We start from the raw sequence: 114117 nt of genomic DNA, 5'->3' as shown, positions 1-114117 counted from the left end.
CAATAAGTTCATAAACTAGCTGAAGAGAATTAAGAGCAAAAAAAGGAGGAAGAATGTGTTTTAGGAGTGCGGGAGAAATATTTAATTTGAGAAATTCCAAAGCTTTTTGAATCATCTCTTTGTGATCAAACGCTAAAGAAGGCAAATTTTTTATTAGATGAAATTCAGTAATATTAGGAATAGTGCTTTGTTCAAGAAGACAAATAAAACCAATGGAAATTGTACGCTCACGCACATCACGTTCAGGATCGGTAAATGTATGAAATTGTGTTAATATTGGATTTTTATAGCTAGTTAGTTCGCGCAATTTTCGAATAACTGTATCTTCAGCTTTCTCTGTTGGTTGTAAAAGTCCGCCTGGAAGTTCATACTTTCCTTTAAAAGGTTCTTTTTCACGTTTTACAAGAAATACTTTAAGCTGATTTTGATGAATCGTAATTATTACAGGATCAACTGCTACTCGTGCGTGTTCGTATTGAACCATGTTGGGTTTATTTCTAGGGAGTTTATAAATTTACGTCCCCTGTACGCCAACTTAACGTACTTTTTACACAAAGTTTATATATTAACGTACTTTCTACGCTAAGTAGGGTGAAGATGTGGAGGTAAAAAAATGACATATTTTGTTTTGTTCAAACGAGATTTGAATGGAGAAAAAATGGAAAAATGTAAAGGAAGAATGATGTATGATGCATTGAGAACATTTGATGAGAAAGAAGAGGCAACGGCTTTTGCTCTTTCAAATCTTCAAGACACGCCAATCTTAGCAAGAAACGTGAGAAAAGCAAATGATTTTGATCCAAATGGAGAATACATTGTTGCTGCATATTTTGCAAGTAAGTACTCAAGCTCCTCATATGATGGGAGTAGCGACTCTGTCCCTACACATGAAGTAGTAAGAACTAACTTAGTAGGGCTAGAAGATGTGGTAAATAGAATCGCAACAGAGAAACCACAAAAAGTTTTCCTTGGGATTGAGGAGAAACTGTTCCCCTCCGTTTTAGATACCATACATAGTATTAATCAGGGGTATTCAAATGGTTGCTCTTGAATATTGCGCAGATGTGATCGCTTTGTACCAAGATAAAATTGTATGCATAGAGAGACTCAACTATCCTTCAGGTTATGCGTTACCCGGAGGAAGACGGGAGTATCTTTCAGGATTATCTGGACTGAAACTAAAATTAGAATCTGTTGAAGAGTGCGCGCTTCGTGAATTTAGAAAAGAAACTGGTCTTGAGCTAGTTATAACAGGAGAATTAGGGATATACGATTCTCCAGATAGAGACCCGCGTGGACCAAAGATTTCAACAGCAGTATATGGGTCTGCAAGTGGTAGTATCAAAGATGAAGCAGGTAAAACAAGAGTAATGCTATTAGGTTTAGATGAAATCAAGATAGAAAAAAATAAATTTGTGTTCGACCATTATCAGATTATGCAAGACTACATGCGATTAACTTCAACAAATAAGTCATAGTCTTTTCTCTTCTTGATCCCTGAAAAGTTTATATACCTTCAACTTGGCACTAGTAGTTATGGATTTGCCTCATCTTTACCAAACGCAGATTTCTCTTACAGATTGGTTTGAGCAGATCAAACACTCAAAAGCACAAAAATTACGAGTTGAGGATAATGAGAAGCGAGAACGGCTTCGGGTTTTAAATGAATTAATAGGATTGCCGTTTGATAAACCCTATCAATTCAGTGCTCTTGATATTGATCAGAATAGTTTGGCATTTCAGAAATTTGTCGCTGAGCATGGAACAGAATTATGTGCATTAAGACTTATGCCTACTGACCCTGCGTTGCCAAAATTACGCACACGTGGACAGACAATATCAAATTCCATTTCTTGGTTCAACCAACAACAAATTGATCCTACAAAATATCGAGCAGATTTTGTTCCTCATCCAGAAACCTCATTGTGGTCCACGATTTTTATTGTGAATTCAAAGGGTATTTTTGGTGAAATTGTCAAAGGAGGACATCATCAGCTTACACAAGGGTTTCATGATTCACAGCAACCTATTGTTTTTTCCTACGATTTAAAACAATTAAAATTAAGTCAACCTGATCTTGATGCACAACACCAAATCGAAGAGATACTCAGGTTAATCAGTGTCAATGATGAAGTAACAAGAAAGAAAATTACCCACACACTCAACGCAAAATTCTTCGAGGATTACCTTCAAGGCTATTTCGAGACCTCAACTTCTAATGAATTTGGTACTTGGTTTATCGATTACAATACTACTTTAGCTGAAATGTACAACCTGTTTATGCCCGTTATTACTTCTTCTCGTTCGAGCTCGTTGCTTCAGGGACAAAGTGCGCATGTAGGAGTGGTACAAGGTAAGGCGAAGGTAATACATTCGCATACTGACAATAAAAATCTTGAGAAAGGAGATATATTAGTTTGTCCTATGACCACACCAGCTCACGTCATGTTGATGCAACAATCAGTTGGTATTATTACCGATCAAGGAGGGATATTAAGTCATGCCGCAATCGTTGCAAGAGAATTAGGCAAACCCTGTGTCGTTGGGACCAAGAATGCCACGACATTGCTTCAGGACGGTGATCTTATTGAACTAGATGCAACAAATGGGGTTGTGAGAAGACTTTAAAGCCACTCATTTTTCTCGTAAGATTTTTATAGAATTAGACGCACCCTATACTATGGAGTTCTCACAACGAGGGAATATAATTTATCAGCGAATTCTACGTGACCCACAAGTATTATTGCGTCTTAAAGGCCTTCGATCGTATCATCCAGATAGCTATAGGCACGTTGTACGAACAGGTAGATTTGCGATTCATCTTGGTGAACAGATGGGGCTTGATGATGCTCGCTTGCTGGGGTTAGGATATGGAGGAGCACTGCATGACATTGGTAAACTAGGAGTTTCGCATTGTATACTTGCTAAACCTGGCCCTCTTAATGATGAGGAATATGGAAGAATGAGAGAGCATCCGCGAATCGGGTTTAATGAATTAGGTGATTTTAGTATTGCGCAAGTACCTTTGATGGTCGTTGCACATCATGAATTCCAATCACGATCTTATCCACGAGGACGACAACGACGTGAAATGGAGAGACGATTACGGGCAGTTATGATGCCTAGGAATTATCATCGTTATCATCGAAGTGTAGATCCCCAAGAAGTCGAACGCTATTCTTTTATGACAAGTGTTCCTCACATGACTGGGTGGGATTATCGTCGGGGTGTGGAACGCCGAACCCGTGAGCGCCGTGAGATGAACTTAGAGATTATAACTGATGCACAAATCATTGCAGCCGCTGATGAATATGATGCATTGTCATGTCGACGTGGGTATAAAGAACCGTTTCCAGCAGATAAAGTACGTCGAATTATGAGAGAAGATTACAAAGGACCAATACAATATATTGATCTGCTGCTTGCGTAAAATTCCTAACAAATTTTATATACGTTTGATCTTTAAACCTATCATGGATGAGTACACTTTCAAAGAACATAACTTTCTTTTCTTAATTGCAGTGTTTTCTGGATTGCTTTCCGCTTTGTTTTTTGTCTTATATGAAGAGTTAAAACCTCAAATAAACGGGCTTTGGAGTTTATTGGGGGTATGTTTATTGGTAACTCTTTTTTATTATATCTTAACTGTCTTAATCACCTACCCTATTTTTAAGAAATTAAACAACAAAAGAAAAAAATGAAAGAATCTAAGAAAGATAACGAATTGGAAAATTTGATAGAAGGGGGGATAGATTCCATAATTAAAACCAAGCGAAAAGAATACTTTCCTTTTAGATTAGTTGAAAAGATAAAAGACTTTTTGAAAATAAATCCTTCAACTGCAGAGGGTTGGTTTCAAAAAGGGCTTAAGTTAAAATTAATGGGTAGATTTCATAACGATACCTATTGTTTTGAAAAATCAATTTTATTGAATCACTATAATGCATTTGCCTGGTTTGAACTTGCAGATAATGGAAAGATTTTTTTCAATAAGAATTCAGATCTTTATTATAAAATAGCAAGAGCAATTAATCCAGACATTGACAAAATAAGAGAAGAAACACTCCTAAATAATAATCAGGAATATTTACAAGAAAATAGAAAAATTCACGCAGTAATTGATCGTTCAGGAGTAAAAAAATGAAGATCAAAGTATGATTTAACGTATCCGTATTACTTCTAAATTCTTTGGAGCCACCGTTTCTATTCGGAATGTTTTGTGAATTGAACTTGCAAAATCAAGGCATCGCGAACTCTCTCCATTGACAACAATGATTTTGCGCGGCTGGGGATTACATCTCTTTACATAATTAAGCAATTGTCGGCGATCGGAATGGTTAGTGATCTCTACTTTTTGAACTTCCATTTTAACTTCTTTGACGACTTGTTTCCCTGCTTGGGAGAAACCAATTTCACGTTCACCTTCACGAACGCGATGGCCAAAGCTGCCGGGAGCTTGGTAACAAGTAAAGATCAAAGTATGTTTTGGATTGGAACATAATTCCCTAAAGTATTCCATAGATGGCCCACCAGTAAGCATTCCTGAGGTTGCCATGATAATGCAAGATTCTTCACTTTCTAAGACTGCTTGACGTTCTTTTGGTGAACCAATTGGCTTGAAAATAGGGGATAAGAAAGGATTATTTTCTTGATGAAATATTTGTTGACGAAGATTGCGGCTGAGATATTCTGGATAAGCAGTGTGAATAGCCGTGATATCCCAGAGCATCCCATCAATATAGACTGGCGCCTCAGGAATTAATTTTTCGCGCATAGCACGTTCAACAATAACCATGATTTCTTGTGTTCGACCTGAACCAAGAACAGGTAAGAGAACTTTACCACCTCGCGCAAATGTATCGCGAATGATTTTAACCATGTACTCATCTGCTTCTTGTTCATTCATAGTGTTGTCTTTACCACCATAGGTTGATTCAATCATCAATGTCTCAACACGAGGAAATTGTGTGTTGGCAGGTTCTAAAACATTGGTACGAGCATACTTTATATCGCCAGTATAAACAAAGTTGTGCAGACCGTTGCCAATATTGAGATGAACGATAGCACTGCCAAGGATATGACCGGAGTTGTAAAAGGTTAATCGTACATCAGGTGTAATATCAGCGACTTCATCAAAATCTAAACAAATGCTATGAAGCACCATTTGACGCACTTCATCACTGGTGTAGATTGGTTCTTTTCCTTCATTGCGTTGTATTTTAATCATATCAAGTTGAAGAAGAGCCATTACATCGCGAGTAGGATATGTACAATATACTGGACCTTGATAACCATATTTGAATAGATAGGGAACGAGACCGGAATGATCGAGATGGGAGTGAGCAATAATAACAGCATCGATTTCACTGATGTTAAATTCTGGCGCATCAAGATAAGGGTAGGTTTCTGGACCTTCTTCTCCCGGATCAATACCACAATCTAGTAAAACTCTTGATTCAGGAGTTTGGAGTAAGAAACAGGCGCGACCGACTTGGCGAGCAGCTCCTAAGCAGGAGAGCCTAACCCATTCATGTTTTTTCTCACGCAACCAACCATCATAAATACGATGACCAGTACGATCGAGAAATTTTTTACGTTCGGCTGCATTTTCATAGAGAACAGAACGAATGTTTTCAATAACTTTGGAACGGATAGGAGGAACACGTTTGATGTGAGGGATCCAAAATGTTTTATTGGCGACGTCACGGAGAAGTTCTCCTTGTTTACCAATTACAAGACCTGGTTTTTCAGCGTGAATTATGACTTGAGAACGAGGAGGGTCGAAGATGAACTCTTTAATACCTGCTTCTTCAGGAATAATTTTCGCGATTTCTTTTTTGGCGATTTCTTGATCGATGCAAAGAGAGGGATCAGGGCGAAGTTCGATACGCTTCTTAAACTCTGAAACGGCTTTACGAATAGTTCCTTCATTGTCGCGGAAGTACTCTTTATTTTTAGTATAAAGAACAATGTTTGCCCCTTCAAATGCGGCATCAGCAATAGTTCCTTCTGGTAAAACTTTAATTACTTCTTTTAAAATATCGGCCATATGTGCACCTTTAGTAAATTACGTTAATCTAATTTAAATTTAATTCTAATTGTGAAAGTTAATATTAGCAATGTATACTATAAAAGAAGAAATAAGAAACTTAGAGAGTAACCTCAACTTCTTTTTGCATAACACGCTTAATTTCTTTTTCAGTGACTATAATAACATCTATACCATTTCCTGAAGCACTATCGCGGTTAAGAGCAGTATTGACTGCTTTCACTGCGAGTTTGACACCTTCTGCGGTTGACATATCTTTTCTGTACTGTGTTTCGAGAACTCCGTAGGCAAACACGGAACCAGATCCAGAGGAGATATAATCAGGAACATGAGTAACACTGCCATCAGGAAAAAGATCATAGAGATGAAGACCAGTGCTATCTCGTCCTGCAAGGACAAAATGAGCAACGGCAGGAAACATACTCATACGGCGTAGACTTGCATAGAGCATTCCACCAAGTAAATTTGCTGCTTCTTTGACTGTAGGAGATTTTAATGTACGCATCTCTTTGAGTTTGAGTTCTGCGCGAATAAGTTTGATGATTAATTGAGCTTCGGAAACACTTCCAGCAATTGTAGCGGCGAAATTATCAGAAAGAATATGGACTTTATCAGCACGTTTGTCAACGATCATGGTACCAGCGGTTGCACGCTTATCAGCAGCAAGAACAATACCATCTTTACAAACAATTCCTAATGTAGTTGTACCTGTTTTTAGTTGTTCAGTAGTCATAGTCGACTCCGAGAAATCTGTCTCATCCTCTTATTTGGATCTAATGAGGGAGGGGGATTTATAAAGATTTCGTAAAGGAAAGTTGGGGCGGAGATTAAAATACTCACTTCTCTCCAGCGCATTCTTTGCACATCTCCCATTCAAATATGCCTCGCCGCAGTTCAGCTCGGACCTGTTTAAACTCTTTCTTATTCCAAATTTCTACTATTGAAGCATTTTTTATGTTACCAAAAACATGTGTTGTCTGATAATCATTACAACACAATACCACATTACCACGATAATCAACAATGGCATTGGTAGAGGCCTGAAAACAGACATTTTTTCCCGTTGGATTACGTACTCTTACTAGACCACCCCTATTAGAAAGAGGATCTTCTTCTGTTAATATCCTATAACGTACATGTCGTCGTATTTTTGGATCTAAACTTTTTAGGAGTGGGCGGGCATCATCTCGTCCCACATTATCTTGATACTGACTAATAATGATACCATCAACACCTGCTTCAACTAATTCTGCTAGATTCTGAGCGGTTGCCAATGAGCCGTTAGTATAGACTAGGATCTCCGCAAGAGGAAGCTTTTCTCTTGCTTTCGCCATCAGATTAGCAAGACGTGAATCTAGAAATGGTTCATTATAAAATAATGGTGCAAGACGACCTCGATAATCCATCTCTTCAAGTTGATCTAAAAGAGTTGCGTAGAGACTATCTTCCATCAATCCCCCTCGACGAGGTGCGGAACGTACAGGACAAATACGGCATGCGCGATTGCAATTAGTATTGGTTTCAATCTCAATTTGAGAAAAGCGTTCTTCAAAAGGATGGCGTGTTCGTTCGCGAAAATATTCAAAAGCTCGGTATGCTTCTTTTATGTTAGAACGCAACTCGGCAGGAACATAGCGGTCAAATAACGGCATTAATGAAAAAACCATACAATCTGATCTTGAATAGTCTCTTTAAAAAACTTGAGACACTTTTACCCTTTCCTTTTAAACTTCTTCTCGAGCTCTTCTGCGCTCACTCTAATCACCGTTGGACGGCCATGGGGACAGGTATAGGGATGTTGGGTTTGAGAAAGTTGATGTAGGATCAATTCCATTTCGGGGATGGTGACTGGATCACCCGCCATCACGGCAGCACGACAAGCCATACGAGTGAGAATAGTTTCACGTAGTTTCTCCAACGTGTTTTTCCCTTCTTCTTGCAGAATGCCCAACATGTCAGCAAAGAGTTCTTTAGGTTGCTGTCGACCAAAGATACTCGGAAGCGTTTTGAGTGAAAAACTATTGGTTCCAAATGATTCGAGTGTAAAACCAAGCTGATGTAAGAAAGAAAGATGCTGTGTCACAATGGGAACATCCCGTGGGGCGAGATCGATTACTGCTGCTTGAAGCAATACTTGCGGTGCAATTTGACCCAAAGTGAGATCGCCCATCAATTCCTCGTAGAGTACTCGTTCGTGTGCCGCATGTTGATCGATAAAATATGCTCCACCATCACTTTCGGCAACAAAGAATGTTTTGTGAATTTGACCTAACAAACGCATTGTAGGAAGAGAAGAATGAAACTCAGCAGGAGATGAGGTAAATGGAAAATTGCTAATGGAACTAGGAGCAGAGGAAGAGTCTGAGTCTTGTTGATAGACTGCGGCACTTTCTTTTACTTGTGGAATTGATCGTGTTCTTTCTTCTCTCTCAATCGGCAATACTTGTTGCGTTGCTTTTTCAAATGAGTACTTGCTTGGTTTAGAAAATCCACTAACATTTTCAAACCGTGGCGTCACATCAGGAATAAGATTATTCGTTGAAAGTGCGTGTTTAACCGCTTGCGTAATCGCACTGCAAATCTCATCACGCTGTTCGATTTTGATCTCTGATTTCTGGGGATGGATATTAACATCAATACGTTGAGCATCGAGTTCGATGTCTAACACAAAGATCGGATGTTTACCATGAAACAACATCGAATGATATCCTTCATACACAGCATCACGTAAATCAGTATTCTTAATCCAGCGTTTGTTAACATACAAAGCCTGTTGCGCTTTGTCATTACGTGATTGCATTGGTGTGCCTAAAAAACCGTTTAGAGTAAAGCCATCACCCTTGGTTTGAATAGGTACTAAATCTTTGGCTATTGATACACCATAGAGAAACGCAATGCGTTGGCGTAGATCTTCGACTTTAGGTGCCTCGATAAGAGAGGAGTTATTGTGAGTAAGAGTGAAAGAGATTTCGGGATGAATCAATGCATATTGGGTTACTACATCAATGATATGGCGCAATTCCACGGCATCGGTTTTGAGAAATTTGAGACGCGCCGGTGTATTGAAAAAAAGTGATTTTACTTCAATAGTTGTGCCTTGCTCGTGAGCACATGAACCTTCTTTTTGAATCGTACCACCACGAATGGTGATCATGTAGCCTTCGATGTTTTTCTTTTGTTTTGTCGAAATGGAAAGAGTACTTACAGCAGCAATAGAAGCGAGAGCTTCTCCACGAAATCCAAGCGATTGAATGTTGAAAAGATCGTCTGCTGTACTTAACTTACTCGTTGCATGTCGAATGATGGAGAGTTTTGCATCTTCTGAATTCATACCTGACCCATTGTCAGTGATGCAGATGAGATCTCTGCCTACATTTTCAATGTCAACCGTGATTTTGGTTGCACCAGCATCGATGGAGTTTTCTACTAACTCTTTGACTACGGATGCAGGCCGTTCAATAACTTCGCCTGCTGCAATTTTATTGATGACGTCTTCGCTAAGAACATGAATTGTAGGCATGGTTGTTTTGCAGAGAAGGAGGTTTATATTGATTATGGTGACAGCGAAGAAACATATTTAAGCTCAATCTATTAAATGGGTTTATGAGCAGTAATATTATTCCCAGAGTAGCTTTCTTAGGTTTGTGTGAGAAAGGAGAGTCGATTAGAGAGGGAGATTATAGAAGTTGGTACCACAATTTAATAGGTATTAACTCTAACTGTTTTTGTCTCATCTTTCCTATAAATCTTAAAGAATTTAAAAAATTAGTATTCGCGATTTATGACGTTAAAAATTTAAAAGATACAAATCTAGAATTTTTGGATCAGAACGGACTTCTAATTCAAAAAATGTCTTTAAAATATCACGAACAAGGAATCAATAAAAGAAATTTAAACGTTGATAGGGGAAATACTTTTTCAATTAAAGTTCGAGATTTAACTACGGGTTGGTCGCTTTTCCTCTGCGACTTCGAGAAGGATATAATTTTATCCGAACCGACGACACTTAATATTTTTTTAGAACAAGATGGTGAAAAAATCCCAATCGGGTCAGTTACTTTTCATTATCAAAAAGTTCCCCCCTTAAGTAAAGAGAGGATTGCTGCTCTAAAAGCTGACCCCGCCATCTCAAAGAAAATAGCAATTCAACTTGGTTGTAAAAACTGCAAAGCAGAACTTAAGATTTATGTAGGTTTAGAGAGAGATAAAGTATTTGAGGAAAAAGGAGATATCTGGTTTGAGGATTTACCAGATATTTTCTCTTGTAAGTGTAGGAATTCTTCATTTAGTCTCAAATACATACGTGAAAACTTTCACGCTTTATTAGGAAAAGTCAAAAATGGCAGTCAAAAAATTATATCTGCACAGAATTATTATACAAAAGCTTCAATAATTAAAATAATTGATGCATTTAAACTATTAATAGAAAGTAACCCTGGAGAAGAAGAAGTTCAAAAATTTATTGAAAGGAATACATTAATACTAAGTCTTTTTTCGCCAGAGATGATTTATAACAAAATGCCTATCTTGAGTAAGTATAAAACTGACTTTTGTATAGTAACAAACAGGAAAGATCTTCTTCTTATAGAAATTGAAAAACCTTCATTCCAAATAATGAAGAAAAATGGTGAAACAAAGAGAGAAATGCAACACGCACTAGATCAAGTGAACAATTGGATTCACTTAGTAAGTGATGAAAAATCAGCCGTTCTAAAAGGAATAGGTAATCTAAAAGTAGAAGATATAAACCGAGTTAAAGGTGTTCTGATTATGGGTTGTGAAAAAGATTATGAACAGGAGAAACTAAGAGAGTTTAAATCAAGGAATCTGGGGGAAGTATCTTTTTACACTTATGATGATCTGTTAAGAGGATTAAATGCACTAGCTAAAAACATCGATAACTTAGATTGATCAGTTTCACTTCCCAAACCGTCTCTGTCGTTCTTCAAAGTCTTTAATGATTTTCTTCAAATCTTTTTCACTAAATTCAGGCCAAGTTTTTTTGACAAAGAACCACTCACTATACCATGACTGCCAGATTAAAAAGTTAGAAGTGCGTTGGTCGCCACCGGTGCGGATGATGAGATCTGGTTCATCAGCTAGATAGAGATGCGACGCAAAGAGTTTCTCATCGATCTTGGAAGCGGGAATCTTTTGTGTAACAATGTCTTTGACAGCATCAATAATTTCTTCTTTGCCACCATACGCCATACACAAATTGACTACCAGACCAGTGTTGTTCTTGGTCTTCTCCATGAGTTTATGCATAATTGTTTGCAATGGTTTAGGAAAGAGATACAGACGACCACAGAAACGGATGCGAACGTCCCGATCATGAAATTCTTTTGACTTGAGTAGCTCCTGCGTAAATGAACGAAACAAACTGAAGAGATAGGATACTTCTTCTTTGGAACGCTGAAAGTTCTGCATAGAAAACGCATAGAGAGTCAGCTGGTTGATGTTACAGGCAGGTGCCCATTCTAGAATGAGTTTTTTTACGTTTTGTGCACCGAGCTTATGACCTTCAAGTGTTGGCTTTTGGTTTTTTTGTGCAAAGCGGCGATTGCCATCAAGAATGATTCCAACGTGATAACTTTTGGGCATGAGTGACTCTTTCTTTCTCACCTTAAATAATTTATGGATGACTCGTCTCTACGTTGGAATGAAAACGCATTTATTTAAATCAGGAAAGAATGATTCAGTCTATGAATTTCGTCTTACTTGCAACGTTACTTGCTGGCTTTGGCGCGCAGCTGCTTAAGTTGATTCTCTATTTCTTTCAGCACAAGAGTCTTAATGTGAAAGATATTGTTGTTACTGGAGGTATGCCCTCCTCGCATTCGGCGTTTGTGGTTGCCCTCTCCACAAGTATTTATCTTGATGAGGGAGCGTCAACGGCGTTTGCAATTACCCTTGTTCTGGCAATGATTGTGATTCGGGATGCGTTTGGTGTACGTCGTACCGTAGGAGAAGAAGGCGTGATGATCACAACCATTCTTAAGAAATTAAAATTACATAAAGAAACTCATTTTGCCATGGGACACACGCCTGCCCAAGTAGCTGTTGGTTCATTGATTGGATTTGTGGTGCCGTTGTTGGTTTACTATTTGGGATAATAGCATTGATTATTCTGCATAGACTTTTGATGCTAAATCTTTTTATAGCAACACGTCTCTTGATGGCGTATGATCACAGTTGCTCAATTACGCAAGCTTGAACGAGAAGCGCAGAAGCAAGGAGTCTTTGCGAAAGATCTTATGGATAATGTGGGGCGCGAAGTTGCACACCTATTAACTATTCACCATGAAGTTGAAGGAAAACGAGTGATTATTTTTGCAGGTCAAGGAAACAATGGGGGAGACGGATTTGCTCTTGCGCGTTATTTACTTGAGACTGTGCCCGTAGTGGTTTTGTTTTTTGGTGAGAAAATAAAGTTAACTCCTGAAGCACTCAAAGAATACGATGCAATTTGGCAAAAAGCAACAATTGTTCCTATTAAAAATAAAGAAGATTTAGAGAAGATTCATTTTCAACCAAAACACCAATTAATCTTAGTTGATGCAATGCTTGGAATTGGTATTGAGGGAGATATACGTGAACCTGTAAGTTGGGGCATTGATTTTTTTAATTCTATACCTGGGGAGAAAATATCACTAGATGTACCCTCAGGACTTCATCCAGATACCGGAGATGTCGCAAATAAAATCTGTGATGTAGACACTGTGTTTACGTTTCATGACACTAAACCTGGGTTGGAGAAGTATAATGCCAAGATTATTGTGGTGGATATTGGGTTGGGACAGAAAGGATAAGAATTTAGAACTGTTGTTCATTTCTTTTCAAAATTTTTCAAAAACTCTTCTGCTTCTTGCACCATTCTTTTATCATTGTCATAGGTTAATTTCTCAATTGCTTTTTCGTATGGTAGCCAGATGAGCTTGGTGTGTTCAAATGACACTTTGCCATCGTGAGTATCCAACACCTTGCCGCAAAACCAGAGTACGCTTTTAGAGATGTACTTCCCCTCCCGAAGAAAGAAGTAAGAGGTTTTTTCTCGAAAGCGAGAGTGGAGTTCGATCTTGGTGTAACTTGTTTCTTCTGCTGCTTCGCGCAGTGCTGTCTGTTCAGGATCTTCATTTTGTTCAATACGTCCTTTGCACAGCCCCCAATAAGAAGTAGTATAATGATATTGTAGAAGAAGGTATTCTCGTTTTTTGTTAAGCAGGCGATAGAGTATAATCCCTGCGGATGATTCATGTGCACTGATTTTTGGTTCGGCGGCCATGGTTTGATTTAGGGATTTAGAAATCAGTTAATTTTTTGTGTGAGGCAAAATGAACAATAGTGGTATTGCCTTCGGTTCCAGTTACTTTTTCTGTATTGATATATCGCCCATCCTGCAAGCGTAAAATTCGACGTTGAAAGCTTTTGTAACTGAGTTCTCCGCCCATCTGTTGATATGATGTGAAAATTTCACCAATTTTTTTACCATTGTTGTCTTTAATGATTTCGAGAATGACTTGGAGATCCTCTTCAAGAGATTCTTTTGATTTGATTTGAAATTCTTGGGCTTTGGCAATGGCTGCAGCAACATGAAGACAGGTAATTTTACGCGAACTTTTCTCTTCAGCAATGTTTCCAGTTTCACGCATGAGATAGAGACCAACACGCACATCTTTGTCTTCAGAGCAATGCTCGACAATCTCTTTGAATGCATCATCGTCCCAACATCCAGGTACGAAGGCATATTCCTTACGTTGTTCTAGAATTTTACCAATTTCCGTTTCTGTGTAGGGAGGAAAATGAAGAAACTCAGGATTGAGGCGGCTTCTAATGCGTTCATCCATCTCACTGTAGGAATCACGATAATTTGTGATGAGAAAAATGGATTTGCGATAAATGTCTTCAAGGATAGTATAGAGAAAGTCTGTATCTTCAAGTTTGTCAATTTCATCAAAAATAAACACAACACTCTTTTTGTTCAAGCGTTGCATGATCATTGCCCACAGTTCAGGAGTCTTTTTGCTCTGAATGAATTTATAGCCTAGATCTTCACATAACTTAAAGAAAATCTTGTAGGTAGAATTTTCTTTCCAACAGTTGATATACATAGGGATGATATCATCTGTGGTCTCTTCTAATTCTCTTAGAACATGTTTACACGCAGTGGTTTTCCCTACGCCAGGTGGCCCATAAACAAAGACATTACGGCCGTTATGATTTTCAAATAAAGGTCGAATGGCGATGGCAAAACGCTGTTGCTCATTTTCTCTGGCAAAGACCACTTTAGGTTGAAAATCAAAATTGAGTGGAACAGTGTCGCGAAACACTGATTCGCCCGATTTGAGCATATCTTTGAAGAGAGACATGGAGGGAAGGAGAAAGTTTTGGTTTAAATAGATTTAGGCTTGTTGTTGGATGTGTCAAAGGGGTCGAAATCGACCCTTTTAGATTTTAACCCCATCGAATTCGACGGGTTTAGAATTTCTAGGTTCTATTTTAACTACGGCGAATATGCCACAATTAGAAAAATTATCTTTTCACCACGGTGCCTTTAAACTTACCTTCTTTCATGAATCGGAAGAATTCTTCTTGTTGACCGATGTAGAGTGTCAACGTCTTTGATAGTTTTAATCCTAGTTGAGTAGCGTGGGGATCAAATGGTGTATTCATTCCTGCAGACCAATTTTTGCCAATCAAACTTTCTAATTTTTTCCAAGTCATGGAGGGGAGATCTTGGGCTTTGGTAAGAGCTTCTTTTTGTTTTTCAGGACTTAATGAGGCAAGTGTTGCAGGAGCAATATCTTTCACAATTGTAAAATTACTAATTTTAAACACACGCGTGGCTCTGAATGCGTTGGCGAGTAACATCATGTCATGATCCGTACTGCAGCCCGGTTTCCAACCGCAGGCAAAAAAGATACGGGCAGTACTGGATACTTTGCGACTAGGGTCAAGGATGATTTGAGGGTGAACTTGCGAACCTAACACTTTTTGAAATTGTTCTAGAAGAAAACGTGCATTTATCTTGGTAACGGCGATTCCTAATTCATCATTGGCAAGACTTACTGATTCTTGTTGATGAAGAGCTTGTTCAAGAAATGGTTTAGAGGCGGTTTGAACAAAACGACAGAGTTTACCTCCACCCACTATGAAGATGAATTTATCTTTGGATTGCTGCGTCGTGTTAATGAAACGGGCGATCGCAGCGAGATCATACTTCCCATCAGGATTAATAACGGAACCACCAAGCTTGACGATGTTGAGAGCCATAAGCAAGGAAAGAAAGAATTGAAGGGTTTATATTGGTTTTGAAATTAGAAGTCGGCAAGGAAGGCAAAAGTATATAAATGGAAAAAAGAACCTTCAGGTTAGTAAAAGAGGATGAAAAATAGATTATTAACAGTTGGACTAGTACTAATTCTACTTTGTGCTATACTAGTACACTCAGAAATTGATACCGGACCTAGTTATTCTTGCGTTCGTGACCAAGATTGTAGCGCATGGGAAGCAGAGTATAATGTGGACACTATTTGCAGCCCAGTGACTCATACGTGTACGCTACGGCAAGTCTGTCGTATAGATAGTGATTGTTCTTTTTGTGACCAATTTGATGATGAAAATTATGATTATACTTGTGTTTGTAGTGAGGATAATACTTGTTCACAACAAGATCCAGTTGTCCAAGATGATGTTGTAGCTGAACCTATTGCTCAAGAACCAAATCGAGAAGAACTTGCTGCACAGCTTCAAGCACAACAAGCACAGGAAAAATATGAGGAGTTGCAAGCACAACTTGCCACCATGGGTCAAGATTCTGCGGCAATTCAAACAAGGTTGGCAACTTTGGAACAGATGGTTGCATCTCTTCAAGAAGGACAAAGCGCATTTACACCTCAAGTTGCCGTGCTTCGTAATGATGTAGATCGTATCCAAATGGATCTTAATCAGGCCCAGGAAGGGTTGAGTAAAAAGATTACAGGAGTCTCAACAGGTTTAGCAGGATTACAAACTAACCTTGGAGAAACAAATAAAGATCTTGATACAGTAGAAGAGAAAGTTGCAAAAGAAGAAGAGTTTACTAGTACAATTACAACCATATTCTTTATTTTACTCGTTATAAGCATAGGTATGGCAGTATATTATTTTGCTACCAAAGATCAGAAGAAAACAACTTCATCAGCAGATACAGCAAATTCTGAAATTGTAGAATATATTACAGGCCATGTACGTCAAGGGAGAAAATACCCTCAAATTAAACAAACATTACTTGCTGCAGGATGGCCAGAAGATCAAATTGAAGCTGCGTATAAAGAAACAATGAAGCAGAATTATCAACACTATTTAGAGGCAAGTGGTCAAACAACAAGTAAGAAAAGCACAGGACGCAAGGAAAAAGCTGCTCCGGCAAAAGCAGCTTATATTGGAATGTTTGCAATTTTGATTATAGTAGGAGTCATCTTCATGTTTAATGGAGCAAATGCAGGACGAGCTATTTTCTTTAATGTATCCGCAAATGAATCTTCCGAAGATGGATATAAAATTCAATTTTTGTGTTTGCCACCCCATATGCCTTCTAAAGTGGGTTGTTGTTTAGATGCAAATAATAATCAGTTATGCGATTTTAATGAAGGTAGAGAATTAAATAGAGCTGCAAGTGACGCAGAAAAATGCACCGATAATACCCAATGTATTCGAGGCAATTATTGTGTAAATGGCGGATGCATGGCATTATCGGACTTGTATGAAGAGTCAAATTGTGATTTGAAATGTAATCTTAAAAAAGTTCACATTAAAACGAATGATGGACATGAATATGATTTAGGAATTGGTGGTGGAGATTACACTGCTGCAGGAGGGATTGAATGGGAAATTCTTCGTGGTGCTGATTATTGTAATACCGAACCGGCAAAAGTCCCCATTTTAATTACCAAAAAAAGAGGAAGGGAAATTCTGGAAGAATCCGTTGTTGCTCTTGGAGAAGGGGAGACGAGTAAAACAATTACTTTACCCAATTCACCAGGTGTACGCTTTGAGATTTCTGTAACTGATATTGCACAACAGTGTAATTTAGTGAGTTAAGTGTTAAATGAGATATAATTTATTTTTCTTAGAGAGAGAGAGAGAGAGAGAGTGATAGAGAAAAAAAATAGTTCAGAAGAAAGTTATTCTTTTTCTTAGGTCGAAATCAAATCTGGCAAGGAATTCTTTGGCAATGATAGGATTGACTTCTTTGACTTGAAGATAGATGTCTTTACTAAAACAATGTGCACATAAACCCATACCCTCTCCACAAGAGATGCAGGAGGTTGCACCGTCAATGCGGATTGAGTCAATCTGGGTTGCAAGAACAGGATCATATTCGCCCACCATTTGTTTCATTTGAAGAGTTAAACAATCAGGACAAATAGGGTTAGTGATGACGTCATCACAATCAATGCAGCGAGATGCTATTTTCATAGAATATAGTGTGAACTGTTAATTATATATGTTTTAGCTATTAAGAATATAGTAAGTATATGAAAAATAAGAAAAAATTTTGGTTTTTGAGCAAGGATTAAAGACGAGGCCGAGTTCGTCTTATTTCTGGAGCTTGGAAAAGTACATCAATAGATTTATCCCTAGAATTAGTAGCATAACGATCTTGAACAGACCTACGTAACGCATATTGAGCTCCATCTCCAAAAGGAGCAAAATGAGTTTCTAAGTGAGGTATAACCACATCATGAAGACTTGTTTCTCCTAAACCATACACTTCTACAGATAGTTGTAAACCATCAGGTATTGCTACAACCCTTACATGACCATCATGATATTCCAATGTTCCTCTTGACTTATAACCTGCTGCTTGTAATGCTTCATTAAATGCTCGTGCTAAATGTCTTACGTTGCCATGGTTCAATAAAACCAACTTTTGTGGTGATTCATCTTCTAAAACCGGCTTAGACAAAGTAATTTTAGGGGGTGCCGCTTCAACTACTGTTTCTAGAGATGGTACTGCGGAAGAGGAAGAAGTTGATTGAGTAACTAGGGATGTCGTTTGAGCCGGAAGTAAGTAAGAGATTGGTTGAGCAAGATAAGAAGTAACTAGGTCTCTGTGAAGCCTTGGCCCTTGAATAGACCCATCAGGTTGAACAACAAAACGAAGGTAATCATCGTTATCAAATGATCTTAAAAGATTAATTGCTGACTTCATTTGTTGAGCAGTCGCATATAAAGCAAAAACAGAATTTTCTGCATCCGGAGCAGAAACGCGATGAATATCAATACCATCACTATTAGTTCGAAAACCAGCCCGAACACGTCGAAAAGTTTCATCACCAAGAATTGCACGAACAGCAGATACTATTTCAGCGGAGTCAGCAGGTGAAGCATCAGAATCTAGAGGAGCATGAACAGCATACCCTACTAATTGAAAAGTTTCTCCGCTGCGTTGATATTGATCCATATCCTAAATTGAAAGTCACTTTCTTTTAAGCTTTTCTCTATTCTTTGGAATTAGGCATATACTACATATATAACATAGGGGTGAAAAGGCTCATTTTTGTCTTTGTTACACCTTTTGATCGAAGAAAATGTTGACTAAGAATCTTACAGAGAAAAGAGAAAATGGGGCTCCAAAGAGGGGGTGAGGGTGGTAGAATCTCTAAAGGAGCCCCTTGAAACTAAGGACGAGGTCTTCATACGAAGACTAACTTCCCGACAGGAAAAAAATTATCACCTCTTTTTCCCAGAACCGGAATAGGCTACCACGTATATAAATGTTACTCTTTTGTATACTAGTTGAGACTGCTATAATATACGTATTTTAGGCAATAGGCAAAAAAATGAGTAGATCTCTTACTTTGAAGCAAAAAACAAGCTTAAATGTTTCTCAAAATCTTTAGTAACAAGAAGCCTTTCTCGAGGAAAACAAGAAAAATACTGTTGGTGGGCAAATCGTTCATCAAGATAAATGACAACGCCACGGTCTGTTTCGGACCGAATACACCGACCAGCACTTTGAAGACATTTATTGATAGCAGGGTAAACATACCCATAGTCAAACCCTTTGCCAAACTTACGATCATAATAGGTTATGAGTTCTTGGGTACGAATATCAGGACGAGAAAGAGGAATGCCTACAACCACAACGCCGTTGAGTAAATCGCCAGGAAAATCAACTCCTTCGGCAAAATTGGCTCCGGCTACACCTAACAAAACTGCGCCTTCTCGGCGAAGGGAATGAAATGTCGCCAAAAATTGTTCTTTTTCTTCTTTTGACATGGTTGGTTTTTCATAGAGCAGACGTTTAGATGTGTGAATATGTGTTGCGATACGATCACGAAGATCATAGGATGGAAAAAAGAGAGCTACATTTCCTGGAATTTGTTTTGAAATAGTTGCACAGATCTGACCAATGGAGGTAAACATCGCTTCACTGCGTAAACTATATTTGGTACTGGTTTGAGGAATAATAATACTTAATTTATTATCTGCCGGAAAAGGGGAAGCATATTCTTTTACGGCTGCTTTAGGAATACCTAACAGATCTTTATACATAAAGAGAGGTTTGAGAGTGCCACTCATGATAACTGTAGCATATGCTTGGTCAAAAATATCTTTGGTGACAATACTCGGATCAAGACAGAGATACTGAAGAGTAAGCACAGATCCATTAAATCCTGATTTTTCAATAAGGACGCGCGCATAGCCTTCTTCGCTGCCGCTCCACGATTGAAGAAATTGGACAATTCCTCCAAGAAAAGATTTACGCTGTTTTTTGCGGACTTCATCAGCAGCAGTCTCAAGTTGTTCAAGCAAGGAGTCATAATCAATTAGTTTAGTAAGAGGAGTAAGAAGATCTTGTTTATTCACTTTCTTTTCCTTTTGATCATTTTCAAATGCTGCTAATGAATTTATGATTCGTTCAATCTCACTAATCCAAGATACAAGACCACGAAAACCAAATTTTTGAGATTCTTGAATAGCATATTTAAGTTGGGTAATAGAAAGAGATGAACTCATCATATCCATAACCCGAGAAGGAATGTTGTGCCCTTCATCAACAATAATGATAGTATCTTCTAAGGTTAGTCCGATTTTGCCAAACAACGAAGACTGAATGAAACTATTAAAAAGATAATTATAGTCACCAATAATCACTTGAGCATCTTTTCCTAAAGCGATGGAAATTTCATATCCGCACATTTCGTGATTTGCTGCAGCTTTAAGGATACTTTCTGAACTTGATGGCGCAACGTGTTTGAGTGTGGAAACAAGATGTTTCGCTTCTACACTGAGTGCTTGTTTTTCTTTGACTTTGTTATAATAAGAACATTCACCACGTTCAACAATTGATCGACAATATTCACTAAAATCACTTTGAAATAAGTCAGCAACTTCTTGTGAGCACATATTTTTCTTCCCCATTAAATCAGCACAAATAATTGGTTGGCCTATCTTTTGTCCAATTTTGCGAACTGTATCTAATGCGATTGCGTGCTGCGTGTGACGATTGGTAGCAAAAAAAACGCGTTTTTTGTTTTTAAGAGCATAGGCAATAGCTACACTTAATGCACTTGCGGTCTTTCCCAATCCTGTCGGGGCATGAGCTATAAGAGGAGTTTGTGTTTTAATTGCATTTTCAATATCATCAACAAGCTCTTTTTGTCCTTCTCTAATAGTTGAATGAGGAAAATAATTCTCGACGAAAGGCGAAACCATCTTGATATTGGATTAGGTGTTAGATAAAAGGCTTCTGGTTCTGCTTTACTCCCACAGAGAGGCAAAGAAACTTTATAACCTAAATAAATTAGAAAAATGAAATGTCTTTAGATATTATTCAAGTAAAAGCACAAATAAGTACATTACCAAAAAATATCCAAATTGCGTTAGTGAGTCTTGCTGAAGCAATAATTTCTTTACGAGGTACAAAATGCAGTTTTATTGATGTTGAAAATCGATACAAAAATTTGTGGCAGGAATGTAAACGAGTCGGTTTGGCTAACTTAATTCGATTACAACAAGATATTGCCAATGCTGAATTATATTTACAAAGAGGTAAAAGTAAGATTATTACAGAGGGATTTACATTAAACGACATAGAAAAATTAGAACAAAATTTTAAAGCAATAATTGTAACAGCACTTTCTCGTCGATAAAATAACATAATGGGACCTACATTTTTATAACAAAAGCTTTATAAAACATATATCCTGCGAAATAACTGTTTGAATCAATAAAGGTTTAAATATACCTCTTCGAGCCAACTTGTCGAGGTGGTGGGATAGATTGGGGGTGCCAATTTGGGACGAAATAAAGCTATTTTTGATGTATTTTTTAGAGAGAAACCTGCGATGATGCTGGTTGAGTTGAAAAACGCGAATGCTGGAGTATACGCTTCTGTTCTTGCAAAACAAATTGATTGTACATATTCTCACGTGGTGAAGATCTTACAAGAGATGCAAAAGGCAGATTTAATTAATTTCCGCAAAGAAGGACGTTTAAAATTACTCGAACTTACCCGCAAGGGAAGAGATGTTGCGTCCAATATTGAAAGTATTCGGACAATGTTGTAAGTTTGTTTTTTTATTCTTGTTTTCTTTTCATTTTCTGACACAATTACCAGAATAATGCTTGCTTCCAAAGAGAGTCTGAATTATATCTTTTGTATGAGCCGGGAGATGATTCATTCCTTCGAGAAGCGTTTCTAAAAGCTCTGCTCCCTGCTGACGCGGACCTGCCCAATGATTCCGACTAAATCGATCCACCTCAAGTTCGCAATCGATGACCCCATCGTTGTAGAAACGTACATGATACTCATTAATTCCATCTAAACTAGGTGGAATTCTCTTTATTAGTCCGGCAGTTTGACCAGGAAAAACCAATTGCCAAGGCGTTCGATGAAAATTCAGACCAAGTAATTGCTCGAAAAAGATTTTTTGATGCTCTGCGCGTTCGTCTTTTGCAAAATGCCCAACGTAGACATGAGGCAAGAGAAGAGCACAAGGGTAGCGAGTTGCACCATATGCAAGATCAAGTACATAATCCGTTTTGCTACGAGAAGACCCCATACCTAAATCAACGAATAACTAAAACTGGGTTTAAATGTTAAAGTCTGTTCTTTTCCCACATGATCACATAAGACGTTGCTGGTTGCTTTCATGGAAAAGTTATTTTTCTTGGCATCTAAACAGAAAGCAACGTCTTCGCTGCCAGTAGAAGATTCAGAGTTATATTGATGAAATGAAAGCGCAAACAGGACATGACGTTTAATAAGCGTGCAACCAAGACCACAAATAAGGATGTCAAATGCGCCTTTTGAAACTGCTTGTTCTTGACTAAGAGTTTGCACACTGTCTTTACCATGTGGTACATAGACCGTAGGGATAATATCAAATTTACCCGGCGCAATTTGTTGACGTGTGAGATAAAGACCAGAGGCAATATCGCTATTGAGCGCAATAAGTTGTTCGATAACATCTTTGGGAGCCATGACGTCGCTATCTAAAAAAAGTAGGAAGTCATAATGGTGCTCGAGAAAATAAGCGCGAATAGTATTTCGATTTTGGATAATACGTTCGATACGTGTGCCTTTGGGGGCTTGATGCAGTACAGTGAGATTGCCATAGGGAACTTTTACTTGTTCTAATTCTTTGGCATAGTTCTCATGATCACTATTGTCAACAACTAAAACATCGGCGTTAAGATAGGTTAATGATTGAATTGATTGAATGAATTGAAATTTACAATATTTCTGCCCATCAAAGGTAGGAACACCAATCAGAATTTTTGGAAGCATGTTTTAATGGAAGAAGTAAGTCTTTTTATGGGTTGTGGTGATGAACAATATTTTGGAAAAAAAGAGAAGTTGAAAGAGCAATAAGAGAAGAAATGGAAAAAAAATCAAAAACAAACGATCTATTCGAGATAGATCTTAAGTTTATTCATGTCGAGTTGCCAATCTTGAGCCATAATTCCTTTCGCTTTGTAATATTTGGTCAATCGACGGATTTTGGAATTAGTAAGAGTTAAACCGCGAATGGCAGTCATGTCTTGCTTATTCTTGTCCATGTGTGCGCGAATGTCAATAAGGCGTTTGATTAATGCCATGACATCATCGGGAAGTTTTTTGGTTAAGTTGTTTTCTGCAACAATATCCGCAACGCGTTTGCCAGTAAGGGCATGAACACTTTGGATACCATAACTATCGCGAAGAATCATACCAATTTCACTTTTGGTTTTTCCCGTTTTAGCATATTTTACAACGAGTTTTTCTACTTCGCTTTCTTTATATGGAGCCCATGTTGATACTTGTTTAATTGGGCGTTTACTTCCACTTTTTCCTCTTGCGCGGGAATGCATACGAGCCATGTTTAGTTCACCTAATGTTAGATCGAGCTGAGAAGTGTTATGCTAGTTGATATCTAGACTTTCCCAAGTATGCGTAAGCGTTAACCGACGCACCTCTCGAATAATGCTTGGGAGTAGGCTTTATTTAAAAACCTAATGGTCATAAAAGGGGAAACCACAAAGTTTATTAAATTAAAGACACTTTCTGATTTATAAAGAGGTGTGTGAGTAATGTACGATAAATATCCTAAAAAGGATTCCAATATCAAATTCTACATAGTAATGGGTATCATTGTGCTTGGTGCGGTAGCGTTACTGTTTGTGTTCAAAGATGGAACCATTACCGGTGGAGCCATAAGTGATACCAGATCTGAAGAGAGTTCACCTTCTAAATCAGGATCAACATTATTTGGTGATAGCCAAGAGGCAGAAGAATTTAGCAGTGTATCTACTGATGATAATCCTTTAGAGAAAGTGTTTAAACAAGAAGTCTCACGAGGTACTCGTGATGTTCCAGTCACGTTGTCGTTTAATAAAGTTCCTGCTCTTTCCAAGAAAGTGAGTGTAAAACAAATGGAATTAGTGTTTGACGATTTAACAACCTCTATCCAAGTTAATAATGATCGGTTAGAGTTGAATAATTTACAGGGTGTTACGTTAGATATTGGCGATTTTGAAGGAGACTTTGTGTTAAGTGGCTCTTCATTATCTCTTGCAGGAAAAGCACGTCGCATTGGTGTGAATGGTGTTGCGTTGGAGTCAGGCAGAGATATGGAGATTGTTATTTCTGATTTAACATTTAAGAAATTAGATGTTGGTCACGTTGCTCTCAAAGATGTGGTAATGCCTGCTGGTGATGGGACTCTTTCGGTAGGAGGTAAGTTAACGTATAATTTGGTTAACGAGAAAGCAGCAGTGTATTATTTCACTGGTTCAATGGTTGTTGGTTCTGGGGATGCCGTATTTAAACTAGAAGGAACAACACGAGGAGCCAGTGTTGATGGCGATGTTGTGACGATTAGTGTGAAATAGATTTTTTAACCTATATTTTATAGAATATAAGTGTTTATATACTTTTTTCTTATTTTTCAGTAGTAAATGTCAACGTTTCGAACTTTAGATCGGTTGTGTGTTCTTGAAGATAATGTAGATCTTGTGAGGAGATTGCAAACTACTGTAAGCCACGGCGATTTGGCTATCGAAGCGTATAACCTGCGTGCAGTAAGAGATGATCCCCGGGTTTTGTTAGGGTCAAGTATTATTGGGAAAGGGATTGCCATTGTTGATTACCATATAGAACAAGGCGATGGCGTGACGGGGTTAGATGCTGCTGAGAGCATTACGCGACGTCTCCAAAAATTATATGAAGAAGACCCGCGCGACCCAACAATCTTTGACGAACGAATTTCTCCGTTAGCGTTAGTTTTTGTTACTACGAATCCTTATGCGATTTTTAATGCTCCTGCTGGAACAGAAATCGACTATCTTGGTCGTTTACCAGATGGGAAAAATGCACCTGTGAATGGGCGTGTTGCAAATTTAGCTGGAGCAGAGGTATTCTTCCGACAAAAAGGGTTTGACCGAAATGGAAGTGTTGTTCCTTATGAGGTAGGCGTTAGAGAAATTGCAGAAGATTTAGATCGATTTTATACTGCGATCAGAGAAGGAAAATTAGAAGAACCCCAGAATTTACGTTACTGTAATCCAGGATGGATGAATAGAATGAAAGCAGATGATAGTGTTTGAAGTAATAGAAATCAATTGGTGATTAATATGGCTACAATACAAAATGTATATATGTTAGAAAATGAAGCAGCAAGAGTCGAGGATGCAGATAGAGCACTTTCTCCATTAAATGTTAGAGTAGTGCCCCTTCCTTTAGCTAATGCATATCATCCTGAAAAATTCATACAAACAATTCAACCAGGTTCAATGTTTATTTATGATGTCCATATTGATCCGCAAGGAAGAGTTGGAATGGGAGATGGTGTTGAAGCAGCACGTTTATTAGGTTCAGAATTAGTAAAACTCTACGAGTCACAAAAACATAAGCCGTCACAGACTCGTTTAGGTCTTTACTTACTTTCATTTGTTACAACTGATGCTACGAGAATTTTGAATGTCGGAGCAGTGAAAGAAGGAACAGTTCTTGACGCAAATGGAAACCCAGCTCGTGCCGTTGGAAAAGTAGTAGGTATCGAAGGGATTGATGTAACATACCGCAAGAAACATGGCGTTCCAGGATCAGACAGAACAGTGACATACGGTCAAACTGTGGCACAGCTGGTGCAAGATGCAGAACGACATTATAACGCACTTCTTGCTAAAAATCCATTACCTAATTCGCCGATCCGAATTCTTAACCCTAGTTGGGTGAGAAATTTAGAAGATCGCCTACAAGGACAAGGAGACGATATTTAAATTTTAATTTCTCTCTTTTTTTATTTATCTTTACTATATAATTCTATAACTGTTGCTGCTCCATATCCTGCTGCTTTTACTGGACTTTGCCAACGAAGATCTCCGCCCATCACATCAACCACCATTTTACGACTGCTGCTAGCACCTACGGCACTTCCTTTATCACCTTTTGAACTCTTGGCAACCCCAGCGTTAAGATCCCCTAAAATATTTTCAGGAATAGGAGCTTGCTGATAAATGATAATGCGCTCTCGATAATGGTCCTCTCTATCTAGGGTGCTACAGTGAATACGAAGATTTGAGTCATAACCATTTTCAACACAGCCTTCTATGGCATTATTAACTAAATTGAATAAAACCATCTCCAATAAATTTCCATTAACACTTACAGTATGTGAATCATCTGGGGAAGAGTATTCAATAGTTGCAGAAGGAAACCGAGTTCTTACTTTTTTGATTACACGATCAATCGATTGACCATAAGCAACATCAGTTACTTGAGCAACGGATTCTGGTTTCATAACCTGACGAAGACGTAGAACTTGTTCATCTATTGCTTGAACTTGATCTACAAGATGGGATGCATAAGATCGGACTATGCTTTCAACAGAATCTTCTAATAATGGAGATACAATTTCTCTCAATGACCGTTTATCTTCAACAAGATTGGAAGGCAAAATTTCCTCCGCGGGAGAATATAGAGATTTTAATACTGCTCCCCCCGTAGTGATTAATTCAGCTCGAACTACATTAAACGCATTGATGATATCATGAATAGAAGTGCGAAGATATTCCCCTACTTCTTGGTTACGTGCAACCATACGAGCATTTTCAAGTTGCGCTTCTAATGCGGCACTACGTTGGGATTCTGCTTCTCTTTCTGCTTCGGCGGCATCGGCACGGGCAACGGCGGCAGCAAGAGTAGACCTATATCCTGCTTCTCGCGCTTCGTCTGCTTGTCTTTCGCTGGTTAACAGTCGCATTACTGCTTCTTGCGAAGTTAGTACTGCTTTTGATTGACGAGAAGGGATATGACGTCGGGAAAAATCAACGATGGCACGTCCGATACGGTTGAACCACTCTGCTTTTTCATGATATTCTAAACGATAGATAAAAACAGGGCCGTTAGTTTGATGATAATTACTCAAGTCATACTCAACGCCGCGAGTAGCTAACCCTAATTTTTGTCTTTCTGTCTGAGGATCAAATGGTGATTGGATGCAGCGAATTTCTAATTTTTTATATGCTGCGATTTGTTCCAATCCTGCAACAAGTACACCCAAAGTATATTGATCACCTAATGGAGAGATGTCACAACCAGGGAAATATTCAACACGAATGTTAAGGTAATTGCCCCCATATCCTGCTCCACTCACGCTAAGAAATCTATTAAGCGCAGCATTAGCTGGTTCGAGTCTGCTTTCAAGTAATTTGCCTGGATTAGCGCCAAATGCTTTTGCTAATCCTTTTTGGATGTCAAGAAATCCGGCTCGTAGAGGATTTAGATCTGGAACAACACGAACACTACGACCTGCATTAAAACATGCAAGAGGATCATTAGTAGTGCGGACTAAATTGTCAAATAACTTAAGTCGAGTTTCGACACTGCCAAAATGACGAGGGTTCAGTTCTAAAATAGCATAGGCTTGACGTGCTTGAGCGGAAAGAACACGATCAACTGTAGGAGGAAAAACATGTTCATCAATACTCATCCCTTGAGTAGGAAGTTCTATTCCTTGAAACAAGCCATTGAGGAACTGTGGGTTGAGAAATTCAACGTATTTTGCTAATGCTAACCATGTTCGATGAGCTACCGCATTCTCAATATCGACTTGAGGAGCATTCAACGTGGGAGAACCGTATTTCTCGATAAGTCCATCAAATGACTCTCGTGGTGCTAGCGCAGCCCCCACATTGAAAATAGGCATAAAATGGTTAAATTGGGACTGGTATATAAATATTTTGAACTTTCACCCCCCAATAATAGTGAAGAATGTTTTTAACAGTACAAGGCCCTTATTTGTAAAGAGAGGTTGATTTTCATGCGCATCGTTCTTAAATCTAAAATCCATAAAGCTACAGTCACTGAGGCAAAGCTGCATTACATTGGCAGTATCACGATTGATGAAGTCTTGCTCAAAAAAGCCAATATCTGGCCTGGTGAAAAAGTGCTGGTAACGAGCAACACCACTGGTGCTCGACTCGAGACATATACCATTGCTGGTCCGAAAAACTCAGGTGTTATTTGCATGAATGGCGCGTGCTCTCATTTGATTAAGAAAGGACATGAAATAATTATAATGGCGTTTGAGATTACCAACAAACCTATTAAACCAAAGTGTATTCTTGTTGACAAGAAAAATAAATTTGAACGGTACTTATAATGGGACGTATTAAGCATGCACTAATAAGAAATTTACCTTTTTCTATGGTGCATAAACAGTTGCAAAAGCAAGGCAAAGATTACGAAGCATTCAAAGCACAATTTCTTGATCTTGAACCGGAGTTTGTTGAAACATTACAAGAACGCTATCTTATCCACTCGTTTCAACTTAACGCGCAACGTATTCCTCACTACAAACATTTTCTAGAAAAACATAATTTTGATCCACGCAGTGTTAAAACAAAACAGGATTTCTTAACAAAAGTTCCCGAAACGAATAAGCATGGCTACGTATATAGCGCAAAAGAACTCTCGACAATGTGTATTGATGGAGATTATCATAATATTAGTATGATTGTAAAAAGTTCAGGTCATTCAGGGAGACAATGTTATTGGGCAAAATCACATGCAGAAGACGACTTTGGAAAGAATGCAATTAGTGTAGGGTTAGATCTTAATTTTAATGTAAATACCAAAAAAACATTAATTATTAATGGATTTATTCTAGGAAGTTGGGTTACGGGATTAAATTTTAACGAGTTTGCGTCTCGACATAACCCAGTGATTAATATTGGTCCTGATAAAGATGAAATTTTACAAACAATTAATGATATTGGAAGTAAGTTTGAGCAAATCTTGATTACGGGTTATCCCCCATTCATCAAAGATTTTGTGGATTATGCAAATTCTCTTAAATTCAATTGGAAAAAGTACAAGGTTCATTTTATTGGAGGAGGAGAAGATTTTCCTGAAAGTTGGCGAGCATATATTCATAAAAATGCAGGAGGAGCAAAAGTGCGATCTGGTTTTGGTGCATCAGACATTGGCATTCTTGGTGGAACTGAAAATGACGATACTGTTTTTATTCGTCAATTAGCTGATGCGAATCATGAGTTTCGACGGGCAATATTTGGTGATGTGGATGAAACACCTATGCTCTTTCAATATCCACTAAATTTGTTTGTCTTTGCAAATAAAGATCGAGAGTTAGTGTTTACAACAATTCTACCTGAAGCTGCTCAACCCGTCATAAAATATAATTTAGAAGATATTGGTGGGACTTATTCTTATCGGCAAATGGAAAAGTTGTTGAAACAGTTTAATATTAATCATACAATTACGCTTCCTCTTCCATTCTTTTTTATTGAAGGACGAAAAGATGGCCCTCTCAAATTTAATGCTTTTATGATTTACCCAGAGAATATTGAAGAGTGTATTTATCGCAACAAACAAATTGCGCAAACTACATCAGGAGCATTTGTGTTTACAACTAAATTTGATGCTAAACATAATAGGCAATTACATATTGAATTTCAACTTAAGAAGGGAGTTAATGTTTCAACTGCTCTCACAAAAACATACGAAACACTTGTCATGAAAACACTTCAAGAGGTGAATGAAGGATATAAAGCAACATGCCATAAGATGGCACATTTAGCAACACCAGTTATCACATTATATCGATTTGATGATTATCCCCATCAATCAAAAATTAAGAATAGATATCATGGATAGATTAATTTTTGAGGATTACTTTTTTTGATTTAGCCAGTTTACAAACGTAAGAAGATTTGCAGTGTACGCTTCACGGGTTTGCGGCCTGGTAAAATCATGATCTGGTTGGCCTGTAAGAGGGAGGGGGATTGTAACTGTAGCATGATTTACTCTTGATTCTGCAATCAGAATAGAATTATTTTCAGGTGGAACAAGGGTATCATGTGCCCCATACAAAAGCATTATAGGACCAGAATATGACGCGGCGTATTGGGTTAATTCTTCTACATCCGGCATACCACTAAATCCAGGAAGAACGTGATGACGAACACTTTTGCTGATGAATGGATTACTTAAAAATAATCCGGCGATAGGTGACTCATCTGCATCAAACGCACTGGAAACGGCTAATGCCACGGCTGCACCATAAGAATGTGCCGCAATAATTATTTTTTGAGAAGTGAAAGAAGAGGAGGAACCCTGATGAGAAGTAGTGAGATTTTCGATAATATCTCCTAAGTCAGATACATGATCTTCAAAGTTGACGTGACGAAAAGCCCCTAATTGTCTTACTGAAGCCAGAAGAGGCGAGCCAAGTACCTTGCGTACATCTTTAACATGTTCCCACACAGAATTGTCGCGTCGAAGGGAGTAACGGCAAGTTGCATATCCCTCTTGTACTAATTTTTCCGAAGCATTGCGCATAAATCCCCCATTCCCATGACCTGGAAGCCCATGAACGAAGAGAACCATATACCCATTTGAGCTAGATTCTGGAGGAGTGATTATTGGAACAGGAGTATAGGCTGCAACTAATGGATGTAGCAGATGAGAAGGATCTGAGGGCATATATTTTAGGAAAAAAGCTTATTTTTAAAGCTTTGTAGCTTGAATAAGCTGTTTTTCTATGAGAAACCGTTCAATTTCATGACTGACCATACGAGGATGATCTATGATTACATGATGTTGAGCATTATGTAAAATTTTGATTTCTGCATCTTTTTTAAGGTCTTTAATAATGTAGGAATATTTAGGAGGAATGACTTTATCATGATCCCCAGCGAGTAATAGAGTGGGTATAGTGAGATGACGCAAAGAGGTGAATATTTTGCTCTTATTGCTAAAAGCAAACTCTTCAACATTTTCAATTGTTTTTACTAAACTTTTGATGGGAGTTAGATGAAGCAGATGAAAGAGTAAACGTAAATTGGAAAGACCGCCTTTGTCAGAGAGTTCAATATCAGGAAGATGAGAAAAGTGTTTTTGACGAGTTGGTTTGTGATTAGCAATAAAATGTAAAAGATGTGTGGCATATGGTCCTAAATCAAAAAGTTGATGACGCTGAAAGGGATATACGCATGTACCTTCGACAAGAATAAGAGAACAAGGCGCAGTTTTATGATAATGCATACAATAATGAATGGAAAGAGCCCCGCCAATACTATGACCGATAAGAACAAAATTTTTTATTTTTTCCGTTTGAATTACTTTGTGTAAGTCGCGAGTAAAGCACATTACTTTATATTTTGAGAATGCGTCAGGCATATCTGAACTGCCGTGACCACGCATATCAATGGCAAGAGTTGAATATCCACGACGTTGGAAATGTTCCATTTCCTTACGCCATACGGTCCAATTACCACCAATACCATGGACGAAAACGAGTGAGAGGGGTTTTGAACCTTGAGAATAAACGTAATGGATTTTTGTCCCATCAAATGAACGTAATTCTCTCTCTATCACCATTTTAAGATTGATGTGAGTTAGGTATATAAAACTTTCAGAAAGAGGTGAAGAAGGGAAAATGAGGGAAAATTAAGAAAAAACAATCTTATTTTGATTAATACAATCCTTTTTGAGCTAATTCTTTTTTCTTTTCTTCTCGACGGTAGGCAGCATACTTATCTTGCGCAGAGTATTTAGGGGGTCGAGGTAAAATTGTGACAAGAGAACAAGAAGGACATTTTTCTTCTAGGGTATACTTTTTACAATGCGGACAAAAGAGAATATTTGCGGACATGGCAGGAGATAGTGTTTAGCAGAGGGATAGTAAGAGTAAGTTATAGTTATGATTATACTTAGGATTAGGTTTGTTCCGCTTTCTCGCGTTCAACACTTCCGGTTGAGACTTTATCAATGAATTTTTCTACAAGATCTTGAATTTTTTTGAGTGTTTGCTCTGCGGGTTTGTAATCAAAATCTTCAATAGTGAGTTTATAACGTCCAGCACCAAGATAAGATAAACTGATCGTATCAGAGATTTTCTCAATGGAGTGAAGGGTCTGTTTGATTTTTTCAACACCAGCAGTAGCAAAAGTAGAAAGACGAATTTCTCCAGTAAGAATAATTGTTTTCGGCTTGAATTTATCGATTACGGCTTCAGTAATTTCATCGGCAAGTTGTTTTTTTATGCCAAGGGATTCTAGAGTTACTTCGCCAGAGACGATATCACGAAAACAAAGATGAATATAAGCATAATCTTTCAAAATTTTAGGGGAGATTTCTTTGTAGATTTCTTCAGCAGATCGTTTTAGCTTCTTAGCAATATTTACAAGAAGCTGCTCTGCTTTAAGTTCCTGTTTAATTTCATCTAATTTTTGACGTCGTTCAGTAGAGTTAACACGACGAAGTGAAAGATCAATATGGCCTCGATCTTTGTATACTTTGAGAACTTTACATACAATTTGACGGTCTTGACTTACATAGTCTCGCAGGTTGCGAATACGACCTGGCGCTACTTCAGAAATATGAACTAAACCAGAACGCTGTTCATATTCTAACAAATCTACAAAAACAGAGTTAGGAAGTAATTTTGTGACTTTACAAAGCACTATCTCTTCTTCAGGAGGATATCCAATTTTCTTGTAAAGCATAGTATTGGTCTGACAGTTCGTTCTTTATAAATGTTATGAGAATTCTAATTATATCAAGAGAAGAAAGATAGCTTAGAAAATAGTCTGAAAAAAATATAAATTTATTCTAAAAGTTCGAGCACGCGACCAGATACTTTTGATTTCCCGCCAGTAGGATATGCTAGTTCTTTGTTGCAAACAAGGCACATAACAACAGTACTGGTATTGCCAAAAATAATTTGTTCATTTTTACACTTAGAGCAACGAACTTTGATAAATTTACTTTTTAATTGAGCAACCATAGTAACACCTAGATTAATTCTACCCGTTTGGAACGAATTCCAGAAGGTTGACAGGAAGATTTTTTACATTCATTGCAAGTGTAGCGAATATCAGTTTTTTTGGTATTCTTTGCACCAGCACGTTTGAATTTAGTAACGGCAGGTTTGGAATAACGTCCATGGCTTCCTACTCCACGTGCAAGACCACGTAAACGAGATCGAACTTTTGAGCCACGACTTAATGAGCTCGCAGCTTTACGTTTGTTGAGAGCAACTTTTTGTTGAGTATGCTTCTTACAGTGCTTACAAAGACGAGTAATTGTTTTTGGGATCTTCATGGTAATATCAAGCTAAGATAATGGGTTATTTAAAAAGGTTTCTACAAACGAGGAGTTGTTCAGAAATAATACCCCGTTTTAAACTGTTTCACGCCATTAAGAACAGACAAGATTAAACGTGCGTAAAATGGTTCGTTTAATGGGGGCTAAATCTTCCCCGCGTGCATCTTGTTGAGCAAGACGAGATGCAAGTTGCATGAGTTGAGGATATGTCAAACAAACATCTAGATTGATTTGCTGATTTTCTTGGAGAGAATCTTGTTGAACAAGAGTTATTTTATCTATGATATTGTTATTGTTTTGAGTTAGAACACCATTAACATTATCCACTTCAACTATAGCAGTCAAGATAGGTTCGGGAATTTGACGTAAAAGAGAGATAATGGTTGTGCGTAACTGGTCAAAATCGTCCCCCGACATAATTCGCCAGGAGTTTAGATGGCGAAATGGATCTAACGCAGTATTGAGTTCTGCACGAAGTTGAGATGCGAGACGAGGGTCTTGTTGTTCTAAGCTAGTTAACGCATTGTCGAGTGTTGTTAAATATTTGAGATCATCAATTCCCTCGCGTACAGCCTCCCATTCTAATGTGGGGATTGGCCCTTGCGCTGAAGGATAGACTGCCATTTGAGAAGCCACATACCCGTCTCCTTTTTCAGTTAGTTCATCGTACATATACGCACTATCAAATGTGTCATAGGGAGAACCATATCCAAAACCGGGACTGCCTTGATGGGAATACGCATATGGCTTAAAACCATAGATATAATTTCGTAAGAAATATGCCAGAACTCCCGTATTATACCTTGCGTAAAATGGTTTATGCATCCCTATTTGCCAATAATACATTTCTTTTGCATTTATTCTTGGTGCGTCTCGTCCATTGATGATATCTAAATACCGCTCAAAGCCGCGACCTTCATGCGCTTCATTTGGAAGAGCAATAACTGCATAATCAGGCCCAGTGGTTACAACTTCAGGTCGTACGTTTCGTAAAGGGGCATTTTGATATTCTAGATCATACATTACACTTTGAGGATTTTCATATTCTACTGCAGTCTGCCAAATTAAAGAACTCATAACTTTTGCGCCCGCTTGATGATAATCATACAGTTTAACAAGAATGTTGGCGAAGGTGTTTTGAGCATATTCATTTTTTTCATCAAACGCATAAAGAATTTTCTCAAAACCTGCCTGTTGTGTGAGTTCGAGTTGTCTTTCAATACTCATGCCTCGACCGCCTTTGGCAACAGTTTGATCAACTATTCTAAAACCAACATTACGGGCTAATTCAAGCGAACGACGTAACCCTTCTTCACTCATTGGCTGCGAATTTAACTGAACTGCGTTAAAACCATGTGCCCGTATATCGGATAATTCAGCACGATATCGTTCTTCACTAATTTTTTCAAATACGGGAGCGCCCACAGAAGGAAGAGCCCCTAGACCAAGATAATTGCGGTAATAAATAGAGCGAACTTGATTTGGTTCAACAAGAGTGAATGGAAGAACTTCTATAGAGAGAGGGATTGTTAATGGAGTTGCAAGAGATGGGCTTTGGAGTGCGATAACTCCTTGATAATGACCAGCAGGAGTATCTTGAGGAACATGAATTGTGAGCCAAAATTGTTTGGATTCTCCAACGGAAATAGTAGTTCGAAGTTGAGTGGCTATGCGAGGAGCAGTATAGGTTCCATCGGGATTATATCTTTCTAATGCTTTTAGATCCTGACCATCATCATACACCAACATATCTGCGACAAGAATGCCTTTTTCATTAATACCAAATTCGTCCCATTGAAGTTTGGATTGTCCTAATGTAAAACCTGCGGCAGAATTAGCTCCAAATCCAGCACGAGTCCACACTTTTACAACTCGTAAATCGATATTCTCAATAGGAATAGAATTCCCTGCTGCAGATCTCAAAGAGGATATTTGGGCAGTCACATCTCTAAGAGGTTCATTTTGTGTAAAAATAGCAAAACTAGTAGGTTCATATTCTCCAGGGGTTGCAGTGAGAGAGAGGCTTTCGATGATCTCAGAGGGTTGTGGCTTAGTGGAAGGAAGGAGTGTTGAATAAGTCCCTTTATCTGTAAAGAGAGGTTTTTGATAGAGAACAACATCATCAAGTACTTCGCAATAAGGGCAAACAGCAGTAACATATTCTGGTGAAAAACTAAGTTGATCTATGAGCGTATTTCCTGAAGATGCAGAGCCTTTAGCAATAATAACTCGCGTATTGGGAAATAAAGAGGGCAATTTAGCAATATGTCCTCGCTGCCAGGTTGCTCTCAAACCAGAACTGTCTTCAAAAACAAAGTTACTCTTTCGCAGTTCTTCACCATCAATGAATACTTTTACATCATCAGGAATACCTGCTTGGTTGCGCTGCCAACTAAAAGTAAAGTGATGCCATTCGTCAACAGTAAGAGGTTTGTGGACAATGTATTTCCATTGTAGTTTATTTGCTGGAACATTGAGGTTATCGTTGCGAGTTGATTGCACAACCATCTCCCCATTTGATTTATAGAGAACAGCAAGATAATTTTGATTGTTTCCCGTTTCAAAAATCTTTAACAGTTTTACAGGAGCAGTGATACTTGGTTCCATGATTGGATCTAACTTAAACCATAATGCAAGATTTCCCGTTTGACTTTCAAAAGGATGGTTCTCAAATGTGAGGTATGCTGCATTGGTAATACTAACAGCTTGATTATTATATCCTAGCACAAACGGAGGAGGCTGATTTGCTCCAGCTGAGCCAACAAGGACACTATTAGGAGCAGAACAACGCAATGAACCATCTAATTCACAAACTGTATCCCTTATGGGTACAGCAAGACCCGAAATAGAAAGGAGAGTTAAGAGTAATAAACAGAGAAAGAGAACTCTGTCTAGTTTTGTTACAGCATAAACCTCTTTTCTTTTCATCTATCTCTCGAAATAGGTATCTTTTTGAGGTATATAAGTGTTTCTTGACTGATACTGAGATAGAATTTGAGGAGGGAAGTGTTAGGGAAGAAGAAGTTTTTTTAGAAGAGGAGTTCTTTTAGAGAAGAGGCAGTTCTTTCGTAATCAAATCAATTTTTTCTTCTTCATCAGGACCAATTGCCGCGCACGTCTTTGTACCTGGAGCAACTACGGTTCTTCCCGCATCCGTAATTAAAGACGCAACGAGACGTTTATCTTTCGCTGCTTGAAAGAGTTTTACAAGTTGAGCCTCATCTTTGACTTTAAGAGCGATTTTCGCCATACCTTGCTCTCGCCATGCCTTAACCATCTCAGGATCGCTTTTAAGAACAGCTTCAACGGCAGCGTGAGCAGCTTGGGCACAGGCTTTGCCTTTTGGTAAAGCGAGATCTTGACGCACGAGAATAACTTGTTTGTAGACAGGCATTTTGGAGTAAGAGAGCTTGAGATATAAAAAGGTGTGGGAATTAGGAGTGAGAATAGTTCTGGGAAATAATTTTTCTTAGTAATCTTACCCACTTAAATTTTACAGGGAAAATAACATTTTGCTAGACTATTATAAACATAGAGTGAAGGTTCAAGGTGAGAATTTTTTTCTTTAAATAAATTCATTAAATGGAAAAGCAAATGGGCGGGAATAGGAGTATAGGGCTTTTTTGATTGAGCAGAACAGGACTCATCAGTAAAAGAGTAACCACCATTTAGAACTGCATATTTTGTAGTTCTAGCAAAGATAGGTGTTTGAGTAAATGCATCTGCAAGCAAGGGAAGTATTTCATCTAGATTTTGAGCAAAATCGGTTATAGTTCCAACAAATTCGCGCATAGACCCGTTGCCATAAGGAGGATAAACCATTTCAAAAAGAGTAGTATAGGTATTGTAATCTCGACCATTTTCAATTTGAATACCAACTAAAATTCGCGGAATATGTCTCATGATTACCAAAACTAGAAAGTAAGAATAATACAAAAAATTATTGTTTAAAATTGCCTTTCCATTCTTTGTCAAAGAGCCCTTCGAAATAATTGACAAATTGTGGTGCTTCAATCCAAACTGCTGAATCATAACTGCGGTGCACTTTAGCGTCATCAGTAAGATAAAAGAAGATTTCTTTTCCATCAACACTGCAAAAACGAGCAGGAGTATCTTTATGTTGATGTTGAGCTACTTTCGCAACTTTAGCGTAATTTGCAATAACTTCTTTGTCAGTTCCAGCAGGAACACTAACGCGAACGTCAACACCGGCTTTCACAGCTCGTTTGAGATGATTAACTAAAAGATCGTATTTTCGTACTGCACCATCTTTAGAAGTCATGATATTAATGCTTTTTTTCGCATTTTTTACCATTGATACTAAATGTTCATGAGCTTTATCACGACCGCGAAATGCGCCGGATTTATCAGTGGGATCAACAAGTTTAACACCTTCTGAATGGAGAGTATTAAGTTGTTCTAGAACGTCGCCTTCTTTGAGTTGGGAAAGAGTTTGACTTTTTTCTTCTGCTTCTTCAACAACACGTTTTTTTACCCGTTCAACAACTTCGGCAGGGGGAACTGCGAGATATTTGATGGGCTTTCCTACTTTTACGACAATAAAACCTTTCTTTTCAAGAGATTCTAGAACATCATAAGCGCGAGAACGAGGAACATTAGAAATATCGGATAGTTCTCCTGCGGTGGAAACTCCACGAGAGAGAAGAGCAATCCAGAGTTTGGATTCATATGAGTTGAGACCGAAGTCCTTGAGTTTGTTTAAAAAATCTTTTTGAACGAGCATTATAATTCCCCCTTCATCTTTCACCTTGAGGATAGTGACTTCTTGTCAATAGTAACAGAAAAAATTTATTCCTTTATAAATCTTTCGCGTAGTTAGTACTCACAAGTAGTTATAATGTATATGCCCCAACGTGGAAGGGATTAGAATCATTAATTATCATCGACGGTAAACAAACGAGAATCTTTGACTTGGAACAAGCCAATCCTCGCACCTGCATCCAACCAACCATGCGCATAATTTAATGCAGCAAAGGCAAGCACAGCATCTTGTTTTTTTTCGTGAAAAAATTTTGCATCGTCATAATAGCGTTGTGCCATATCGAAGAAATCAGCGGCTTGCACCATTCGTGCTGGATCAAATGCCACTTTGGCTTTGTCAAGAGCTTCTTTGGTAATGGAAAAGTATTGTGCAAGTTTTTCTGAAGTGATGGTAGAGTTCATGTGCATAACCTTTCTATTCCCCCAATTACACCTGCCAAACGAGGATGCTGAAGTAAAAAAGAAGCATAAGTATTGCCCAAAGTGGAGAATGAAGGAATAAATCGCGGAACCTGCTGACAATATTCTCTATACGCATCTCCAAAACGAGCTTCAAGACGTTTCTCTTCTGCGTACACAGTTTCACCTAATGCTAAAGCAGCTACCCCTGCTGCCCCCATAACAATATAAGAAGGAGAAAGAGCAATACTACCAATATCGGCAACGAGAAATCCAGTATAAATGGGATTACGAACAATTGAATAAAGTTCATTATCTTTAATACCAGCAATTGCGAAATCACCTTTTACATTTTTAGCATGCGAACGTAATTGTTTTTGTGCAGTTCTAATCAGTCTTTCACCAACATAAATGACACCTAAACCTGCCAGAGTGCAGAGAGGACGTTCAAGTGAACCATCAGAAATATCATAAACAGTCTCCCCCATTCCAATAATGAGAGCAGCCGTAGAACTCCAAACATATATTTGACGACTGGCCCCTTCATTTTGAATAAGTTGAGAATCTTCTTTTACAGAATTAGCTGTAATTTCTCTAGTTGCTCTACGTTGTGCTGCTCGGACCATAGAAAGAAAAAAGAAAACTTAAACAACAGCTGCTGCGCCAGGACGACGTACAGTAATGGGCAACACGCCTTCTTTGAATTCAGCAAGCGCAATTTCAATAGGGTCGTAACGCAATGCGCGCAATTCGTCGTCAGATAATTTAACGAAAAATGGCGCACCCATAGAGAGTTGCAATGCACGAGATCCAATCATACGAGCTTTTTCGTATTTTGTAAAATCATGGACTTCATGTGATTCTTCGTCGTGGTGTTTTGGTGCCATAGTATTATTCTCCTAATTAATGTGTTTAATTTGTTCGCGTAAGAAACGCGCTTTTTCAACAGCAATGTCAACCATTTGTGAGATCTCGCCTAGTGTAAGTGGAGTGTTGCCACCTTTTTGCATTGCAGAGATAGTACCATCCATGTCAGATGCAACGGTGAGACGAGCATCGTAGGCTTTTTCTTCTTCACGGGTAAGATCAACCATTAATTTCCCATTGACTTTATAGACAGTAACGGGTAATGGTTCTTTCACCAATGGTAATTCTTTAGTCGTATGTTCTTTGTAGTTGATTGCGCCAGTTGCAGCGTCTACTACAGGGAAGCGAGCATGTTTTAATGCAGCAAGAACAGCAAGACCAGCAGCATCAAAAAGGTTACCTGCATCATTAAGAGTAATAACATCAACACTAACAAACCATGCTTTCTCACCAGGAGTAATGCAAAGTTTCTTCATGTCAATTGCTTTTGCTTCACGAATACCACGATCAGTAACACGAGCAAGTTCAACTGCTTTAATAGTTGGTGGACCCGATTCATACTCTGGACTTGAAAGAGGAACGAGTTCTGCATTAACCATAATTCCCCCTTCATCTGGGGTGTCGTTGTAGGGTTTTTCAATGGAGAGTTTGACTCCGGCAAGAACTACCGTATCGCCGATTTGAACTTTAGCTGATCCTTCTGCGGTTTTTGAAATTGTTGTCTCTACTTTGATCGGACTTCGGTATTGAGCAAGATCACGACCATCAAGGCGTTTACCTTGCGCAGCGAGATTTGCAATCGTTTGTTTATTCATAATAAATGCCATGGTTTACTCCTTCGCAAAGCGTTCAAGTAACGCTTTACGTTGTACTTGGTAAATTTTTTCAGCAGCAATTTTTCCCATTTCTAATGCTTTAATAAGATGATCTTTACTAATTTCACCATCCATTTGGAGTAAGGTAAACTCGCCTGTGTTGTGGATAACTGCAATAGGAATATCAGATACTGATCCTTCGTATGCTTCTTCGCCGTAATTTAAATCGGCAAGAACAGTCCCATTCACTTGACCAACAGCGACGGAGCTCACCATATCGCTCATAGGAATTCCTGCGTCAGCAAGGGCGATGGATGCTGCTGAAATTGCAGCACAACGAGTTCCTGCGTCAGTTTGAGGAAGTTCTACATAGATGTCAACAACTGCATTAGGAAATGCGCTTAGATCAACTACTTGTTGGAGAGCAGCAGTCATAACCATAGAGATTTCTTGCGCACGACGATTGGCACCAGGCCGAATACGTTCTCCTGAACCAGAAAAAGGCATCATACTGTAATGACAGCGAATAATTCCTTTTTTAGGATCTTGAAGATGTTTTGGAAAGAGTTCACGAGGACCATAGACTGCGCAATAGGCAACAGTATTTCCAATTTTAAGATACGCAGAACCATCAGCATTAGGAATAACTCCTGCTTTTGCTTCGATGGGACGTAATTCATCAAACTTACGACCGTCAATACGAGCAGTGTAAGGTTGGGGATTTGAAGTTGAACGTGCTGACATTTTTATTCCTCTTGAAAAGATCGGCTGGATTGATATACAGGCAGACCTAGTTCTTTGACTTTAGCATCCAAGAATTTCTCAACACGGTCAGTTAGACCTTCAAGATGAGATTTTGCTTGAATAAGATTCACTGCTTGTTGGGCAAGAGATTCTCCTTCGGGAGTTTTACCTTTAACCCAAAGTACACCATTTTGACCTACAGTAATATCACAGCCAGTTTTGTCTTTGATCAATGAGATCATACTTGCTTTTTTACCAATAATACGAGGCACTTTATTGGCATTAACTCGCATAACTCGACCACCTTCAATTTTGAATAACCCCTGCTCTTTCATGGAAAGATCAATCAAATTTTGAGAGGTTACATTAGTGATTACAACAACAACAAAATCGCCAATGGCAAAGATTTGACTCAAATCTTCTTCTTTTTTGACGAAGCGAGTTGTGGCATCACGAACATTTAACATAGCAGAATACGCAGTGGCAGTATCAACACGCCAACCACTCATGGTGATATCGGTAACTTGACCAATTATTTTGTCCCCTATTTTAGGAACATATGGTCCTGCTAAAGGAGTAACTTTCGCTACTCGCGCTGAAAGTGAGAATAATCCTAACACTTTGGCGTAGATTTTATCTTCTCTACGGTAGGTATTTTCGCCGGGCAGGTAATCGAGCCCTTCCGCCAGAACTTGTCCGGGAATAACGATATCCCGTTCTTGAACAGTAACTTGACTCACGGTAATAATCTTCCGTTCTCTTGATGGGTCCTTATGATAAGAAACCCAGAACGGAGCCTCCAATTCTTTTCATTCTTATAAGTAGGGAATAATTTTGGTTTTTCTTTAAAAGCTTTGCGGATTGGTTTGAGAAAATAGGATTCAAAGATAAGGTTAGTAAGTGCAAACAAGGGAGAGAATTAACAAAATTGAAGTCAACCCAGAATATGCCAAATAGGGAAAAAAGGAAAAAGATAAACGGGATGAAAAAAAGAAATAAATGAAAGAAAAGGGTAAACGGTTTGAGTTTACTGCTTATACCTCTACTTTCACTCTAGACTTTAAACACTTTCTTTAATTCATCATTTGAGAGTTGGGTAAAACGTCGATCTTCCTGACGAATCACAGCGACATCAACACGTTCGAAATTAAATTCAGTTTTAAGAAACTCTTTCATTGCATCAAGACCTAAACGAATTCCTTCTTCTACACTTAATGTTGGACGATAACGCTTCTGCAAGATTGGTTCTATTTCTTCTTCACCCTCACCAATGACGGCAGCCCGATATTGGAAATACAACCCATAGGGTTCAGTTAAGAATAGTTTGACTGTTCCATCTTCCTCAACGCCGCCAACGAGCATAGAAACACCAAAAGGACGCAATCCCGCGCTTTGTGTACAGATTTGTTTTAAATCGCAAATTTCTTTGACGATGGAGAGAATATCAATCTTAGAATCATAGGTGACAAAATGTTGTTGTGCTTTGAGTTGTACACGATCAACAAGCACGCGAGCATCAGAGATGATTCCAGCAGCAGTTGCGCCGATATGATCATCGATGCGAAATAATTTTTCAAGAGCCTCAGGAACTAAGAGTTTTGAAGTGATGCGTTTGTCTGTAACCCACACAACCCCATCTTTACAGGCAATAGCAATAGCAGTTGAGCCTTGTTTGACAGTTTTCTTTGCGTATTCTACTTGAAGAAGACGTCCATCCGGAGAAAACATAGTAATGGAACGATCGTAGCCCATCTTATCGATCATTTGTTGTTGTTTATTATTAGTACTAGGATTCATTATGCCACCTCAATTATATGCTGCGTTCTACCGCTTTTTTTAATGTCCCTGACGTTGTTAGAGTATGAATAATCACAGAGGTGTTTTTAATCTTTTTGATTAAAATTAGCGCAGCTCGAACCGCTTCGACACTATGATGATTTATTTTGAGTACGCAAAGATTATTTTTACATCGTTCTTTAAGAAAGATGGGGCCCGCTTTGGCGACACCAAATTCGCCCAAAAACTGAAGAAGAGCTTGCTGCACTGTTGTTTCTAACTCTTGTGGTGAAAAATGGACAACGGGAGTAGATTCTATTTTGAATGTAAGGTAGCGTTTCTTAAGACGAAGTGTTGGCTGCATTGGCATGATGAAGAAGAAACCAAAGAAGTATTTAAAGATTGGTGAGCAAGAGATTATTGGGATAAAGTCAAAAAATAATAAAATAAGGAACAAAATAAAGAAGAGATCATGAATTGAGTTTAGGAATTTACTCTACGAATTCTTCTTCTTCAATTACTTCTGGTTCATCATCGTCGGAACCTTCTTCGTCGTCATCGTCATTTTGCGCTTGACGCTGTCGCTGAATCATAGTAGGATCGTTACTCATGACTTGAGATGCAGCAGAACCGACTACCACGAGTTTGCCGAATTTTCCTGCAGAAAGTTGTTTTTCTCCTTTATATTCAGCACACCAGCCATTTTGAAGTTGAACTTTATCACCAATTTTGACTGAATCTACTTCATCATTCCATAATGTAAATTTGACATCACCACTATTATCACGAAGTTTAATGTTACAAACACGACCTGCCTTTCCAAATTTCTCAAATGAACGAGGTTGATCTTTGGCAACAACATCAGCAACAATATCGATTTTACCTTGATTGGGTTTAATATCTTTAATTTCCATGAGAAGAGGAGAGGTTGAGGGTTTTATATAGATTTCTGTGGTGGGAAATTCCCGATACGAACAAAATCTATTGGAAAAGATAATTAGTTAATCCTTTAAAATTAATTTTATTCATTTTTAACAGGTACACTTTCACGCAAATGCATCACGCTTGCAGTATATTTCTCTTTCTCCTTTTCAGATAGTTTGCGATAATTGTTCTCAATCTCATCGAGCAATTCTTTTTTGGAGGGCTGATCTATGGAATCGATTTGTGTTACAAGCACTTCAAGCCGTTTTTGCGCTTTAAGTTGGTCTTCAAGAATAGTACGTATCGCAATGACTTGGGCGTAAAAGTTAGGTTTATGTTTTTCTGGAAGTTTAAGATACAGCCCATACATTTCAAGATATTCTTCTTTAAGTAATGAAGACGGGTCAAGAGAGGTGGATAATTGAACTTTTTGGAGTAAGCGTTGAAGACGTTTTGGTGTTGAACGATGATGAATAAGGAGTATTCCTCCAATGAAAATTAACCCTCCTAATCCAATACCTAATACTAATAGGGTATCCACATCGACCACCTACTTTTTAAGCAACTTGTCAACTTGTTGCGCATCCCACCCTTCTCCGATGACCCGAGAACGAATTTGAGAATCCGAATAGCCTTGTAGACGCGAATCAGTAATGTACTCTTTGAGTGGAGCAAATTTCTTTTGATTCACATAGAATGCAAAAAATGCACCCATTCCCCCTAATAATACTATGATACCAACTAAGGGCAGAAGCCAACTGTTTGAACTTGAAGCATCTGGTGAAGGTTCTAGAGTTTTTGGCAATGTTTCTTCTTCACAGCTCAGAGTAACTGCATCACAAGATGTAAAACAGGTTTCAATAGTATCCCACCTATTTCCATCCGAACTACAGCGTTGAAGATCATCGCCAAAGCAGCGTTTTTTGTAAGGAGTGCACACTTGGCTTTGTGCATCTTCACGTACAGGAGGAGTTACTGCAGATTGGCAGGCTTGCTGTTCTTGTGGTTTGGGGGTAGTGATAACTTGTGCGCCTGCTCGCTGCCGCACGTCACAATCATCTATGCGGCGACAAGTTTGGTATCGTACACCGTTTAGACAGGCGCCAAAGCCGCCGGCACAATCCCAACTATAAGTACAGGTTGTTGCAGAAGGAGGAGTTACAGGAGGTGTGGGTGTAAGAACACGTCTTTGTTCTTCTTTTATACCAAGTAATTCTTTAATCTGCTTTTCAAGATCAGTTACATCATCTTTGAGATTATCTACATCATCTTCGATATCACTATCGTTGGCTTCATCTGCCTCATCTTTAAGATCATTTATTTTTTCGAGTAGATCATCTATATCTTTATCTAGAATGTCTTTGATTTTTTCACCGGTTCTTACGATATCACGAGTTTGATTGCGATCTTTGGCTTTGAGGTAATCGTCTTTGAGATCATCGTATTCGTCTTCAATTGCTTCGAAATCAATAGTAAGGTTGGCATATTTTTGTTGAAGGCTAAGATTAGTAGCTGGTTCTACTGGATCTTCATCAGGAGGGTTGATATCCTGATCTTGCACAACTTCATCTTCAACTTGACCTTCTCCCCCATCTTCAGGAGGAGGTGTAACTACTGCTATGTCTTCTCCAGAAGAATAGTTGAAGTTACGTCGAAAGACACTCCCCGCAGCATATGCGAGAGTTCCTGCTGATCGTCGAGTGCCCAGTGAATTTTCAATGAAAAATGAAATTGTACCCTCTGAACTAAACACTTTGAATGTAGGTGAGATACCATATTTATTATTACTAATTGGAGTTTCGAATTCTTGGTTTCCAATTTGTGCAATCATGGTAAATGGCCCATTTTCCGGAAGCTCTACAACGTCTCCATATAATTGCATGAAATTACCTAGTGAAGGTGGCACCGCGGTGACAAGAATAAGAGTAGATAAAAACACTAGTCCAAATATTATGAGTTGTTTTGTGAGTTTCATTGTGGTTCAAGTGGTTCTAATCTGTATCTGAAAGTTTGTGTTTCTTCTACATATACCCAATAGGTTCGACCAGGAAGTAATGGTGTCTCAACATTTTGTTGAGTACATTGTTCATTTACTGAACAATCAAATAGACTAAATTCTCCGCGATCAAGGAAATGAGTTAGTGGTTTAGGAACTAAACCAGGAAGGGAAATAAGATTCCATCCTGCGTGTAGAGTAAAAAGACGAGCATCATCATTGGGACGAGCAGGACTTGATACTGGTTCAACCGATTCTAACGTACAGGAATAACTAATAGTGGTATTAGTTGCTGTAGCTTGAAGTAATTTAATGAAATACCCTTTAAATGGTTCGGCAACACGTAGATCATCAGGAGTTGTTCCTCGATTCCAGAGTTCAAGTTCTTGAGTTTGAGCATTAAAGCCCAATGCACGAACAATATTATTAACGCCAGTGCTTCGACTATGATCTCTGTTTTCTATCGAGAAGAGCTTTTCAAAAGAATGGTTTGTCTGTGGTAAACAAGGGGGACTAAATGGTTGAAGCTGAGTTGTGGAAATAAAAGTAACATTAACAACACCTAATATTTCAGGTTCACGAGTTATTAAAATGGAGGGTGTGTTTTCTCTATTTGTGGCATAAAAGACATCTCCTGCAGTAAACGTGTAATACGCATGAGTTTCTTGTCGACCAACAGTAGAATTAATATCGATTATAAATGCACCAGACGCGCGGGGCGGTGTAAATTCAAAAGTGGCAATTGCGGTTTGTTGAGCAGAGTCGTTTTGTGAACTACGTTGTACAAGAGAATTTTGCGGACCAGCCACACTCAACACTGGTACAGCAGAACTGCGTGATTCTACTTTAAATGTGATTGGACTTTGAATATTAATTACGGGAGGCAGGATTTGATCTTGGTCATCAAAGAGTTGAATTTGAGAGTTGTCAGGAGAAACATAGTGGGGACTGGTAAGAATAAATTGATCATTTTCAACATCAATGCGTAAATCAGGAAGAGGGTCTTGCTGGTTAACGTAAAAGAAAACATGCTCGTCAGGGATAGTAGTGAAGAAAGTATCACGTGCAATGACGATCCCCTGTGCTGTGTTTGTAAGAGTAAGGTTAAATGAGTCTGCATCTCGACGGGTAAAATTAAGAGTATAATTTTGAGGAGCAGGATCCTGCGCAGAGAGAGGAAGAGTGAGATTAACACTACGCTGATCTAGAATGGGAAGTGTTGCAAAATCTTGAGTTTCTAAGTTAATGTAAAGATTGGCAGGTCTCTCTCCAAGATGGATGCCTTGACCAATGCTAGAAAAAGAATTACGCAGCATAATTATACCTATAAGAATGACACACAGAGCAACGACTATGAAAATTGTTCGCTGTTGTGAGGTTGTTTTTTTCATGATTAGATTCTCCGTAAGGTAATGATAACTTCTTGGGTTGCAACTCGTCCAGGAATGAGTGTGATTTTTTGAATTTGCATTTCAACTTGTTGACCATCAAAGATGAAAATTCTGGTATCGCCTTCTGCAAAGAGACGATTGAATAAATTGTCTATACGCAGACTTACCAAATCTTCGAAGAGGACTGCATCTTTTTCAATGAGCAGAGGTGTTTGATGTATAGTGGTGGAGAATTTCATACTGATAGATTGAGTGCTGTTAAAAACAAGAGGATTGCCTGATTCCGGAAGATAGTATTGTGGTTTAACTTTGAGTCTTGCACTTAAAGGGATATCTTCATTATTGGTTTCTTGTTGTACAAAAGTGATAAGGGTGTTGTCGAGTACGAAGGTTCCGTTACCGGCAACTGGACTGGATAATTCTACCTCACGTAGCGTGATTGTTGGTCCATCCCCATAGGAAACAAGGCTAAAATCTTGAATAGCGTTGCTTTCGGCCTTTGGTAAATAGAATGTGCCACTAATGTTTAAGATCGGCGCGCCAACAGCGATTTGATTGACAAAGTCAATGTAGTCAGGGAGATTTAATTCTGTTTGTTGACGATTGAGAGTAATTATTTTACGTACTCGGATACGTTTGTTTTCACCAGTTTCTCCATTAGGTTCAAGAAGATAGGATTGCTTATCTCCAAATAAATTGAGAATTGGCATGTCTGCTTGATTCGCTTGAGCTTCTGCTGCTTCTCCTGGTCGTACTTGAGCATTAGGATCAATACGACGACCTGGATTGAGGTGAGCACCAGGATTTAGTGCTTGTCCTACAAGCGGTCCTCCTTGCATAGGTCGTGGTACATTTTCTTTAACCGTAATAATAGTAGGTTCATCAACGCTTACAGTTTCAACTTCGCCGTTATCATCGCAGATACGTACACCTGCAACGTGAGCATACAATTCTTTGAAGCATTGACGTAGTTTTGATGTGCCTAAGTCAACACTGTCTTGGGGACCAATTTCACCATAGAAGTCGCCCATTTGAGTGTCTTCCAGAACGCGACGCCCGGAAACACCACGAAAGTGAAGAAGATTGTTTTCATCATCAATTTCTACTTCGATGCGTTTTCCTGCAAATTCAAACCGAGCTACTTGGGTGTTAACTGTAGGTAATGTTTCTTCTCCATTATCTAAATTAGTAATGCGAAGATTGTTAAGATCGAAAAATGCTGCTTGATCTTGTTGGTTGATGTGTTTTAAGAGGTAGTAGTTATCATCTAATTTGAACGCAATGCGTTTACCTGTGGTAAATGTTTGAATAAATTCTTCGGTGAAAACGTGGTTATCTGCAGCTACATCAATTAAATCATAGAATAAATGAAATGTTGCAGTTTTAGTGGGTGTACCAGCTTCTACTTGTGCAGTATGATAATACGCAAGCATATTTTTATTTCCATCAGATAGAATCCGAGGGTCTTGGAATTCTAAATCGATACGATCCATCCCCCATTCGGGATCAAGTTTAAATAGATTAGAAGAACGAGGATTATCTGTTCCATCTCTTTGAATAGCACCAAAGTTAGGTATGTTAAAGCGTAATATGCTTGATGAAAAAAAGGGTATTTCTATATTTTGATCCATATCAATTGGCGCAAGTTCGTTTTGTGTTAATCCTTTAATTTCGAATGGAGGAACAGGATTACCATAATTACGTTTAAGGGAAATTTCCCCCCCTCTTGGTGAAGAAAATGTAATCAGGGGATCGGTTCCTGCGGATTGAAGCGGTTGTTGTTCAAGAGGATTAAATGGAGTTAACTTAATAGTAGATAGATCAAAAAATTCTCTACCGGGATGTGCGAGCAAGTACAAGTGGTCTTCATCATTTTCTTCAAATTCGATGGCAACTCGGCGACCATCCACCAATGCATTGATGAAATTATTGTAATCAAGACGTGAGACTGCGTTAGATGCTCTAACTAGTTGGAAGAGATAGACTTTTTTGCGAGATACGCCATCTTCCCCTTCTTCAAATTTGTAGAGAAACGCAACGCGAGTATTCCCTAATAAATGTGGCTTGAGAGCATCTTTTTGCAGGTTTAAGATTCGTTGATTATTAAGACAAATAATGGTATTTGCAGGATCACGAGGATTATCATTGTTACAAATAGTTAGAACTTTACCTGCAACGCCTTCATCTTGTAATATGATAGGGAAACGCTGGTTAAATGGTATTTCTAATTCTTGACTTAATGTATGCGGAAGAGGAAACGATGCAGGCATTTCCATCACATCAGAAACTTGAAATGCCACATTTCCCCCGTTTTGGAAAACAAAAAGATATTTTCCGTTTAAAATAGTAAAACGATAAGTATTATCACCCACATACGTTGGATTCGTGAATTCTTGTTGAGTTGGAAGGTGTTTTAGTTTTAGATGAGCTAGATCAAATAAGCCCTCGTTGTCTTGAGAAACAAGATAAGACTGGTTTTCGAATTTAATAGCAACACGACGACCATGAGCGATATTGCGTGAGAGAGAAATAAGAGAAAATTCTGTAAATAGATTGAGCTCATGTAAAACAATAAGACTCACTTTTTTGGGTTGCTCTTCTTGGTTTTCATAGATAGCGAGAACTTTGTAATTAGGGGGATTGTTTTCAAAGTTAAATATATGGGGAAAGTTATTGCCATTTGATAAACGATCTAAAGATTGTATTGCGAGAGGACCGGGATTCTCAGAAAAACGACCTAGACCACCATTAACTGGTTGACCTCCAGGCACCTGGATAACGCGCTCACGAACTTCTTCTTTAGTATAACAAATTTCAGCTTGATCTATCACGTTTCGAAGATTAGAATCGCATAAAGTTAAGTGGGAGAAACTATTTTGGTTATTAAAAGAGACATTGAGGGGATTGAGAATATCTTGTTTTGTAAGAACCACTTCACTTAGTCCCGTTGGTCCAAATTTAACCCTATCAGACCATTCGTTTTGAATGTTACAAACATATCGGTCAAGAGGTGAGGTCATGAAAAGATTTTCTAGATTGCATTGAACCCACGTTGATCCATCGCAGATCATATTATTTTCTGTTATGCGCCCCGGATTGGTTTCGCCAGGTCGACGAATGTTTTTGAATTGTTCGCTACAGGTTTGAAATTCTTCATTAAAACATAATTGAGTACCGTCTTCGTTAGTTTGACCGTTGACGCAGGAAACCCAACGATAAACGGGAGCATCATCCCCCTGATCTTCTGCATAACATGTAGCTTCCCCTTCTTTATGACCAGTATTTTGAGCACCACAGGTAAACCATCGCCCGTTATGACAGAGTTGATTCTCGTTTTCTGCTGGAGCATTTGCAGATCCAGGAGCAGTGAAAAAACCATCGGCAGGACATTGAACCCATTTATCTGAGGCACAAAATAAATTACCTTGAAGACGATTGCGCTCTGCAAGGCCAGCATCACATTTTACTAACACACTTTGTCTTCCTAGAAACTCACCCATACAAAGATAATTAGAAACACGAGACCTTTCTGCAAAACAATGAGAAACAAAATCATCCCCATTGGGGGCACGAATCAGTGAAACGCAAAAATCTTTATTTGCATCTTGACGACAATTGGAAGTTGTCCTTCGATCCGTAAACACACCATTTTCATAGCGTATTGTTTCAATTCTTTCCCCTTGGCCCACAGGAAGAGGTTCATGACTTCCATCTTCTACTACTGTAGACACTTGAGCAGGAGCCTCCCCAATTGCCTGGCCAGCAAGAGTATCTTTTGATGTTCCCAAGAAGAATACAAATGCGGCAATTAATACTGCAAGAATGATAGTGATTCCAACGACTAAAACGGCGTTGTGATGGTGTTCTTTATGAGAGGGTGGAGCTGGAGGAGAAATATTTCTAGAACTAGCAACACCTTGACCTCTTTTCACCATAGTAGGAATGAGTCTTTTGAGATATATAAAGGTTACGAGAAAGTGAATGAGAGCAGTAGTTAAAATAGGATCAGGTGATCTAAAGAGAGTATACCACTCAAAAACATATAAATAGTCTTTACTCTGATCAAATCCCATGAAAAGAGGACTGTTGGTGTTGATTTTTGTAGTAAGTACTTTTCTTGCAAGTGCAACGCTGTTTCAAACTCTTACCTCTACTAATTTTAATGAAGGCACATATACCAATACAGGATATAATGGATCTGCAGTGATGTTAAATGCATCCAAGATTGCAGGTAATTATACCAGTTTAATTTATGATACTTTGGGAACTTCAAGTTATCAAAGTATTTCTTGGACACCAGAGTTATGTTACCAATGTGATCTTCCCGATAATAAAACTAATGAAACTGGTTTTGTCAATAATACAGATATGGTTAAGAACGTATTCTTGTTTCATTTTGATAAAAATAATACCTATGAGAATAATACTCATTTTTATGATTTTAGTGAAACAGGTTTAAATGGAACTTGTGGTGGGAATAACTGCCCTTTGCTTAACTCTACTGCACGGTTTGGAAACTCTTTCTATTTCAATGGAACACAAAACATCACATTGGGAGATCAATTGGAATCCATCTTAAATACAAATTATACTTTCGCAGTATGGGTTTACCCAACTGCCAATACCACCATAGAAACTATTTTTTCTAAGTATAGTGATACTTCAGGAGATATAAAAGCACAGTTTATGTTTGCATATAGATTAGGGAAATTTAGACAATTAAGATATGGCAATATTGGAGGATCAACTTGGAGAGATTATATGACTACAGACAAATTTTCTTTAGATAATTGGTACCATGTGGTTTTTGTGGGTAATCCAGTAGGAGATACGTTCCAAATTTATGTTAATGGTACTGAGGTTGCAGGAACAAAAGGAGGAACCGGTGCGATCACCACTATTGCTGATTCTACAGAGAATACACGAGTCGGCGGCGCACGTGGAGGAGCATATAGCTTTGATGGATTCATTGATGAACTTGCGATCTGGAATAGAACGCTTAGCCCAGAAGAGATACAAATTCTTTACAAACGGGGTGCAGTACGTCTTAATCTCTCCGTACGTAGTTGTGATGATTATAATTGTACTGGAGACAGTTTTGTAGATATTGCAGATGAACCTTCTACTCAAAGTCTAAGTCTTTTAAACAATGAATATATTCAATACCAATATGAATTTTTAAGCGATTGGAGCAATGTGACACCTAAATTATTTAATGTGACTATTTCGTATACTTCGATGGGAGATGTTCCTGAGTTGCCATGGTTCGGGTACATATTTATTCTGATTTGTGTGGGATCAGGGTTTATGCTATTACAACAACGAAAAGAGAATTAGAATAAATCTAAGTTAAATATTCTCTAGCCCCACATCGAGCACCTTGAAGATACCATTCTCAAAAACATATAAATACCCCCCCCCAGTCTAAACCCCATGAAAAGAGGACCGTTGGTGTTGATTTTTGTAGTAAGTGCTTTTCTTGCGAGTGCAACGCTGTTTCAAACTCTTACTTCTACTAATTTTAATGGGGGTACATATACTAATACAGGATATAATGGATCTGCAGTGATGTTAAATGCATCCAAAATTGCAGGTAATTATACCAGCACGATCTATGATACTGCCGCCATCTCGAGTTGGAGTAGCATTGCGTGGACGCCAGAACTATGCTATCAATGTGACCTTCCAGACAATAAAACTAATGAAACTGGCTTTGTGAATACAACCGATATGAACAATAACGTTCTTCTACTCCATTTAGATAAGAATGGGACATATGAAAATAACACCTATTTCTACGATTTTAGCGGAAACAATCTCAACGGAACCTGTAGCGGAGGTGCTTGCCCAACAGTGAATACGAGTGCTCGTTTCGGCTCCTCATTTTATTTTAATGGATCAGATAATATTACGTTAGGAGATGTACTTGAAACAACGATAAATGGAACATATACCGTTGCGGTATGGATCTTTCCTATTGAAAATGTATCGGAGACAATCCTAAGCAAATATAGTGCAACAGCAGGAGACGTAAAAACTCAATTCATCTTCGCCTATCGTGTAGGAGGATTATTCCGGCAACTTCTTTATTCAAATCTTGCCGGAACCACATTTAGAGATTATAACACAGATCGTAAGTATCTTCCCAATTCGTGGTACCATGTTGTTTTTGTAGGAGATATGGTTGGCGATACTTATCACACTTATATTAATGGAACAGAGGTCCCTGGAACGAAAACAGGAAATGCCATAACCAACATACCTAGTTCCACAGAAGATACGCGAGTGGGAAATGCACGAGGACAAGGTTTTGATTTTGGTTTTGATGGTAACATCGATGAACTTGCGATCTGGAATAGAACGCTTAGCCCAGAAGAGATACAAATCCTCTACAAAAGAGGTGCTGCTCGCTTAAATTTGTCGGTACGCAGTTGCGATGATGCACTTTGTTCGGGAGAAAGTTTTACAGACATTGCAGACGAACCCAGCACGCAAAGTTTGAGTCTCTCCAGCAGCGAATATATCCAATATCGCTATGAATTCTTGAGTGACTGGAGCAATGTCACACCAAAACTATTCAACGTATCCATAACCTACACAGAATTAGGTGCAGTACCTGAGATTCCTTGGTATGGTTATCTCTTTATTTTGATTTGTGTGGCATCAGGGTTTATGCTATTACAACAACGAAAAGAAAATTAACAAAAACAAATTTAAATTAGATATTCTCGTAATTTTGTTATAGGTACGCGTTCTTGTTGAGTCGTATCGCGGTTGCGAACGGTTACACAATTATCATTCAATGAATCAAAGTCAATGGTAATGCCATATTTTACACCCATTTCATCAGCACGGGCATAACGGCGACCAATCGATGCTGCTTCATCATAAAAACACTTGATGTGCGGTCGAAGTGTTGAAAAGATGTCGGTTGCGAGTTTGACAAGTTCTTCTTTGTTTTTGAGGAGAGGGAAAATTCCTGCTACGAAGGGCGTGACGTTTGAGGGAAGCGAGAGGACAATATTACCACGTTCTTTGTCATCGTGATAATTGAGATCGAGTAAGGAGTACACATTACGATCAACGCCAAAACTGAGTTCTAAGACATGAGGAATAAATCGTTTGCTACTTTCTTCGTCAAAGATCTCCATGCTTTGTTTTGATACTTTTTCATGTCCGCCAAGATCATGATCCGTACGATAATGAAGTCCACCAACTTCAGTCCAACCGTGTTCATGAAGATCAATTTCTAAGTCAAAATGATACTTGTTATAGAATGCTTTCTCACTATCATCTAACTGATAAAGACGGAAGCGTTCTTGGGGGATACCGATGACGTCGAAATAAAATTGTTGAATTTTAACCAGATGATACAGATAGAATTTAGGTAGACCTTTTTGGCGTAATTCTTCAGGAGTTCTTTCCACAACTGCATTTTTCTTACGATCTTCTTCAAGCAGCACGCGCAATTTGTATTTCTTGACTTTGTCAAATTCAGGATGTTCATCAACCAGATGAGGATTGAAGAAAAGTTGGAGTTCTGCTTGGGTAAATTCACGTTGACGTAGAGTAAGATTACGCGGAGAAATTTCGTTGCGAAATGCTTTACCGATCAATGCTAGACCCAAAGGTAGTTTTTTTCGTTGTAATTCGTATTGTAATTTGAAATTAACATAAGGCGATTGCGCGGTTTCTGGTCGTAGATACGCAGTTGTGGTATTGCCAACACCCATGTGCAGAGGAAACATCATGTTCATGGATGCAACGGGTGCAAGAGTCTTTTTACATTGAGGACAGTTAAGTTTGTGTTTCTCGATAAGTTGATTGAGTTGATCAGGATTGAAACCCTCTGTACGTTGTTTGGTTGCTTTCTCGACAAAGTGATCGGCACGTTCGGTAAATTCACAGACACTGCATTTGACGACAGGATCAGCAAAGTTAGCTAAATGACCTGAAGCGCGAAAGACATTGTGATGCATGATTTGTGCGGTTTCAAGTTCAAATGAATTATCGTTAAGATTAAGGAAATAAGCGCGCCACACGTTTTCAAAGTTATGTTTGAGAAGTGTCCCAAGGTGACCATAATCGTAGAGTCCAGCTAAACCACCATAAATTTCAGAAGAAGGATAGATGAAGCCTTTTTTCTTAAGAAAGGTTGCCAGATCTTTAAATGTGTGAGTCATTTAGGGGGTGAGTGAGGGTCGATTTATTAAGATTTTGACTGAAAATGAAGATATTGTAGATAGTAGATGCAGATAAAGAGACTTTTTGACATGCCACTGGACACACTGGTCAAGTCCGGGATTTCTATATAAAGGCGTTCGGCTCTGAATAGTTTATTGGAGGCACGAGAAGTCAAAGATTTCTTGGTCCTCCTGAGGAGGGGGATGTATTATGACGCGACAAAAATTATTCAGAAATGGGATTTTAGTGGGAATTGTTCGACCTGATTTTCACGGAGTTGTAGCTGAAAAGTTTTGGGCAGTATTTAATTTGAGTTGTATTTCATTTTAATTTTAGATAAATGAGGTGATTAACATGACAATGAAACGAGAAAGAGAGATGCAATTACGTCGAGAGATTGAAAGGCAATTGGAACGATCAAGAAATATAACAGATGAAGAATAGATTTGAATTCAGAGTAATTATAAAAAAGGATCATTTTTGTTTCTAGATGATTCCCCTATCTTCCCAAGATGTAGAATATTATGTACAACTAACCATTAACCCAGATTCGTTATCGTTTCCCATAGATCGTACACGACCTTATTGTTATATTGGCAAAGTAGTACATTTAGATTCATTACAAGTCATTCTTACCCCCTCGGACGTATATAGACCGGGAGGGAACCATGTCAATTTTGTAAACACACCAGAAACTTATTTGAGAGTACTTCAAGAAGAGGAAGCACGACATTCCCCTAATGTATTGGACTTAGATGAACTTCGAGCATCTAAAGCAAGTCCAGACGATCTTGAAACTAGGGTTGATTACATACGGGGAGAAGTTCAAAATATTGTTGGAGTTTGGAAAAGAAGAGTAATCAATTTGAAAGATATTATTGGCGTTACCTTACTTTAATTATGTGCCCTTCCCAGCACTTTCACAAACTCCTCTACTGGCTTAACGCATTGCTCACGAAAGGAGTCTTCACCTTGTGCTGCAACATGATTGGTCAATACGATGTTGCCGGTGAGTTTCTTACGTAAATCTTCAGAAAATACATCTAAGCCAACACCGCGCAGTTTCTTTTCTTTGATTGCCCAAAGCAGTGCTGTCTCATCGACAACTTCAGCACGCGAGGTATTAATGAAAAAAGCATGTTCTTTTATCTGCGAAAAGAATTCTTTATTACAAAGATTTCGTGTGTGTTCAAGTAATGGAACGTGAATGGAAAAAATATCACTTTTGGCAAGAAGAGTGGGAAGAGAGACCATGGCGACGTTGAGTTCTTGTAGTAAGGTCACATCTTGAGGTACAACATCATAGGCAACGACGTTCACTTCACAGCCTTTAAGTTTACGAGCAAGAATTTTACCGATAGCACCAAAACCGACAAGACCAACTGTCTTACCTTTAAGTTCGGCGAATGGACGTTGCGAATCTTGACGTAACAATGCGAAAATAAGATAGAGGGCGTGTTCAGCAACACTATTGGCATTAGTGCCAAGGCAATTGATGAGTGTTACTTTATGCTTGGTGAGTTCTGCAATATCGATATTGTCTAAGCCAACGCTACAGCTAATGACATACTTTAATTGTGGAAATTTCGCAACATCTTTGGGTTGGAGTGGCGAGAACGTGCGAATGACTAGGACATTTGTAGATGGAAACGATTTGGTTGAGAGATAAAGATCATTAGTGATGGTTGTGATGTTGCCTTGTTTACCTAACAGGGTGAGAGCATCTTTGTGAATATCGCCAACAACAAGTATTTCGAAGACATCTTTCATGATTTTCTGAGAGGGTTTTGAGTTTATAAGGATGATGGAAGATATGTCCAAATATCTTCTTGATGCGATCAGATTTAAAAATATGGTTTGTTTGGATGAGGATTATGAGTAATACTTTCTTTGAAGGAACAACATATGGATCAGGAAAATTCAAAGGATTACTCCCAGAGTATTATCCTCCAAAATACAGACTATATATTGAAGAAGAGACTAAGTTACTTTTAGAACTGGTACAAAATTCGAAAAGGATTTTGGAAGCAGGTGTGGGTATTGGAAGACTTATTCCTGTCCTTGCACCGGTTGTGAAAGATTTTGTAGGTATTGATAATGCCGAGTATATGATTGAAAAGTCCAAAGAGGTTGCGAGCCATTTTCCAAATGTGACAATCTATAAACTTGAAATTGAAAAAGCAGCTGAGTTTTTTTCTCCGTTTTATTTTGAGCATACCCTCTGTTTATGGAACACATTAGGAAATGTAAGAAATGAGGAAGATATTCTTAGAATATTACGTGAAATTACAGACAAAAGTATATTTATTACCGTTTTTCTCAAAGGAACAAAAAAAGACAGATTAGAATTGTATCATGCAATAGATGTAGATATACAAAAGTATGATGAGGAATCTGAAACTTTTTTTCTAGACGGTTACGTTTCCCGGACTTATAATTTACAAGACGTAAAACTTCTGGCAACAAAAATAGGTCTAAAAATCAAACAATCTAAAATATTAGGTGGAGTCGTTCTTTTTGTAGAGTTAGTAAAGATATAATCGATTAAGAAAGTGGGTTTATAGTATGATGAATTTATTCTGCTTTGGCTAGTTTCCCATTTCGTCTTGATGATTCTACTGCCCAAGATACAATATACGCAGCGATGCACAGAAAGATTATGGAAACTACTAATGCGTAGATGACGGAGGGTACGTTGAGTGGTTGACCATGAACGGTGGCGCGCATTTGTTCAAAGACATGAGTGGTGGGAAGAACTATTGCTATTTTTGCTGCCCAACTAGGAAGCGCGCTGAGCGGATAGAAAACACAACTAAATGGTTGTAAAACCCAAACTGGACTCCACGCAAGGACTTGTACGCGCGTTCCAAAAAGAAAAATGAAGGAACTGACTAACATACCCATACCCCACCCCATGATGAGTAAAATGGAAATGAGGATGCTAAAGTGAAACCAATTGTAGATGAAGACGTTGAAATGATAGAGCAGATAACTTACGCTAAGCATGACACCAAATGCGGCGAATGCGCGGACAAATCCCGTAACAAGTAATGAGGTAAGTAACTCACTGCTTTTGAGTGGAGAAGAAAACAGATGATATAGACTTCTTGACCAAAAACTTTCGAGAAGATAAACAACGATGTCTTGACTGGTTCGCCATAAGAAAATCCATAACACAATTCCACCCAAAACTGTATTGAGAATATTATATTCTGAAAGACCTTGGATGTAGAAGGTCATAAATCCCCAAATAAAAATGTCAATAATTGGCCAATAAAAGATATCAAAAAGTCGATCAAGACTATCAAGTGAGAAATAGTAATAGTTCAATAACATGGCTTTGACACGATGTAGTTTCATGTTTTTGTCCTCATTTGCGTGACCTCGAAAGAAAATATTCTTCCAATGTTGGTTTTTCCAAAACAAGATCCTCAAAGACGAGATTACGTTCAATAAATTTTTCAAACAAAGGATAAATGATATTGGTACGATTTTCAACACTAAAAATAAAGAGATCACCTTTTTCTTCAAAACTAATACCCTCTTTCTTGAGGAAAGCTCGTAATGCTTTTTGATTTTTAGAGATAGTTAATGAAATACGCTGAACTTTGAGTTCAGCAATAAGATCTTTTGGTCTACCCATTTTAACAATCTTGCCTTGATCAACAAACGCAACCCGATCACATAACTTTTCTACTTCTTGCATATAATGAGATGTGAAGATGATAGTGCAATTAGTTTTTTTGTGATATTTTGCAATCATGTCGCGTGTAATTTCTGCCATGTCTGGGTCAAGACCAACAGTACATTCATCGAGAAAGAGAAGTTCGGGGTCGCTAAGAAGAGCTTTGACTAAAACAACACGAGTACGTTCTCCCGAACTAAGCAGAACCAGTTTGGTGTTAAAGAGATGTTGTAATGAAAACTGCGAGCAGAGTTCTTTGATCTTGGTATCGGCATTTTTGACATTATAAAGCAAAGCGTAGACTTTAAGATTTTGTTTGATGGTTAGATTTTGGCTTAGGTTATAGTACGCAGTGGCGACATTAAATCGTTGTTTGCATTCTTCTTCATTTTTAAGAAAATCTTTTCCAAACATGCTGATGGTACCCGAGGTTGGGCGTAAAAGACCTGTAAGCATGTTGATCGTGGTGGATTTTCCTGCACCGTTAATTCCTAAGAGTCCGAATATCTCTCCTTTTTTAACTTGAAATGAAATGCCATCTACTGCACGAAACGTACCTGTTTTTGTTTTGTACTCTTTAACCAGGTTTTTGACCTCAAGAATATTCATACATCTAGGAAATAGAGGTTGATTAATAAGGATAGTGGTTAGGGATGTGGAAGAAAAGAAAAAAAAAGCCTCTGGAGGGACATTCACAACTTTTAGGCTTGTTTTGGTCAAGCCATGAGAAATGTTTTGCATTTCTAGGACTTGCTGCCACAAGTTTTTCCTAAAAGGTTGATTTGAACCCTCAACCTACTGCTTTCTCGATTTTGATCAAACTTTTTTGAAAAGTTTGTTACGAAGCAGTCGCTCTTTTACGCTTCGCGCAAAATTTACTTACGCAAAGTACCGTTGAGCCACAGAGGCATTGAATTCACAAAATGCGTTTTCTTTTTTAAGGTATCGTCATTCCAAGTTGATTTGTCAAAGAAAGATATTGACTAATTTAGTTTTGCGATTAGTTCTTCTTTTGTTTTGAATTTTTTCTGACATTCAAAGCACACAGGATACTGTTTGGATGATCCTGACTTGTGGACAATGGTACCTTTAATCTTGCTTAGAAAAAGTTCGGCGATTTTATTAGTACAGATAGAACATTTTTGCATAGTATACAAAAGATACGCCTTTTTTTAAATTCTGCTCAAAAAGTTTATAATTAAACTCTTAAATTATTATTACTTATGAGTGACATTAAAGAACATATTAGATCTTTGGTATGCAAAGGATTAGGAAATGAATACTCTGATTCTAGCATAACGCTTTTTTCAGATGATGGAACACAAAAAATAATTTATGATGTAAGTCGCCCAACGGGTGAAAGTTTACTAGTGGTTGCTGTTCCTCGTGAGAAAGAGTACGATTTGCCTGAAGAATATGCAAAATTAGAACACTTGTACGATAAAGTACCTGACTTTTTTCCTAAACCATTATTCTATGAAGAGGAAGGAGCACTAAAAGTATTTGGTATGCAACGTTTTCCCCACAAATCATTAGAACAGCAGCTGGAACGATTAGAAAGAAATGTTGATTTACGTGAAGGAGTATCGTTTGAAATTGGTAATGCAATGGGATACACTTTCGCTTTAACTGGCATGTATTCGACTGCCCCACATGAGGGCAATATTCTTTGTAGAACAGTGAAAGGAACAATTGACATTAAATTAGTAGATGCCGCCCACTTTGAAGAAGGAAACCTGCGTAATCTTAGACAATCAGTTCAAGGAGAATTGCCCTGGTGTAATAAGGTCCTTTTTAGAAACGGTTTAGAAAACGGTCTTGATAGAGGAGGATATGAGAAATAATCCTATTTTTGGTATGCAAAGGTTAGGAGATAGCCATAATGACTGAGGTTTTATTCACATTTGATCGTGCACTGCCTGGAACTAGGGCATAGTAGAACATCTTTCTCGATCTGACCAAAACTAATATAAAAGAGGCTACTTGATTCTTCTCTATGCGTAAGCGTATTGCTGTTATTGATCGAACAAAATGCCGCCCTGATGAGTGTGGGAATTATCTTTGCGCTAAATTGTGCCCGGTTAATCGCGCAGGAACAGAATGTATTACTCCCGGAGAACCAGATAAGAAAGCACGTATTGATGAGATGTTATGTACAGGCTGCGGAATCTGTCCTAATCGCTGTCCATTTGGCGCAATTCAAATCATTAATCTGCCGGATACTCTTAGCAAAGACCCAGTTCATCGTTATGGACAAAATATGTTCGAGTTGTATTTGTTACCTACGCCAGTTTTTGGCAGTGTAACCGGAATTCTAGGGAAAAATGGTATTGGAAAATCAACCGCGCTTAAGATAATGGCGAATATGCTCAAACCAAATCTTGGCCGTTTCGAAAATCCTCCCGATTTTAAAGAAGTCATTAATCATTTCAAAGGCACTGAAACACAAAAATTTCTCGAGAAACTCAATAAAAATGAGATCACACTTAGCTACAAACCGCAACAAGTAGATTTGATACCGAAACAAACTAAAGGAACAGTGCGTGAATTACTCGCAAGAGTTGATTCTAAAGGGACAATGATGAGTGTTGTGGAGAAATTGCAATTGACCCATTTTCTGGATAATGAGATTGCGACAATTTCTGGAGGAGAATTGCAGCGTGTTGCGATTGCTGCAAGTGTTTTGAAAAATGCAAATTTATTTCTTTTTGATGAACCAACTTCTTTTTTAGATATTAAACAGCGTGTCAAAGTCTCAGAATTTATCCACGGTCTTGCTGATGAAAAAACAGCAGTCATGGTAATCGAGCACGATTTAATTATTTTAGATTACATGACTCAGTATCTTAACATAATGTATGGGCAAGAAGGCGCGTATGGTGTTGTCTCAGGATTGAAAGCAACACGCGAAGGTATCAATGCATTCTTAGAAGGATATTTGCGTGAGGAAAATGTACGATTCCGTGACCATGCTATCAAATTTGAAAAAGCACAAGATAGCCGAGGAGCTATACCATTTCCCCTTATTTCTTGGCCAGCACTCAAAAAAACATTAGGTAAATTTACTTTAGAGATTGGTGCAGGAACGCTACATCGAGATGAAGTAGTGGGAATCTTAGGAGAGAATGGCATTGGAAAAACCACGCTGATTAAAATTCTTGCAGGGTTAGTTACACCCGATTCCGGTGTCATTGATACTTCTGTTAAAGTTGCCTATAAAGCACAGTATCTGGAGAGTGACTCTGATTTGCTTGTAAGTGAATTTCTACAACGAGCAATTGAAAAATATTCTTATCAGCTCATTGGAGCAATGGATATTGAACCACTTTTAACTCAAAAATTGTCTGAGTTGTCAGGAGGACAGTTACAACGTGTGGCTATTGCGCATTGTTTATCACAAGATGCTCAATTATTTTTGTTAGATGAGCCTTCAGCATATCTTGATGTTGAACAGCGTCTAAAAATTTCCAAAATCATTCGTAATGTGGCACAAGAACGAGGGATTACTGTCTTAATTGTAGATCACGATTTGATGTTTCTGGATTATATTTCTACTCGTTTAATTGTCTTTTCAGGAACTCCAGCAGTTCATGGAAAGATGGAAGGACCATTTAAGATGGAAGAAGGCATGAATCGATTTTTGAAAGATTTGAACATCACTTTACGCAGAGATATGACTTCTCGCCGTCCTCGCGTGAATGATGTAGGGTCAGTGAAAGACCGAGAGCAGAGAACCGAAGGAAAATGGTATTATAGTTAGGAAAATTAATTTTTATCCAAAAATTCTTATAAAGAATACAACAGAAATAGATAGTATGCCTATTGTAAAATCTGCTCTCTTTGATCTTGATGGTTCACTTGCGAATTACGTCAAAGCAATGGAAAGAGACATGGAAAAATATTCCAACCTATCTCCACCTTATCCTGTATATTGGAAAGAAGATCTTCCACCCTATGTTGGTAATCTCATTAACCTCATCAGACTACGTCCTGGTTGGTGGGAAGAACTTGAACCTATCGAAGACGGTTTTAGGATATTAGATGCATCTATACAAATCGGTTTCGAGATTGATATTTTAACCAGAGCACCTCGACACATGCCCCACGCAGCAGCAGAAAAATTACGATGGTGTGAAAAACACATCGCTCCACGCGATGAAGCGTATGGTTCCCATATTTCTACTAGAAAAGGAGCAGTACATGGGCGTGTCTTCTACGATGATTTCCCAGAATTCATGGATAGCTGGTTAGAGCACAGACCTCGGGGTTTGGGGATTATGCCAGTCAATAGATTTAATGAATCATATAGACATCCTCAAGTCGTACGTTGGGACGGAACCAACTTTGATGATGTGTGTGATCGATTACAGCAAGCATATTCTCGGTAGATCTTTTAGTAGGGTATCACTGCTTCTGAATCATATCTGTCTGCTTTGTCGTAGGCAAGAATCACGATATTTTGATCTTTGACAGACTTCGCAACTTCTATGGCACACGCGATACCTGCTCGTGTGGAACGGCCAGCATCTTCATAGCCAGTAAAGGTTTGATCCCAATGAGGTAATTCTTTGAAGGTTTTTCTGCCAGTACGTTCTTGATAGTGGTGGTCTTGCCAGCGATCGCTGACTAACATGGCGTCGCTGATTAAACCAGCTTCAACTGCGTGTTTGATGTGGGGAAAATCGATACCTTGGTAACTGGTACCACGTAGACGATGACGTGGCAATGTTCCAGGTTTGATGCCAAAGCGTTGTTCGTATCGGCCAGGATATTTTTGATCGTACATCACTGCTGCTTGAACAGATTCGAAAGGAATAGTTTTAGTTTTTGGACTCAAGGCTCGAGCTACACCAAGAACTGTTGACCCATTGCCCACCGCAGGCATATAGATATCAACTCTAACTTTTTGCATAATTTCATACGCAATTGCTTCAAAAGCTTGTAGTGTTATTCCATTGTTACTAAAACCAGCCCCAGCGCGTTTACCCATAGAGTGATTCAGGAAATAAAAATCTCGATGTTGTGGAAGAAACTCTCGAAGAAAATTAGGAAAACCACTTACATACTCATTTTCAGGTGTACGATAAATAGTCGCACCATGTTCTCGCGTAACACGAACAATGGCTTCATCCACGCCTTCAGGGATAGCAACGTGACATTCATATCCCAGAACTCTTCCAATACCTGCAAATGCAGTACCAGCTGTTCCCGAGGTTGTTTCAAGAACTTTGGAACCAGGTGTGAGTCCTCGATGTTCTTCGAACTCACGAAATAGTTCTACATAAACTCGATCGTAATGTGAACCGAAAGGATTATCACATTCTTGTTTGAGGAAGAGACGATTGTTGTTGGGAAGCTCACCAGCGTATTGCACAAGCGGTGTGTTGCCGATGCGTGCTTCGAGTTCATCATAGAGTTGTTGACGTAATGGATCCATAGTAGTTTTCACCTAATTTTTATTATTTGTTACTCTTAAGTAAGAAAATATGTTTTATTTAATCCTATGTTGTCTTATTTTAAAACGACAATCTTAAAAAGAGGCAGACCAAACCAGATATATGCACAAAGAAGCAGTCTTGCAACAGTTTGGCCTCACGGAAGCAGAGGTCAAAGTCTATCTCTATTTGCTACAATATGGTGAAGAGACAGCGAGTGAGATCGCGAAGAAGAACAGTATGAATCGCACGTTTACCTATGATCGGCTTAAGAAACTGCATGATGCTGGATTGGTTAGTTCTGTGATTAAAGATAACAAGAAGTATTTCCTCGCCACAGAACCACAGCAACTCCTTTCTCTACTCAAAGAACGCGAAGAGCAAATTAAAGACGTATTACCAGAATTGGAGAAGATGCGTAAACCTAAAGAAGATGTGCCAAAGGTAGAAGTATATTCGAGTTTGAAAGGTGTCAAGACCGCGCTTAATTTAATGCTTAAAGAACAGCAGACTGTGTTTGTTCATGGTTCTCTGAATCTCTTCAAAGGTGCGTTTTCGGTACATTTTGAGATTTGGAATACGAGACGAGTTAATTTGAAAATTCCCCTTAAGATTTTAAGTTCTGAAAAAATCAAATTAGAACTGGCGGAAAGCGATCAATTACCCCTCGAGGAAAAATCAATCACCACTACATTTACCTTTGGCAATTCTACATTAATTGTGATGTGGAACGATCATCCTTTGGCAATCCATATTGATAACAAGAATATTGCTGATAATAACCGAGTTTTGTTTAACACCATCTGGAATCGAGAAGTACGAATCTACAAAGGCAAAGAAGGCATTTTACAAGCATTCTGGGAAGTGATTGAAAATACGAAAGATAGTGTCGGCTTTGGATTGTCTAAAGAACTTGCTGATATCTACACAGTAGAATGGAGCAATGCTTGGCATGAAGATAGAAACACCCGTAATGTGAAAGTACGATTAGTAGCCTATGATGACAAAAAAAGTAGAGACTATTTTACACCACGTACCAAAGCCAAGAAAGACTACCTTGTACGTTTTCTACCCAGAGAGCTCCAAGGTCCAGCGTGCGTGATGATTTCAGATACAAAAATTGCAACCTTTGTCTACACAGAAAAACAATATCAAGTCATTGTCAACAAAAACAAAGAAACAATTCTAGCCTATCGAAAATACTTTGAAGAATTGTGGCAAAAAGCGAAAAAATAGATTTATTCTACTACTTTAGCTACGGTTTGAGCAGGTGCTTTTTTAGCTACATATTTCTTAACGTATTTGCGACCGTTATTGTGAGTGCGAATTCGTAAATTGCGCTTTTGTTTGGTATGCATTTTTCTCATAGCGACGTTGGCAGTGGGAGAAGGTTATAAGCCTTTCGCTGTTAAAAACACCACAGGATCAAAATTGGTACACTTTATTTACTATCATCATAACCGCATTTACGGCACTTAAAGAATGTGAGAAGTTCTGCGTCGATTTCTTGGATCTCTTTTGACTTGCACTTGGGGCAATCCATAAGGTAGAGAAGAAACCAGAAGTATATTAAGATTGTGTGGGTCGAGTAGCAGTAATAAATCTAAATGTATATTGCGGCGCAACACGAAATGTTACACTAGGAACATACCCAATAACATCTCCAGCTACTTCTAATGGCATCATTTTTTCTTGTGTTGCACGCAGGGTAAGTTCTGCAGTTATAGCATCATTCACGAGAGGACCACGATATTGTCCAGACCAAAATGAATGGATGTGAGCTAAAAAGTGAGCAACGCGACCAAGTGGATTAAAGCTGCGAGCATGCATCAACCCATATCCACGAGCCTGTTCTGCAAATGGCAGTGCTTTGAGTCCCCATCCGTAATGAGGCGTCGTTCCAACACCGAATGTTACCGTTTGAGAGGCGATAAGATTATCAAGAGGGTGAAGAGTGGTGTTTAGAACTCCATCTTGGTCAAAGGAATATCCTTGAGAATTTTCTACTTTGCCGTAAAGAGGTGTTAATGCTGCAAGATGACGTAACCCAGCAGGGATATACCCCATTTTACCACAACGTGGACGCCAAATTGTTTCATACTCATTCACTACCTGAGCATCTAAACCCACGCTGGCAAAGGTGAAGTAAAGAGAATCCTGCAAGGGCACTTTAATTTCAATGAGTGGAATCGAAACTGTTTGGGTGAGATCTTTTTCAATAGTTCTTTCTAAAATACTTGGTGCTTCTTTGCGATGCTGCGTGCCAAGACTATACCCCAAGGCATTGCCATTACCATAAGGAAGAACAAGAATTTGAGGAAAATCTCCTTTTTGATTACCTCGAGCTTTAATTAGACCATTAAGAACGTGCATCGCAGTCCCATCACCACCAAAGATGGCGACAACATCTGCGTCTAAAAGAGGTTTGTAAGAATCACCAGCACGATAGACAGATGTATTGTCTCCCGTATAACGGCGTTGAAGATCATGAAGAATTCTGCCACGTAGATTCGTGGAACTCCCATTCATCCATAATGCAATTTTATGTGCCATGAGAAAAAAGTAAAGAAATAAATCAAATAAAAATGTATTTATTCTACAATTACACTACCACGCATGGCAGGTTCGTATTTGTTAAAGTAGAAATATTGACCTGGTTGCATGAAAGTGTATTGCACAGTTGCACCTGCGACAAGATCAGCATCAACTTCGCCAGTTTCAAACGTAACGGTGTAACGAACGCTTACTTCAGGATTTTCATCGTTACGAAGATCGCGATTGCCACGATAGTCATCAGCTGCTTCAGGACGTTCACGGTAGTCAACATTAACCCATTCAACGGTATCACCAACATTGATAACAAGATCTAATGGCATAAATTCACCGCTTTCCATTACAACTTGGTATACTTGACCAGTTACTTGAGGTGCTGGAACAAATTCTTCTTGAGCAACAGCTGCTTTTTGTTCAGGTTGGACTGCTTCTTGAGCACAGCCAGCAACGAGTAATAAAGCAACGATGCTTAGTATTAGGATAATTGTACGCATAGGGATTTCCTCCGATTGTTGTTTCTATTTAATGGTAACAAGAGGAGTTATTTAAAAATGTTGTGGAGAGATTGTGGATTTAGAAGATATCAATTATTCTGCAATATCAAGAATAAAGTAGAATATTTCTTTTAAAGCTACTTTTTATTAGTTGATTATGACTTTACTCGTAGCTGCAAAAACCCAGGAGGGCATTATCTTTGCATATGATACAATAGTTACTACAACGATTTATTACCCAAGACATTTCACACATAAAGCACAGGAAGTTGGAGGAATGCTCGTTGGGCTCTGTGGTGAAATACCTTCTTCAAGAATAACAAATCGCGATTTGACAGTGGAAGAATTTTATGAGGAGTTAAGAAGAGCAGTCAAGGGAAGTGACGACCCACTTTCACATCTTAATGGATATTTATCACATCATCTATCCACAGATGATGGAAATTATCGTATATATTGTGAGCTTTCTATGATAGTGGGTATCAACCGACAAGGAGATTTTGAATTATATGTTCGTAATTTTGGACATCAAAGAGATATTGAAACGAGACACAAAGAGACCCAGAGAAATATTGCTATTGAACAACGAAAATTTTTGTTTAAATCAGTTGCGTTTTATGCAGCAGGATGTAACCATCGCAGTGATGCTTTTTCAACCTTAAGAAAGAAAAGTTTGGGCGAAGAAAACAGAAGTGATATTGAAATAAAAGTACGAGAGGCAACTCGCCAGGGTATTGCAGGATATAGAATAAATGATTGGCAGGGTAACCCTTTCTTATTAGGATTTGGAATGAGCCGACTTGATTGCAATGGAGTGCAGGTTTTAGAGTATGATTCAGAGTTTAGTTATCGGACTCAGAAAGCAGCTTAACGACCACCACCCCACATCAACGTAAAAAATTGATCGTACGACTCTGCAGCTTCTTTTTGGTGGATTAATGTCCCAATTGGGTTGTCTGTCCAGATGATGATGCCAACTTTGTCGTTTCTTATTATAGTTTCTGTAAGTGGTTCAAAACCTTGCTTGGTGTATTTGACTTGAGCTAAAGGGTATTTTGCTTCTGCGTTCCACGCTTTAAGAGATTCGTTGAAGAGTAGTTTTGCTTTGATTTTCTTAGCGGCACGTTGTTTGTGATAGTGAACCCACCACGCATCGCCGAGCATTAATGATTTTTTACTTGAGCCGAATGTGTGATGTTCTGAACCTCCAGCGTTGAGAAGTTCTAATAATAATTCTTTAATCCCTTTGATGCCACGATAGAGTGTGACTTCAGGTTTTGCTTTGGCTTGTTGTTGTTTTACGAGAAGTTGTGGGAGGAGTTGTTGGAAACGATCTCTCTTTTCGTTAATGAAATTGACGATGTTGTTGGGATTGGTAGCTTGATAGTGGTGCCGTTTGCCTTCTTGAATGCTTGTTATGAATCCTTTACTAGTGAGTTTGATTAACGTCATGTGAACCACAGAGCTTTGCAGACGTGATTTCTCGATAATAGGGCCAGCAGTGGATGAGCCGAGTTCTAACAGAGTGAGATAGACTTTGATTTCGGCCGTAGTGAGACCGATGTCTTCGAGGATTTGAGCGTCCATTTTTAGTTGAATGATTTGGCTGTTTTTAATGCTTTCTTTTTCTCCTCCATTTTTGGAGAGTGATTGTTTAAGAGGACTTTGAGAGTTTAGAAATGGGTTTGAGGTAGATGGAGGAATAGAAAAATGAATCAAAAAATAAGGGATATGTACCAACAAATGCCTCAAGCATTGACGCGAAGGTTTGAACAGATTGAAGGAGTGAGTGAAGACTCTCTGGTATTAAAACATAGATCAGCTAATCTCACTGTTGAGTTGAGAACTACAGAATCGGGATTAGAGTTTCTCGCAGATTTATATGCACCCCTTGAAGGGATGACAAGTCCAAAAGAAGGAATAGAAACTCTAGAGACACTTGAGTCGCAACGAGTACGACTTCATCTGAACGGATATGAGGGCGAATTTGGCGATTGTGAGAGCGGAGTAGAGATTGCCTACAAATTGGGAGTTGAATCTGCTAGTGATCTTCAACGATCGCTGCGAGAATTTAGTTTCATCAACTACAAGTTTGTTTTAGATGTTGATTTAGAACAACACATCGACCCAACCTCACGCAGATTTACAGGGTATATTAGAGACACCGAACATAAGGTACTGACCTCACATGAGAAACGAGAAGTTGTTGCCAAAGCGGTTCACGTGTATTTGAACAGATACGCGACAGAGAATCCCACCGCGAGAATAGGAGCGTATGGTGTTAGTGGCAGGCACTTTACCCGCGTCGAGTTTGAGTCAGAGGACGAGCAAACATTAGCGAAAACGGAAGCCGATTTGCGTAAAATCCTCAACGATACTCACCAACGAGAGGACTTGGAACTTGTCGTTACAAGAAAAGTGAGGGAGTAATTTCTTTATTTTTTATTTTTGAGTTATCTTTTTCCAATCATCTTTGTACCTTCGTATCATTACCACAACTGCCACGACAACCATCGCAGCACTAAACCATTGACCAATTGTCAAGGGACCCCAGAGTGTGTCTTCGCGCCAAAAGTCAACGATGAAACGACCGATACCTTCAAGGAGGACGAAGTTCCAGAAGAGAAAGCCAGCACGAAATGAAGAGAAGTGCTGGTCACGAACGCTAGTGACTTGACCTGTCCTGAACTTATTCTTTGATAGCAAAAACCACAGCCAACCAGCAATCATAAAACGATATGTAGCAGCATACAACTGTTGAGGATGTCGACAGAGATCTTGACCACCGGTGTTTTTGAAATTGACACACCACCAAGTCTTTGTTTGATCGGCAACAGTGCCCCATAATTCCCCATTCACGAAGTTAGCAATTCTGCCAAACGCAAGTGCAAGCATGGCTGGCATGGAAATGATATCAGCAAGTTGTGAAAATGACCGTTTTGTCTTGCGAGCATAGAGCCATACCCCTGCAATTATACCAACAAACCCGCCATGAAAACTCATGCCTCCTTGCCAGACTTTAAAGAAATTCAAAGGATTAGAAAGATAGTAACGTGGTTCCCAAAAGACTTCAAAAACACGCGAGCCAATTAATACTCCTAAAATAACATAGAGCATCAAATCCCAGACTTCATCTTTGCTCATGTTGAGATGAGAACGATATTTATGTAATAACCAGGCAGCAAACAGAAAACCCAGAACATAGACCAACCCATACCAGCGAATTTCGAGCGGTCCGAGATGGACTAATACAGGATCAAGGGAATGAGTCCACATAAAGAGAAAGAGGAAGAGAGGGTATTTAAGATTTTAGCTCCATTTTACGTTTCAGGGACAGGATTTACCACCTGTACTATAACTATACCATCACCGTAAACTTTATATATCCTCCACCTCTCTGTAGGATATCGCTTTTGGGTAATTGGCGATCAAAAATGAGGGTGAAATCATCATGGCAGAGAAAGACAAGTGTTATTCTAAAGAACTCCTAGGAAAAACTATTGTATCCAAATCTGGTAAGAAGTTTGGAGAAGTAGGAGATCTCATCTACGAAGTTGGATCAGGAGAATTGATTCATATCGTATTGCGTAATGGAACCGCATACATCGACCGTATGGAACTTGAAAAAACCAAAGACGGCCAAGTATTAATTCCATTCTCCGCAGTTATTGCAACCGGTGATTATATCGTTGTTGCAGAAGAAGATATTGTTTAGATTTTTTTTAGCTCTTTTTTCTTATCTTAATTTATACTAATTAAAGAAGACCGTGTGTTCCTTGATACATTCCTGGTCCAATGCATTCCATACGAAATGGTCGTCCATCGAATCCTTTAATAGGTTCACTAAAACGAGGAGCTACCCACGTCACGCGTTCAAGACCACCCTCTTCTTCTGGTTGTGTAGTATAGAGAAATTCACGATTTCGTGCAAACATTGTTAGTCCCGGAGCAATAGGGATTGCGCGATAGCTGATCTGGAAATCTTTGGGATCAAATCTGGTGCGGCCGGTAACCAAGGCAAGACCTGTACCGAAATAATTACCTCGCACATCTAACCCTAAGTTTGGATTACCAAGTTGGTCTCGTAGATCATAGTGGATTAATGCAGCTTGAACTTGTTGACGAGATGGAGCCTCGATCCCTACCTCTAAATCTTGACGCCCATAAGGGACCCAAAGCGTTGTTGGTTCTCTCCAATCTGCATACTGTTCAAGAACATTGGTAAGATTGTGTGGAGTTACTTTAAAAGACATAATAACCAAGAGCCGTTTGAAGTTTAAATATTTTTAGATAGAAACAGATCTACTCTTCTTTCCCCAACTCATACTCTTCATCGACTTTCTTGGCATACTCACGGACACGTGCCAAGACGGATTTAAGAACGAAATTGACTACTTTTTCATCAAAAAGCTCAGTTAGAGAAGCCCATTCAGCAACACGATACAAATTGGCGTTGGTTTCGATTAAATAGAGATCTTTGAGGCGTTTGAGTTGTCTGCGGATATTAGAAGATGCAATTCCTAACATGGCTAAACCGTTTTTCTTACGATAATCCATAACCAGATTTTTGATTTCTTCTGAATGTAACTCTTCTTTACGTTTTTTGGCTTGAAGAAGGACCAGAAGGACGTCGACAACAACATCGCGAGAATCGCCCGGCTGTAAAAGACCCACTGAGAGACAGAATTTACGTACTAAATCCCGCCCATCCATGGCAGGTTTTTCATAGCGGCGTAATGTTAACTCCGCTAATGGCGTATCGCGAGCAATTTTCGACATTTGATCATCTCTTTTAAGATAAGAAGGTAAGGTTTAGTTCTTTTAAATGTTTCCGAAAATCGTTTGTCGATTTTCGAAACTCCAGAAACTTTTTTCTGTATAGTTTTCGAAATATAGTAAAATGCGCTTGAATCAGAATATTGTAGGGCGCATTTTATATATATAAAACTCCCCTTCCTGTTCGATTTCAAGGGAGTTTTAGTATACATGACAAAAATTAAATTTCCCCACCTAAAATAGAGACGATACCGTTTATTTCTTCTTCAAATTCTTGAGAACCTTCTTGAGATTGCCAGAAATCAGCATTAAATTATCCATTTTGGTAAAACCTAGCTTACTATACCACGCAAGAGGATAGGTTGTTTTGGCAAACGTAATGGTATCAAAGGTAAGAGCACGGTATTTCTTAATTGCTTTTTCGTAGAGTGCTTTTGAGAGAACCGTCCCAACACCATGTTTTTGATATGCAGGATCAACAAAAATCTCGCCGTTAATCAGGCGATTGCCATCCCACCACGGTTGAATCTCAGCGACAAACCCACCCACAATTCTTTGATCTATTTCTGCGACAAAAAAGAGATCAGGTTGTTGATTGTAATGATACTGCATGAGTTTGAGGGCGGATGCAGGTTTCCATTTCTCTCCCACATCAAAGTGATCATAGACTTTACAGTAGAGTTTTGCGAGAATTTTGAGATCACGTTGCTCAATAAGACGAATGTGGAGGTTTTGCATAGTAGAAGTAGGAAAAATGGATTTAAGAAGGTATTGGTCTTTTTGTTTTATAGTCCTCTCGTTTTAATAATATGCCACTTCTAATTTCATTCCATCCGGATCGGCAAAAAAGAAAGCATAGTATTTTTCTGTATATTTCGAGTACTTTTGTGGAGGATCGAAAATAAAAGTTTGATTTTTCATCAGAGTGTATATGGCATCGACTTGTTGTGGAGACGTAGCTTTAAGACAAAGATGATGAAAGCCAGGGGCAGAAAAAACTGGTTTGAGGTCAGTTATTTTTGCTTGTGCGATCCAAATACCAAAACCTTGAGGAGTAACCCATCCTGCACTCTGTTCTTTTATAGAGATCTGCTCAAAGCCCAACATATCAAAAAGAAGTGAATAGAAAATATTACTTTTTTGAAAATCGCTTACAGTAAGTTTGAGATGACCTGAAGGATCTTTAGACGAATATTCCATCTTGGGCGTTTATTTATGCAAGTACCAAAATACTAGAGTAGAGGAAGTTTTTGCGTCCAACGTACAAAATGCAAAGCGTTCAAATTGCACGATATCGCGTTCTTTGATGTTCTTGAGCACGGGTTCGCCAAAGCCTTTGATGATTGAGCCATCTTCGAGTAAGACTTCCACGTTGATAAGATCTGAACAGACAGGCAACCAATGGATAATTGACCCACGGTTAGAAGCATTTTTGAATTCTTCATACTTTTCAGAAACAACCTTGTATTTACCATTCTCCATAACAATGTTACAAAAGTCAATGAGACGATGAATTTTACCTTCTTCGAGATGATCAACATCTTTACGTCCAAGATAGACAGTAGAACTTGATGTTAATGTTCGCATACCCCGATCAGGAAAACTATCATGCAAGGCCATGCTTACTTTTTTATGAGAAGCACCATTAAGTTCAATTTTCACAGGATCATGCACGAAAAAGTAACGATTTGCGTTTGGTTCAATGATGTCACGATTAAACGAGTTAATCATTTTCCAGAACTCTTCCATGGTAACGGTTTTATCATTCAGACTTAGACCTATTTCAATAGCAAATTTGCGAAACGCACCCGGTTGATAGCCACGGCGACGTAGTGCAGGTAAAAATGGAATACGAATGTCATCCCACCCATTATATTTTCCTTGTTCAATTGCTTGACGAGTTTGAGTGGTGCTTAATGTGAATCCATCAAAATTGATCATGCCCCAATGTTTATACTCTGGCGTTTTCCAGCCTAGCATCTGCATAATTAAGCGCTCTTTTTCGCCGTTGTCTGTATGGTCTTTACCATTCAGAACATGCGTAATACCTAATTCATGATCATCGACCGCGACGCTAAAAATCATTAAAGGCCAAACACGTTGTGACTTTCCGGTTTTAGGGTGGATATGTTCAACAATACGCATGATGGGAAAATCACGCATGGCGGGATTCTTGTGAGCAATATCTGTTTTGATACGCACAACTGCTTCTCCTTCGGCATATTCTCCAAAGAGTTTTGCAAATCGTAGCTTGTTTTCATTGATAGAAATGGTTCGACAGGGACAGGGAATGGCTTTATTCTTCAGCTCTTTCCATTCTTCAGCAGAACAGGTACACACATACGCATTGCCAGCCATAACCAATTTTTCTGCATTGTCGTAATACATGCCTAAACGTGAAGATTGAAGCACAACTTCATTAATACCATTGTCTGTCATCCAACGTGCATCGCGTTCGATTAGTTCATAGGCTTGCGGATAGATGTTTTCTGCATTGGTATCTTCAAGACGTAAAATTAGTTTACCGTTGTACATCTTGGCGTATTCGTAGTTAAGTGAGGTACCATAGGCATGACCAATATGCAAAGGTCCAGAAGGAGAGGGAGCAATTCTCACGACAACTTCGCCTTTGCAAGCGTTGGGTAATGCTTTAAGCGGACCTTGGGGAATTTCGCAGGTAGTGGGTTTGGTTAGATCAGGACGTAGTTGATTGAGCTTTTGCTGCATTTGTTCGATACTCAAAGTAGAGAGATCTTTGAATACTGCATCTATTTCTTTCATTAAGCTCGGAACGTCGCTTTTTAATTGTGGATGTTCTTTGAGTACGGCTCCTAAAACAACTTTAGAATTACCTTTGCCTTGAAATTGGATGGCGTTGTGCAGTGCGTGAGGAAGGATAAGATCTTTCATGGAGAGCTGGGGCGTTTTCCCTTATTAAAAGGTTTGCCTAATTTTGTGTTTCACGTCCGTTGGTACTTAATCGACCACCTTGCCATTGACCTTCATATGACCTAATGTTATCTCCATCGATTTTAGCAAATTGGATATGCATGAAACGTGCCCCCAATTCAACGGTAAATGGATGTGGACCAACATTTTTTAGACCGACAACTAATGGGCCTTGATATCCAGGATCAACTTTTGCAGACATGAGCATCATTACTCCCCCACGAAAAAGAATGCTGCGCATAGATAAAAATGCAACGAGATCAGAAGGCATGTTGAGAGTTTCAATAGTTTGCGCTAAAACATACTCGCCTGATTGAAGTGTGTATGATTGTTGCTTGCCAATCTCTGCGAGAAGTGTTGTTGATGAACTTTCACGTTGTGTTACTCCTAAGAATGTTGGAGACGTAATTTGAAATAGTTTTGCTACACGTAGATCAAATCCAGTTCCTTCGGGATTATTGAGTTCACGTTCGCAGAGATGCTCGATGAGCTTTTGCTCGTGGATGAGAAGGAGAAGTTTTTTGGTGGAGAGAATCATAAGCTTAGAAAAACCCTTATTTTTTAAAGATCTTATGCCTATCTAGAATATATGTGGATTACCAAACTCAAACTACGCCATGCTGATTGCCCCATCGTACGACGTTGTGAGAAATTTGATCTTACGGTTCTTTCATATCCTACTACCCACTACGTCAAAGCAGGGAAGAAATATGCCACAACTACGTGTTATTTTCAAGACCATGATGAAAAGAAAAAGAAACAATTCTTAGGAGATTTGAAAAAAGATAAGAGACTGACAAACTTAGAAATTGCCGGTGACATCTTTACCTACGAGATTAATTTGGGGACAAAAGGAGAACACGTAATGCTGTATCATACTCCTCAAACCTTTTTTGTAAAACCTGTGATCAATTCTTCAGATGGTCACGAATATTGGGAGGTGGCATCATGGGAGAAAAAAGAACTGGAGAAATTTATTGCTCAGTTACGAGAGCATATGCAAATATGTATTATTCTTAAAATGGAGAAATCAACTCTGAATGATGTATATTTTCCAAACATAATGCCTTCGCTTACAAAGAATCAAAAGAAAGCATTGGAATTAGCGTATATGCATGGGTACTACGCCTACCCACATAAGGTAAACTTGGCACAATTAGCGCGAATTGCAAAAGTAAGTATATCAACATTTCAAGAACATTTACGAAAAGCAGAGATGAAATTATTACCCATTTTAATTGGAAGAGTATTGGGTAAATAGCCCGAATATGTTCGGGTAAAAGTAGAAATACCAGAACTGAACTTAAGATGAAAATGCAACCGACAATTACCTATGAGGATTTTCACAACGTGGACATCCGCGTTGGCACAATCATTACTGCTGAGGATTTTCCCCAAGCACGCAAACCTGCGTATAAGCTGAAGATCGATCTTGGCGAGATAGGAATCAAAAATTCGAGTGCTCAAATTACTGCGTATTACTCTAAAGAAGAATTAGTAGGCAAACAAGTTTTGTGCGTTGTTAATTTTGCACCCAAACAGATCGGTCCGTTTATTTCTGAAGTATTGACGATGGGATTTGATGGTGAGAAAGGCGTGATTCTCGCAACAGTTGAGAGAAAAGTTGAGAATGGGAAAAGGTTGTATTAATACTTCCCTCTTTCTACCAGTTTTCTCATGACTTTAACAAAATCGTCAGCTTGGGAATACAATTGATCATATTCTTTGCCATTGACGTCTTTGATTTCACGATGGGTGATGTCTTTACTTAATCGATAAAACATACGCATAACTTCAACATATTTTTTAGGAAGGAGTCCTTTTTTAACGTATACTGTTTCAAGCAAATCAGCAACATGTTCAGGGGTAGGGGGCACTTGGTTTGCTCGCATAAGTGCAGCGTGGGCAGCGTCAATGACACCCCAATAAAGATCTAATGTTGCTTGGAGAACGTGCCAACGGGAGTTGAGTAAAGTGCGAGGAGAACGTCCAAAATAGTGCCATATGCTTTCTTCTGATGGACGTACTTTGCCGCTTTGTAAAAGACCTTGAAGAGGTGAGAAAAAACCAGTATCATAGAGACCTACTCCATCACGCAAAATATTCACAACAATAGGATCACCGGCACGAGACTGTTCCCAGAATGTGGTGAAGGTCATGGAGGTTATGTGAAAACGACTTGAAATTTTTTCCATAACTCGTTCAACAATGAGGCGATAACCTTCGATGAGAGGTTCAGTAATGATATAATTAGTATCATCAGTGATTATAAGGATATCAATATCGCTTTGCTCAGTAGATTGTTTTCGTGCAACACTGCCAAAAACAACGACCCCCATGAGAAAATCTCCTAATTCTTTACTTAATTCTTGAGCAAATTTACGAGAAAGTTGTAAATCATCAGTGGGGTATTTTTGTGTATTTCGTGGTACACGACGTTCGATTTTGAACTCCATGGATGGTTTGAAGCAAAAGCAGCTTATTAAGTCTTTTAACTATTGGAGAGGAGTTATAAATTGATTAAAATGGGTTGTAGAGGAGTTATAAGAACAGTGATAGATCATTTTGGATAATAAAAGATATAAACCATAAAAACTTCGGAAGTACTTATGCACCAATTTTTAGATGCCGACTTACAAGCACGTTTTGAGCAAGTAGGGAACATCCAATACGTAGGAAATGAACAACGACCAGTTCTAGAGTTAACCCCATTTAATGTTGCAGCATATGAAGATGCCATAAAACGCGATGCAAGAACAGAAATTACACGACTTGCCAAACCCATGGGAGATGCAAATCTGGCGATAGGCTTTGGAGCATTACGTGATGAAGGACGTTTTCTTCCACCAGAACTGATGCATGATGCGTATGAGGGCATGGATTTGCTTTTCTCTCTTGATCCAACTATTCTTAAGCAATTTCCGGGGGATCGCCGTAAAACAGGATACATCGCCCCAGGTGAAGAAAGATATGATTCTGGACCAGAATTGTGGAAATCCTCTTGGTATCATTCGATCACTGGCAATCCAGGAAATAGAAAATATCATTTAGGATGGCCAAATGTTGAAACGACCTCTCGTTTTAGCGAACAGCGGACATTGCAAGTAAAAGAAGGAGTTGCGCAATTGGAAGGTGGACCACTAAGAGGGTTAACGGTACCAGAAAAACAATTTCTACAACATGCATTCACAAATGTTTTTCCAAAAGTTCATCGTGGCTTTGATGTAATTGGTCGACTCGCTTTAAGCGGACTGGTTCATGGAGTCTATGGTTTAGAGGCCGATCATTTTTTTACAGGTGCATTTGTAGATGAGAATAGAGAAGGATATGGAACAACACGGCTTTTGTTGTATTACACTGGACCTCAAGGAAAAATTGGTGATATTATTGCTGGGCGACACCAAGATTCGAGTTTGAGTGCGATTATTGATCCGCGCAAAGATACAAACCCCATACCTAGTTTAGAAGTGGAAATTGGTGAAGGAAAATGTATACCGGTGCGTGTTGGTGAAGGAAACTACTCATTTAATATTGGCTGGTTGTTAGTTAATTATGTTGATGCGCTTGCAAAAGCTAAAATGGGAGTTGCGGAAACTGCTCCCAGAACAAAATTATTGCCAACATTTCATCAAGTAGTGCGACGTAATCTGGCAGAAAGACCCGTTTTTGTTCATTTTCCCGATGGAGATCCAAACGCATTAATAACAGATAAGACATTTCGACAAATTGCTGAAGAAGAGTTTTCACGATATGTAGGGCATTTAGGTTAATCCAAGACCCACACATTTATAAAATCTAGAGTCTGCTTTCTATTCTTACAAAAAAAAGGTGGCGAGATGAATAAATTAATTATTTTTACTCTTAGTTTGCTCTTAGTTGTAACTGCAGTGTATGCCCAAAGTCGTGCTGAGGGCCCAGCTATTTCCATCACCCTTCTTTCTCAAACACCTGATCCGGTTGAACCTGGTCAAGTAGTACATCTTAGATTTCAAGTCCAGAATAATGGGGGACAGACCGGAAGTGATGTCGTGATTCATCTACGGGAACAGTATCCGTTTAGAGTATATGGAAATCAGATTGATAAGAATATTGGTATTCTGCGGGCTGGTTCAGATACAGTAATTGTAGAATATGACATTAAAGTTGATGAGAAAGCAGTTGGTAAGCGAACAGAGATTGAACTTGAAGCACGATATGATGGAGTGACTAAAGTATTTGAAGATGATGAATTTTTAGTTGATATTCGAACCCAAGATCCCCTTTTGTATCTTAAAGAGATTATTGTAGAACCAAAGCAAGTGCCTCCTGGTGAAACAGCAACAGTATCAATTGTAGTGCAAAATGTAGGACCTTCCAGATTGCAGGATATTCGAATGCAGATGCAATTAGAAAATGGAAGTATTCCCTTTGCCCCGTATCAAGGATCATCATTACAGATCCTCAAACAATTAGACCCTACTTTTCAAAAAGCATTGACTTTTTCATTAATTGCAACGCCTGATGCTATACCCGGTCTGTATAAAATTCCCGTGATTATTTCATATAATGATGAACGAGCCAATACAACCGTAGTAAAAGATCTCGTTGCAGTAAGCGTAGGAGATGTACCTAAAGTTCGCCCATACATTAAGAAAACAACACTGCTCCAAGCGCAAAGTCAGGGCAAAGTGACTTTTGAGATTGCTAATGCAGGAGCAACAGATGTAAAATATGTCGAATTTACTTTACTTCCTAGTGAGAGTTATCGTTTACTTACCCCTAGCTCTTATTTTTATGTAGGAGATATTGATGCTGATGATACGGAAACTGAAGAATTGTCCATTTATGCCACAGATGTGCAAAATGTTTCCATTCCGATAAAGTTAAGTTATCACGATGCAAACAATCGACCATTTCAACAAGAGTTCACATTAGAATTACCATTATATTCGTCAAGAGACCTCAAAAAATTTGGTCTTGTTGAATCTGGATCAGGAATGATATGGGCAATTCTGATTATTCTTGGTGTTGGTGGATATTTTGCCTACAAACGCTTCAAAAAGAAAAAAGCAAAACAATGATCAGTGCGTATGTGAACTTAGCATATCAAAGTACGAAGAGACGACGTTTGCGTTCTTGGTTAACTATGCTGGGAATTTTTATTGGTATTGCTGCAGTAGTAGCACTTCTTTCGTTGAGTCAGGGTCTTAAAAATGCTATCCAAGAACAATTTATTTCTCTAGGCACAGATAAGATCATAGTACAAGCAGCAGGAGGAGGGTTTGGTCCTCCCGGAACAGGAACTAGTGTGCCGCTTACTATTAAAGAAAAAGAAACTGTCGAAAGAGTTGCAGGAATTGATTTAGCAGTAGCAAGACTTATTCGCACAGCCAAATTTGAGTTTAAAGATGAAATTAAGTATAGTTATGTAGTGTCTTTTCCGAAAGATAAAGAGGAACAAGATTTAGTTATTGAATCTAATAATTATATCCTTGCTGAAGGACGATTTCCCAACGATGCAAGTGAAGCGCTTATTGGTTCGGATGTTTCACAATCGTATTTTGAGAAACCAGTTTTACTGCGAGACAGATTATTAGTTCAAGGAAAACCATTTCAAATTGCAGGAATTCTTAAGAAATCAGGAAATCCCCAGAAAGATACTACCGTTGTGATTGAAGAAGCGGCATTACGAGATTTATTAGATATTAACACAGAGGTAGATATTGTCGCAGCAAGAGTAGGACAGAGTGAAGATATTAACGCAGTACGAGAGCAAGTGGAAAAAGAGTTACGAAAAACTCGTGATGTTGAAAAAGGAAAAGAAAATTTTGTGGTAGAGACGCCGGAACAATTATTGGCCACTCTTAATACTATTCTAGTAATTATTCAAGGTGTTTTAGTAGGAATTGCAGCGATTTCTCTGTTGGTTGGTGGTTTAGGAATTATGAACACGATGTATACTGCAGTAGTTGAGAGAACACGAGAAATAGGGATTATGAAAGCAGTAGGTGCGACACAAAAACAAATTCAAACATTATTTATTATTGAATCTGGAATGCTTGGTTTGTTTGGTGGTGCGATTGGAGTATTGTTAGGTATAGGAATTAGCAAAGGTGTTGAATATATTGGCTATCAAATGTTTGAATCGTTCTTGATACGAGCAGATGTTTCCATTTGGTTGGTGATTGGTGCATTAGTATTTGCATTTGTCGTTGGCGCTGGTTCAGGAGTATTGCCAGCTAGACAGGCGGCGAAGCTGCAGCCCGTGGATGCGTTGAGGAAATGATGCCACTTATTAGTAATAACTTTTGTGAAGTTTTATAAAGTAGTAATACTTTTTCGTACGTATGAAGATACGTTTGAGTATATCACTTGAAGCTGAGACTATGCAAAAGTTATTGGCCTCATCCGATAGACGCAAGTATCGAAATCGTTCCCATTTAGTAGAAGAAGCTATTTTGCAGCTAGTGGAGGCAAGGAAATGAGAGCAGACCCACACCAAGATTATACGTTTAGATTATTTGGTTCTCCAGATACGTTAACACCCCCCATTACGTGGACCGGTCCCCCAGTTTCTCAAATGTGGCAAGATAGTGATCTTCGTGAAAATGCGTATCTTATGAGTAAGGCAAGAGCAAGCGTCGGTTTAAACGCTGATGCAGAATCATTCCTTGCGCAAATTTTTGCTCGACAAACACGAGATCTGACTGGTGGAAGAACAACCGCATCAGTAAGGCAAGAAAATACGCCTTTTTGCGAGGTAAACGGTCCTGCAGGGTTAACCTTACTTTTAAACCGACAGAGTGTTGTAATTAAAGATCAAGGTGCTACTCTTAATGATCGGGAATATACCATCCATCAAGCATTGTATCAAAGAAGAGTGCCTGTGCCACATATTATGCAACCGGAACAGGGAAGAGAGTTATATATTGAACATCTTGGCGAAGATATCGAAACCGCATTAGCAAGGAGTGGATATTATGGGGGAGAATTTGAACGAACACGAGGATGGCTAGGAAACTCACTCATCACAAGTTATCAACAACAAGCGGGACCTTTAGTTGCTCAAGTTGATACTGCTATTGCTGCAATCTTGGGTAGCGAACTCAAAAGGGAACTAATTGATGAAGCCATTATCAGAGTTGTAAAAGGGACCAGAGTATCACGACTACAGGCAAGATTTAACTATCATGCGTTACGACTTGCTCAAACAATTCCTTGGGGTACAAAACAGGACTTGGCTGCTCTTGATGAAATCGCTCAAAATCTAGATGAAGCTACACAAAAATTTCCTTGCTGGACTGGTAATGTATTTCCCAAAAATATGTATGGGTTAGATGAAGGCAAAAACGGAAACCCCCAGTATAAAATTAAAGTAAGTGATTTTAACGGCATCCAACGTTCAAGTATGCAAGAAGCTATTGCTCGCGTTATTGATGGATACCTTCCAATTCGTTTGGGAGGATATAACCAGATGATGGTAACTCTTCATGAAGAAGACAAAAAGCAAGAGATGGTCGAACTCTATCTTCGTGAATGGGAACATCAAACCGGAACAATAATTGATCGAGAAGATTTCGCACGATATTTGCCTTTTGCGCGATTTGCGGTTAATCTTCGTGGCGCTAATTATGCTCTTCGAGAGCTTGCGCAAGCAACAACCTTTCAAGATATTTTCATTAAATACAAAGAAGAAGAACATCATAGAGCAACGGCACAGAAAGTTTTAGCAACGGTATCGACGCAAGGAAAGTTTATTCCGGTTGCCCAACTTGTTTTCGATAGATATGAGGCTGCTCTTAATGCCATTCCAGATCGAGTCTGGGAACAAGCAGTTCGTTGGGATGCAGGAGAGATGAAGGAATAATCTTAATGAGCAAACTCTTGAAGATATCCCTCAAGCGGTGTATTGGCAAGATAAATCAATCTACCAATCGTGAGGAGATAGTGCATATGTGTTGGTTTTTCTGATTGAAGTAACTTCATTCCCTTCTCTTGAAGAATTTTTTTATCTAATTCATGTAAAGCAAAAAGAGGTTCAATTTTTTTACCTAAATATGACTTTTGGAGCACTCCAAACATGCCAATAATCTCTTGGAAGAACTGTTTTTCTTTTGGGGTGAATTTTCTCTTCGTATTTCTTAACAGTTTGTTGAAATGATAACCCTGTCGTGCAATGTGGGCTACATTACTCAAAAACTGCCACAAAAACGGCATGGCTTTTACAGAGACGACGTTTTTGGAGATACAGCGTTTTAAGAAATTATCATACCTCTGGATTTTGTGTGTCAATTCGCTGCAATCTGCCGTTTCCAGTGTGCGTAAAATCTCGAGAACCATAAAGAATTGCTTTTCAATGATGTTTTCAAAATTATCATAGTTTGGCTCGGCCACACTCTCGATAGAATACAGTTTCTCCTTCTTCCTAAAGACTTCAAAACCTATTAAATGCTGTTCCACAACCGTATTCAGATCCTCCTGCTTACCATCGTATGTTACAAACAATTTATCATACCCTGCGCGATACGCATTCACAATCAACGTGCGAGTAACACTTTCACGAATCAAGGGAATAGTGATATTTATTTGACTGGGCTCTTTTTGTTGATGCTGTGTTGCTAACACCAATTTTCCTTCTTTCTCTTCAATCTCAAGTTCATCGCCAGCCCTAAGTCTATGTTGATCAAGCCATTTTTTAGGGATGTAGAGGGTTAGACCTGAACCACCTTGCTTGATGAGTTTTCGACGCATTCTTACTTTATTCTTTTGTCCATTTATAAGATTTGTGTGAAAAGATATGCAACATATCTTTGATAGTAAAAAGATATTTAATAGAGCCATTAGTAATTGTACAGTAATAACATTAATGGTGATTAAACATGATAAGCTACAATAAACAATTAGAAGTAAGACAAACATTAACAAATTTAATTCAAAATGGAGCAATTCCGGCAACCGCACGCGTCCTCGATATCCAAGGAGCAAGTCGCTGTTATAGAGAAGTTGGTCAATCTCCCTACTGGCATGAGCCCGTACCTGTTTCTCAAGCTTTAGAACTTATGGAACGAATTGTACGCGCTGATCCCACTTTGAGAAGCACAGGACCAGTATTTGAAAGTCGAGGTGGTCGCGACCGGGATCTTTATGTAAGCGCATGTTTTATTGCTAGGCCAAGGGAAGTCGCTCTTGCTAAGTTAGAACCTGCAAAAAAAACAAATGCTGTTCTTGAGGTACAATTTAAGGATGGTCGACAAGATGGTCGCTTCCAAGATGCCCAGTCATATATCTCGTTTGGACCTTCATCAGGGATCACCAACATAAATGACCTTCAGATAAATGGTGGATTTAGAATTGCAGGAAGATATGTAGCTGATGACGGAGTAAAAATTTTAGGACAGGTTTACGATTCTGCAGCACAAATGGCAGCGAACCTTCCCAACAATGGCGGGAATTATGTTAGTTTCAGCTCTTTTCAACCAGATGTTGCTGCACGAACCCGGCAGGGACTATTTGGTGATCTTTCAGCAGACCGATGCCTATTAGTTATATCTGGACGAAGCGCTTCCCTGTATACTTCTGCAAAAATTTCAAGAGATTTCCCAGAAATATAGATTTGTGAAATACGAGAAAGAAACATTACACAAAAAAAAGCGAAACATAGAGAGAATAAACCATGAAAAATCAAAACTTAAAAAGAGGAATCCTCGGAATGAGCCTAGTTGGAATTTTAGGATATATTGCGTTAGCAGACCAGCAAGGAATTGTAACCCAAAGGGAGAATGTTTTCCCTAACCAGAATTACCAAAAAACAACTTTTCAAGTAGTCGTCAACAATGTAATAGCATACTGTGCGGATAAAAGTCAACCGATGCAATCTGATGATCTTACACAACGACCATGGAATCTTCAAGTAGGAGATAGGGTAACCTTACCTATTGAAGGGATGTATACTTGTGATCTTCTATTGCCCGGACAATACGATGTACAAAAAGAACAAGATAGATAAAAATGTGTGAGGTAAGAAATTACAATGAACATTTCAAAAATACCATTTTATGATCGTTTTCCCAATGTGGTGAAAGCGTATCTTACTGTTGTACAACCAACCCCTGATTTAGAGAAAGTATTACTAACAGGTATTGTCGAGAATGGCACGCCATATCTTGGAGATCGAAGTCCGATTAACAAACCACGAAGTGATCCGCCGTGGTTACGGCAGGAAGGCACATTCAAACCAACAGTAGATTATGAACATATATGGCGTGGACTCAATGCTTATCTTAATGATCTTGGAAGTGGACACAAAAGTTGGAGTGAAATAGATGACACCCTCCATTCGTCATTACAAACAGGATCGTTCTTATCATGGCATTGGGGATTTATTGATAATAAAACAAAGATTTCATTGATGGTGCTTGGTGAAGTACAAAGACCAACTGCAGATTACAACAACATACTTGGAGTCGTTCGACGTTCTGAGGTAAATACTCTTCCAACGGGCAGAATTGTTGAAATAGAACCAAGTGGGCTTCGGGCACAGTATGTTTGGGGAGGATTAGAAATTACGTTGTAACTGTTTACACTGTAACTTTTACTTCTCCAACCACTCGCCTTCTTCATCACTCAACCCTAATTCCTTTGTTAATGCCTCGTGATGTTTTTTGAAAACGGGGACGAGATAAGGAACCTGTTTGAATGCTTCTTTTTTCGACATATGAGTTGCGGCTGCTAATTTCTCGGCAATCTCTTTACGTTTGGCCATTTTCATGTTGATCTGCCATTGACGTAGCAGACGCATGGTTGGTTTATAGGAGATAAAATTAGTATTTCGTTCATCTTTAGCAGATGAGACACCAGCACTACAAAGATGATTAATGTACGCAAGAAAACGCCAATGTTGACGTTTGCGAATTCTTCCCGCAAATACATCGGCTCGGGACATATGTTCATAGGCTCTGGCTATTGATGTTGCAGAAGCGTATTCTATAGGAATGTTAGCATCTAACCATAACATTAATTCTCCTGGTTCAAGGTCCGTATCATCTAATGCGGGAAGCGCCGTTTCAACAGAAGAAGATTTGAAGATTTGGGTTAAGACTTCAAGAATCGTTTGCGTTCGACGCCGGTCAGAGAGAGTTGTCACGGCTTCGTAGGAGAGAGAGCCATTGCGAGCACAGACATGTAGATCAATAAGTGCTGCACGCAGGTCTCCATCAGCTTGTCTTGCTAACGAATTAATAGACTTCTCATCAACGGTGATCTTTTCTTGTTGCGCAACCCAGGTTAACGCATGCGCAAGAGTACGATATTGGAGTTTATGATACTCGATAGTTAATGCCTCTTTGAGCAATGGTTTAAATTTTGCATCTGTGACATCATTCGCGGTAAGAATGACAGGGAATGTTGAAGTTGTTATGGCTTTGAGTATACCGGTTACGCCGCCACGATCACGCACACCAGAAAGAGCATCAATTTCATCAATAAGAATTAATTTAGGAGTGAAGAAAAGAGATTGCTGCCCTAATGCAGAACCAAGAAACTGTTTCATGGCTGCTTCATTGCGTAAATCAGATGAATTGAGCTCAAGAACATCGAATTTTAATTGTTTTGCGAGCGCATAGACACTCGCCGTTTTTCCTACGCCTAATGGACCTAGCAAAAGAGCTGCTTTCTTTTTTTGATTCTTATAATTGAGAATATAATCTTTGAGTTGAGACACAGCGAGCTGCTGTCCAAAGACTTGTTCTTCATTTTGCGGTGCATATTTAATTGTATACAGAGACATACTATTTTGTGAGACAAGAGGGTATTAAAGGTTTGTGGTTAAAGATGCTTGAGATCCCAGACAATGAGACAGATACACAAGAACGAGAAAAATAGTATGAAATAATTTTGGAGAATGTTAGGCAGACCAATGTTGAAGAAAACTGTCGAGGGATGTAATAATGCTACCAGAAACACTGCTGCGAGAATAATGAGCAGGATAGTGAGGAGGAGGAAAATTTTACGGCGTTGATGATAGGACATGAAGGTAGAAATGGAATGAGAGTTTTTAATGTTGGCGGTTCTTTCGAAACTATTTATGTTGTCACTCAATAGTGTCTAATTCAGCGAAAGATTTATAAAATAACTAGTTTTAGTCACTTTATAATGACATCATTTGGAACTCTTGCAGAAATATTAACTCCCCTTCCCACACCCACTGGATTTGGAGTAGAAGGTTACCCACATATAGTTTATTCTCCACTTCCTCAAGAAAAAGATGGTCCAGTTCGTATGGTTTATACTTGTCCAAGAGATGTTTCTTTATCTAAAAAAATGATAGAGACTATTGCGAAACGAGTAATTCATGATGTTAATAATCCCCTTGCCGCAATTCTTACATTAACAGAAATGGCAGAAATGTATTTACCGACTTCTGAATCCGAGGATTATAAATCTGCTATTGCAGAATATCAAAGAGCACATAACCAAGCAAGAATATTTCAAGCGAGTCTTGAGCAAATGGCAGACCATCCCCCTCATACCCAACAATTACTTGAAACTCAATTGAAACAAGTTGGACAGCAATTCTGGGCATTAAAAGCAATACTGGGAGGTTTACCTCCTACAGACGATAAAGATTTTAATAACGATTTAATTACTCAATTAGGCACGCAAGAAAACCCTGTTGATCGGTTACTCCAAGGACTTACTGCACTTGCTCAAGAAGAACCAATATCTCGAGGATTGTATAATACAAAATGGTTAGGCCATTATTTTCAAATAATTGCTGGAGACTTAAAAAAATATGGCTTGGTTGATTTACAAACTCAAGGAGTAGCACATTTATCAACAACCCAGGATTTAGCTATTCTTTATACTCAAATTCTAAACTTAGCGAGTAACTCCGCAGGAGCATTTAAGAAAAACGACATAGGAGACGCCAAGAATAGATTGCCTCGATTAGTAGTAAACGCACAAGTAAGAGATCTTGCAGAGCAAGAAAGGTTCTATCTTACAAGTGAAGAAAGAGCAAAGTATGACCCTAATACTCCTTTTCTTTTTGTTGGGGTAAAAGATGATGCTGGTGGAATTAATTTTACAAAAATTGCACCTCATCAGATGTTTGAAGCAGGACAAAGTACAGGAAGTACAGGGCTTGGACTTGCACTCTCTGGACGCGTTCTTCATCACCTAGGTGGTTTTATCACTGTTGAGACTGCAGGAAATGGAACAAAAGGAGGGTACACTTCAATTACCCACGTGATCCCCCTTAATCGTTAAGTTTTGATTAGTGGTTGGTTTTTCTTATTTTTTTGAGTCGTCATCTTTTTAAAGAGGATACTACTTTGCTAGAACTATGGCACTTGCTGAGAAATATGATCCAAAAGAAGCTGAACCACGCATCCAGAAACTCTGGGAACAAACCCAAACGTACAAATTTGATCCCAAAAGCACAAAGCCAATTTATTCTATTGATACCCCGCCGCCAACAGTGTCGGGAAAGATGCACCTAGGTCATGCATTTAGTTACACTCAAGGAGATATTATTGCGCGCTATCAACGTATGAAAGGAAAAAATGTGTTCTATCCTTTTGGAACCGACGATAACGGTTTAGCAACGGAAAAACTCATTGAGAAAACCAAAAATGTTGTATCAAAAAAGATGGAACGTAATGAGTTCATCAAACTCTGTCTTAAAACACTTGAAGAAATTCGCCCTGGATTTGTAAACGATTGGAAGAAGATAGGGATTAGCTGTGATTTTTCAATATTTTATTCCACGATTAATGATCATTGCCGCAAGCTTTCGCAGAAATCATTTATAGACCTCTATAAAGCTGGCCGTATTTATCAGAAGAAAGCCCCCATTATTTTCTGCCCTCATTGTAAAACAGCAATTGCGCAAGTAGAGATGGAAGATACCGAACGCAAAAGCACACTTAATTACATTAAAGCGAAAATTGATGGAACACAAAATGAGTTTATTATTTATTCAACAACCCGCCCTGAACTTCATCCTGCTTGTGTTGGTGTCTCCATTAATCAAGAAGGAGATTATGTTCGTGCAAAGCGACCCGATGCAGAGATGTGGGTATTAAGTAAAGAAGGAGCAGAGAAACTTGCTGATGAGTTTGGTCTTCAGGTTATAGAAACATTCAAAGGAACAAAATTAGTTGGCAAGAAAGTGGTGATTCCTTTTGCACAGGAGAAAATCCCTATTAGTCATGATATTTCTGCAAAGACTGAATATGGAACAGGCGTAGTCTATTATTGCTCATATGGTGGTCTTGATTGTGTTGAATGGATGGCACGTCACCCTGAAACAACAGCAGTACATATTATGGATGAAAGTGGGACTTATATTGCACCAAGCCCATATCATGGGAAAAATTCAGAACAAGCACGGGTTGCGGTTCTGGAAGATCTAGAAAAAGCAGGCATGCTTCTCAAAAAACAACCATTAACCCATATGGTTAATACTCACGAACGGTGCGGCACCGATATTGAATATGTGGCAACCAAACAGTGGTTCGTTGCGTATCTTGACTTGCGTGAGCATTTCTTAGAATCTGGCGCAAAATTGAATTGGTATCCACCACATATGAAAGTACGGTACGATAATTGGATTAAAGGTCTTAAATGGGATTGGTGTATTTCTCGTCAACGTCATTTTGGTATCCCTATGCCGGTTTGGTATCACAAAAAAACCGGAGAAGTAATTTTGCCGTCACTAGACCAGTTGCCAGTTGATCCACTTAATGATGTTCCCAAAGGTTATTCAAAAGAAGATGTTATTGCGGAAAAGGATGTACTTGATACTTGGGCAACGTCCTCTTTGACACCACACTTAGCTGTAGAACTATTTGACGATCCTGCGCTTAAGAAAAAATTGATTCCGATGAATCTTCGACCACAAGCGCATGACATCATCACGTTCTGGTTATTTAACACGTTGGTAAAAGAGCAATTGCATCATCATCAGAATCCTTGGCACGATGTTGTGATTTCTGGACATGCACAAGACCCTCATGGTCGTAAGATGTCCAAATCTAAAGGCAATGTTATTGAACCACAAGTGATGGTTGATAAGTATTGTGCTGACGCGTTACGTTTCTGGGCAGCTGGCTCAAAACTAGGTGATGATTTACCATTCCAAGAAAAAGATTTACTTACGGGACAAAAATTTGTGACAAAATTATGGAATGCATCTAAATTTAGTATGCTGCATCTTGAAGGATATGAGGGTACAGGAAAAGCAACTGAATTGATTGATCGTTTTGTGATTTCTCGCTTGCAAAGTTTAATCCAAGAATGCAGCGAAAGCTTTGATCGTTATGAATATGTACGAACTAAAGCGGAAGTGGAGAAATTTTTCTGGCATATTTTTTGTGATAATTATTTAGAAATTGTTAAAGATCGATTGTATAATCCCGATGTACGTGGTGCTGCTGCGCGAACAAGTGGCCAGTATACCCTGTACCATACATTGCTCACTATTGTGAAAATGATTGCCCCCGTTATGCCGCATATTACAGAAGAGATTTATCAAAACTTCTTCAAAGAAGGGGACGGCGCGAAGAGTGTTCATCTGTCACATTGGCCAACTGTTAACACCGCATTACGTGATGAGCAAGCAGAAAAACTTGGTGAGATCATGTTAGATATTATTGCTACTGTGCGTAAGTATAAGTCAGAAAAAAATCTGTCCATGAAAGAAGATTTGAAGAAACTAGTCCTTGTTGGCGACGATGTTGCAGAGTTAGTAGAAATCGCAACCGGTGATCTCAAAGCAGTTTTACGTGTAGGAGAAATTGTGACACACGGAACAACCACCCTTGAAACTGAGAAATTTAAGATTAAGATAGGGGTTGAATAGATTTATTAGAATAAAATTTACGGATCACTTTTCTTTTTGTTTTTTTAATCGTTCTATTGGTGTTGAAATTTCCCATAGTATCTCAAAATAACGACGAAAATTAGTTGCAAAATCTTTGTCAATAGTTTGAATCACAAATGGCTCTTGATGGATTAAGATCTGACACACTATTTCTTTTCCATAAACTGCTGTTTGAACAGGAAGAACGTGACCTTGTGGAAGAACTCGTACCGCATAATTCTTTCTTCCAAGAAATGTAAGAGCACGATTTTGCGCTTCATGATTGAAGATTAAACGATTTTTGATCTGTTTGGAAATTTTTTGCGCATGAAACTGTTCCATAAATGGACCACCCGCAAGCTTAGGCATATCAATACACCCTGCTGCCCAATAGTCTTCACCTTTACCAATCATATTAAGAGAATCTGTAAAACTGGCGCGTACACCCGCAATACCCTTGTAGAGTCGTACACAATTATTACGTTCTACTTGAGCAAATTGAGCAGAAAGTTGAGGAACTATGTTTTCCACATGAATTTGTTGAGCTTTAACCATATCACGAAGATGTTTAGGATCAACAGCGTTAAAGCGTTTGGTTTTGTTAATTTCAGTCTGTGTAATGAGACCTTTCTCAAGAAGTCTGTCGATTGCATCGTAGACATTACGACGATGGATTCCGGTTTTAGATGTAACTTCAGAGGCGGAGAGATCATTGCTACGAATAAGAATAAGATAGATTTTTGCTTCGTTTTTGGTTAGACCCAATTCGATAAGTTCATTAATCATAAAGAGAGATACATAGAGCCTATTTTTAATTCTTGTGGTGATAATAGTTACCACATATGTTTAAATGAGTTAGATTTACAAAAAAACAAGATGTCCACATTCGATGATACCAGTCTATCTAGGACCCTACAATTACCAGCCCCAATAAGAGGAGCAGAAATTCTCCGGATAGTCCATCTAACGGCACAAGAGGTATCAAATCAATGGGGAGATGAGACGATAAAATATGTGCAAGAGAAAATAAACAATCCCAAAAACAAAGAAGAATTTAGAATAGGCATCTCAAGTATGTATCCCCATTCAAATATCAAAATTTCGGCTAAATCTGCTTCTGCACAGGAGGGGATAAGTGTTATGGAAATGTATGACCAAATTAGAATAGAATATTGGCTTTGGTCAAGAGTATGTTATGAAGTGAGATATGTTGATTTTGAGGCTGCGGTGAGAGGAGCAATTGAAGACACCGTTTCGCAAATGAAAATAGTCCTAGAAAAGATATTAAGAGCAGAAAACAGACCAGAAAAATAAAAAAAGAAGACAAATGAAAATGGAATGCAAAATTACACTTGAAGACGCTTTTCTTCCTTATGAAGGGATTTCACTACGTTGCTTCTTGCCAGAAACACGACATCATTTTTTGCAAAAGTTAGAATCGTATATCAAAGAGTTAGGGAATGTTCTCAAAGAGGAGGAATGGAATTCTCCAATAGCAAATTGTAAAAAAGTAACTATTCAAACAGAAAATGGAATATTGATTTATTTCTGGATGCAAGAGAATAGCATCTTTTTCACTTGGAATGCTCAGTCGGAGTATCTTGCCCCCGGTCCAAAGTTGCGTTTGATACTTAATGATTTAGTGCGAGAACTCTGCACTTAAGACTTTACACCATGCTAACTATAGGGAGATATTTCATAGGAATTGAGCAAGACATGTATAGAAACGAGTACCTAGTAGTCATGGATAGAAGTAGAATAAAAAGACTAAGGAGTGGTACCTCAACAGATATTTCTACGTTTACTAAAGCAGTACATTTTCGTAAATTGCTTTCAGAAAACACAGAAGGAGTACAACTTGCAAATGAAGCAGCGATACAATTAGAAGGAATCGATGCATCAGAAATTAGTTATAGAGTCAAAGAACCCACAGAACTGTGGGTAAGAGATGAGGAAAGAATGATCCTATTGCGATTTGTAGAGCTAGGAAATAAGTATAATACATTTTGTGAAAGATTGGATAGGTTGTTAGAGTTTTCTTGATTTTAATTGTTCACAATAGATATTTCCCACAACCTTTTTAAATAATCTTCATTCTAAGTTAACTATGGTTAACAAAGCGATGTTGCATCCTCAAGAGATCGAAACCTATTACATTATTCCAACGGTTCGAAAATATTTCGCACTGTTTTTAGTAGATCAAGGTCTAAAGCAAAAAGATGTAGCTGCAATGCTTGGCGTTCATACAGCGGCGATTAGTCAGTACCGTAGCAAAAAACGAGGGATGCAGGTAACATTTCCACCTGAGATTATTAATGAGATGAAAAAATCTGCTCTTAAAATTAAAGATCATTTTTCTTATTTTCAGGAAATGCAGCGATTACTTCATCTTATTCGTAAGACCAAAGTACTTTGTCAAATTCATCATCAATTTTCACCAATTCCTCAAGGATGTGACCCTCATAAAATAGGTTGTATTACAAAGAAAATAGAACAAAAAGAGTGCATATAAAATGGTTGCTGCTAAAATTAATTCTAAAGTGAAAAAAAGACATTCGAATGTAGACGCAGCTCGAGCACTTTATGATCCCGCAGATAAACACAAATCGCGTACAGTAGCGAGAGCAGGGATTCATCGTGAGGTTGTTGAATTGATTTCTACAACAAAAAATGAGCCAGCGTGGATGTTACAGAAGCGTTTGAAAGCATTAGAATTTTTTACAAAAACACCACTTCCTTCATGGGGTCCTGATCTTACTGATCTTAATTTAGATAAAATAGTTTATTTCGTAGATCCGAATGCGACAGAAACAGACTCATGGAATGATGTACCTGAAGAAATTAAAAAAACATTTGATCGTTTGGGCATTCCTGAAGCGGAGAAAACAGTTCTTGGAGGGACTGGGGCACAATATGATTCAGGGATGGTGTACCATAATTTACAGAAATCACTTAAAGAAAAAGGAGTTATCTTTGAAAATATGGATACTGCGCTGCATATGTATCCAGAGATAGTTCAAAAATATTTTATGACAAATTGTATTCCGATTACTGATCACAAATTTATCATGCTTCATGCCGCAGTGTGGAGTGGTGGGACATTTATTTATGTTCCAAAAGGAGTGGTTGTTGATCTGCCGTTACAAGCTTATTTTCGCATGAACGCGCAACGTGGTGGACAGTTTGAACACACACTTATTATTGTAGATGAAGGAGCAGAATTACATTATATTGAAGGCTGTTCATCTCCACGCTATACTCAAAGTTCTCTACATGCTGGTTGTGTAGAAATACATGTTCTTCCTGGCGCAAAAATGAGGTACACTTCCATTGAAAATTGGAGTAAAAATGTGTATAATCTTAACACGAAACGAGCCATAGTCCATAAGAATGCCACCATGATCTGGGTGAATGGGAATATGGGAAGTGCTCGTACGATGCTTTATCCGTCTTCCATTTTGATTGGAGAGAATGCACATAGTGAAAGTGTAGGAATTGCATTTGCAGGAAAAGGACAAAATCAAGATACGGGAACAAAGATGATTCATGTTGCATCAAATACAACATCTTTGATTAAATCAAAAAGCATTAGTAAAGATGGCGGCATTGCTTCTTATCGAGGACTTGTTCGTATAAATAAAGACGCTGCAGGATGCCGCGCACGAGTAGAATGTGATGCGTTGATGTTAGATGCAAAATCTGTTTCAAACACTTATCCATTTATGAAAGTGGATAATAGCTCCGCTAAAGTAAGTCATGAAGCTAGTGTAGGTAAGATTGGTGAAGAACAATTATTTTATTTGATGTCACGTGGTTTGAACGCTCACGAAGCAGTGAAAATGATTGTAAGTGGGTTTATTGCTCCCGTAATCAAAGCATTGCCTTTAGAATATGCTGTCGAGCTCAATAAGTTAATCGAACTTGAAGTAGAGGGTATGTAGATGAAAGCTGTTGAATTAAAGAAAAAACTAACAGAGATGGATTTAAGCAAAAAAATCTATGGGCTAGGAATACGTAATCGTATTGAGGGATTTGATGCAGATAGATTTGTGAATGCAACCAGCGCAGAAGTAACTCTTGAAGGTAAAAAGACAGCAGGAAGAATTATTATAGAAAAAGATGGTGTGTTTACATTTACATTAGATGCACCAAATGGGTGCATGCAAGGTAAAAAGGATATTATAATAAAAGCACAAAAAGAAGTAACTCTCCATCTTATTGAAAATATCAGGGGGATTGGTCTTGCTTTTCAATGGAACATCGAAATAGAACGTGGGGCACAAGTAACATTATATCGAACTTTGCAAGCACACCATGCATATGTGTTCACTGATTCATCATTCATACTCCACCCCAATTCAACACTCCTACTCACAGAATTTATCCATGAAGGAAACTTTGTACGCACGCATGCCATGAGCACTATTTCAGCAAATGCAAATCTCATTCATACCACTCTGTTTCGCACCACAAAAGAACATGATATCAAAGTAAGTGCATGTCTTGAAGGAAAAGAAGGTAAAGCGTCTCTGATTGCACGCGGAGTTATTGAAAAAGATGCTAAGGGGCTTTTCTTAGGTGAACTCAATATTACTAAAGATGCTGTACGATCGCAGGGTCATCAAAAGTCTGATCTGTTGTTGCTATCACCGACCTCCATTGGTGAAGCAGTTCCAGTTCTTGAGGTAGAAAACAATGACGTAACCTGTTCGCATAGTGCAACGATTTCCCAAATTGACCCTGAAATGTTATTTTATCTTGAAAGTCGAGGGATTAGTAAAACAAATGCGATGGTCATGATTGTAGAAGGCTTCCTTAAGCCTTAGCTTTAACCACATCACTCAAAATATCCAAAAACACGAACAACACAAAATGAATACAAAACTATTACTCAACGCAGCGAAACGAGCTGAACTGATTAAACGAGATTTTCCTCTCTTGAACCAGAAATCTAATGGCAAAGGAATTGTTTACATAGATAATGCTGCAACGACACAGAAACCAAAAGCAGTACTTGATGCTATGAATAAATATTATAGCAAAGATAATGCGAATGTTCATCGCGGAATTTATCCTCTTGCAGAAAAAGCAACTGAAGATTATGAACATTCACGCCAAATCGTGGCTTCATTTATTGGCGCAACTCCCCAAGAAACAATTTTTACTAGTGGAACGACAGAGAGTATTAATGTTGTGGCACGAGCACTAGAACCGCTTCTCAAAAAAGGAGATGAGATTGTTCTTACGGTTTTGGAACATCATAGTAATCTTGTACCCTGGCAGGAATTAGCCAAGCGACGTGGTGCTGTGGTACGATATGTGGGATTGACGAACGATCAAAAGATTGATTTAGCACAAGCACGAAAGATCATTACGGCAAAAACAAAGATAGTGGCATTCACATTGGTATCAAATGTGTTAGGAACGGTTACGCCTGCCCAAGAATTAATTGGGCTTGCATCGAGGGCAGGAGCATATAGTGTTGTTGATGCAGCGCAAGCAATTGCGCACTATCCCCTTAATGTAAAAGATTTGAAATGTGATTTTCTCGCTTTTTCTGGGCATAAAATGTTTGGTCCAACTGGAATTGGAGTGTTGTATGGACGTCATGAATTGCTTGAAGAATTGACACCCGTTCTATTTGGCGGAGAAATGGTAGGAGAGGTTACTTTTGAAGGTGCTACGTGGAATGATTTGCCTTGGAAATGGGAAGCAGGAACACCTAAAATTGCAGAAGCTATTGGGTTGGGCGCTGCAGTTGAATATTTGCAGAAGATTGATCGGCAAAGAAGCGAGAAATATTTGGAAGAACTGACGAGTTATGCGCGTATCAAGATGGAACAGATTGAAGGATTAAAAATACTTAATCTTAAACAACCACATCAAGCACCCATTATCACATTTACAATGAAAGGAATACATCCTCATGATATTGCCCAGGTTGTAAGTCGCTTTGGTGTGTGCATTCGTGCTGGACATCATTGCGCTAAACCTCTGCATGGTGTGTTGAGGGTGGCTTCATCGGCACGAGTTTCACTTGCCATATACAACACTCCTTTTGACATTGATATGTTGTGCAAGGCGCTTAGGGCTGTTGAAGAGGTGTTTGTTCATGGATGAAGAACTCTATCAAGAACAGATTTTAGATCATTATCGAAATCCCCGACATAAGAAAGAGTTAGCAGGAGCAAGTTGTTGCGCCCATCAGAACAATCCTTTATGTGGAGATGAACTGACTGTGTATATTGATTTAGAAAAGAGCAAGAGCGGTTTGCTTAAGAAAGGTGGCAAGGTCAAAGAGATTACATTTACTGGTCATGGTTGCGCAATAAGTCAAGCTGCGGCGTCACTGGTTATCGAGGCACTCCAACATAAGACTATTGAAGAGATTACAAAATTACGAGAAGAAAAAGTTTTGGAATTATTAGGTATTCCCATTACTGCGTCGCGAATGAAGTGCGCGATGTTGATCTATAAGACACTCCAACAAGCAGTGAAAAGACAAGCAACGAAAGGTAAAGAACATGAACAAAAACAAACAAAACCCAAGAAGTGAAAAAGATAAAACTGCTCCTGATTTGCGTGTTGAGAATCTCGTTGTTCAACGTGAAGGAAAAGAACTCCTTAAAGGGGTTACCCTTCAATTTGAATCAGGAAAAATATATGCTCTCATGGGTCCAAACGGCGCAGGAAAGAGTACGTTACTCTATACTATAATGGGTCATCCTGAATGCAGAGTGGTGAAAGGAAAAATATTTTATGATGGAAAAGAGATTACATCGATTTCAACTGATCTACGAGCAAAACAAGGATTGTTTTTATCATTTCAAAATCCTATTGAGATACCAGGAGTAAGATTAAGTCATTTTCTACGCACAGTGGTGAATACACAACGTGAAGGACGTGGGGAAAAACCACTTAGTGTGCCAGAATTTGCGCAGGTACTCAAAGAGAAATTGTCTTTGTTGGGATTGGATGAGACTTTTGCAAGGCGTTCATTAAATGAAGGGTTTTCAGGTGGAGAAAAGAAAAGAGCGGAGATTTTGCAACTGGCGTTATTGGAACCACGTTTTGTATTTCTTGATGAAACTGATTCCGGACTAGATATTGATGGAATGAAAACAGTTGCCCAAATGTTACATCGTCTTCAGAAGGAAACAAAAATGACTATTGTGATTATTACCCATTACAAACGCTTTTTAGATTATCTTAGACCAGATCAGGTGTATGTATTGCAAGATGGAAAAGTGGTTAATGAAGGGGGAGCAAGCCTTATTGAAAGAATTGAAACTGAGGGATTTGGCGACATTAAACATGCTAAGAGCAATGCTAAAGAAATTAAGAATAAATCAAATGTACAAAGTAATTCAAAGGCACAAAAATGATGAAAATGATTACACAAGAAGAACTAATTGAGATATTTAGAAGTGTAGAAGATCCAGAGATACATATTGATATTTGGACATTAGGGTTAATTTATGATACTTCCATTTCAAAAGAGGGCGTTAAGATTGTGATGACGTTTACGTCCCCGTTCTGTCCCTATGGACCTCAATTACTTGAAGAGTTGCAAGAGAAAATTGAGGAAAGAGGGGTTAAGAAAGTTAACATTGAAGTCACGTTTGACCCCCCCTGGCAGCCAAGTGAGGAGTTACGGGAGATGTTAGGGATGTAATTGTTATTACTTTACAGTGTTGAAATTTTGAAAAAGATTATAAAGTTCTCTCCTTTTTGAGATTTTTATGCAACAAACTGATTTGTTAGATTTGGTCAGAGTTCCGATTCGACAAGGAGTGCTTTACCTCTATCCAGAATATGTTGATCAGGCAGAGCGGTTTGAGCGTAGTGAGTATCGTCAAGATTTCAAGGCTTCACGCCCTGTTACTCTTCGTGATTCTTATTGTGGACAACCGTATGTGATAAAAGCAGAGAGAGATACAAATGACCATTATCGTAGAAAATACCCCTGGCTGGTTCCCAAAGATGGAAATATTGCAATTAAAGAAGTTTCTATTGCTCGTGCTCTCTCACAACTTGCTTCATTTAATGATGGATCTGTTGCTGTCGAATTTGAACAACCTTGCGGATTATTTTTTGATAATGGCGGAATGAATTGGGGCTTGTATGAATATAAAGCAGAGATACACAGTGAGAAAGTATTACCTCCAGACCTAGCAAGATTAGAAGAAGCTTTAGAACAAGAACGATTACAGCGAATTTCTCAAGTAGGAGCTAAAAGTTTTGAAGAAGGAGAGATTAATGAGAAGAATTGGCTTTTACGTTTGTTTGTACAAGAGTTTTATTTTCCTCGAGATTTTAGTAATATTGTTCTCCTCTACAATGGCATAGAACATAATGAGTTTAGCTACAAATTTGGGAAATGTATTGATTCTCATCAAGTGCCTACTTCTTTTGTTGGAGACTTCGAATTTGTAGGGTATGTAAAAGAAGAAGAGAGAAATAGTAAGATGCGAAGAGCAGTTAGTTATTTGTTTGGCCATAGAGCCAGGGAGAATTTTTCTGTTCCTGAAAATATTCTACGCGTTTTACCAGCCGATCAACAAGCTGAACTCTTTGCAATTATAGAAAACAAAGCGAGAGAGATGGCGCAGCGCGTTGTAACATATCTAGGCATTGATACGACTACCATTGGAGATACCTTCCATGTAGCAAGTAATGGTCCTGCATACGATCTTGTTCAAACAATTAGACATACCGAAGATTTTACCCGTTTCTTGCGTGAATAGTAATTCAGGACAACTTACGCTACCTTTTTAAACCTCGTTTGCTTCATTCTGACTAAAAAGGGAGCTGAGATGGACGAACGGGATTATCAAGATTTATTGCAGCGGTACAAGGCAAAGGTTGCCCAAGAATTTGGAGAAGGCGCAGTTCAACCCAAGAATGTTAGTTCGAAGCAATATACTCAATTTAAAGAAGAGATCTATCCCACACATTATTCTTTATATGAAAAATTATGTAATGGCGCAGAGAAAATTCTTCATCTCTCCGTTGATGCAAAAAGCGCAGCAAAATATCAAAATGACATTGATATGTGTCATTTGAATGTTACTCCTACCGGCGTTGTGTCATTATCAGTACTACTTCCCCTCTTTGTCATCTTTTTTGGAACGCTGCTTTCTTATGCAGTTTTTGGGCTCTTTTTCTTTGTAATATTTTTTCTGATTGTGGGCGCTATTCTGATTCCCGTGATGCAAAAAGTACCTTCATTTATGGCAAACACCTGGCGGATGAAAGCATCAAACCAGATGGTACAGGCAATTTTTTACATGGTTACATACATGCGTCACACCTCAAACTTAGAACGAGCAATTGGTTTTGCGGCAGATCATCTTGAAGCGCCACTGTCTCTTGATTTTCGTAAGATTGTGTGGGATGTAGAAACACAACAATATAGTAATATTCGCGATAGTGCAAATTCTTATTTAGAGAAATGGCAAGATATTGAAAAAGATTTTGTAGAGTCATTCCATCTCGTTGAATCATCTCTGTTTGAACCTTCTGAAGAACGACGTCTAGCATTGCTGGACAAAGGACTGGAAGTGGTTCTTGATGGAACGTATGAGAATATGTTACATTATGCCCATAATCTTAAATCACCCATGACAATGCTACACATGTTAGGTATTATTCTACCTATTTTGGGATTAGTTATTTTGCCTTTAGTTGTAACATTTATTAGTGAAGGATCACCGTTTGTTACCGCACTCTACATTTCTATGCTTTACAATGTGAGCTTGCCTATTGGTGTTTATTTTCTTGGTCGTATGATTCTTTCTAAACGTCCAGCAGGATATGGAGCAGTCGATATCTCTGAAAAAGAAGGTATCGCAAAATTTGGGATGGTGCGACTCTCACTTTCTAAAAATGTGACTGTCGCAATAAACCCATTATTGTTTAGCCTCACAGTCTTGTTTGTGGCTCTCGTGATTGGGTTTAGTCCGTTAGTATTACATGCAGTAAATCCTGATTTTGAAATACCATTGGGAGAAAGTATGAATTTTATGGATTATGTTTGCCCACCCTCACAACTCTGTCCCCCTACAGAAAAATATGGACCTTATGGCATAGGAGCATCGCTTCTTTCAATTTTATTAGTTGCAGGGATTGGAGGAGCATGGGGATTATATTATTCTCTGCGTTCCAAGAATGTAATAGCGATACGTGAAAAAACAAAAGCGTTGGAGGAAGAGTTTTCTTCAGCATTATTTCAACTAGGGAATAGATTAGGAGATGGTTTGCCTGCAGAAATTGCGTTTGCCAAAGTTGCTCAGACAATGCAAGGAACAACATCAGGAGAATTTTTTGCACTAGCAGAGCATAACATGACTCGTTTAGGTATGGGTCTTGAACAAGCTATTTTTGACCAACATGTGGGAGCATTACGAAATTTTCCATCTAATGTTATTGAATCTTCAATGAAAGTATTAATTGAGAGTGTACGCAAAGGTCCACGTATTGCTGCGCAGGCGTTGCTTTCTATGTCGCGTTATATCAAAGAGATTCATCGTGTTGAGGAAAGACTTCGAGATCTTATGGAAGATGTTATTTCTTCAATGAAAGCGCAGACCAAGTTTCTTACTCCAGCCATTGCAGGAATTGTGGTGGGAATTACTTCCATGATTTCAACGATTCTCACTAAATTAAGTACCCAACTTACAGAATTTGCTGGTCAATCTGATGCATCAGCATTTGGCAATATATTGACTCTGTTTGGAGTGGGTATTCCTACATTTCATTTCCAGTTGGTTGTCGGATTATATGTAATTCAAATTGCCTACATTTTAACGATTCTAGGGAATGGAATTGAGAACGGAGCAGATAAGCTTGGTGAGAGATTTATGCTAGGGAAAAATTTGATTGCCAGCACGTTATTATACTGTTTTATTGCAGCAGTAGTAATGGTTCTGTTCAGTATTTTTGCTAACAGTATTATTCTTAATACAGGAATTGTTCCAGCGTAGAAGAGGAAGAAAAAGAAAGAAAAGAAGAATGATTGGTTGTGGCGAAAAAGAATGGTTCTTACAACATTTTTGTAACTTCATCCACATTTTTTATAATGAAATCTGCAACAACTTTTCCGACAAATGACTTACCTTGCCCCGTGGTTACAAGTATGGTTTTTGTACCAGCATTTTTTCCGGTTTGGATGTCTGTATCAGCGTCACCTATAAAATAGGATTGCGAAAGATCTAGATTGTATTTCTTCGCTGCTTGATGCAGAAAATAGGGATGGGGCTTGCGACAAGAACAATCATCTTTAGGGGCGTGGGGACAGAAGTAGTATTGTGTGATCGTGATGTTTTTTGCTTGGAGTTGAGTTACAACACTTTGAAAATAGCTTTCAATCTGTTCAGATGTTGCTCGTTTTTTGGCGACCCAAGCTTGATTTGAGACAATAAAAAGTAAGTACCCCTGTGTTTGAAGGTAGTGTAATCCCTTTTCGATATCGTTCCAGAGGAGTTTATCAGAGGGAATACGAAAGGGATAGCCAGAACTATCAACAAGCGTTCCATCTTTATCTAGAAAAATAGCTTTATGCATGTTCTTGTTGAGCCTACAAAGATTTATAAATGGTTTCTCGATTTTTCTCTCTGTTGGGATTGTAGCTCAATCTGGGACAGAGTGAAACTTGCGTTTCGGGTTTCCTTTGCAGGAAAGAGCACCACGCTGAAGATATCCTCACTGACGTTCGGAAATGTCAGGGGAAAGCTGACACGTGGTTGTTGAGGGTTCAAATCAACCTTTTGGAAAAACTTGTGGCAGCAAGTCCTAGAAATGTAAAACATTTCTCATGGCTTGACCAAAACAAGTCAAAAGGTAGGGAAAGTCCCTCCAATCCCACATTTTTTTCTGAGAGGTTGTGGGTAGAAGCCATGTTTGATGACATTCGCACTAGGTTACGAGGAATTGACTTAGCCCTAAATCTTATTTTATTAGATCGCCATAAAAATGACGAATTTCAAGGTGTTGAATATCTCAAGAAGGATAAAGAAAGAGAAGGAACTTTCCTGTTAATAGAAGTAGGGGTTTGTCAGCTAAAAACATCAAGAACATATCGACAAAGATTAATACGTGGTTTTGAAGAAGTGTCGCTGAGTCATCTTGGGGTTGTAACTCATTTCCTTGAAGAGTTAAAAGATGGATTAGAAAATCGCTTTGAAATACCCTGGATTTGGAAAGAAGGATCAGATTGCCCAAGGATACGTTCTTTTCAACGAGATGTTTGTACTTTAGATATTGGTGTAGTAGGTGGTGCGAGATATTGTTTTAAAGATAATTTAGTTACGTTGTATGATTCGAGTAATTCCTTCGGACCGATTAGATCTGATGATTTAAGGGATTTATATCGTCTCTGTGATATAGAACTCCTACGTCATCCATCCAAAGCATATGCAGGGTTTAGAGTAGATTATAGCAAGCTAGTTAGTTAAGCATTTTTTTTTCTTCTAATTAATACCATTGTGACGAATAAAGCGTTTGTTACAATCATTGAACCAGTGTAGAACCAATTGACAAAGACAAAGTTCTCAAGGGCAAAGAGAGCTACAAACCATTTAAGAGAAGACATGGCAAACGTCGTAATTGTTTCTTCATGCGGTTGATGGTACGCCTTACGAAACGTAGGAATGAATGCGACCGTATCAGTTAGGGTGATTAAGATTATAGAATAAGTGGGATCATTTGTATATGCCCAAATCCCAATAGCCACAAATGAGGCAATAAGACAAAGCCAGTCAACAATGGGAAAATCTCGTTTGCCTTTGAATAATCCAATAGCGGCGACTATAAGACAGGCAAAAACAGTAAGCGCAGTTACCCACGCACCTGCACCTCCCCCTTTAACAACTTGTGCGGCAAACGCAATACCTCCAACGACTGCCCAGACAAACCAAGAAAACGCATGGGGTTTAGTCTTGCCTTTGAAGATGCCTCGAAAATAGGGGATATAACTCACGATACCAATTATAACAGCAAGTGTGCCAATAATAACTTTATAGTCAAGCATGGAAGAAAATTAGGTGGTGACTATAAATAGTTTCTGGGAAAGTTCCTGGGTGATAAAAAATTGGTGAGAGAATTTACCCCATCAAAATGACCCTAAATTCGAAAATGAAGATGATGTTTTGGTTTTCGTGAATGATGTTGATTTCGCCGCAACAGCACCATCGTGACAAGGATACAGTTCATGACTATCATAGCGACAATATAAAGCCAATTGGCAAGTGCAAAATTATCTAATGCAAACAACGCAAATGACCATTTTAAGGCATTAAGCGCAAAAGTGCTAATTGTTTCTTGAGAAGGAGTGTAATAATCCTTACGAAGGGTAGGAATAAATGCAATGACGTCAGTGATTGTAATGAGAATAATAGAAGCAGTGGGATCACTAGTGTACCTCCAAAGACCAATTGCGATAAATGAAGAAATGAGACAGAACCAATCAGAAAAGGGAAAATGATGCTTACCTTTGAATATGGCAACTATTGCAATACTCAAGCAAACTAATGCAGTAAAACCAGTTACCCAAGCACCAGGACCTGCGTTTTTTGCTAATTGCGCTGCAAATGCAATTCCAGAAAGAAGTGCCCAGACAAACCAAGAAAACGCATGAGGCTTCGTTTTACCCCCAAATATACCACGATAATACAGGGTATAACTAATAATACCAATTATTGTAGCAATGATTGCCAGCACTACTTTAAACTCTAACATAGATGTTAGATAAGAAGGATAGAGTATAAATAAATATTGTTTAAAGACAAAGGTCGAATAGCGGAAAAAAAAGAAAAAAACCGAGATACTGTTAAACTAATCCCGGACTTTCTTAGTATCCACGACAATTGCTGCAATAATACCGATTGGCGTTTTCTACGACAATACGAGCATTACAACTCTTGCAACAACGCTGGATTTTAAACTTCTTTACCTCTTGAAAAACGTGTTGCTTCACTGTTATCACCTATCACATCTCTTTTTTTCAGACAAAAAAATAATACTTGATTTATAAATATGTGATAACTACTATATAAAGACTTGCTTTCTTGTAGAGGACAAAGCATTCTAAAAATGTAAATTAACCTCTTTTCCCGAACAAATCGTTGAGTGCATTTAACAATAAAAATAGAGATAGACCTCTTCTTCCGATGGAGAATTAAGATAAACTAGAAAAAGACGAAAATGAACTTATCCTAAAGGACGACCAAAAAAGAATACGAAAAAGATGCCAAATGCAACCATTAATGTCCACACTATTTTGCTCCAATAGAAAATTTTGATACCATCAAAGTTACCAAAAGGAATCATGTTGAAAAGTCCCAACCACATGTTGATTTGAAAACCGATAGCGAATATGAGTCCTGCAGCGGGAAAAATGAAGATAAGACCTAAAAACATTAAACCCAAAATATAGTTAGTCATCGGACCTGCCATACTCACAATACCATTTTCTTTACGAGTAATATTGCCCGCAATCATCACTGCGCCTGGAGCGATGAATGTGAATCCTATTAAGAGAGCAAGACCTAATGCGAGTAAGAGCATTTGATCAAATGAACGAAATTCTGCAACACACCCATAGCGTTGCGCAACAACTTTGTGCGCTAATTCATGAAGCAAAAAACCAATTCCTGCGGTGAAGATGCTTACGACAAAAACAAGCCAGAAATCAGCTGTTGCGAGAATAGGAAACGAGCCAGGATTAAAGAGATTAACACCTGCACGTAATACTGCAAAGGTGACGGCAACAGCAAGCAATGCTTTGGTAATATCAATAAGTTCAGTCTTGCTGGTCTTGATCTTGTGTAGTGAAATCATCTTGGTCTAGATCGAGCTTTTCTTTAATAAATCTATTGAGGCGTTGCGCTTCTTCTTCAACTACTACTAACATGTCAATATCGGAAAAATTCTCTTGCGCGCAATCCACACAATAATAATCAGAGGTGTCTTTAATCTTATACTTTGCTTGTGCGTCACAGATAAGACAATGTTTCATAGAGAGGTTAAGAAGAAGGTATTTTAAAAAGATAATGGAGATTTTAGAGAGAAATAAGCTTAAATGAGATCGTTGATGTTCTTTTTGTTAAGATAGAATATAGATAGTCTGATTGCAGATATTTTAAAAATACTACTTCAAATTTTTAGGATATGCAAGAGGAATGGCTTGACATTGTTAACGACAACGACGAAGTGATTGGTCGTGATTTAAAGAGCAATAAGACTGTGAAACGATTCTTAAGCCGTAATGTTGTGGTGCATTTACAAACTACAGCAGGGAAATTTGTTTTGGTGCAACGAGCAGCACATAAGAAAATTGAACCATTAAAGTATGATCTTGGAGCATGTGGAAATGTCATGGCGGGAGAGACATACGAACAAGCAGCACAACGAGAATTATTGGAAGAAGTTGGAGTTGAGACTATTCTTACCCTTTTGAATAAACGAAAGACAGTAATCCCCATCGATGAAGGTCTTCCGCTCGAATTTCTCACAGGTATTTTCCATGGAGTCCATGATGGCCCTTTTACTTTCAATGAAGAATCTGCAGGAGTGAAAATGATGACTTTGGAGGAAATTGAAAAAACCATACAAGAACAGCCAGGGATTCTTTGTAAGCCATTTATTGAAGACTTTGAATTGACTAAAACCCAACTTAAAGAATTACAGAAGCGATTTAAGTTAGATTGTTGATAAATAAGCAGAATTGTTAAAAATTAATTAAGAAGATATCTTTTCATATCTTCAAGTTCTTCTTCACTTACTGCGCAGCCATTTGATTTTATAGTCCAAAGCAACGCATCAAGTAACACCGAATTAGGATTACGCAGATCAGGTTTGTAGTCTTTAAATGAACCTAATTTGTAGGCAACACAAACTAACTCAATAGAACGAAAGATAGAGATGTCTTTGAGGGAAGTTGAGAATTCTTGGATATTTGCTTCATTGGTGGTGATTGGTTTCTTAAATCGTGAGGAGAATAGTCCTTGCAAACCTTTACTATCTTCAATAAACCAACGTAATGCCCTCTCATCAACAATGACTGCGTCAGCATTTATTTTAAGAGCACACGCCACGGATTCTATTTCTCCTTCTTGTAACACATCAAGGGATTTACCTTCAGCGTAAAAAGAAGTGTTCGCAAGAGTAATGAGTTTTCGTACTGTGGGTTTAGGTACATCTTCGTATAATTCTAACACTCCGTCGCGAAGTAATTTGAGGACTTGGAGTGCTTCAAATTTGTAGCGATTCATGGTAAGGGGGCGATCGATGAGTTCTAATTTGACCGCCGGTGTGATATAGAAACGACCATTATATTGTTTTTTAATTTCAGGGAGAATAAAACTCATCCGTGAGGTAATTAATGAGATAATTGGTCCTGTGTCAAAAAAAATAACTTTTTCTTTCATGGGTATTACCTACATTATCCTAATTGTACTTGTTTTCTTTAAAGATTGGTTACAGGTTGAAGAGTTTAAACGCATTCTTAAGTCGTTTTTCAACCGGAATGGTGACATGAATTCCTAATGCAGTGGTTTTTGCTGCGTATTCTTGAAGATCCCAGTTAGAAAGACCCATCAATCCTGCGGCTTGCCCAATGGAGAGACCGTGTTCAAGCAATGCAGTACCTTTTTTGATACGGGCGGCAGCTAACACATCTTGAAGATGTTCACGAACCTCACCATGAACACTTTGAACTAAAGTGAACGCTTTTTTCATGGGCAAGTTATATTTTGGAAGATCACGTTTTGCTAAAGCATTACGAGCTTTTTCTAATTCGATGATGAGATTAGTTATTATTTCTTGAGAATTTATTGAGGGAATAAGCTTGTAGAGTGAATAGGTAAGAACAGTAATAGAGATAATATCTAAATTTTTGTATAAAGCAACATTTTCAATACCTTTATCACTTAGTGCTTTGAGCACTTCAATGTTAACATTTGGCCAAGTACGTAGAAATACAATAAGTTGATCAAGATTAGTGAGTGCTTCTTTACGGACAACCTCTTTCATGGATTAGGGAGATTTTTAGAGATTATTAAGGTTTCCAAAACAGACAATATTGGGTGAAGATTTTTAAAGGAAACAGGGTTGGATAAAATTATGGGCCTGTTGTATAACGGCTATTATACACCGCTGGCAGCGGTGTGACGCGAGTTCGACTGATTGGCTTTGTATGAAGCTAGCTCGAAAGTCTCGCCAGGTCCATGTTTTTTCTTAGAGAAGTAGATTAGTAAAAACAATACCCACTAACACAACATCAAACAAAATTTCTACTAATGGTTCCTGCAAATAGAGATGAAAGAGTTTGATTTTGAGCTTCTTGGCGCTTTCAAAATGAGGAAGATCGAGAAGTAAGTGAGAGTAATACCCTAATGCCAACGCAGCTGCAACCATAAGATTGATTCGGGATAATACCAATAAGAAGAGACTAATCCACAACGCGCCAAGAGAATAATGAATGAAACTACGTTGTTCGAATCTGTGCAGTTTGATGGAATTATTCCAAGTCGCTTTGAGAGAGAAGCGATTGGTTTTGGCATAGACAATATGTTCAATATAATGATCGAGATCAACGAGTGCGCCAATGATTCCTGCCAGTAACGCAAGAGGAAGTGTGAAATGGTCCGTTTTGGTAAGAATTAACCCTATTACGAAAGGAAAGAGGAAATGTGACCAAGGATACATGAATAAAGTGAAGAAAAGGGAATATTTATGTATTGCGAAATCCCTTATGAAATTATGATTCGTATTGTTGCTGTAGGAAAAACCCGTCAGTCATTTGTCAAAGAAGGTATAGCAGAATTTGTTGGACGGTTAGAAAAATATACTAAGATCGAATATAAAGAAGTAGAGAAGGTAGGCGTATTGCAAGGGTATGTCATCGCGTTGGATGAACATGGTACGCAATATACTTCACCTGACTTCTCTAAAAAAATCCAACGGTTAACGATGAATCACAAAGACCTTACGTTTGTGATAGGTCCTGCCGAAGGCATCCCTAAAGATGTTTTGAGCCAATGTCAAGATAAGGTTTCTCTTTCTTTGATGACATTTCCCACTCAACTTGTTCGACTCATCTTTGTGGAACAGTTATATCGAGCATTCACTATTATGAACAATGAACCGTACCATAAAGACTAAAAAAAGTTGATTTATCTATAACATTCTTCGAGAGCCACGGTGAATCTACTCAATTATATTTTTCTTAATTGTGACTCTCCCTAAAGAGTATAGATAAATCTCTAGGAATACTTTTAGAAAGGCGATGGAGTATATATAACTATGGAATAAAGAGTATATAGTTTGGCCATTTTGGCAGGACAAAAAGCTTTTAAGAGTGGAAAGAAGCATCTTTCTTTATGGCATATGCAGTAACACATATTCTGGTTCCGTTGATTGTTCTCTCGATTCTTCAACATTATTTTTTTGGTGTCAAAAAGTTTCCTAGCTGGGTTGTGTTAATAGGAGGGTTGGCAGGTCTTGCACCTGACGCTGATATTGTCTTGAGTTGGATTGTAGAAGGGATAACTGGCTCACAGGTGGATTTTCATGGTAGTTTTAGTCACAGCTTTATCTGGCCGTTAGTTTTTGCAGTGTTAGGTTTAGTATTTTACTATTTGAAAAAGCAGCGGTGGATGCAGGTTGCGTGTGTCGTGTCGTTTGGGTGGCTTTCACATATTCTCATTGATATTTTCTTTAAACCAGCAGAACTCAAAGCGTGGGCATGGCCATTTGGTATGCACGTTGTTACAACCGGAGGATGGGATTTATACCCTCATGCTCCTGACATCGACGCAATTCTACTTGTATTGTGGCTGTTGCATGAACAGTTTAAACATAAGATCAGAGAATGGTTTTAGAAAATTTTAGGGAAGAAATATTCCGTTAACAAAACTAAATCTGCTCACGTAAGGTCCTTTTTCTGGAGAGCCAACAACTTGTGGAAAAGGATTTGCTTTAAGATGATCTTGAAGATAGCTGGTACTTAACAGAATTGATTGAGGGATACCTGCTCCGACAATTCCTACTTGTTCTGCAAGATTATGCGCATCAGATCCTGCAAGACGGATTAGTGGAATGTTAGGATCACGTTTTCCATGACAATGACTCATTTGTAATTTTGCTGCGCGTTCATTTGCTTCATGCATATTATCAATGAGCAATGGAACGTAGAGTCTTACATTATGGGCATTGTGAACTTCAACAGCGTCAACCAATGTGCAGATGCGATCAATTTCGTCCTCTTCTGCTTGCGAATTTGGTAGTCTGAACGCAACGATAGAATCTTGTTGAATGGAATAGGGATGAGCAAACGTAATAAACGCACCATGTGAATGAAGATCACGAATAGTTTCATCAACAGTAGTATATTTCTTTGAATCGAAATATTCTCCTTGCCAGCCCCAGACGACGAGATGATGTTGACCGTTTGGACCAACTTCAATTTCCTGTGAACGTAAAAAATAGCCTTCGCCTAGACGTGCAAGTTGATCAGATTCAATTTCTTGAAAGTCTGAAATATCTTTAAACTTTGCAACAGCTTCTTCATAGCTGAATGTTGCATCTTCTACTCCTTTTCGTACGGTTAATGCAACAAGTCCCGGAGCTCGTAGCATCTGCTCAAGATCTGATTCAGGTTGATTTTGAGCAGGATGCGCATGAAGATCTGCAATGATGTAACGTTCGCCAATTGTTTTGGACTGAGCACGTTGCATAGGTTGATCGTTAAGATAGTTATATGCACTAACTAGTCCTAATCCAACCATACCTAAAGCAATTTTACGCTTATTCATAAGAGAGAAGAACGAGGATTATTTTATAAATTTATTACTTAAAAGTTAATAACAGATGTTTAAAGAGTATTAATGAGTTTAAGGTTATAATTTTCTCGCTTCGTATCCCAAAGATAGTTTTTCTCCTATTCTGGTAAAAGTCCAAGGTGCTTCATCATTCGCTAAAATTTCTTCGATGCAAAAAATGGCGTAAAAATTTCCGCCAACACTTACTTCATAAGATCTTTTTGCACGTAGAGAATCTACGTTATTTTGTTTATCACTATCACAACGCGGATCTTGAGTGACATGAAACGAAAGATCTAGAGTTGGAAGAGAACGATCGGCTGCAAGAATGGCATCATAGCGTCGAGAACGATTTACTGAAGTTACTGCTACGAGATCATAAAGCCCCATGAGTGTTCCAGCTAGTCCTGCAGCTGCAAGAAGATTGATTTTGGTTTTGTTCATAGTAAAGGGGAATGGGGCCGCGAAGATTCGAACTCCGGTCTTACCCACCCCAAGGGCAAATCCTACCAAGCTAGACTACGGCCCCATAAATCTAGCAGGGATTTTTTAGAGAATTTATTGATAAATGTTTTCGTTTTTCTTAATACAAACTAATGACTCATTGAACTGACGATTCGCGATCATATACTTCGCCACAACACAGCTCAGCAAGACTGTATAAGCGATGTTCCTGTTTGCATTTGTCGCAGATAAAGATTGCAGATCCATTTGGTAATCTTATTTTTGAAACACCCATAGTAGTAACCTCTTTAATGGAAAAATACGGTGAAAGAATGTTTTGTTCATGATAAACTTTGCTATAAACACAGACATCCCAAAATAAGATAATCAATGATCCTCAATATTCTTTTCAGGTTTTGGACAAAATTTGTTTGGAGATATAAAATTATGACAGCACTTCTGCTTTCTTCCAAATCTCTTCGAAATATGAACTCAACGCTTTTGATAATGCCGGACTTTGAATGTAAATACTTACGCGATCATTTCGCTCTCGAGGGTTCACTAAAGTTTCGATAGATTCTTGCTCGTCTTTAATGACAAAACGTAATTCATCGATCGGAAAATAACGAATCTCTATTCCTGCTCTTATATCTTCCTTAAGTTGCTTTAAGTCTTGAGGCTTCTTTGAAATCAAGAACCTTACTCTAACCCCTCTCTTAAGAGCCTCATTTACAACTCGAATATGGGCAAATGGTCTTACTTCGTAGGTAAAAATTTCTTTCACCTCCTTCTTTGCTGTTTCATACATATCCAACACTATAGGAAAAATAGACTTCTTGCCAGCACCAATCTTTATCTTCTCCCTCATTTCTTCTTTTAGTGGTCGAATGCTACGCAGTTTCTCAAGTTCATGAATGGATGATTCTTTGACGTCTTGTAAGTAGTCAACTTGTGATCTCACTAAGTTTTGAATAGCGGTTTTAGGATTGACGGCAGTGTATTCTTTTGGTTTACATTTAGTAACAATAACCAGACCTTTCTCTTCTAATTTAACAAGCGATTCGTAGGTTTTACCATGAGGAACCTTACTGATTTTATGAATCTTTGAACCCATCAAAGTACCCTCACTAAGGAGTGTTTTGTAGATGTCAATTTCGTATTGAGTTAACCCTAATTCTTTTAATCTCTCCATTACTCCTTCTTTCAGGAGTAACTAATATTTAAAAGTACCTCTTTCGCAACGATTGAGTAACGAATCGGAGGGAAACATGAACCAATCAATTCAAACAAGAGACGTAAAAATGAGACTAAGAACTTTAGAGCAACGCTTACCACATCAATTTGTACACCTATACCATTTTGCTGGATTTCTTGCAGATTTACTTCCGGATACGATGAACGTTAATGAGTACCTTACAACCTATCATCATACAGACCAAGCAACAATTGAGGGGAATTACGTGAGTAATGTGGGAACAATACCCTCTGATTTACAGACCGGATTAAGATCTTATAGAGAAGTATATGGAAACCGATTTGAGTTTATGCCGCACCTCTTTGAATTAACTAAAGCTACATGTCCCGCAGATTTTGCAAACCAAGTAAGAGAAGAATACCGAAGACTGAATCAATTTTAAAAAATTCAATACTCTTCCCACGCTTTGACATCCAGTCCATGCGTCTTATAATACGCAAGAGCTAGAACCATCTGTCGCGCGATTTTAATATCTGTAATCAAGGGAATGTTGAGATCAGTAGCAAGTCGTCGCACCTGATACCCATTCGTTATCTCTTTTTGTTGATTGTTCTTAGGGATATTAATAATGAGATCAATTTTCTTTTGTTCAAGGTAGGTGAGAAGGTTGGGCTGCGTTTCTTGTGTAGGCCAATGGAGTAGAGTTACAGGAAGATCATTCTCTTGAAGAAATGTTGCTGTACCAATACTCGCATACAGTTCGTAGCCCATTATTACTAGCATTTTTGCACTTTCAAGAAATTCGGCTTTACTCTCAATAGGACCGGTAGAAAGAAAAACGGAAGATTTAGGAATACGAAATCCAACACTCATAAATGCTTTGAGAAATGCATCACTTAATTCAGGACCAATACAACCAGTCTCTCCTGTTGATGCCATTTCTACTCCCAGAACGGGATCTGCGCCTTTAAGTCTTGAAAAACTAAATTGCGCTGCTTTAACACCAACATAATCGAGATCGAAAAGTGATTTTTCGAGTGTGTCCACGGGATATCCTAAAATTACTTTTGTAGCATACTCAATTAAATTTTGTTTGAACACTTTAGAACAGAATGGAAAACTACGCGATGCTCGAACATTACATTCTATTACTTTGACGTGGTTGCGATGCGCTAAAAATTGAATGTTTAATGGACCCGTGATGTTTAATTCTTGCGCAATCGTTTTCATAATTTTTTTGATACGGCGAATCGTTTCAACATAGAGTCGTTGGGCAGGAAGAACCAGTGTGGCATCCCCAGAATGAACACCCGCATTTTCAATGTGTTCACTAATGGCATAAATTACTACGCTTCCATTTTGAGCAACTGCATCTACTTCAATCTCTTTTGCATTTTCAATGAATTTACTCATCACCACGGGATGATCTGGACTTAGTTGGGTAGCAAAGGTGAGATATTTTTCTAAAGAGGCATCATCCCAGACTACTTTCATGGCAGCACCACTTAATACATAACTAGGACGAATCAATACTGGGTATTTAACGCTACGAGCAAAATCTATTGCTTGAGTAATTGTGGTTAACTCTTTCCACGCAGGTTGATCAATACCTAATTTATCAAGAAGAGATGAAAATTTGTGACGATCTTCAGCTCGATCTATATTAACAGGAGCAGTTCCGAGAATTTGACAATTAGCTTGATATAATGGGAGAGCAAGGTTATTAGGAATTTGTCCGCCCATACTAATAATAATCCCATCAGGATGTTCGAATTCGTAAATGTCAAGTACGCGTTCAAAATTTAATTCTTCAAAATATAACTTGTCACAGACATCGTAATCCGTGCTCACCGTTTCTGGATTACAATTTATCATGATGGTAGTATGCCCCA

At 38.5% G+C, this 114117-nt stretch carries 130 protein-coding genes and 1 tRNA gene (2 of these 131 cut by a window edge); 56 read left to right on the top strand and 75 right to left on the bottom strand.

What is annotated here, in order from left to right; all coding sequences use genetic code 11:
* Window positions 1–484, bottom strand: partial view of an NUDIX hydrolase gene (locus HYV86_07710; protein ID MBI2573726.1) — the 5' portion only. 128 nt of this gene lie to the left of the window's left edge; 484 of the gene's 612 nt are visible here — the first part of the coding sequence; it begins with the start codon at window positions 482–484; its stop codon lies off the left edge, out of view.
* A 129-nt stretch (window positions 485–613) separates the two neighbouring features.
* Here HYV86_07710 and HYV86_07705 point away from each other — a divergent pair, with 129 nt between their 5' ends.
* From HYV86_07705 to HYV86_07685, 5 genes are all read left to right on the top strand, one after another.
* Window positions 614–1051, top strand: coding sequence for a hypothetical protein (locus tag HYV86_07705; GenBank protein ID MBI2573725.1), 438 nt, complete (start codon window positions 614–616; stop codon window positions 1049–1051).
* Window positions 1038–1478: an NUDIX hydrolase gene (locus HYV86_07700; protein ID MBI2573724.1), complete on the top strand. Its 441-nt coding sequence runs from the start codon at window positions 1038–1040 to the stop codon at window positions 1476–1478. The genes HYV86_07705 and HYV86_07700 overlap by 14 nt, the downstream gene beginning before the upstream one ends.
* Before the next feature lie 58 nt (window positions 1479–1536).
* Complete coding sequence (locus tag HYV86_07695; GenBank protein MBI2573723.1) at window positions 1537–2628, top strand: hypothetical protein; 1092 nt, start codon at window positions 1537–1539, stop codon at window positions 2626–2628.
* Window positions 2629–2680: 52 nt separating this feature from the next.
* Entirely contained in the window at window positions 2681–3430 is a 750-nt protein-coding gene (locus tag HYV86_07690; protein MBI2573722.1) for an HD domain-containing protein, read from the top strand.
* A gap of 267 nt (window positions 3431–3697) precedes the next feature.
* A complete protein-coding gene (locus HYV86_07685) occupies window positions 3698–4144 on the top strand; it encodes a hypothetical protein (GenBank protein MBI2573721.1) in 447 nt (148 codons plus the stop codon).
* 15 nt (window positions 4145–4159) lie between these two features.
* Here HYV86_07685 and HYV86_07680 read toward each other — a convergent pair whose 3' ends face one another.
* The 4 genes from HYV86_07680 to mutL all read right to left on the bottom strand — a co-directional run bounded on the left by HYV86_07680 (window position 4160) and on the right by mutL (window position 9569).
* On the bottom strand, window positions 4160–6049 hold the full coding sequence (locus HYV86_07680) for a beta-CASP ribonuclease aCPSF1 (protein MBI2573720.1): 1890 nt from the start codon (window positions 6047–6049) through the stop codon (window positions 4160–4162).
* A gap of 100 nt (window positions 6050–6149) precedes the next feature.
* Window positions 6150–6782 (bottom strand): proteasome subunit beta, encoded by a 633-nt coding sequence (locus tag HYV86_07675; GenBank protein MBI2573719.1) that lies wholly within the window; start codon window positions 6780–6782, stop codon window positions 6150–6152.
* Between the two features lie 103 nt (window positions 6783–6885).
* Window positions 6886–7716, bottom strand: a complete 831-nt coding sequence (locus HYV86_07670) for an SPASM domain-containing protein (GenBank protein MBI2573718.1) — start codon at window positions 7714–7716, stop codon at window positions 6886–6888.
* 44 nt (window positions 7717–7760) lie between these two features.
* Window positions 7761–9569, bottom strand: a complete 1809-nt coding sequence (gene mutL, locus HYV86_07665) for a DNA mismatch repair endonuclease MutL (protein ID MBI2573717.1) — start codon at window positions 9567–9569, stop codon at window positions 7761–7763.
* 83 nt (window positions 9570–9652) lie between these two features.
* Here mutL and HYV86_07660 point away from each other — a divergent pair, with 83 nt between their 5' ends.
* Window positions 9653–10960 (top strand): DUF4263 domain-containing protein, encoded by a 1308-nt coding sequence (locus HYV86_07660; protein ID MBI2573716.1) that lies wholly within the window; start codon window positions 9653–9655, stop codon window positions 10958–10960.
* Window positions 10961–10966: 6 nt separating this feature from the next.
* Here HYV86_07660 and uppS read toward each other — a convergent pair whose 3' ends face one another.
* Window positions 10967–11653: a di-trans,poly-cis-decaprenylcistransferase gene (uppS, locus tag HYV86_07655; protein ID MBI2573715.1), complete on the bottom strand. Its 687-nt coding sequence runs from the start codon at window positions 11651–11653 to the stop codon at window positions 10967–10969.
* A gap of 101 nt (window positions 11654–11754) precedes the next feature.
* Between uppS and HYV86_07650 the strand changes: the two genes are divergently transcribed.
* Together HYV86_07650 and HYV86_07645 are read left to right on the top strand one after the other, a co-directional pair.
* Window positions 11755–12165 carry a divergent PAP2 family protein gene (locus HYV86_07650; protein MBI2573714.1) on the top strand — a complete coding sequence of 137 codons (411 nt, stop codon included), beginning with the start codon at window positions 11755–11757 and terminating at the stop codon, window positions 12163–12165.
* Window positions 12166–12234: 69 nt separating this feature from the next.
* Window positions 12235–12861: an NAD(P)H-hydrate epimerase gene (locus tag HYV86_07645; GenBank protein ID MBI2573713.1), complete on the top strand. Its 627-nt coding sequence runs from the start codon at window positions 12235–12237 to the stop codon at window positions 12859–12861.
* Window positions 12862–12878: 17 nt separating this feature from the next.
* Here HYV86_07645 and HYV86_07640 read toward each other — a convergent pair whose 3' ends face one another.
* The 3 genes from HYV86_07640 to HYV86_07630 form a co-directional block, all read right to left on the bottom strand.
* Window positions 12879–13334, bottom strand: a complete 456-nt coding sequence (locus HYV86_07640) for an NUDIX domain-containing protein (GenBank protein ID MBI2573712.1) — start codon at window positions 13332–13334, stop codon at window positions 12879–12881.
* Between the two features lie 16 nt (window positions 13335–13350).
* Complete coding sequence (locus HYV86_07635; protein MBI2573711.1) at window positions 13351–14418, bottom strand: AAA family ATPase; 1068 nt, start codon at window positions 14416–14418, stop codon at window positions 13351–13353.
* Between the two features lie 163 nt (window positions 14419–14581).
* Entirely contained in the window at window positions 14582–15322 is a 741-nt protein-coding gene (locus tag HYV86_07630) for a hypothetical protein (protein ID MBI2573710.1), read from the bottom strand.
* A 111-nt stretch (window positions 15323–15433) separates the two neighbouring features.
* On the opposite strand from HYV86_07630, the gene HYV86_07625 reads away from it, so the two are divergent.
* On the top strand, window positions 15434–17131 hold the full coding sequence (locus HYV86_07625) for a hypothetical protein (GenBank protein MBI2573709.1): 1698 nt from the start codon (window positions 15434–15436) through the stop codon (window positions 17129–17131).
* A gap of 72 nt (window positions 17132–17203) precedes the next feature.
* Here the strand turns inward: HYV86_07625 and HYV86_07620 are convergent, their stop codons facing one another.
* The 3 genes from HYV86_07620 to HYV86_07610 all read right to left on the bottom strand — a co-directional run bounded on the left by HYV86_07620 (window position 17204) and on the right by HYV86_07610 (window position 20755).
* Window positions 17204–17509 carry a hypothetical protein gene (locus HYV86_07620; protein MBI2573708.1) on the bottom strand — a complete coding sequence of 102 codons (306 nt, stop codon included), beginning with the start codon at window positions 17507–17509 and terminating at the stop codon, window positions 17204–17206.
* A 97-nt stretch (window positions 17510–17606) separates the two neighbouring features.
* Window positions 17607–18497 carry a hypothetical protein gene (locus tag HYV86_07615; GenBank protein ID MBI2573707.1) on the bottom strand — a complete coding sequence of 297 codons (891 nt, stop codon included), beginning with the start codon at window positions 18495–18497 and terminating at the stop codon, window positions 17607–17609.
* A 392-nt stretch (window positions 18498–18889) separates the two neighbouring features.
* Complete coding sequence (locus HYV86_07610) at window positions 18890–20755, bottom strand: ATP-dependent DNA helicase (GenBank protein MBI2573706.1); 1866 nt, start codon at window positions 20753–20755, stop codon at window positions 18890–18892.
* Window positions 20756–20856: 101 nt separating this feature from the next.
* Here HYV86_07610 and HYV86_07605 point away from each other — a divergent pair, with 101 nt between their 5' ends.
* Both HYV86_07605 and HYV86_07600 read left to right on the top strand, forming a co-directional pair.
* Window positions 20857–21192 (top strand): hypothetical protein, encoded by a 336-nt coding sequence (locus HYV86_07605; GenBank protein MBI2573705.1) that lies wholly within the window; start codon window positions 20857–20859, stop codon window positions 21190–21192.
* Between the two features lie 144 nt (window positions 21193–21336).
* Window positions 21337–21609 (top strand): winged helix DNA-binding protein, encoded by a 273-nt coding sequence (locus HYV86_07600; protein ID MBI2573704.1) that lies wholly within the window; start codon window positions 21337–21339, stop codon window positions 21607–21609.
* Window positions 21610–21636: 27 nt separating this feature from the next.
* Here HYV86_07600 and HYV86_07595 read toward each other — a convergent pair whose 3' ends face one another.
* The 3 genes from HYV86_07595 to HYV86_07585 all read right to left on the bottom strand — a co-directional run bounded on the left by HYV86_07595 (window position 21637) and on the right by HYV86_07585 (window position 23404).
* Window positions 21637–22104 carry a hypothetical protein gene (locus HYV86_07595; GenBank protein ID MBI2573703.1) on the bottom strand — a complete coding sequence of 156 codons (468 nt, stop codon included), beginning with the start codon at window positions 22102–22104 and terminating at the stop codon, window positions 21637–21639.
* Window positions 22105–22106: 2 nt separating this feature from the next.
* A complete protein-coding gene (locus HYV86_07590; protein MBI2573702.1) occupies window positions 22107–22832 on the bottom strand; it encodes a glycosyltransferase family 2 protein in 726 nt (241 codons plus the stop codon).
* A gap of 119 nt (window positions 22833–22951) precedes the next feature.
* Entirely contained in the window at window positions 22952–23404 is a 453-nt protein-coding gene (locus HYV86_07585; protein MBI2573701.1) for a 30S ribosomal protein S15, read from the bottom strand.
* A 210-nt stretch (window positions 23405–23614) separates the two neighbouring features.
* Here HYV86_07585 and HYV86_07580 point away from each other — a divergent pair, with 210 nt between their 5' ends.
* The 3 genes from HYV86_07580 (at window position 23615) to HYV86_07570 (ending at window position 25804) form a co-directional block, all read left to right on the top strand.
* Window positions 23615–24415: a hypothetical protein gene (locus HYV86_07580; GenBank protein MBI2573700.1), complete on the top strand. Its 801-nt coding sequence runs from the start codon at window positions 23615–23617 to the stop codon at window positions 24413–24415.
* A gap of 66 nt (window positions 24416–24481) precedes the next feature.
* Window positions 24482–25129 carry a hypothetical protein gene (locus HYV86_07575; GenBank protein ID MBI2573699.1) on the top strand — a complete coding sequence of 216 codons (648 nt, stop codon included), beginning with the start codon at window positions 24482–24484 and terminating at the stop codon, window positions 25127–25129.
* A gap of 27 nt (window positions 25130–25156) precedes the next feature.
* The gene (locus tag HYV86_07570; GenBank protein MBI2573698.1) at window positions 25157–25804 is read left to right on the top strand and encodes a hypothetical protein; all 648 of its coding nucleotides are present in this window, start codon (window positions 25157–25159) and stop codon (window positions 25802–25804) included.
* Between the two features lie 20 nt (window positions 25805–25824).
* Here HYV86_07570 and HYV86_07565 read toward each other — a convergent pair whose 3' ends face one another.
* Window positions 25825–27732: a hypothetical protein gene (locus HYV86_07565; GenBank protein MBI2573697.1), complete on the bottom strand. Its 1908-nt coding sequence runs from the start codon at window positions 27730–27732 to the stop codon at window positions 25825–25827.
* Window positions 27733–27846: 114 nt separating this feature from the next.
* On the opposite strand from HYV86_07565, the gene HYV86_07560 reads away from it, so the two are divergent.
* Window positions 27847–28188, top strand: a complete 342-nt coding sequence (locus HYV86_07560; GenBank protein ID MBI2573696.1) for an aspartate 1-decarboxylase — start codon at window positions 27847–27849, stop codon at window positions 28186–28188.
* A complete protein-coding gene (locus tag HYV86_07555) occupies window positions 28188–29702 on the top strand; it encodes a hypothetical protein (GenBank protein ID MBI2573695.1) in 1515 nt (504 codons plus the stop codon). Before HYV86_07560 ends, HYV86_07555 begins: the two co-directional genes overlap by 1 nt.
* 15 nt (window positions 29703–29717) lie before the next feature.
* On the opposite strand, the gene HYV86_07550 is transcribed toward HYV86_07555, so the two are convergent.
* The 23 genes from HYV86_07550 to HYV86_07440 all read right to left on the bottom strand — a co-directional run bounded on the left by HYV86_07550 (window position 29718) and on the right by HYV86_07440 (window position 50784).
* Window positions 29718–30530, bottom strand: a complete 813-nt coding sequence (locus tag HYV86_07550; GenBank protein ID MBI2573694.1) for a hypothetical protein — start codon at window positions 30528–30530, stop codon at window positions 29718–29720.
* A gap of 24 nt (window positions 30531–30554) precedes the next feature.
* The gene (locus HYV86_07545; GenBank protein MBI2573693.1) at window positions 30555–31427 is read right to left on the bottom strand and encodes an alpha/beta hydrolase; all 873 of its coding nucleotides are present in this window, start codon (window positions 31425–31427) and stop codon (window positions 30555–30557) included.
* Between the two features lie 94 nt (window positions 31428–31521).
* Window positions 31522–31701, bottom strand: coding sequence for a ribosome biogenesis protein (locus HYV86_07540; GenBank protein MBI2573692.1), 180 nt, complete (start codon window positions 31699–31701; stop codon window positions 31522–31524).
* Window positions 31702–31765: 64 nt separating this feature from the next.
* Window positions 31766–32554, bottom strand: a complete 789-nt coding sequence (locus HYV86_07535) for a S1 RNA-binding domain-containing protein (GenBank protein ID MBI2573691.1) — start codon at window positions 32552–32554, stop codon at window positions 31766–31768.
* A gap of 101 nt (window positions 32555–32655) precedes the next feature.
* Window positions 32656–32835, bottom strand: coding sequence for a 30S ribosomal protein S27e (locus HYV86_07530; protein ID MBI2573690.1), 180 nt, complete (start codon window positions 32833–32835; stop codon window positions 32656–32658).
* Window positions 32836–32843: 8 nt separating this feature from the next.
* Entirely contained in the window at window positions 32844–33152 is a 309-nt protein-coding gene (locus HYV86_07525) for a 50S ribosomal protein L44e (GenBank protein ID MBI2573689.1), read from the bottom strand.
* 96 nt (window positions 33153–33248) lie between these two features.
* The gene (locus HYV86_07520; GenBank protein MBI2573688.1) at window positions 33249–36083 is read right to left on the bottom strand and encodes a hypothetical protein; all 2835 of its coding nucleotides are present in this window, start codon (window positions 36081–36083) and stop codon (window positions 33249–33251) included.
* 118 nt (window positions 36084–36201) lie between these two features.
* Window positions 36202–36549: a peptidyl-tRNA hydrolase gene (locus tag HYV86_07515; protein MBI2573687.1), complete on the bottom strand. Its 348-nt coding sequence runs from the start codon at window positions 36547–36549 to the stop codon at window positions 36202–36204.
* A 92-nt stretch (window positions 36550–36641) separates the two neighbouring features.
* Window positions 36642–37058, bottom strand: coding sequence for a hypothetical protein (locus HYV86_07510; protein MBI2573686.1), 417 nt, complete (start codon window positions 37056–37058; stop codon window positions 36642–36644).
* A 37-nt stretch (window positions 37059–37095) separates the two neighbouring features.
* Window positions 37096–37899: a hypothetical protein gene (locus tag HYV86_07505; protein MBI2573685.1), complete on the bottom strand. Its 804-nt coding sequence runs from the start codon at window positions 37897–37899 to the stop codon at window positions 37096–37098.
* A gap of 149 nt (window positions 37900–38048) precedes the next feature.
* Window positions 38049–38339 (bottom strand): DUF357 domain-containing protein, encoded by a 291-nt coding sequence (locus HYV86_07500; GenBank protein ID MBI2573684.1) that lies wholly within the window; start codon window positions 38337–38339, stop codon window positions 38049–38051.
* A complete protein-coding gene (locus tag HYV86_07495) occupies window positions 38336–38962 on the bottom strand; it encodes an isoprenylcysteine carboxylmethyltransferase family protein (GenBank protein MBI2573683.1) in 627 nt (208 codons plus the stop codon). The genes HYV86_07500 and HYV86_07495 overlap by 4 nt, the downstream gene beginning before the upstream one ends.
* A gap of 18 nt (window positions 38963–38980) precedes the next feature.
* Window positions 38981–39223, bottom strand: a complete 243-nt coding sequence (locus HYV86_07490; protein MBI2573682.1) for a DNA-directed RNA polymerase subunit K — start codon at window positions 39221–39223, stop codon at window positions 38981–38983.
* A 12-nt stretch (window positions 39224–39235) separates the two neighbouring features.
* On the bottom strand, window positions 39236–40018 hold the full coding sequence (locus tag HYV86_07485) for an exosome complex protein Rrp42 (GenBank protein MBI2573681.1): 783 nt from the start codon (window positions 40016–40018) through the stop codon (window positions 39236–39238).
* Window positions 40019–40033: 15 nt separating this feature from the next.
* On the bottom strand, window positions 40034–40762 hold the full coding sequence (locus HYV86_07480) for an exosome complex exonuclease Rrp41 (protein MBI2573680.1): 729 nt from the start codon (window positions 40760–40762) through the stop codon (window positions 40034–40036).
* A 2-nt stretch (window positions 40763–40764) separates the two neighbouring features.
* On the bottom strand, window positions 40765–41502 hold the full coding sequence (locus HYV86_07475; GenBank protein MBI2573679.1) for an RNA-binding protein: 738 nt from the start codon (window positions 41500–41502) through the stop codon (window positions 40765–40767).
* Window positions 41503–41815: 313 nt separating this feature from the next.
* On the bottom strand, window positions 41816–42526 hold the full coding sequence (locus HYV86_07470; GenBank protein MBI2573678.1) for an archaeal proteasome endopeptidase complex subunit alpha: 711 nt from the start codon (window positions 42524–42526) through the stop codon (window positions 41816–41818).
* A 46-nt stretch (window positions 42527–42572) separates the two neighbouring features.
* Window positions 42573–42908: a hypothetical protein gene (locus tag HYV86_07465; GenBank protein ID MBI2573677.1), complete on the bottom strand. Its 336-nt coding sequence runs from the start codon at window positions 42906–42908 to the stop codon at window positions 42573–42575.
* Between the two features lie 121 nt (window positions 42909–43029).
* On the bottom strand, window positions 43030–43452 hold the full coding sequence (locus tag HYV86_07460; GenBank protein ID MBI2573676.1) for a hypothetical protein: 423 nt from the start codon (window positions 43450–43452) through the stop codon (window positions 43030–43032).
* Window positions 43453–43559: 107 nt separating this feature from the next.
* Entirely contained in the window at window positions 43560–44003 is a 444-nt protein-coding gene (locus tag HYV86_07455; protein MBI2573675.1) for a hypothetical protein, read from the bottom strand.
* A 9-nt stretch (window positions 44004–44012) separates the two neighbouring features.
* On the bottom strand, window positions 44013–45437 hold the full coding sequence (locus HYV86_07450) for a hypothetical protein (protein MBI2573674.1): 1425 nt from the start codon (window positions 45435–45437) through the stop codon (window positions 44013–44015).
* Window positions 45434–46849, bottom strand: coding sequence for a hypothetical protein (locus HYV86_07445; protein MBI2573673.1), 1416 nt, complete (start codon window positions 46847–46849; stop codon window positions 45434–45436). Before HYV86_07445 ends, HYV86_07450 begins: the two co-directional genes overlap by 4 nt.
* A gap of 2 nt (window positions 46850–46851) precedes the next feature.
* Entirely contained in the window at window positions 46852–50784 is a 3933-nt protein-coding gene (locus HYV86_07440; protein ID MBI2573672.1) for a hypothetical protein, read from the bottom strand.
* Between the two features lie 136 nt (window positions 50785–50920).
* Here HYV86_07440 and HYV86_07435 point away from each other — a divergent pair, with 136 nt between their 5' ends.
* Together HYV86_07435 and HYV86_07430 are read left to right on the top strand one after the other, a co-directional pair.
* Window positions 50921–52186: a LamG domain-containing protein gene (locus HYV86_07435; protein ID MBI2573671.1), complete on the top strand. Its 1266-nt coding sequence runs from the start codon at window positions 50921–50923 to the stop codon at window positions 52184–52186.
* Window positions 52187–52282: 96 nt separating this feature from the next.
* Window positions 52283–53551, top strand: coding sequence for a LamG domain-containing protein (locus HYV86_07430; GenBank protein MBI2573670.1), 1269 nt, complete (start codon window positions 52283–52285; stop codon window positions 53549–53551).
* 11 nt (window positions 53552–53562) lie between these two features.
* Here HYV86_07430 and HYV86_07425 read toward each other — a convergent pair whose 3' ends face one another.
* Complete coding sequence (locus HYV86_07425; protein MBI2573669.1) at window positions 53563–55032, bottom strand: glycine--tRNA ligase; 1470 nt, start codon at window positions 55030–55032, stop codon at window positions 53563–53565.
* Window positions 55033–55523: 491 nt separating this feature from the next.
* On the opposite strand from HYV86_07425, the gene HYV86_07420 reads away from it, so the two are divergent.
* Window positions 55524–55931 (top strand): hypothetical protein, encoded by a 408-nt coding sequence (locus tag HYV86_07420; GenBank protein ID MBI2573668.1) that lies wholly within the window; start codon window positions 55524–55526, stop codon window positions 55929–55931.
* Here the strand turns inward: HYV86_07420 and HYV86_07415 are convergent.
* Entirely contained in the window at window positions 55928–56803 is an 876-nt protein-coding gene (locus tag HYV86_07415) for a hypothetical protein (protein ID MBI2573667.1), read from the bottom strand. The two genes, HYV86_07420 and HYV86_07415, sit on opposite strands and share 4 nt — an antisense overlap.
* A gap of 104 nt (window positions 56804–56907) precedes the next feature.
* On the opposite strand from HYV86_07415, the gene HYV86_07410 reads away from it, so the two are divergent.
* Complete coding sequence (locus HYV86_07410) at window positions 56908–57573, top strand: class I SAM-dependent methyltransferase (protein MBI2573666.1); 666 nt, start codon at window positions 56908–56910, stop codon at window positions 57571–57573.
* A 34-nt stretch (window positions 57574–57607) separates the two neighbouring features.
* Here HYV86_07410 and HYV86_07405 read toward each other — a convergent pair whose 3' ends face one another.
* The 3 genes from HYV86_07405 to HYV86_07395 all read right to left on the bottom strand — a co-directional run bounded on the left by HYV86_07405 (window position 57608) and on the right by HYV86_07395 (window position 59866).
* The gene (locus HYV86_07405; protein ID MBI2573665.1) at window positions 57608–58393 is read right to left on the bottom strand and encodes an ABC transporter permease; all 786 of its coding nucleotides are present in this window, start codon (window positions 58391–58393) and stop codon (window positions 57608–57610) included.
* Window positions 58394–58403: 10 nt separating this feature from the next.
* Window positions 58404–59327, bottom strand: a complete 924-nt coding sequence (locus tag HYV86_07400) for an ABC transporter ATP-binding protein (protein ID MBI2573664.1) — start codon at window positions 59325–59327, stop codon at window positions 58404–58406.
* Between the two features lie 374 nt (window positions 59328–59701).
* The gene (locus HYV86_07395) at window positions 59702–59866 is read right to left on the bottom strand and encodes a hypothetical protein (protein ID MBI2573663.1); all 165 of its coding nucleotides are present in this window, start codon (window positions 59864–59866) and stop codon (window positions 59702–59704) included.
* Between the two features lie 75 nt (window positions 59867–59941).
* Between HYV86_07395 and HYV86_07390 the strand changes: the two genes are divergently transcribed.
* From HYV86_07390 to HYV86_07380, 3 genes are all read left to right on the top strand, one after another.
* Window positions 59942–60562, top strand: coding sequence for a hypothetical protein (locus HYV86_07390; GenBank protein MBI2573662.1), 621 nt, complete (start codon window positions 59942–59944; stop codon window positions 60560–60562).
* 152 nt (window positions 60563–60714) lie between these two features.
* The gene (locus HYV86_07385; protein MBI2573661.1) at window positions 60715–62478 is read left to right on the top strand and encodes a ribosome biogenesis/translation initiation ATPase RLI; all 1764 of its coding nucleotides are present in this window, start codon (window positions 60715–60717) and stop codon (window positions 62476–62478) included.
* 55 nt (window positions 62479–62533) lie between these two features.
* Window positions 62534–63106, top strand: coding sequence for a hypothetical protein (locus HYV86_07380; protein MBI2573660.1), 573 nt, complete (start codon window positions 62534–62536; stop codon window positions 63104–63106).
* Between the two features lie 5 nt (window positions 63107–63111).
* Here the strand turns inward: HYV86_07380 and HYV86_07375 are convergent, their stop codons facing one another.
* Window positions 63112–64155: a pyridoxal-phosphate dependent enzyme gene (locus tag HYV86_07375; GenBank protein MBI2573659.1), complete on the bottom strand. Its 1044-nt coding sequence runs from the start codon at window positions 64153–64155 to the stop codon at window positions 63112–63114.
* A gap of 121 nt (window positions 64156–64276) precedes the next feature.
* Here HYV86_07375 and HYV86_07370 point away from each other — a divergent pair, with 121 nt between their 5' ends.
* The gene (locus HYV86_07370; GenBank protein MBI2573658.1) at window positions 64277–65389 is read left to right on the top strand and encodes a helix-turn-helix domain-containing protein; all 1113 of its coding nucleotides are present in this window, start codon (window positions 64277–64279) and stop codon (window positions 65387–65389) included.
* A gap of 205 nt (window positions 65390–65594) precedes the next feature.
* Here the strand turns inward: HYV86_07370 and HYV86_07365 are convergent, their stop codons facing one another.
* The 3 genes from HYV86_07365 to HYV86_07355 are packed head-to-tail and all read right to left on the bottom strand — an operon-like array spanning window position 65595 to window position 67200.
* Window positions 65595–65696 carry a zf-TFIIB domain-containing protein gene (locus tag HYV86_07365; protein ID MBI2573657.1) on the bottom strand — a complete coding sequence of 34 codons (102 nt, stop codon included), beginning with the start codon at window positions 65694–65696 and terminating at the stop codon, window positions 65595–65597.
* Between the two features lie 26 nt (window positions 65697–65722).
* Complete coding sequence (locus HYV86_07360) at window positions 65723–66706, bottom strand: hypothetical protein (GenBank protein MBI2573656.1); 984 nt, start codon at window positions 66704–66706, stop codon at window positions 65723–65725.
* A gap of 38 nt (window positions 66707–66744) precedes the next feature.
* Window positions 66745–67200, bottom strand: coding sequence for a hypothetical protein (locus HYV86_07355; GenBank protein MBI2573655.1), 456 nt, complete (start codon window positions 67198–67200; stop codon window positions 66745–66747).
* A 157-nt stretch (window positions 67201–67357) separates the two neighbouring features.
* Here HYV86_07355 and HYV86_07350 point away from each other — a divergent pair, with 157 nt between their 5' ends.
* On the top strand, window positions 67358–68071 hold the full coding sequence (locus HYV86_07350; GenBank protein MBI2573654.1) for a hypothetical protein: 714 nt from the start codon (window positions 67358–67360) through the stop codon (window positions 68069–68071).
* On the opposite strand, the gene HYV86_07345 is transcribed toward HYV86_07350, so the two are convergent.
* Window positions 68068–68787 carry a hypothetical protein gene (locus HYV86_07345; GenBank protein MBI2573653.1) on the bottom strand — a complete coding sequence of 240 codons (720 nt, stop codon included), beginning with the start codon at window positions 68785–68787 and terminating at the stop codon, window positions 68068–68070. The two genes, HYV86_07350 and HYV86_07345, sit on opposite strands and share 4 nt — an antisense overlap.
* Before the next feature lie 123 nt (window positions 68788–68910).
* Between HYV86_07345 and HYV86_07340 the strand changes: the two genes are divergently transcribed.
* Window positions 68911–69630: a hypothetical protein gene (locus HYV86_07340; protein MBI2573652.1), complete on the top strand. Its 720-nt coding sequence runs from the start codon at window positions 68911–68913 to the stop codon at window positions 69628–69630.
* A gap of 12 nt (window positions 69631–69642) precedes the next feature.
* Here HYV86_07340 and lgt read toward each other — a convergent pair whose 3' ends face one another.
* Window positions 69643–70476, bottom strand: a complete 834-nt coding sequence (lgt, locus tag HYV86_07335) for a prolipoprotein diacylglyceryl transferase (GenBank protein ID MBI2573651.1) — start codon at window positions 70474–70476, stop codon at window positions 69643–69645.
* Window positions 70477–70651: 175 nt separating this feature from the next.
* Between lgt and HYV86_07330 the strand changes: the two genes are divergently transcribed.
* Entirely contained in the window at window positions 70652–70915 is a 264-nt protein-coding gene (locus HYV86_07330) for a PRC-barrel domain-containing protein (GenBank protein MBI2573650.1), read from the top strand.
* Window positions 70916–70955: 40 nt separating this feature from the next.
* Here the strand turns inward: HYV86_07330 and HYV86_07325 are convergent, their stop codons facing one another.
* The 6 genes from HYV86_07325 to dcd all read right to left on the bottom strand — a co-directional run bounded on the left by HYV86_07325 (window position 70956) and on the right by dcd (window position 75463).
* Window positions 70956–71453 carry a hypothetical protein gene (locus tag HYV86_07325; GenBank protein MBI2573649.1) on the bottom strand — a complete coding sequence of 166 codons (498 nt, stop codon included), beginning with the start codon at window positions 71451–71453 and terminating at the stop codon, window positions 70956–70958.
* A gap of 49 nt (window positions 71454–71502) precedes the next feature.
* Window positions 71503–71979 (bottom strand): hypothetical protein, encoded by a 477-nt coding sequence (locus HYV86_07320; protein ID MBI2573648.1) that lies wholly within the window; start codon window positions 71977–71979, stop codon window positions 71503–71505.
* Window positions 71980–72231: 252 nt separating this feature from the next.
* A complete protein-coding gene (locus tag HYV86_07315; protein MBI2573647.1) occupies window positions 72232–72714 on the bottom strand; it encodes a GNAT family N-acetyltransferase in 483 nt (160 codons plus the stop codon).
* Between the two features lie 63 nt (window positions 72715–72777).
* Window positions 72778–73176: a VOC family protein gene (locus HYV86_07310; GenBank protein MBI2573646.1), complete on the bottom strand. Its 399-nt coding sequence runs from the start codon at window positions 73174–73176 to the stop codon at window positions 72778–72780.
* A gap of 9 nt (window positions 73177–73185) precedes the next feature.
* Window positions 73186–74886, bottom strand: coding sequence for a glutamate--tRNA ligase (locus HYV86_07305; GenBank protein ID MBI2573645.1), 1701 nt, complete (start codon window positions 74884–74886; stop codon window positions 73186–73188).
* A gap of 37 nt (window positions 74887–74923) precedes the next feature.
* On the bottom strand, window positions 74924–75463 hold the full coding sequence (gene dcd, locus HYV86_07300) for a dCTP deaminase (protein ID MBI2573644.1): 540 nt from the start codon (window positions 75461–75463) through the stop codon (window positions 74924–74926).
* Window positions 75464–75514: 51 nt separating this feature from the next.
* Here dcd and HYV86_07295 point away from each other — a divergent pair, with 51 nt between their 5' ends.
* Together HYV86_07295 and HYV86_07290 are read left to right on the top strand one after the other, a co-directional pair.
* On the top strand, window positions 75515–76186 hold the full coding sequence (locus HYV86_07295; GenBank protein ID MBI2573643.1) for a helix-turn-helix domain-containing protein: 672 nt from the start codon (window positions 75515–75517) through the stop codon (window positions 76184–76186).
* Window positions 76187–76239: 53 nt separating this feature from the next.
* Complete coding sequence (locus tag HYV86_07290) at window positions 76240–76575, top strand: tRNA-binding protein (GenBank protein ID MBI2573642.1); 336 nt, start codon at window positions 76240–76242, stop codon at window positions 76573–76575.
* Here HYV86_07290 and HYV86_07285 read toward each other — a convergent pair.
* The gene (locus tag HYV86_07285) at window positions 76572–77381 is read right to left on the bottom strand and encodes a nucleotidyltransferase domain-containing protein (GenBank protein ID MBI2573641.1); all 810 of its coding nucleotides are present in this window, start codon (window positions 77379–77381) and stop codon (window positions 76572–76574) included. The two genes, HYV86_07290 and HYV86_07285, sit on opposite strands and share 4 nt — an antisense overlap.
* Before the next feature lie 153 nt (window positions 77382–77534).
* On the opposite strand from HYV86_07285, the gene HYV86_07280 reads away from it, so the two are divergent.
* The 5 genes from HYV86_07280 (at window position 77535) to HYV86_07260 (ending at window position 82771) form a co-directional block, all read left to right on the top strand.
* Complete coding sequence (locus HYV86_07280; protein ID MBI2573640.1) at window positions 77535–78695, top strand: hypothetical protein; 1161 nt, start codon at window positions 77535–77537, stop codon at window positions 78693–78695.
* 66 nt (window positions 78696–78761) lie between these two features.
* The gene (locus HYV86_07275) at window positions 78762–79985 is read left to right on the top strand and encodes a hypothetical protein (protein ID MBI2573639.1); all 1224 of its coding nucleotides are present in this window, start codon (window positions 78762–78764) and stop codon (window positions 79983–79985) included.
* A complete protein-coding gene (locus HYV86_07270; protein ID MBI2573638.1) occupies window positions 79907–81190 on the top strand; it encodes an ABC transporter permease in 1284 nt (427 codons plus the stop codon). The genes HYV86_07275 and HYV86_07270 overlap by 79 nt, the downstream gene beginning before the upstream one ends.
* A 61-nt stretch (window positions 81191–81251) precedes the next feature.
* Window positions 81252–81389, top strand: a complete 138-nt coding sequence (locus HYV86_07265; protein ID MBI2573637.1) for a ribbon-helix-helix protein, CopG family — start codon at window positions 81252–81254, stop codon at window positions 81387–81389.
* A complete protein-coding gene (locus tag HYV86_07260) occupies window positions 81386–82771 on the top strand; it encodes a hypothetical protein (protein ID MBI2573636.1) in 1386 nt (461 codons plus the stop codon). Before HYV86_07265 ends, HYV86_07260 begins: the two co-directional genes overlap by 4 nt.
* Before the next feature lie 2 nt (window positions 82772–82773).
* On the opposite strand, the gene HYV86_07255 is transcribed toward HYV86_07260, so the two are convergent.
* The gene (locus HYV86_07255) at window positions 82774–83655 is read right to left on the bottom strand and encodes an AbrB/MazE/SpoVT family DNA-binding domain-containing protein (protein MBI2573635.1); all 882 of its coding nucleotides are present in this window, start codon (window positions 83653–83655) and stop codon (window positions 82774–82776) included.
* Between the two features lie 128 nt (window positions 83656–83783).
* Between HYV86_07255 and HYV86_07250 the strand changes: the two genes are divergently transcribed.
* From HYV86_07250 to HYV86_07240, 3 genes are all read left to right on the top strand, one after another.
* Window positions 83784–84515, top strand: a complete 732-nt coding sequence (locus HYV86_07250) for a hypothetical protein (protein MBI2573634.1) — start codon at window positions 83784–83786, stop codon at window positions 84513–84515.
* A gap of 62 nt (window positions 84516–84577) precedes the next feature.
* Window positions 84578–84910 carry a hypothetical protein gene (locus HYV86_07245; GenBank protein ID MBI2573633.1) on the top strand — a complete coding sequence of 111 codons (333 nt, stop codon included), beginning with the start codon at window positions 84578–84580 and terminating at the stop codon, window positions 84908–84910.
* Window positions 84911–84934: 24 nt separating this feature from the next.
* The gene (locus tag HYV86_07240) at window positions 84935–85477 is read left to right on the top strand and encodes a hypothetical protein (GenBank protein MBI2573632.1); all 543 of its coding nucleotides are present in this window, start codon (window positions 84935–84937) and stop codon (window positions 85475–85477) included.
* Window positions 85478–85495: 18 nt separating this feature from the next.
* Here the strand turns inward: HYV86_07240 and HYV86_07235 are convergent, their stop codons facing one another.
* Together HYV86_07235 and HYV86_07230 are read right to left on the bottom strand one after the other, a co-directional pair.
* On the bottom strand, window positions 85496–86689 hold the full coding sequence (locus tag HYV86_07235) for a replication factor C large subunit (GenBank protein MBI2573631.1): 1194 nt from the start codon (window positions 86687–86689) through the stop codon (window positions 85496–85498).
* A 38-nt stretch (window positions 86690–86727) separates the two neighbouring features.
* Window positions 86728–86931: a hypothetical protein gene (locus HYV86_07230; protein MBI2573630.1), complete on the bottom strand. Its 204-nt coding sequence runs from the start codon at window positions 86929–86931 to the stop codon at window positions 86728–86730.
* A 123-nt stretch (window positions 86932–87054) separates the two neighbouring features.
* Between HYV86_07230 and HYV86_07225 the strand changes: the two genes are divergently transcribed.
* Together HYV86_07225 and HYV86_07220 are read left to right on the top strand one after the other, a co-directional pair.
* Window positions 87055–88170: a sensor histidine kinase gene (locus HYV86_07225; protein ID MBI2573629.1), complete on the top strand. Its 1116-nt coding sequence runs from the start codon at window positions 87055–87057 to the stop codon at window positions 88168–88170.
* Window positions 88171–88246: 76 nt separating this feature from the next.
* Window positions 88247–90766: a valine--tRNA ligase gene (locus HYV86_07220; GenBank protein ID MBI2573628.1), complete on the top strand. Its 2520-nt coding sequence runs from the start codon at window positions 88247–88249 to the stop codon at window positions 90764–90766.
* A 24-nt stretch (window positions 90767–90790) separates the two neighbouring features.
* Here the strand turns inward: HYV86_07220 and HYV86_07215 are convergent, their stop codons facing one another.
* Window positions 90791–91552, bottom strand: coding sequence for a hypothetical protein (locus HYV86_07215; protein ID MBI2573627.1), 762 nt, complete (start codon window positions 91550–91552; stop codon window positions 90791–90793).
* Window positions 91553–91642: 90 nt separating this feature from the next.
* On the opposite strand from HYV86_07215, the gene HYV86_07210 reads away from it, so the two are divergent.
* From HYV86_07210 to HYV86_07155, 12 genes are all read left to right on the top strand, one after another.
* Window positions 91643–92080: a hypothetical protein gene (locus HYV86_07210; GenBank protein MBI2573626.1), complete on the top strand. Its 438-nt coding sequence runs from the start codon at window positions 91643–91645 to the stop codon at window positions 92078–92080.
* A 19-nt stretch (window positions 92081–92099) separates the two neighbouring features.
* Window positions 92100–92429 (top strand): hypothetical protein, encoded by a 330-nt coding sequence (locus HYV86_07205; GenBank protein ID MBI2573625.1) that lies wholly within the window; start codon window positions 92100–92102, stop codon window positions 92427–92429.
* Between the two features lie 11 nt (window positions 92430–92440).
* On the top strand, window positions 92441–92809 hold the full coding sequence (locus tag HYV86_07200) for a hypothetical protein (GenBank protein MBI2573624.1): 369 nt from the start codon (window positions 92441–92443) through the stop codon (window positions 92807–92809).
* A gap of 64 nt (window positions 92810–92873) precedes the next feature.
* Window positions 92874–93278 (top strand): hypothetical protein, encoded by a 405-nt coding sequence (locus HYV86_07195; GenBank protein ID MBI2573623.1) that lies wholly within the window; start codon window positions 92874–92876, stop codon window positions 93276–93278.
* Between the two features lies 1 nt (window position 93279).
* Entirely contained in the window at window positions 93280–94707 is a 1428-nt protein-coding gene (sufB, locus tag HYV86_07190) for a Fe-S cluster assembly protein SufB (protein MBI2573622.1), read from the top strand.
* The gene (locus HYV86_07185) at window positions 94708–95592 is read left to right on the top strand and encodes a SufD family Fe-S cluster assembly protein (GenBank protein MBI2573621.1); all 885 of its coding nucleotides are present in this window, start codon (window positions 94708–94710) and stop codon (window positions 95590–95592) included.
* Window positions 95593–95638: 46 nt separating this feature from the next.
* Window positions 95639–96886, top strand: a complete 1248-nt coding sequence (gene sufS / locus HYV86_07180; GenBank protein ID MBI2573620.1) for a SufS family cysteine desulfurase — start codon at window positions 95639–95641, stop codon at window positions 96884–96886.
* Window positions 96879–97322 carry an SUF system NifU family Fe-S cluster assembly protein gene (locus HYV86_07175; protein ID MBI2573619.1) on the top strand — a complete coding sequence of 148 codons (444 nt, stop codon included), beginning with the start codon at window positions 96879–96881 and terminating at the stop codon, window positions 97320–97322. The genes sufS and HYV86_07175 overlap by 8 nt, the downstream gene beginning before the upstream one ends.
* Window positions 97291–98151, top strand: a complete 861-nt coding sequence (sufC, locus tag HYV86_07170; GenBank protein MBI2573618.1) for a Fe-S cluster assembly ATPase SufC — start codon at window positions 97291–97293, stop codon at window positions 98149–98151. Before HYV86_07175 ends, sufC begins: the two co-directional genes overlap by 32 nt.
* Window positions 98148–98441, top strand: a complete 294-nt coding sequence (locus tag HYV86_07165) for a DUF59 domain-containing protein (protein ID MBI2573617.1) — start codon at window positions 98148–98150, stop codon at window positions 98439–98441. The genes sufC and HYV86_07165 overlap by 4 nt, the downstream gene beginning before the upstream one ends.
* Before the next feature lie 67 nt (window positions 98442–98508).
* Window positions 98509–99513 (top strand): hypothetical protein, encoded by a 1005-nt coding sequence (locus tag HYV86_07160; GenBank protein MBI2573616.1) that lies wholly within the window; start codon window positions 98509–98511, stop codon window positions 99511–99513.
* Window positions 99514–99582: 69 nt separating this feature from the next.
* A complete protein-coding gene (locus HYV86_07155; GenBank protein MBI2573615.1) occupies window positions 99583–101751 on the top strand; it encodes a hypothetical protein in 2169 nt (722 codons plus the stop codon).
* A gap of 58 nt (window positions 101752–101809) precedes the next feature.
* Here HYV86_07155 and HYV86_07150 read toward each other — a convergent pair whose 3' ends face one another.
* On the bottom strand, window positions 101810–102331 hold the full coding sequence (locus HYV86_07150) for an HAD-IIIA family hydrolase (GenBank protein MBI2573614.1): 522 nt from the start codon (window positions 102329–102331) through the stop codon (window positions 101810–101812).
* Between the two features lie 332 nt (window positions 102332–102663).
* Here HYV86_07150 and HYV86_07145 point away from each other — a divergent pair, with 332 nt between their 5' ends.
* Complete coding sequence (locus tag HYV86_07145; GenBank protein ID MBI2573613.1) at window positions 102664–103221, top strand: hypothetical protein; 558 nt, start codon at window positions 102664–102666, stop codon at window positions 103219–103221.
* On the opposite strand, the gene HYV86_07140 is transcribed toward HYV86_07145, so the two are convergent.
* From HYV86_07140 to HYV86_07125, 4 genes are all read right to left on the bottom strand, one after another.
* Window positions 103218–103796: a hypothetical protein gene (locus HYV86_07140; GenBank protein ID MBI2573612.1), complete on the bottom strand. Its 579-nt coding sequence runs from the start codon at window positions 103794–103796 to the stop codon at window positions 103218–103220. The two genes, HYV86_07145 and HYV86_07140, sit on opposite strands and share 4 nt — an antisense overlap.
* Before the next feature lie 92 nt (window positions 103797–103888).
* Complete coding sequence (locus tag HYV86_07135) at window positions 103889–104503, bottom strand: hypothetical protein (protein ID MBI2573611.1); 615 nt, start codon at window positions 104501–104503, stop codon at window positions 103889–103891.
* A 471-nt stretch (window positions 104504–104974) separates the two neighbouring features.
* Window positions 104975–105604, bottom strand: coding sequence for a metalloprotease (locus HYV86_07130; GenBank protein ID MBI2573610.1), 630 nt, complete (start codon window positions 105602–105604; stop codon window positions 104975–104977).
* On the bottom strand, window positions 105567–105782 hold the full coding sequence (locus HYV86_07125) for a hypothetical protein (GenBank protein MBI2573609.1): 216 nt from the start codon (window positions 105780–105782) through the stop codon (window positions 105567–105569). Before HYV86_07125 ends, HYV86_07130 begins: the two co-directional genes overlap by 38 nt.
* A 152-nt stretch (window positions 105783–105934) precedes the next feature.
* Between HYV86_07125 and HYV86_07120 the strand changes: the two genes are divergently transcribed.
* The gene (locus HYV86_07120) at window positions 105935–106477 is read left to right on the top strand and encodes an NUDIX domain-containing protein (GenBank protein ID MBI2573608.1); all 543 of its coding nucleotides are present in this window, start codon (window positions 105935–105937) and stop codon (window positions 106475–106477) included.
* Window positions 106478–106500: 23 nt separating this feature from the next.
* Here HYV86_07120 and HYV86_07115 read toward each other — a convergent pair whose 3' ends face one another.
* The 3 genes from HYV86_07115 to HYV86_07105 all read right to left on the bottom strand — a co-directional run bounded on the left by HYV86_07115 (window position 106501) and on the right by HYV86_07105 (window position 108472).
* Window positions 106501–107193, bottom strand: coding sequence for a hypothetical protein (locus HYV86_07115; GenBank protein MBI2573607.1), 693 nt, complete (start codon window positions 107191–107193; stop codon window positions 106501–106503).
* A gap of 49 nt (window positions 107194–107242) precedes the next feature.
* Entirely contained in the window at window positions 107243–107797 is a 555-nt protein-coding gene (locus HYV86_07110) for a hypothetical protein (protein MBI2573606.1), read from the bottom strand.
* 204 nt (window positions 107798–108001) lie between these two features.
* Complete coding sequence (locus HYV86_07105) at window positions 108002–108472, bottom strand: metal-dependent hydrolase (protein ID MBI2573605.1); 471 nt, start codon at window positions 108470–108472, stop codon at window positions 108002–108004.
* A gap of 27 nt (window positions 108473–108499) precedes the next feature.
* Between HYV86_07105 and HYV86_07100 the strand changes: the two genes are divergently transcribed.
* Both HYV86_07100 and HYV86_07095 read left to right on the top strand, forming a co-directional pair.
* A complete protein-coding gene (locus HYV86_07100; protein MBI2573604.1) occupies window positions 108500–108928 on the top strand; it encodes a 23S rRNA (pseudouridine(1915)-N(3))-methyltransferase RlmH in 429 nt (142 codons plus the stop codon).
* A gap of 218 nt (window positions 108929–109146) precedes the next feature.
* Window positions 109147–109647 (top strand): metal-dependent hydrolase, encoded by a 501-nt coding sequence (locus HYV86_07095; protein MBI2573603.1) that lies wholly within the window; start codon window positions 109147–109149, stop codon window positions 109645–109647.
* A 6-nt stretch (window positions 109648–109653) separates the two neighbouring features.
* On the opposite strand, the gene HYV86_07090 is transcribed toward HYV86_07095, so the two are convergent.
* The 5 genes from HYV86_07090 to HYV86_07070 form a co-directional block, all read right to left on the bottom strand.
* Window positions 109654–110580, bottom strand: a complete 927-nt coding sequence (locus tag HYV86_07090; protein ID MBI2573602.1) for a hypothetical protein — start codon at window positions 110578–110580, stop codon at window positions 109654–109656.
* Between the two features lie 84 nt (window positions 110581–110664).
* Window positions 110665–111030 carry a hypothetical protein gene (locus HYV86_07085; protein ID MBI2573601.1) on the bottom strand — a complete coding sequence of 122 codons (366 nt, stop codon included), beginning with the start codon at window positions 111028–111030 and terminating at the stop codon, window positions 110665–110667.
* 12 nt (window positions 111031–111042) lie between these two features.
* Window positions 111043–111115, bottom strand: a tRNA-Pro gene (locus HYV86_07080).
* 72 nt (window positions 111116–111187) lie between these two features.
* Window positions 111188–111325 carry a hypothetical protein gene (locus HYV86_07075; GenBank protein ID MBI2573600.1) on the bottom strand — a complete coding sequence of 46 codons (138 nt, stop codon included), beginning with the start codon at window positions 111323–111325 and terminating at the stop codon, window positions 111188–111190.
* A 150-nt stretch (window positions 111326–111475) separates the two neighbouring features.
* Window positions 111476–112222, bottom strand: a complete 747-nt coding sequence (locus HYV86_07070) for a TrmB family transcriptional regulator (protein MBI2573599.1) — start codon at window positions 112220–112222, stop codon at window positions 111476–111478.
* Window positions 112223–112298: 76 nt separating this feature from the next.
* Here HYV86_07070 and HYV86_07065 point away from each other — a divergent pair, with 76 nt between their 5' ends.
* A complete protein-coding gene (locus HYV86_07065) occupies window positions 112299–112667 on the top strand; it encodes a hypothetical protein (GenBank protein MBI2573598.1) in 369 nt (122 codons plus the stop codon).
* Between the two features lie 5 nt (window positions 112668–112672).
* Here HYV86_07065 and carB read toward each other — a convergent pair whose 3' ends face one another.
* A protein-coding gene (carB, locus tag HYV86_07060) for a carbamoyl-phosphate synthase (glutamine-hydrolyzing) large subunit (protein ID MBI2573597.1) crosses the window boundary here: on the bottom strand, window positions 112673–114117 show its end. Its footprint extends 1756 nt past the window's final position; 1445 of the gene's 3201 nt are visible here — the last part of the coding sequence; its start codon lies beyond the right edge, outside the window — the gene reads right to left on this strand; it ends in the stop codon at window positions 112673–112675.

The organism is Candidatus Woesearchaeota archaeon (assembly GCA_016188115.1).
Classification (GTDB): Archaea; Nanobdellota; Nanobdellia; order Woesearchaeales; family GW2011-AR9; genus JACPIK01.
Note: the sequence above shows the minus strand (reverse complement) of the source record. Positions and strands in the feature narration are given on the sequence as shown.

Coding starts and splice junctions, on each gene's coding strand:
- HYV86_07705 (MBI2573725.1), top strand. CDS start 614: ATGACATATTTTGTTTTGTTCAAACGAGATTTGAATGGAGAAAAAATG.
- HYV86_07700 (MBI2573724.1), top strand. CDS start 1,038: ATGGTTGCTCTTGAATATTGCGCAGATGTGATCGCTTTGTACCAAGAT.
- HYV86_07695 (MBI2573723.1), top strand. CDS start 1,537: ATGGATTTGCCTCATCTTTACCAAACGCAGATTTCTCTTACAGATTGG.
- HYV86_07690 (MBI2573722.1), top strand. CDS start 2,681: ATGGAGTTCTCACAACGAGGGAATATAATTTATCAGCGAATTCTACGT.
- HYV86_07685 (MBI2573721.1), top strand. CDS start 3,698: ATGAAAGAATCTAAGAAAGATAACGAATTGGAAAATTTGATAGAAGGG.
- HYV86_07680 (MBI2573720.1), bottom strand. CDS start 6,049: ATGGCCGATATTTTAAAAGAAGTAATTAAAGTTTTACCAGAAGGAACT.
- HYV86_07675 (MBI2573719.1), bottom strand. CDS start 6,782: ATGACTACTGAACAACTAAAAACAGGTACAACTACATTAGGAATTGTT.
- HYV86_07670 (MBI2573718.1), bottom strand. CDS start 7,716: ATGGTTTTTTCATTAATGCCGTTATTTGACCGCTATGTTCCTGCCGAG.
- mutL (MBI2573717.1), bottom strand. CDS start 9,569: ATGCCTACAATTCATGTTCTTAGCGAAGACGTCATCAATAAAATTGCA.
- HYV86_07660 (MBI2573716.1), top strand. CDS start 9,653: ATGAGCAGTAATATTATTCCCAGAGTAGCTTTCTTAGGTTTGTGTGAG.
- uppS (MBI2573715.1), bottom strand. CDS start 11,653: ATGCCCAAAAGTTATCACGTTGGAATCATTCTTGATGGCAATCGCCGC.
- HYV86_07650 (MBI2573714.1), top strand. CDS start 11,755: ATGAATTTCGTCTTACTTGCAACGTTACTTGCTGGCTTTGGCGCGCAG.
- HYV86_07645 (MBI2573713.1), top strand. CDS start 12,235: ATGATCACAGTTGCTCAATTACGCAAGCTTGAACGAGAAGCGCAGAAG.
- HYV86_07640 (MBI2573712.1), bottom strand. CDS start 13,334: ATGGCCGCCGAACCAAAAATCAGTGCACATGAATCATCCGCAGGGATT.
- HYV86_07635 (MBI2573711.1), bottom strand. CDS start 14,418: ATGTCTCTCTTCAAAGATATGCTCAAATCGGGCGAATCAGTGTTTCGC.
- HYV86_07630 (MBI2573710.1), bottom strand. CDS start 15,322: ATGGCTCTCAACATCGTCAAGCTTGGTGGTTCCGTTATTAATCCTGAT.
- HYV86_07625 (MBI2573709.1), top strand. CDS start 15,434: ATGAAAAATAGATTATTAACAGTTGGACTAGTACTAATTCTACTTTGT.
- HYV86_07620 (MBI2573708.1), bottom strand. CDS start 17,509: ATGAAAATAGCATCTCGCTGCATTGATTGTGATGACGTCATCACTAAC.
- HYV86_07615 (MBI2573707.1), bottom strand. CDS start 18,497: ATGGATCAATATCAACGCAGCGGAGAAACTTTTCAATTAGTAGGGTAT.
- HYV86_07610 (MBI2573706.1), bottom strand. CDS start 20,755: ATGGTTTCGCCTTTCGTCGAGAATTATTTTCCTCATTCAACTATTAGA.
- HYV86_07605 (MBI2573705.1), top strand. CDS start 20,857: ATGTCTTTAGATATTATTCAAGTAAAAGCACAAATAAGTACATTACCA.
- HYV86_07595 (MBI2573703.1), bottom strand. CDS start 22,104: ATGGGGTCTTCTCGTAGCAAAACGGATTATGTACTTGATCTTGCATAT.
- HYV86_07590 (MBI2573702.1), bottom strand. CDS start 22,832: ATGCTTCCAAAAATTCTGATTGGTGTTCCTACCTTTGATGGGCAGAAA.
- HYV86_07585 (MBI2573701.1), bottom strand. CDS start 23,404: ATGGCTCGTATGCATTCCCGCGCAAGAGGAAAAAGTGGAAGTAAACGC.
- HYV86_07580 (MBI2573700.1), top strand. CDS start 23,615: ATGTACGATAAATATCCTAAAAAGGATTCCAATATCAAATTCTACATA.
- HYV86_07575 (MBI2573699.1), top strand. CDS start 24,482: ATGTCAACGTTTCGAACTTTAGATCGGTTGTGTGTTCTTGAAGATAAT.
- HYV86_07570 (MBI2573698.1), top strand. CDS start 25,157: ATGGCTACAATACAAAATGTATATATGTTAGAAAATGAAGCAGCAAGA.
- HYV86_07565 (MBI2573697.1), bottom strand. CDS start 27,732: ATGCCTATTTTCAATGTGGGGGCTGCGCTAGCACCACGAGAGTCATTT.
- HYV86_07560 (MBI2573696.1), top strand. CDS start 27,847: ATGCGCATCGTTCTTAAATCTAAAATCCATAAAGCTACAGTCACTGAG.
- HYV86_07555 (MBI2573695.1), top strand. CDS start 28,188: ATGGGACGTATTAAGCATGCACTAATAAGAAATTTACCTTTTTCTATG.
- HYV86_07550 (MBI2573694.1), bottom strand. CDS start 30,530: ATGCCCTCAGATCCTTCTCATCTGCTACATCCATTAGTTGCAGCCTAT.
- HYV86_07545 (MBI2573693.1), bottom strand. CDS start 31,427: ATGGTGATAGAGAGAGAATTACGTTCATTTGATGGGACAAAAATCCAT.
- HYV86_07540 (MBI2573692.1), bottom strand. CDS start 31,701: ATGTCCGCAAATATTCTCTTTTGTCCGCATTGTAAAAAGTATACCCTA.
- HYV86_07535 (MBI2573691.1), bottom strand. CDS start 32,554: ATGCTTTACAAGAAAATTGGATATCCTCCTGAAGAAGAGATAGTGCTT.
- HYV86_07530 (MBI2573690.1), bottom strand. CDS start 32,835: ATGGTTGCTCAATTAAAAAGTAAATTTATCAAAGTTCGTTGCTCTAAG.
- HYV86_07525 (MBI2573689.1), bottom strand. CDS start 33,152: ATGAAGATCCCAAAAACAATTACTCGTCTTTGTAAGCACTGTAAGAAG.
- HYV86_07520 (MBI2573688.1), bottom strand. CDS start 36,083: ATGAAAAGAAAAGAGGTTTATGCTGTAACAAAACTAGACAGAGTTCTC.
- HYV86_07515 (MBI2573687.1), bottom strand. CDS start 36,549: ATGCCTGTCTACAAACAAGTTATTCTCGTGCGTCAAGATCTCGCTTTA.
- HYV86_07510 (MBI2573686.1), bottom strand. CDS start 37,058: ATGAGACATATTCCGCGAATTTTAGTTGGTATTCAAATTGAAAATGGT.
- HYV86_07505 (MBI2573685.1), bottom strand. CDS start 37,899: ATGCTCGTTCAAAAAGATTTTTTAAACAAACTCAAGGACTTCGGTCTC.
- HYV86_07500 (MBI2573684.1), bottom strand. CDS start 38,339: ATGAACTCTACCATCACTTCAGAAAAACTTGCACAATACTTTTCCATT.
- HYV86_07495 (MBI2573683.1), bottom strand. CDS start 38,962: ATGGTCCGAGCAGCACAACGTAGAGCAACTAGAGAAATTACAGCTAAT.
- HYV86_07490 (MBI2573682.1), bottom strand. CDS start 39,223: ATGGCACCAAAACACCACGACGAAGAATCACATGAAGTCCATGATTTT.
- HYV86_07485 (MBI2573681.1), bottom strand. CDS start 40,018: ATGAATAAACAAACGATTGCAAATCTCGCTGCGCAAGGTAAACGCCTT.
- HYV86_07480 (MBI2573680.1), bottom strand. CDS start 40,762: ATGTCAGCACGTTCAACTTCAAATCCCCAACCTTACACTGCTCGTATT.
- HYV86_07470 (MBI2573678.1), bottom strand. CDS start 42,526: ATGATCGATAAGATGGGCTACGATCGTTCCATTACTATGTTTTCTCCG.
- HYV86_07465 (MBI2573677.1), bottom strand. CDS start 42,908: ATGCCAATGCAGCCAACACTTCGTCTTAAGAAACGCTACCTTACATTC.
- HYV86_07460 (MBI2573676.1), bottom strand. CDS start 43,452: ATGGAAATTAAAGATATTAAACCCAATCAAGGTAAAATCGATATTGTT.
- HYV86_07450 (MBI2573674.1), bottom strand. CDS start 45,437: ATGAAACTCACAAAACAACTCATAATATTTGGACTAGTGTTTTTATCT.
- HYV86_07445 (MBI2573673.1), bottom strand. CDS start 46,849: ATGAAAAAAACAACCTCACAACAGCGAACAATTTTCATAGTCGTTGCT.
- HYV86_07440 (MBI2573672.1), bottom strand. CDS start 50,784: ATGGTGAAAAGAGGTCAAGGTGTTGCTAGTTCTAGAAATATTTCTCCT.
- HYV86_07435 (MBI2573671.1), top strand. CDS start 50,921: ATGAAAAGAGGACTGTTGGTGTTGATTTTTGTAGTAAGTACTTTTCTT.
- HYV86_07430 (MBI2573670.1), top strand. CDS start 52,283: ATGAAAAGAGGACCGTTGGTGTTGATTTTTGTAGTAAGTGCTTTTCTT.
- HYV86_07425 (MBI2573669.1), bottom strand. CDS start 55,032: ATGACTCACACATTTAAAGATCTGGCAACCTTTCTTAAGAAAAAAGGC.
- HYV86_07420 (MBI2573668.1), top strand. CDS start 55,524: ATGATTCCCCTATCTTCCCAAGATGTAGAATATTATGTACAACTAACC.
- HYV86_07415 (MBI2573667.1), bottom strand. CDS start 56,803: ATGAAAGATGTCTTCGAAATACTTGTTGTTGGCGATATTCACAAAGAT.
- HYV86_07410 (MBI2573666.1), top strand. CDS start 56,908: ATGAGTAATACTTTCTTTGAAGGAACAACATATGGATCAGGAAAATTC.
- HYV86_07405 (MBI2573665.1), bottom strand. CDS start 58,393: ATGAAACTACATCGTGTCAAAGCCATGTTATTGAACTATTACTATTTC.
- HYV86_07400 (MBI2573664.1), bottom strand. CDS start 59,327: ATGAATATTCTTGAGGTCAAAAACCTGGTTAAAGAGTACAAAACAAAA.
- HYV86_07395 (MBI2573663.1), bottom strand. CDS start 59,866: ATGCAAAAATGTTCTATCTGTACTAATAAAATCGCCGAACTTTTTCTA.
- HYV86_07390 (MBI2573662.1), top strand. CDS start 59,942: ATGAGTGACATTAAAGAACATATTAGATCTTTGGTATGCAAAGGATTA.
- HYV86_07385 (MBI2573661.1), top strand. CDS start 60,715: ATGCGTAAGCGTATTGCTGTTATTGATCGAACAAAATGCCGCCCTGAT.
- HYV86_07380 (MBI2573660.1), top strand. CDS start 62,534: ATGCCTATTGTAAAATCTGCTCTCTTTGATCTTGATGGTTCACTTGCG.
- HYV86_07375 (MBI2573659.1), bottom strand. CDS start 64,155: ATGGATCCATTACGTCAACAACTCTATGATGAACTCGAAGCACGCATC.
- HYV86_07370 (MBI2573658.1), top strand. CDS start 64,277: ATGCACAAAGAAGCAGTCTTGCAACAGTTTGGCCTCACGGAAGCAGAG.
- HYV86_07365 (MBI2573657.1), bottom strand. CDS start 65,696: ATGGATTGCCCCAAGTGCAAGTCAAAAGAGATCCAAGAAATCGACGCA.
- HYV86_07360 (MBI2573656.1), bottom strand. CDS start 66,706: ATGGCACATAAAATTGCATTATGGATGAATGGGAGTTCCACGAATCTA.
- HYV86_07355 (MBI2573655.1), bottom strand. CDS start 67,200: ATGCGTACAATTATCCTAATACTAAGCATCGTTGCTTTATTACTCGTT.
- HYV86_07350 (MBI2573654.1), top strand. CDS start 67,358: ATGACTTTACTCGTAGCTGCAAAAACCCAGGAGGGCATTATCTTTGCA.
- HYV86_07345 (MBI2573653.1), bottom strand. CDS start 68,787: ATGGACGCTCAAATCCTCGAAGACATCGGTCTCACTACGGCCGAAATC.
- HYV86_07340 (MBI2573652.1), top strand. CDS start 68,911: ATGAATCAAAAAATAAGGGATATGTACCAACAAATGCCTCAAGCATTG.
- lgt (MBI2573651.1), bottom strand. CDS start 70,476: ATGTGGACTCATTCCCTTGATCCTGTATTAGTCCATCTCGGACCGCTC.
- HYV86_07330 (MBI2573650.1), top strand. CDS start 70,652: ATGGCAGAGAAAGACAAGTGTTATTCTAAAGAACTCCTAGGAAAAACT.
- HYV86_07325 (MBI2573649.1), bottom strand. CDS start 71,453: ATGTCTTTTAAAGTAACTCCACACAATCTTACCAATGTTCTTGAACAG.
- HYV86_07320 (MBI2573648.1), bottom strand. CDS start 71,979: ATGTCGAAAATTGCTCGCGATACGCCATTAGCGGAGTTAACATTACGC.
- HYV86_07315 (MBI2573647.1), bottom strand. CDS start 72,714: ATGCAAAACCTCCACATTCGTCTTATTGAGCAACGTGATCTCAAAATT.
- HYV86_07310 (MBI2573646.1), bottom strand. CDS start 73,176: ATGGAATATTCGTCTAAAGATCCTTCAGGTCATCTCAAACTTACTGTA.
- HYV86_07305 (MBI2573645.1), bottom strand. CDS start 74,886: ATGAAAGATCTTATCCTTCCTCACGCACTGCACAACGCCATCCAATTT.
- dcd (MBI2573644.1), bottom strand. CDS start 75,463: ATGATTCTCTCCACCAAAAAACTTCTCCTTCTCATCCACGAGCAAAAG.
- HYV86_07295 (MBI2573643.1), top strand. CDS start 75,515: ATGTGGATTACCAAACTCAAACTACGCCATGCTGATTGCCCCATCGTA.
- HYV86_07290 (MBI2573642.1), top strand. CDS start 76,240: ATGCAACCGACAATTACCTATGAGGATTTTCACAACGTGGACATCCGC.
- HYV86_07285 (MBI2573641.1), bottom strand. CDS start 77,381: ATGGAGTTCAAAATCGAACGTCGTGTACCACGAAATACACAAAAATAC.
- HYV86_07280 (MBI2573640.1), top strand. CDS start 77,535: ATGCACCAATTTTTAGATGCCGACTTACAAGCACGTTTTGAGCAAGTA.
- HYV86_07275 (MBI2573639.1), top strand. CDS start 78,762: ATGAATAAATTAATTATTTTTACTCTTAGTTTGCTCTTAGTTGTAACT.
- HYV86_07270 (MBI2573638.1), top strand. CDS start 79,907: ATGGGCAATTCTGATTATTCTTGGTGTTGGTGGATATTTTGCCTACAA.
- HYV86_07265 (MBI2573637.1), top strand. CDS start 81,252: ATGAAGATACGTTTGAGTATATCACTTGAAGCTGAGACTATGCAAAAG.
- HYV86_07260 (MBI2573636.1), top strand. CDS start 81,386: ATGAGAGCAGACCCACACCAAGATTATACGTTTAGATTATTTGGTTCT.
- HYV86_07255 (MBI2573635.1), bottom strand. CDS start 83,655: ATGCGTCGAAAACTCATCAAGCAAGGTGGTTCAGGTCTAACCCTCTAC.
- HYV86_07250 (MBI2573634.1), top strand. CDS start 83,784: ATGATAAGCTACAATAAACAATTAGAAGTAAGACAAACATTAACAAAT.
- HYV86_07245 (MBI2573633.1), top strand. CDS start 84,578: ATGAAAAATCAAAACTTAAAAAGAGGAATCCTCGGAATGAGCCTAGTT.
- HYV86_07240 (MBI2573632.1), top strand. CDS start 84,935: ATGAACATTTCAAAAATACCATTTTATGATCGTTTTCCCAATGTGGTG.
- HYV86_07235 (MBI2573631.1), bottom strand. CDS start 86,689: ATGTCTCTGTATACAATTAAATATGCACCGCAAAATGAAGAACAAGTC.
- HYV86_07230 (MBI2573630.1), bottom strand. CDS start 86,931: ATGTCCTATCATCAACGCCGTAAAATTTTCCTCCTCCTCACTATCCTG.
- HYV86_07225 (MBI2573629.1), top strand. CDS start 87,055: ATGACATCATTTGGAACTCTTGCAGAAATATTAACTCCCCTTCCCACA.
- HYV86_07220 (MBI2573628.1), top strand. CDS start 88,247: ATGGCACTTGCTGAGAAATATGATCCAAAAGAAGCTGAACCACGCATC.
- HYV86_07215 (MBI2573627.1), bottom strand. CDS start 91,552: ATGATTAATGAACTTATCGAATTGGGTCTAACCAAAAACGAAGCAAAA.
- HYV86_07210 (MBI2573626.1), top strand. CDS start 91,643: ATGTCCACATTCGATGATACCAGTCTATCTAGGACCCTACAATTACCA.
- HYV86_07205 (MBI2573625.1), top strand. CDS start 92,100: ATGGAATGCAAAATTACACTTGAAGACGCTTTTCTTCCTTATGAAGGG.
- HYV86_07200 (MBI2573624.1), top strand. CDS start 92,441: ATGCTAACTATAGGGAGATATTTCATAGGAATTGAGCAAGACATGTAT.
- HYV86_07195 (MBI2573623.1), top strand. CDS start 92,874: ATGGTTAACAAAGCGATGTTGCATCCTCAAGAGATCGAAACCTATTAC.
- sufB (MBI2573622.1), top strand. CDS start 93,280: ATGGTTGCTGCTAAAATTAATTCTAAAGTGAAAAAAAGACATTCGAAT.
- HYV86_07185 (MBI2573621.1), top strand. CDS start 94,708: ATGAAAGCTGTTGAATTAAAGAAAAAACTAACAGAGATGGATTTAAGC.
- sufS (MBI2573620.1), top strand. CDS start 95,639: ATGAATACAAAACTATTACTCAACGCAGCGAAACGAGCTGAACTGATT.
- HYV86_07175 (MBI2573619.1), top strand. CDS start 96,879: ATGGATGAAGAACTCTATCAAGAACAGATTTTAGATCATTATCGAAAT.
- sufC (MBI2573618.1), top strand. CDS start 97,291: ATGAACAAAAACAAACAAAACCCAAGAAGTGAAAAAGATAAAACTGCT.
- HYV86_07165 (MBI2573617.1), top strand. CDS start 98,148: ATGATGAAAATGATTACACAAGAAGAACTAATTGAGATATTTAGAAGT.
- HYV86_07160 (MBI2573616.1), top strand. CDS start 98,509: ATGCAACAAACTGATTTGTTAGATTTGGTCAGAGTTCCGATTCGACAA.
- HYV86_07155 (MBI2573615.1), top strand. CDS start 99,583: ATGGACGAACGGGATTATCAAGATTTATTGCAGCGGTACAAGGCAAAG.
- HYV86_07150 (MBI2573614.1), bottom strand. CDS start 102,331: ATGCATAAAGCTATTTTTCTAGATAAAGATGGAACGCTTGTTGATAGT.
- HYV86_07145 (MBI2573613.1), top strand. CDS start 102,664: ATGTTTGATGACATTCGCACTAGGTTACGAGGAATTGACTTAGCCCTA.
- HYV86_07140 (MBI2573612.1), bottom strand. CDS start 103,796: ATGCTTGACTATAAAGTTATTATTGGCACACTTGCTGTTATAATTGGT.
- HYV86_07135 (MBI2573611.1), bottom strand. CDS start 104,503: ATGTTAGAGTTTAAAGTAGTGCTGGCAATCATTGCTACAATAATTGGT.
- HYV86_07130 (MBI2573610.1), bottom strand. CDS start 105,604: ATGATTTCACTACACAAGATCAAGACCAGCAAGACTGAACTTATTGAT.
- HYV86_07125 (MBI2573609.1), bottom strand. CDS start 105,782: ATGAAACATTGTCTTATCTGTGACGCACAAGCAAAGTATAAGATTAAA.
- HYV86_07120 (MBI2573608.1), top strand. CDS start 105,935: ATGCAAGAGGAATGGCTTGACATTGTTAACGACAACGACGAAGTGATT.
- HYV86_07115 (MBI2573607.1), bottom strand. CDS start 107,193: ATGAAAGAAAAAGTTATTTTTTTTGACACAGGACCAATTATCTCATTA.
- HYV86_07110 (MBI2573606.1), bottom strand. CDS start 107,797: ATGAAAGAGGTTGTCCGTAAAGAAGCACTCACTAATCTTGATCAACTT.
- HYV86_07105 (MBI2573605.1), bottom strand. CDS start 108,472: ATGTATCCTTGGTCACATTTCCTCTTTCCTTTCGTAATAGGGTTAATT.
- HYV86_07100 (MBI2573604.1), top strand. CDS start 108,500: ATGTATTGCGAAATCCCTTATGAAATTATGATTCGTATTGTTGCTGTA.
- HYV86_07095 (MBI2573603.1), top strand. CDS start 109,147: ATGGCATATGCAGTAACACATATTCTGGTTCCGTTGATTGTTCTCTCG.
- HYV86_07090 (MBI2573602.1), bottom strand. CDS start 110,580: ATGAATAAGCGTAAAATTGCTTTAGGTATGGTTGGATTAGGACTAGTT.
- HYV86_07085 (MBI2573601.1), bottom strand. CDS start 111,030: ATGAACAAAACCAAAATCAATCTTCTTGCAGCTGCAGGACTAGCTGGA.
- HYV86_07075 (MBI2573600.1), bottom strand. CDS start 111,325: ATGGGTGTTTCAAAAATAAGATTACCAAATGGATCTGCAATCTTTATC.
- HYV86_07070 (MBI2573599.1), bottom strand. CDS start 112,222: ATGGAGAGATTAAAAGAATTAGGGTTAACTCAATACGAAATTGACATC.
- HYV86_07065 (MBI2573598.1), top strand. CDS start 112,299: ATGAACCAATCAATTCAAACAAGAGACGTAAAAATGAGACTAAGAACT.